Raw genomic sequence first — 113,228 nt, 5'->3', positions numbered from 1 at the left:
TGTCAGGTCAAACCGGTGGAAACCGAAACGGGGTTTTGGCGCAGTCGATCAGTGAGAGTGATTCCGCCTCGAAACGCCCCTCCGGATACTCCTCGACGTTCTACGACACACAGGGTCGGAAATACGATCTGCAGGCCGGAACGGTCACCCTGGCCATCGACCTGTTTGTTCCTTCCAGCTCGACGGGACGTCTGGCCGGCCTTTGGGCAACGGCTTTTGACAGCAACAACGTGGTGAGCAAATATCCGATCATTGAGTTTGCCAAAACGACCAGCGCCTCGAACGGCACCTTCCGGATCTGGAAGGACACCGCCTGGGAGGAGGTTGGTGGCTTCACCAACGAGAACCAGTGGTACCGAATCGGGTTCTCACTCGTTGGAAACTCCCTTCAGTACTACGTGAACAATAGCCTGGTTTTCACCGATACCTCCGTCAATGGTTCTCTTGGGTTCGGCAACGTGATCCTTCAGGGGCACAACGCGGGCTCGAACTACACGATCTACTGGGACAACCTGAGCGCAAGTGCCGTCGCGGTTCCCGAACCGTCGACCCTTGTGGGTGGTACGATGGCAGCGATGCTTGGTCTGGGACTCGTCTGGCGTCGTCGACGCGCTTCGGCGATCTGATCCACGCTGGATCGGATTGCTTGGCTTCAAACTCCAAAGACCCCGGTCTGCTGCGTCATGCGTGGCCCCGGGGTCGTTTCGTCTTTCGAAGATGGTGCGACTCTCGACGATGCGCCGCCGCAAGGGCGGGCCGTCATGTTTCCATGCCCCGGATTCGATCCTTGTTCAAATTTGTGTGACTGCAGACCGCCGAATTCACGATGATTCTGTCGAGGCCGTTTCGAAGGAACTCCGATGGGAAGAGGGAGGACCGGCCTGAGTCCGGTTCTTTGGCAACTCGGCTCCAGGAAACAACGGCATCAAGACCGCTTCCGATCCCTCCATATCCGTGGGCACGAATCGAAGCCAATGCGAGCGATCAGCAATGCCGACCTCACGCGATTAAACGCTCTGCGCGAAACGAAGCCAATCGACCTCGGATTGGCCCATCAAGCGGGTATCATCCCGCTGCGCGAAACAAAGCCAATCGCTGGACGCACGACGCGGAGCGAACCCATTTTGCGACACAACCCATTGAGAGGACTCAATCTCCCGAATGGCTTGCCAGCGCACCGAAGGGTGAGACAGGGTTCATCCCGGCCATGAGGGGGGCGTAGCGGTGTACCGCGCGCCGATCGGCGCGAAACGAAGCCAATCGGTGGAGCGCTCGCGCGGAACGAAGCCAAAGGTTTGCCGTAAGTCGTTGGTGGGAAACAAACTCGCGGTCCAGAACGAAGCGCTCCCGGTGGTGCGTCCGTCACCGGATCGGGAGCGCTCCTCGGGCAGCATCCTCAGAAGGTCGGGATGACGACCTTCTCCCCCTTCTTCAGGGCCGACTCGTGGGCGCAGAGGCCGACCATGGTCCAGTTGGCCGAGGTCTCGGCGTCGGGCAGGGCGGGGCGCTCGCCGCGGATGGCCATGAGGAAGGCGTGGGTCAGGTGGGGGTGGCTGCCGCCGTGGCCGGCACCCTGGGTGAAGGAGAGGTGTTCCTCCCCCTCGCCGCCGTAGACGCCTCGGGTGGTGAAGGCCTGGATCGGCTCGGGCAGGAGATGGGCGTAGTCGGGGACCTTGACGCGCTTCGGGATCTCGGGCTCGGGGACCGGGTTCGCCTCGGTGCTCTTGGTGTGGATGACCGGCTCCTCGTTCTCGACCTGCTGCCACTCGAACGACTTCTTCGAGCCGTAGGCGTCGAAGCTCTCGCGGTACTGGCGGGCGGTGTCGAAGAGGGAGCGGGTGACCTCGGCGCAGACGTCGGAATCCTTGATCGAGAAGGTGGCCGTCTCAATCGCAAACGGGCTGTTGTACTTGGCAACCAGGTCCTCGCGGATGCGGCCCGAGCCGTAACAGGTGACGGCCTCGGCGTGCTTGCCCAGGATCGCCAGGCAGGGGCTGACGCAGTGCGTGGCGTACCACATCGGCGGCAGGCCGGGCCAGTACTCGGGCCAGCCGTCCATGTCCTGCTGATGGCTGCCGCGGAGGAACTGCAAGCGGCCCAGCTCTCCCTTGTCGTAAAGCTCTTTGACAAACAGGTATTCGCGGCTGTAAACAACCGTTTCCATCATCATATAGACAGTACCCGCCTCGCGCTGGGCCTCGACGATCTGGCGGCACTCGTCAATGGTCGTGGCCATCGGCACGGTGCAGGCCACGTGCTTGCCGGCCTTCAGGGCGGCGATCGTCTGCGAGGCGTGGTCGGGGATCGGCGAGTTGATGTGGACGGCGTCGATCTCCGGGTCGGCCAGAAGCTCCTCGTAGCTCGTGTATCGCTTGGCGATCTTGAATCGGTCGCCGCACTCATCCAGCCCCGCCTTGTTCCGTCGGCAGATGGCGTGCATGTCGGCGTCGGGGTGGCGCTGGTAGATCGGGATGAACTCGGCCCCGAAGCCGAGGCCGATGATGGCGACCCGGATCGGACGGTCGGTGATCGTTTTGGTGGTGACCATGATCGGGAGTACTCCCAGGGCGTCGAGATCGAAAGGGAGACCGTCGATTACCTCGCCCGACGGTCCTTTGGTGTGCGAAGATAGAGTGCCGGCGATGGACTCGCAAGTGGCCACGGGCCGACCGATCGACTCCAATTTCCAAGGAGACGCACCATGCGGCACCGACTCCGACCGATCGTCCTGCTCATCGTCCCTCTCGTGCTGGTCGCCCCGCCCGAGGCCCCCGGTCAATCGATCGAGCGGGTTCGTGTGGCCGACGACGCCCGCTCCTTCGTTCTCGACCCCTCCGGGAAATCCTTCCGTCCCGTCGGCTTCAACTACGACCACGACGGCCCTGGTCGTCTCATCGAAGACTACTGGCATGACGAGTGGCCGATGGTCGAAGCAGACTTCCGGGAGATGAAGGACCTGGGCGCCAACGTCGTCCGTGTCCATCTCCAGTTCGGCCGCTTCATGAACGGCCCCGACGCGCCGAACGAGGCGCAGCTCGACCGCCTCGGCGACCTGCTCGACCTGGCCGAGCGGGTCGGCCTGTACCTCGATCTCACCGGCCTCGGCTGCTACCACAAGCAGGACGTCCCCGACTGGTACGACACCCTCTCCGAGGCCGACCGCTGGGCCGCACAGGCTGCCTTCTGGAAGGCCGTCGCCGGGCGCTGTGCCGGCCGATCGGTCGTCTTCTGCTACGACCTGATGAACGAGCCCGTCGTCCCCGGCCGCCAGCGAGACCCCGGCGACTGGCTCGGCCCCGGCTTCGGCGACAAGCACTTCGTGCAGTTCATCACCCTCGACCCGACCGATCGCCCCCGCCCCGAGGTCGCCAGGAGCTGGATTCAGACCCTCATCGAGGCGATCCGGACCGTCGATGCCGACACGATGATCACCGTCGGCCTCGTGCCCTGGAGCCTCGACCGGCCGGGCCTGTCCTCCGGCTTCGTCCCCGAGGTGATCGTGGAGGACCTCGACTTCATCGCCGTCCACCTCTACCCCGAGTCGGGCAAGGTGGACGAGGCCATCGAGACCCTGCGAGGCTTCCAGGTCGGCAAGCCCATCGTCATCGAGGAGACCTTCCCCCTCAAGGCCGGCCCCGAGGACTTCGAGCGGTTCCTTCACGAGGCCGAGCCGATCGCCTCCGGGTTCATCGGCTTCTACTGGGGCACTCCCCTGGACGACCTCCGCCCGCCGGAGACCATCGGCGAGGCCCTGCTCCTGAGCTGGCTTGACCTGTTCCAGGAGCACCTGGCCCCTCTGGCCGAGGACTCCGAGGCGACACCTTGACCCAGGCTCGCGGATTCGACAACAACGAGCGTCACGACCTTCTGATCCTCGACCGATGCCGACAGCCGCCGATCAATGCTTGACTTCCCTCTGGCGGTCCCTTATTTTACATTGATGCATTTATAAATTGATACATTGAGTCACTGATCGCCCGACGAGCCTCGTCCTGCGTGCGTTGTTTGACCGAATCGTGGAGATGTTCGCGGAGATTTGACCGTGAGTGTTCAATCAAGATCTGCGGAGACGTGGTCCCCAGGGCTTGCGGGCCGATGGGCGCTCTCCGGCTTGTTCGCGCTGGCCACCGTTGTTCTTCCGGAAGCAACGGCCCAGGCCGCCCAGGACGATGACGGGCTGCTCCACCAGTTCCGCGCGGAATACCCCGAGCAGTTCCATCGCCTCGTCGAGTTCTATTCCAATCTGACGATGGAAGGCCGCATGGAGGCCGAGATCGTCGATGCCGAAACGGCCGCCAGGCTGAAAGGGCTGCAGAACCAGAACGCGACCTGGGAATTCGGGGGCAACGGCGATGCGATCCGATCGATCGTGACGCCGGACGACGGCCCGGCTCTCGTGGTCGTCTCCGGCCCGGAGGTTGCGTTCATCCTGGAGAAACCTCCCGGGTCGGAGGCGTACGCGGTCAGCCGACTCTGGGCGGAAGGTGACGACGTCGATTTGTCCGGGCGCGTGCGGAGGAGCGTCCCCGCCTCGATGGCACCGTTCGCCTTCCTGAACGAGTCGATCCTCGACTTCATTTCCCGGCCCGAGTGCACGCTGGTCGCCGCGCGGGAGGTCGACGATCCGGACGGAGAAGGCTCCCTGGTCGAGGTCACCTGGGAGGTCCCGGCATCGGATCGCTCGCCGAAGTTCAGCGGTTCCTTCCGGTTCGATCCGGCCGCGTCCTGGGTCCTCCGCAGTTATGAGACCCTCCACGAGGGGGTTCGCATCAGGGACGAGGCTACCGGCGAGTTCAATCCGGGCATCATGAATACCCACGGCCTGATTTCGTACGACACGGCATCGGACGGGATTCCCAGGGTCAAGGAGGTCCGGACCTGGAGGAGCGGCCCCGGGCGCCGCTCCCCTGTCGACATCGTCAGCACGGTCACCCGCTTCGAAGAGGGGCCGGTGCCGCCGGACGCCTTCACGCTCGACGCCTTCGGGATCGAGGAGGACCCGGCCCCGTAGCCAGGGCCGATCAACGACGAAGGGGGGAACGAATCGAACCCCCGGTCATGGTTGCACGAGGCTCGACGACGGGACTACAACATCAGGGAGAATTCCCTCCCGAAAATCGAGCCCGACTCATGAGCCAAGCGACCCCCGCCGTTGACCCGACCCCCGCCACCGCCGGCCCTCCGGTCAGCGAGTTGCCGTACGATGCCATCCTGCTCGTCAGCTTCGGTGGCCCGGAAGGGCCGGACGACGTGATTCCGTTTCTGGAGAACGTCCTCCGAGGCAAGCCGGTCCCCCGGGAGCGGATGCTCGAAGTGGCCGAGCATTATCAGCACTTCGGCGGGGTCAGCCCGATCAACGAGCAGTGCCGGCAACTGATCACCGAGCTTCGGCCCGCGTTGAAGGAGATCGGCGTCGAGCTGCCCATCTACTGGGGCAATCGCAACTGGCACCCGATGCTCGACGATACGATGCAGCAGATGGCCGACGACGGTATCAAGCGCGCTCTGGCCGTAGTCACCTCGGCCTTCAGCTCGTATTCGGGATGTCGGCAGTATCGGGAGAACCTGCAGAACTCGCGGCGAACGGTGGGGGAAAACCAGGCGCCGATCATCCAGAAGATGCGGGTCTGGTACAATCATCCGGCCTGGATTGAGGTCAATGCCGATCGGGTCCGCGAGGCCCTGGAGCAGATTCCCAGCGATCGCCGCGAGTCTGCCCGGGTGGCCTTCACAGCGCACAGCATCCCGGAGTCGATGGCGAAGAACTGTAACTATGTGACGCAATTGATGGAGTCGTGCCGCCTGGTGGCCGAGGCGGTCGGCCTGCCCGAGGATCGCTGGTCGCTCGTCTACCAAAGTCGCAGCGGTCGGCCGCAAGACCCGTGGCTGGAGCCGGACATCGTGGACCACCTGGAGGCACTCCACGAGCAAGGGGTGACGGATGCTGTCGTCCACCCCATTGGCTTCATCTCCGACCATATGGAGGTCCTGTTCGACCTCGACGAGGAGGCGAAGCTCGCCTGCCAGGAGATGGGCCTGAACATGATTCGATCGGGCACCGCGGGGATCGACCCCCGGTTCGTCTCCATGTTGGCTGAATTGATCAAGGAACGGATCACGGATTCTCCCGAGCGCCGGGCGATCGGCCGCTTCGGTCCCAGTCACGACGTCTGCCCGATCAACTGCTGTGCCCCTCCGGTTCGACCCGGTCGTCCTGCTGGAGCAGGGGGGCCTCCGGGGCGTTGACGAGGCGGTGAGGCATCGGGCGTTGACCAGGGGCATCCCGGTGGGGTTGTTCGGCGCGGGTTGATCTGTCAAAATGCCCGCAGTTTTCTGCAAGACAGGTCAATCAACCCCGTTCCACCCCATGCCTCGGAGGGCCCGCCCGGATGAGGATCCTCGTGACCGGCGGCGCCGGATTTATCGGCTCGGCCCTGCTTCGCCAGTTGATCGCCGAGACGACGGACGAGGTGGTCAACGTCGATAAGTTGACCTACGCCGGGAATCTCGACTCGCTCGGCAAGGCCCTGGACGACCCTCGCCACCACTTCGAGCGCGTGGACATCTGCGACGCGAGCGAGATCAAGCGGCTGTTCGCCCAGTATCAGCCCGACGCCGTGATGCACCTGGCGGCCGAGTCGCACGTGGATCGCTCGATCGACGGCCCGGCCGAGTTCATCCAGACGAACATCACCGGCACCTTCTGCCTGCTCGAAGCGGCCCTCGGCCACTGGCGATCGCTCGACGGGGCGGCGAAGGACCGATTCCGGTTCCTTCATATTTCGACGGATGAGGTCTTCGGATCGCTCGGCGCCGAGGGGTTCTTCACCGAGACTACGCCGTACTCGCCCAACTCGCCGTACTCGGCCAGCAAGGCCAGCTCCGATCACCTCGTGCGGGCCTGGCATCATACGTACGGCTTGCCGACGCTCATCACCAACTGCTCGAACAACTACGGGCCGTATCAGTTTCCCGAAAAGCTGATCCCGGTGATGATCCTCAACGCACTGGCCGGCAAGCCCCTGCCGATCTATGGCAAGGGGGATAACATCCGCGACTGGCTCTACGTCGATGACCACGCCCGGGCCTTGCGGATCGTGCTGGAGAAGGGGACACCGGGCGAGACGTACAACGTCGGCGGGCACAACGAGAAGACGAACATGGAGGTCGTTCGGACGATCTGTTCCTTGCTCGATGAGCTAGCGCCCGACTCGCCCCACCGGCCGCATGACTCGTTGATCACGTATGTGACCGACCGGCCCGGCCACGACAAACGGTATGCGATCGACGCCTCGAAGATCGAGCGAAAGCTGGGCTGGACGCCTCGAGAAACCTTCGAGACGGGGCTCCGGCGCACGGTCGAGTGGTACCTGAGCAACACCGAGTGGTGCGAGCGCGTCTCGTCGGGAGCCTACCGCGAGCGGCTCGGTTTGAAGCGGGAGCAGCAGCCGGCATGAGCACCAAGACCCTCGATCGTCGCGGGATCATCCTCGCCGGCGGCCTCGGCACGAGGCTTTATCCGCTCACCCGAGTGACCAGCAAGCAGCTCTTGCCAGTCTACGACAAGCCGATGATTTACTACCCGCTGAGTACCTTGATGCTCGCGGGCATTCGAGAGATCCTCCTGATCTCGACCCCCTCCGACCTGCCTCGCTACCGCGACCTGCTGGGTGACGGCTCGCAGTGGGGCCTTCGCCTCGAATACGCCGAGCAGCCGAAGCCGGAAGGCCTGGCCCAGGCGTTTTTGATCGGTCGAGACTTCATCGGCGATCGGCCTTCGGCCCTGGTGCTGGGGGACAACCTCTTTTATGGCCACGGCTTCAGCGAGATGCTGCAGCGTGCCTCGGCCCGGGCCGAGGGGGCGACGGTCTTCGGCTATCACGTGAATGATCCCGAACGTTACGGGGTCGTTGAGTTCGACGACCAGCGTCGGGCCGTCAGCATCGAGGAGAAGCCGAAGAAGCCGAAATCAAACTACGCGGTGGTCGGCCTCTATTTCTATGACAATCAGATTCTCGACATCGCGGCCAACCAGAAGCCTTCGGCTCGGGGAGAGCTGGAGATCACCGATTCCAACCTGGAATACCTTCGCCGGGGCCAACTCAAGGTGGAGGTGATGGGACGCGGGATCGCCTGGCTCGACACCGGCACGCATGAATCGCTGGCGCAGGCTTCGGACTTCATCCGGGTCATCGAGCAGCGGCAAGGGTGGAAGGTCGCCTGTGTCGAGGAAGTCGCCTACCGGATGGGCTATATCGACCGGGCTCAGGTGCTCGAACTCGCCTCCGGTCTGAAGAATGAATATGGCCAGTATCTGGTCGATCTGGTGGAGCGCGAGCCGTTGCCATGAACGTGATCGAGACGGAATTGTCCGGAGCCTTGATTCTCGAACCGAAGGTCTTCGGCGACGATCGCGGCTACTTCATCGAGACCTGGAACCAGAAGCGTTACGCCGAGCTGGGCATGCCGGGCCCGTGGGTGCAAGACAATCTTTCCTTCTCGGCTCGGGGGGTCTTGCGAGGGCTGCATTATCAGCATCCGACCGCGCAGGGGAAGCTTGTCAGCGTCCTGCAAGGGGAAGTGTATGACGTGGCGGTCGATATCCGGGTCGGCTCGCCGACCTTCGGCAAGTGGGTCGGCGTGACGCTCTCGGCGGCCAACAAGCGGCAATTCTGGGTGCCGCCCGGGTTCGCTCATGGGTTCGTGGTCACGAGCGAGAACGCCCTGTTCTGCTACAAGTGCACCGATTACTACGCGCCGAAAGAGGAAGGGAGCATTCGCTGGGATGACCCCGATTTGGGCATCTCCTGGCCGATCGCCGAGCCGACCCTCTCTCCCAAGGATCTGGCCGGGCTCTGCTTGAAGGACGTTCCCCCCGACCGGCTTCCGCACGTGGCTTCGGCTGAGTGATGAGAGGGGCGAGGCGGATCGGACCGACCGAGGGCCGGCGATGCAACTGCTTGTGAGCTTCCAGCACGTTCGACCGCCGTCCCGGGCCGGACTTGGGTTCCTGGATCTGGGGACCGGCCGCTTCCGGATCGTGCTGGAATTGCCCCCGATCGGAGGGCGTTGCGATGGACTGCTCGGGCTGGCCCGATCGGATCGGATGCTCTTTGTCTCGGCGGGGCCGTTCCGGCATCTGGGAGAGGCGGAGCCGTCGCTCTTGATCTTCCGGGCCGAGGATCTGATGCCCGAGGCTCGCTATCGGCTTAACGGATTCGCAGACCTGACCGACCTGGAGTACCACGAGGGAACGCTTTACGTGCTCTCGTCCGGGACCGGGCAAATGGTCGCGTTCCGGGCGGATCGTGATCGGATCGAACCGGTGGAACGGTTTCTCTGGCGGCCCCGGCTGGCGGTCGAGGGGAAGGCCGATCCGGCCCTCCATGCACTGACCTTCTTCCGCAACGAACTGTATGTCTCGGCGAGCGATCGGGCCGGATTCGACGCCTATCTCTTCAACGTGACCCGAGACTCGCTGGCGGCTCGGGCCTTGCAAGATCCGCGATCGCTGGCAGTGGTGGGCAACTCCCTTTGCTACGCTGCGGGTCGGTTCGGGGCGGTGCATCAGCTTGACGCAGACCTGTCGCTCCGGAAATCGGCCGGGTTGGAGGGGAACGTCCGGGGGCTCTGTGCGGCCGACGATTCGCTCTTTGCCGCCTCGACGAACGAAGGACGCTGCGTGATCCATCGTTTGAACCGTGATGATCTGAGCCTTGAGGCGTCGATCCCCATTGAGGTTGAGGGGGTCGAGGTCGGGGGAATGCTGCCGATTGAGGGGGCCGGAGTTTGGCCCGATCCGCCGGAGCCGATCTGGTTCGAGATGTTCGGCGAGCCGATTTGATCGGGTCGCCGCCTTTTCAGGGCCGAGCCGATTGGCCAGAATGAGGGGCCGGACTCCTTCGGGCGTCCCGAACGTCCCGTCCCCGATGATTCTTGAGAGATCCCGTCATGGTGCCGATGCTGCTTGCGATGCTCGTGATCCTGGGTTCCGAAGCACCGTTGTCGATCATGAGCAGCCCGGTCGGCACCGGGCAGTCGGGTTTCTCGGGAGATGGAGGTCCGGCAAACCAGGCTCAGCTCAACGGGCCGTTCGACGTGACGTTCGATCGCGCCGGGAACCTCTACCTCTCCGACACGTTCAACCACCGTATCCGTCGCGTCGACGCGGAGACAGGGGTCATCACCACCGTCGCCGGGAGCGGCCGTCAGGGGTTCTCGGGAGACAATGGCCTGGCGACCGAAGCGAGCCTGAACGAACCGTACGGCGTCTGCCTCGACCGGCAGGGGAACCTCTATTTTGCCGACCGCCTGAATCGAAGGGTCCGCAAGGTGGATACCGCGGGGATCATCAGCACGATTGCAGGTAACGGAACGGAGTTTACCTCGGGAGATGGCGGTCCAGGGGCCTCGGCGGGCGTGGTGGAACCGAACGGCGTGGCGCTCGATCCGACCGAGTCGATCCTGTACATCGCCGACGTGTCCGGGCACCGCGTTCGGGCCGTCGATCTCGCTTCGGGGGTCATCCAGACCGTGGCCGGGACCGGCGACGGGAGACACTCGGGAGACGGTGGGCCGGCCCTGGCCGCGGCCTTGCATGGGCCTCGGGCCGTGGCGGTGGGGGAGGACGGAACCCTCTATATCCTGGAACGGAACGGGAACACCTTGCGGGAGGTTGTTGCCGGCTCCGCGTTGATCCGGACGATTGCCGGAACGGGGCGCAAAGGCTACTCCGGAGATGGTGGCCCGGCCCTCTCGGCAACCTTTGACGGCCCGAAGGAGCTGGCGCTTGCGGGAACCGTGATGCTGATCGTCGATACCGAGAACCAAGTGATCCGCCGAATCGACCTGACGAACGGTCGGATCACGACCGTCGCCGGCAGTGGCGTTCAGGGAGGGGCCGGCGACGGCGAGCCGGCCACCGACGCCCAGCTCGACCGTCCGCACGGCGTCGCCGTCGGCCCTGATGGCGGCATCGTCATCGGAGACACGAATAACCACCGCATCCGTCGCGTGGAACCAACGCCCTGAGGAATCTTCCGATCCTCGCGTGGTGTTGGTCCATTGCGTTCCATTCCTTCCTTCTCCTTCACCGAGTCCCGGCCCACCGACGATGACCGAGTCAGACACCCAGGCTTCGCTCGCCTCGAACGTGACGGCGACCGGGACCGAAGTCGAGTTTCCTCCGTTTGAACCGCATCCGATATTCCGGGGCGGGCATGCCCAGACGCTCGTCGGATTCCTGGCCAAAGGGAAGCCGATCGTCCTGCCGATGGTCGATCGCACGGAGCTGTTGCTCGACGACGGCGATCGGCTTGTGTTGCTCGAAAGCGCTCCGAGGAACTGCCCGGCCGATCGGCCGATTGTGGTGTTGGTGCATGGCCTGGCAGGGCATGCCGAGAGTGATTATCAGATCCGCTTTACCGATCGGTTGTTACGGCTCGGGCTGCGGGTGGTGCGGGTGAACCTGCGGAGCGCCGGCTCGGGCCTGGGGCTCTCGAAGGGGATCTATCACGGTGGGAGGAGCGAGGACATCCGGGCCGTGGCCGAGTACCTCGCCCGCCGATTCCCCGAGGCGCCGATCGGTCTGGTCGGGTTGTCGCTCGGGGGCAATATCGTCTTGAAGTTGGCCGGTGAGGCGGCCGATCGCCCGGTCCCGAACCTCGATTGCGTGCTTGCGGCCAATCCACCGATCGATCTGGCTGTTTGCTGCTCGAACATGAGGCGGTTTCCGCTGACCCTGTACGATCGGTTCTTCGTGCGGCAGTTGATTGCCGACATTCAGCGGTTGCACACCCTCGTCCCGGATCTGGGACCGGTGGATCTGGCCAAGGTGCGGTCGATGGTCGAATTCGACCAGCATTACACGGCCCCTCGGAACGGTTTTTCGGGGGCGATGGACTACTATCGCCAGGCCAGCGCGGCCCCCTTGATCCCGAGTATTCGAGTGCCTGGTTTGGTGGTTCACGCCCTGGACGACCCGTTTATTCCGGCCGAACCATTTTTTTCTGCAAATTTTCCGTGTCAAATCCGTCTGGAACTTGCTCAGAGGGGTGGACACCTCGGATTTGTCAGTCGGCAGCGTTGGGACACCGACCGCCGCTGGCTCGACGCCCGGTTTGCCGACTGGCTCGCCCGACGCTGGGGACGGTCAGTGGACGCGGCCGGGTTGTTGCTGATCCCGCATCAGAATCCCGAGGTCAGGACGACTCCCCCCCGGATCGAGAACCAGGCGCTCCCATGTCCCGATCGGACCACTCAGCCGACAAACTCTCCGCGGCCATTGAGGTCTTGAACCAGGTACGCGGGTCGATGCTCGACCAGATGGCGGACCAGGTTCTGACCATGGCCGACGATTTTGCCGACGGCGGCTTCCAGGTCAACGAGTTCCTGGAGATGCACGGCTCCCGACTGCACTTTCTCTGTCTGATGATCAGCCAGTTCGAGATGCTCCGGGAAACCCGGGTCTCGGAACAGAAGGCCCGGGCAAAAGCCTCGGAGCGGCAAAAGTCGGGCGAGCGGCGCACAAAGCGTCGTGAGGAACCCCTCGTGAATCCCGGAACCGAGGAATCACCTCGGACCCCGGGTGAGGAAACCGGGACCGAACCGTGAGTTCGGGTTCCGCAGTGTGTCTCGGAACCGCTCAGTTTGAGGAGCTGAGGGGTTCCGACGGCATGGCGCGATCAACTCGAGGCTCCGGAGAAGGCTCAGGGAGGGGCTGACTTCTCCGGGCTGCCCGCTTGGCCAGGCCAACCCAGGTAATCAGCAAGAGGGCGTTGACGGCAAAGGGGACGAGGAAGACAACCGCCGTGTCTCCCGATCGCCCGACCACGGCTCCGGCAAACAGGTTGCCTAACAAGGCGCCCAGGCCGGCGGTGATTACCGTATGAAGTCCCTGGGCCCCGGCCCGACGATGGGGAGGGGCCTGGCCGTCGAGGAACATCTGGCCGGCGATGGTGAAGCAGGCGATCCCGATGCCGTGCAGCGGGATGCCGACCAGCGCGACCCAGAGCGGAGGGTCGAGGGCCAGGGAGCCGTACCGGACGACCCAGGCGGCGATGCCGAGGGCCAGGGTTCCCCGGTCGCCGAAGCGTCGGAGCATCCAGGGCAAGGCCCAAAGGGCGGCGATCTCGGGCAATTGGCCGAGGGTCATGGCCGGAGCGATCCAGCGGCGAGGCAGGCCGATGCTCTCCAGGTAAGGCGGCTGAACCTGGAACATGTAGGGTAAGGTGAGCGTGACCCCGAAGGCGGTGATGAAGTAAAGCCCGACGATCGGTTTGCGCAGGAGCATTCGGGCGTCGGTCGCGGCCTCGGCCCATCCCCAACCGGAGCCAGACGAAGCCAGAGGAGGCGTTCGAGGAAGCCGGAGGCAAAAGATTGCCAGCACGGCGGCGAGCACAGCTCCGACGGCGAACCCCTCAGAGGCTCCTCGGGGGCCGTTGTCCGAGCCAGTCATCGCCATCGTCTGGGCCACGATCCAGCCGGCGACCATCCAGCCGATCGTTCCCCACAGGCGGACGCCGCCAAACTGGGCCCGGGGGCGGTCGAGGTTCCGCAGGGCGATCGTGTTCCCGAGACTCGAACCGGGGGCGACGATCACCCAGTAGATCAAAAAGAGGGTGAAGATGGGCACGGCCCCGCCGATCCATCCCGAGGCCATGACTCCCAGCAAGATCGCCGCCAGGGCGTACATGATCAGCATCAGGCGATCGGCCGCAACGCGACGATCGGCCAGTTGGCCGGCCCCAAGGGGCGCGGCCAGACTGCCCAGGGCGAACGTGGCGAAGATCCAGCCACGGGCTTCTCCGGAAAGGCCGAGATCCTTCAGATGGACCGCCAGTAACGGGAACCATGCTCCTTGAACGGCATAGAGCAGGCCCATCATGATTGCCAGTTGCCCGCGCACGATGACTCCTTTCCCCGAGTTCGACCCCGCAGAATACCGACATCATAGGAGAGGAGTGAAGGCCGACCCTGGCCTCTGCTTTGCAAGACCAGGGAAGAATCCCAACGTGCGACCGTCCGATTCCGAACGCGAGGGCGCAGCATCCTTGGTGGAACCCTCTTATCATCGAGTGGGTTCGCCGCCGGACTAAGCGGGCTGTCGATCCTCGCAACCGTGCTGCTTCTGGAGAGGCCAATGGCCGACATCGTCCTGATCAATCCGAAGTTCGAGATCTCGTACTGGGGTCTGGAGCATGCCTTGCCGTTGATGGGCAAGAAGGCCAACCTTCCGGTCGCCGCGTTGCCCTTGCTTGCCGCCCTGACGCCCGAGGAACACACGGTCACGCTCATCGACGAGAACGTCGAGCCGATCGACTACGAACGCTGTGCCAGGGCCGATCTGGTCGGCGTGACCGGCATGAGTGTGCAGCGGTTCCGGATGATCGAGATCCTCAAGGAGCTGAAGGCCCGCAACTGCTTCACGGTTGTCGGCGGTCCTTACGTGACGGTTCAGGAAGATTACTTCGATGGTCTGGCCGACGCCATCTTCATTGGCGAAGCCGAGCAGACCTGGCCGCAGTTCCTTCAGGAATGGGCGCAGGGGCTGCACCAGTACCGCTACGAGCAGACCGAGAAGTCGGACATGACCGCGGTGCCGACGCCGAAGTTCCACCTGATGAAGTCGAAGCATTATGCCTTCGGCTCGGTCCAGTTCTCGCGTGGCTGCCCGTTTCAGTGCGAGTTTTGCGACATCATCGTCACCTTCGGGCGTCGTCCCCGGATCAAGACCGCCGAGCAGGTGATCGCCGAACTGGACGCCGTGCATCGTGAAGGCTTGAAGATCGTCTTTGTGGTCGATGACAACCTGATCGGCAACAAGCGGGCGATCAAGCCGATTCTTCAGGCCGTCGTCGACTGGCAAAAGGCCAACGCCTACCCCCTGACCTTCTTCACCGAAGCCTCGCTCGACCTGGCCGACGACCCCGAGTTGATGGAGCTGATGGTCGAGGCCAACATTCTCTTTGTCTTTGTCGGCATCGAGACCCCGAACGAGGAGTCACTCAAGGAAACGAAGAAGCTCCAGAACCTCCGCAAAGGGGGGACGATCATCGAGAAGGTCCACCGGATTCAGGACGCCGGCATGGGGGTCTGGTGCGGCATGATCATGGGCTTCGACAACGACGATCCCTCGATCTTCGAAGCGCAACGCAAGTTCCTGCACGACGCGCGGATCACGACCTCGATGACCGGGATGCTCCACGCCATTCCCAAGACGCCGCTCTACGATCGCCTGCAAGCCGAAGGGCGCCTCGATCCCGACGACCGCCCGGCCTACGGGACGAACGTCATTCCGCTGAAGCTCTCGAGGCAGGAATTGCTCGACGGCTACATCCGGGTGATGAATGAGTTGTACGAACCCGACGCCTACTTCGAGCGGATGGAAGACCTGTTCATCCGAGGGAATCTCCAGCTTGGCCAGGGGCGGGTCCGCTGGTGGCGCAAGCATCGGCTGAGGCAACTGGCGACCGAGACGATGTGGCTTGGCCAGTCGATCGGCATGTTCCTGCTGCTGATGACCTCGGTGCCGGATCCGAAGCTCCGCCGCGAGTACCGCCGCCGCCTCTGGCGGTATCTGAAGCACCGGAAAAACCCAGGCATGGCCCTGGTGTACCTGCTTCACATTGCCATGCACTTCCACGCCTATACCCTGGCCCGATCGCTCCGAGAGGCGACCAGCCAGACCCGAACCCGTGGTGCGGCCGAGCGCGAACCCGTCCTGATCAACTCCTTCTGAGGCAACGCATCGATCCGACACGGTGCGAGGGTGGGACGATCCCGGCGGACGCCCGGATCGGCTCACCCTCACGTTTTTTTGAAGGGGACGGACAAATCGATTGAAGCGGGCCGGGCGATCATGCCGACGTTACGACTCAAGGCGTTCCGCGCCTCGGGGCGGCCCAGCCGGGTTGCCCGGTCGGTTCGTCGGTTTCGCTCCGGTCGTGCGCGATCACTCACGGTTGGAGCCGGCACGGAGGGACGCCCATGCTGCGGCGTTTCCGCGATCGATTGCTTGCTCGGCCTCCCGCGTCCGACACTCAACGTCGGGCCGATCACCGCCGTCGACCGAGTCTGGAGGGACTGGAAGGGCGGCAACTTCTTTCAACCGTTGCGCCGTCGGCGTCCGCCGCGGTTTCGAGCCCTGATCCGGGGGCCAATCAGTCGGGAGTGCCGGTGGTGGTGCGTTACACGTCGCTCCCACCGCTCCGGGCCTGGGCCGGTCAGGAATTTCAGGGGGTGGTGGCCTCGTTCATCTCCAACACGAGGTTTGCTCCGGATCGCCTGGCGGCATCGATCGACTGGGGCGATGGGCAGGCCAGCCTGGGGGCGGTCGAGCTCAGTCCCTGGGGCGGATTCAACATTCGGGGGGCTCATACCTACGCCTCGAACGTTCAGGGGCCGACCTGGGTGCGGATTGACCTGGTCGATGTCGAGACCGGCCAGTGGGTGACCGGGGTCGAGCAACGCGCGTTCGTGTCTCGTCCCTCGCCGACCCGTGCGGCCATGTTCGCCTCGGGAACTCAGGTGCCCGGTTCACAGTACGAGCCGACGGCTCGGGCTCAGCCGGCCCGGCTTCGCTTTGTTGAACGGCGGCAGCAATTCCACGACGCGTCCGATCGTTACGCACAAGGAACGGCCTCGGCCGAGGATCTCCGCTTCCTCCGGCAAGTCAGGAATTTCCAGGAAGAGCAGAACAAGGGGTTCTTCGAAAAGGTGGGAGACAGCTTCACCAGTGGCTGGCCCTTCTGAGGACCTGCGGATTGAGCGGCGAGGATGGTTTGCGGAAAGGCCCTGGATGGTGTGCTTCGGTGCACGATCCGGGGCGTTTTCGTTGGTCTCGGCACGAGGTTCGAGACAGGATCTCATCCCGGCCCGGACGGCTCGACTTGATTCCGAAGTCGCGACCTTACAATGATGGGGTTCAGTGTTCCGGGATCGAAGCGTCGAGAGGTTCTGCCGCCACCATGCCGATTGTTGAGGCCGAAAATCTGACCAAGACCTACCGGGTCTTCCAGAAGCGCGACGGTTTGGCCGGCGCGGTCCGAGGGTTGTTCCGTCGCGAATACCGCCAGGTGAAGGCGGTCGAGTCCATCTCGTTCGCCATCGAACCCGGAGAAATGGTCGCGTTCCTCGGTCCGAACGGTGCGGGGAAGACCACCACGCTCAAAATGCTCTCGGGCCTGATCTATCCGTCGGGAGGATCAGCTCAGGTGCTCGGGTTCACGCCGTCGGATCGGGTTGATCGCTTCCGCCGTCAGTTCGCGCTGGTGATGGGGCAGAAGAATCAGCTCTGGTGGGACCTGCCCGCGGCGGACAGCTTCGACCTCCACCGAGAGATCTACCAGCTTCCGTTGGCCGAGTACCGGGAGACGCTCGACGAGCTGACGACCCTGCTCGACGTGGCCCGCCTGACGCATCAGCCGGTCCGGGAACTGTCGCTCGGCGAACGGATGAAGATGGAGTTGATCGCCGCCTTGTTGCACCGTCCGCGGTTGCTCTTGCTCGACGAGCCGACCATTGGACTCGACGTGGTCGCTCAGGTCACCATCCAGCGCTGCCTGAAGGAGTACCATGCCCGGCGAGGGGTGACGATGCTGTTGACCTCGCACTACATGAGGGACGTGGAAGCCCTTTGCGATCGGGTCCTGGTGATCAATCACGGCCGCTTGATCTACGATGGCGACCTGCCGGGCCTGTCGAGCCGGTTCGGCCAATCGAAGCTCATCAAGCTCGAATTCGCCGAGGGGGAAGTGCCGTCGGACCTCTCCCGGTTTGGCGAGGTTGACCGGAACGAAGGAGGAGAGGCCGAGATCCGGGTCGATCGGTCGCGGGTGGCCGAGGTCCTCGGCGCGATCCTCGACCGCTACCGGGTGGCCGATGTGGTGGTGCAAGACCCGCCTCTTGAACAGGTGATTACCCGGGTCTTCCAGGAAGGTCGGGAAGGGGCAGATCATGACGCCGCCTGACCCGTCCGCGTCGAATCAACAGGCCGTCTCACTCGATCAGGCTTCCGGCGGCACTGAATCGGCTCCTGAACTGGCGGGAATTGGCAGTGGGCCGCTGGCTCCTCCGCAATACGGATGGGGCCCTTTGCTGCGGAAGTACGGCAAGATTTATCGCGTCTCGCTCGCCGAGCGCATGACCTATCGCGCCGATTTCCTCATTACCACCTTTTTCCGCTTTTTACCCACGCTGACCACGATCTTGCTCTGGAGCGCGATCTACGACGGTTCCGGGTCGTCGACCCTGGCGGGGTTCTCGTACGAACAGACGATTGCCTACTTGCTGATTGTGAACATCAGCCGGATGTTCTCCAGCATGCCGGGGCTGGCCGGGGGAATCGCCCGAGAAGTCCGTGACGGGACCCTGAAGAAGTATTTGATCCAACCGCTTGATCTGATCGGCTATCTGCTGTCGTATCGAATGGCGCACAAGACGGCTTATATCATTGGATCGGCCTTGCCGTACGCGGTGTTGTTCGGCATCTGCTACACCTTCTTCGTCGGCAACATCCCGACGGACCCGATGATCTGGCTGGCCTACGCGGTGTCTTTGGTGCTCGCCTTTTTGATCGGCTTCTTTTTCGAGGCGAGTGTAGGGATGGTCGGCTTCTGGTTCCTGGAAATCACGTCCATTCTCTGGGTGGTGATGACCTTGAACTTCTTCATCTCGGGTCAGATGCTGCCGCTCGACTTCCTCCCTCCCTTCTGGGCGGGCCTGCTGAAGATCCTCCCCTTCCAGTACATGGCGTATTTCCCGGCGGTGATCTTTCTGGGGAAAATGGAAGGAAGCGAACTGGTCGAGGGGTTACTGCTCGGTCTGTTCTGGGCCGTCTTCTTCGCGGTGCTCTGCCGGTGGCTCTATACGAAGGGCTTGAAGCAATACGGGGCGTATGGCGGATAACCACCGAGCCCAGGCCCAATGGTGCCGGAAATCGAACCCCGTCGACGAACGAAGCGGACTTATGGAGAAAAACATGAACGTTCGTTTTTGGTGTTTTGGGGTTATCGGTCTGACGCTTCTGGTCGTTGATGCGAGTTCGCTGAGAGGAGGAATCAAGGAGGATTTCCCTTACGATGTCATCCTCCAGAACGGCCGGGTGATCGATGGAACGGGCAACGCCTGGTTTTATGGAGATGTCGGGCTGAAGGGGGACCGGATCGCCCGGATTACCCCGGCGGGGATGCTCGACGGCATCGAGGCGACGGAACGGATCGACGCGACCGGCATGGTGATCGCTCCAGGGTTTATTGATATCCAGAGTCACTCGCGAGGGGCATTGCTCACCGGAGACGGCCGGGTGATCGGCAAGGTGACGCAGGGGGTGACGACCGAGATCATGGGGGAAGGAACCTCGAACGCGCCGAGCAAGGACCTGAAGGAATTCGACGTGCCGGGCGGCTTCGATCGCTGGCTCAAGGCGATGCAGGAGCATGGCGGGTCGGTCAACTTCGGCTCGTTCGTGGGGTCGGGGTCCGTTCGGAGCTACGTCAAGGGGATGACTCAGGGGCCCCCGACGGCGGAGGAGCTTGAGCAGATGCGCGTCCTGGTCCGGGACGCGATGGAAGGCGGGGCCTTCGGTCTGGCGTCGGCGTTGATCTATCCGCCCGATAGCTTTGTCGGGACGGAAGACCTGATCGAGTTGGCGAAGGTGATGGCGCCCTACGGAGGGGTTTATATCACGCACCTTCGATCGGAGGCTGACCAGTTTCTCGAAGCGATGGACGAGGCGATCCGGATCGGCCGCGAGGGAGGGGTTCCGGTCGAGATCTACCACCTGAAGGCCGCTGGTACGCGGAACTGGCCGAAGGCCATCCGGGCGATTGAGCGGATCAACGCTGCCCGAGCCGAAGGGCAGGATGTCAGTGCGAACATGTACCCGTACACTGCCGGGGGAACCGGCCTGACCGCGGCCCTGCCGCCGTGGGCGTCGGCCGATGGAAAGCTGTACGAGAATCTCGCCAATCCCGAGATGCGGGCGAAGATCAAGGAGGAGATCCTCAATCCGACCTCGGAGTGGGAGAACCTTGCCGAGCTTTCCGGGCCGGAGAACGTCATCGTGCTCGGCCTGACCAAGCCGGAAACGAAAGCCTTTGCCGGCAAGCGGCTCTCGGAGATCGCCAAGGCCCAGGGGAAGGACTGGATCGATGCGGCCATTGATCTGCTGATCCTCGAAGGACAACGAATCAGCACCATCTACATCATGATGAGTGAGGAAAACGTTGCGCTTCAGATGCAACAGCCCTGGATGAAGTTCGGCACCGACGCGGGAGGGCACGATCCGGAGAAGGCGACCGGCCTGGTGCATCCTCGATCGTACGGGACCTACCCGCGGATCCTGGGCAAGTATGTGCGGGAGGAAGGAGTCATTTCGCTGGAGGACGCGATCCGCAAGATGACCTCGGCGGTGGCCGATCGCCTGTCGATCCGGGACCGGGGATTGCTTCGGGAAGGGATGTATGCCGATGTGGTGATCTTCGATCCGGAGACGATCATCGACCGCGCAACGTACGAGGAACCGCACCAGCGTTCGGTCGGCGTTCGAGACGTGTTCGTCAACGGCCAGGCCGTGGTGCGGAACGGCGTCCACACCGGGGCCAAGCCGGGGATGATTGTCCGGGGGCCGGGCTACCGGGCGGATTGAGCGGCCAGCTGCTCCCGGAGCCGGTCGAAGGTAGACGGCGGGCCTTCGGCATCAAAGAGGAATCGCGTGGGCATGCCGACCACGCGACGGGCGCCGAGGCGGATCAGCTCGCGTTGGAACGAGGCGATCCGCCCGGCAGGTGCAAGCGCCGTCACGCGCCAGCAGGATCGGCCCCGCTCGTCCCAGGCTTCCCCACGGACGACGTGTTGCGCCCCTTGATGGGCGAGGAACGCCGAAACAGCGGCGGCCTGGTGCCCTTCCTCGGGGCCGCCGACGACTTCGAGCAGGAGCTGACTTTCCGAGGCCCGGACCCCGTCGAGGCCGTCGAGCAGGAGGGCGAGCGGACCGGTGTCACCCTCGTCAATCAGGCGCTGGAGGCTCGGCGCGTGGCCAATCAGGCAGGAGGCCGAATCGAGGACCTTGCCCCCCTCGATCTCCCGGAGCCGGTTGTCCTTCAAGGTCGTGCCCGAGCTGGTCAGGTCGACGATGATGTCGGAGATGCCGAGGGTCGGGTGCAGTTCGAGTGCGCCGTCGGAATGAATGATCTGATAATGATAAATGCCCCAGCGGCGGAAGTGGGCCTCGGTCAGGGTGCCGTACTTGGTCGAGACGCGGAAGGCCTTGCCGGAGTCCTTGAACTCGGTGGTCAGATCGACCAGATCGAGCATGTGCGTCACGTCGATCCAGCTTTCGGGCACGGCGACAACCAGGCGGCAACCGCCGTAACCAAGGTCGGCCTCGACGACGACGGCGTCGGTGGCTTCGTCCTGGTGCTCGGCGAAGACGTCCATGCCGGTGACGCCCAGGTGGCATCGGCCTTCCTGAACCTGCACGACGATGTCGGTCGGCCTCATGAACACGACATGAAAGCGCGGGTGGCCGCCGATGGTTGCCTCGTACTGGCGATCGCTCGCGCGCCGGACCTTGTAGCCGGCGGCCTTGAGCAGATCAACCGCCCCTTCGTACAGGTGCCCTTTCGAGGGGAGGGCGATGCGGATGGGGTCGATGGCGGGGTTCCCGTTCTCCTGGCTCATTGGGAGCGAGTCTCCAGCGCGTGATAGAGCCGCTCGACACCGAAGGCGAACCCGACGCCGTGGGGGTCGCGATCGCTCCCGAGGACGCGGGCGAGGCCATCGTATCGGCCACCGTGGCAGACGCCCAGGGGACCGGAGGGGGTCGAGATCGAGAGATCAAAAATCATTTGCGAGTAAAACCCGATGCCGTGTCCGAAGCCCAGGTCCAGCTCGATCCGTTCGGGAGGGATGCCACGGGCTTCCAGCACGTCGAGCATGGCGTAAAAACTTCGAATCGTGCCGGGGGCCAGCGCCGCGTAACCTTGCTCCAGCCCTTGAAGGACCTCAACGGCCGGCCCCCGAAGTTCGGCCAGGGCGTGGACGCGGTCGCGAACCCGTTCGAGCGTCGCGCCGAGCGAATGGCCGAGGGCCCATTTCTTGCGCAAGCGGCCGACGATCTCGTGCCCGGTGCGGCGTCCGGTGACTCGGGGAACAAGATGGCGAAAGAGACGATCGACGCCGGGATCATCGGCCCGGTCGATGGCGGGCAGGACCGACTCGGCCTCCTGTTCGGCATCACCCTGGAGCCATCCGGACAGGCGTTCGAGGGCCGATTCCAGGGCCCGAACATTCCTCCCTTCGGCGGCGGCGTCGCTCAAGTGCTCAACCAGTGAGGAGACGGCGGCGGTGGGGAGTCCGCAGCGTTCCAGGACCTCGACGATCAAACCCGTATGGCCGACCCGGACGGTCACGTCGTCCAGGCCGACGGCCTTCGCGGCGTCGATTGCCAGGGCGATCACCTCGGCATCGGCTTCCGGGCCGGCTGCGCCCAGCAGTTCGACCCCGGCCTGAGTGAATTCCCGGTAGCGGGTCGGCCCCGGGTCGCGTTCGAACCGGAAGACGGGGCCGGAGGAGCAGACGCGCCAGGGAAGGGGAGCGGGTTCGGGGGCGTCGATGTACGCCCGAACGACGCTGGCGGTCAACTCGGGGCGGAGGCAGAGGCGGCCGGGTCCGTCGGCCAGCTCGAACAGTTTCGAGACGATCGAGGCGCCGCTTTTGCGCTCATGAAGTTCGGTGACTTCGAGGATCGGAGTGCGAATCGCTTCGAAACCGGCCGCGGCGAAGTGATCCATCAGGGTCCGTTCGAGCCGGGCGATGGCGGCGAAATCGCCAGGCATCCAGTCCCGGGTGCCGCGGACCTGAGCGATCGGGGCTTCGCGGTGAGCCACCGGGTCAGGAACGGTTGCGGAGGGTTCGGCGGTCATGGCGGGTCTGGGGTCCGGGATCGGTCGAGGTTGCAACGTTCGCCAGGGCAAACACGACGAAACGGATCAACCTCTGGGGCCGGGCGGGATGGGTTCTTGGGATGCGTTCTGCTCAAGGATGCCCAGAGCGCTTCGGATCGAGTCTTCGAGCGTGGACCAGGCGAGCCCCTTGTCTTCGTGCCGGGTGGCGAGGATGCGGAGGTTGAAGACCTGCTTCGCGTCCTCGTCGGGGCCGACGATGACGGCGAGCGTGTGGCCTCGGGTCGAGCCGTAGCCCATCTGCTTGCCGATCGAGATGGGCTCGGGGTAAACCTCGGCCCCGATTCCGGCCGCTCGAAGGCGAGCGGCGAGGCGAACCGGGGTACTCGGGTTGACCCCTGGGAACTGGGCGACGAGGACCGGAACCGTGGTGGCCGAGGTGGGGAGCCGCTTCGCTTCTTCCATCAAGGCGATCAGGCGGTCGAGGCCGATCGAGGCCCCGACACCGGGCAAGCGTCGCTTGATATAAAGACTCGCCAGGTCATCGTAACGGCCGCCGGAGCTGATCGAGCCGAAGCGTTCCCAGCCGTCAACGGTCGTTTCGAAGACGATGCCGGTGTAATAGTCGAGGCCGCGAGCAAGGCCGAGGTCGATCGTCAGCCGGTGTTGCGGAACTCCGGCGGCATCGAGCAAGTCAAGCACCTGACGGAGGTTGGCAATCCCCTCGGCGGCGGTCACGTGCGAGCCGAGGCGGCTCTCGGCCATTGGCAGGACGGTCTGACCGCGGCCTTTGCCCTGTTCGACGAAGTCGAGCAGCGAGCGGGCGTGATCGTCCGAGAGAGAGTCGCCGGTCGATTCGGTGGCGGTCAACTCGCTGAGCACACCGTCCCGGCCGATCTTGCCGAGCTTGTCGAGGGCCCGGAGCACGGCGGCCTTGCGGTCGATGACGCCGAATGAGTCGAGCAGGCCATCGAGGATCTTGCGATTGTTCAGGCAGAGGGTGAAGCCGTCGAGGCCGATGGCTGTCAGCGAATCATGGATGACCTGCGCGGTTTCGGCATCGGCCACGACGCTCTCGGTGCCGACGGTGTCGAAATCACATTGGGTGAACTCCCGGAATCGGCCCTTGGCGGGACGCTCGCCGCGAAAGACCGAGCCGATTGCATAGCGCTTGAACGGAGTGCCGAGCTGATCGACGTGCCGGGCGACGAACCGGGCAAGAGGGACGGTCAGGTCGAACCGCAGGGCAAGCTCGCCAGGGGTGCCCCCTTTGTTCGTGACCTCGAAGATCTGCCGGAGGACTTCGTCCGAGCCGGCCCCCTTGCCGGTGAGGACCTCCATGCGTTCGATATGGGGCGTCTCGATCGGCACAAAACCGAACGAGGCGAACGTCTTGCGCAAGGTCTCCAGCATCCGCTCGCGCGGGATCATGGCCGAGGGGGGGATGTCCCGCAACCCGCTGGCAACGCGGGGATCGATCATCGGTCGGAGGTCCTGAGGGTTCGGAGATCGGCAATCGAATGGCGAGCATTGTAGCAAGGTGCGCCCGAGATTCCCAACCGGACGAAGATTGCTCGACGTTTGAAGCTCGGGCGTTGATCCCGGACGCCGGGCGAGACACACTGAGGAACGCGGGTCGTCCCCAGGATGTTCAGACATCGGCCGCGAGGTGCCGGTGCGCACCACGATCGGGTTCAGGCGAGGTTCTCGCCGGAATCGACTTCAGGAGTCGCTTCGATGAAGCTCGCGCAGGGCTGGACGGTCATTGAAAACGGGCAGCTCATCGACGGAACCGGAGCCCCGGCGGTGCCCGATGGCACGGTGGTGATCGAAAACGGTCGCATCGCGTATGCCGGCCCCCGGGCCAAGATGCCCCCGGACCTGGCGCCGCCGAACGCCGAGCGGATCGACGCCCGAGGCGGCACGATCATGCCGGGGCTGGTCGAGGCCCACTTTCATCCGACCTATTTCAATGTGGCCGAGCTGGCCGACCTCGACATCAAGTATCCGGTCGAATATGTGACGATTCTCGCCTGTGCCAACGCCAAGCTCGCGCTCGAATGCGGCTACACTGCGGCCCGGAGCGGCGGCAGCCTCCACAATATCGACGTCTGGATGAAGAAAGCGATTGAGGAGGATCTCATTCCCGGCCCTCGACTGGCGGCCAGTGGTCGGGAAATCTGCGGCGCGGGCGGTCTGATGGACTGGAACCCGGATCACATGAAGCTTGGCATGGAGGGCCTGATCCTCCTGATCAATGGTCCCGAGGAAGGACGCAGGGCGGTCCGGAAACTCGTCAAAGATGGGGTCGAGTGGATCAAGACCTATCCGACGGGGGATGCCGCCGCCCCTGACACTGCCGATCATCACACCCTTTGCATGACCTTCGACGAGATGGCGGCCGTGGTCTCCGAAGCCCACAACTACCGCCGCAAGGTCACCGGCCATTGTCGGGCGACCGAAGGCATCAAGAACGCCCTCCGGGCAGGGTTCGACTGCCTGGAACATGGCACCTTCATGGATCAGGAGGCACTCGATCTCTTGCTGGAACGTGACGTTCCGGTGGTGCCGGCCTTGCAATTCGAGTACGCGAGCGTCGTCAAGGGACCGGAACTCGGCATGCCGCAAGCGGTGGTGGACGGGCACCAAGAAACCCTCGACGGCGGGGCGGAAAGCGCTCGAATGATCCTCAAGGCCGGCGGGCGGATCGGCATGGGGGGCGACTACGGTTTCGCCTGGAATCCTCACGGAGACTATGCCAAGGAGCTAACGTTCTTCGTCGAGCATGTTGGGTATACCCCAATGGAAACGATCACCTGCGCCACCAAGACCGGGGCCGAGATCATGGGCCGAGCCGACGAGTTCGGCACGCTCGAACCCGGCAAGCTGGCCGATGTGCTGGTGGTTGAGGGAGACGTGCTCGGCAACATTCGGCTGCTGGAAGATCGCTCCCGGTTCCTGGCCGTTATGCAAGGAGGAGTGATCAAGGCCGGTCGACTGGCCGGAGGATCGCCCGATCGCTCCCTGGGAACGGAACCAGAGGCTGCGATCGGTTCGGCGTCTTGAGCTGCGGATGACCTGGTGGCGAGTCGGCCGACTGGCCTTTACGGCGCGACGGCCGATTCGATCTAATTGGTCTTTGCGGATAGTCTCGGGTCGTCGCGACCTGGAAGCTGTCCGGTGTGTTCGTCTCGCAAAGCACCTTTCCGTCGAGCCTTTGCAACTGGGATCGTCGATGCCGCCTCAGTACATTTTCTCCATTGAACGTCTGTCGAAAAATCACGGGAAGAAAGAGGTCCTGAAGGACATCACCTTGATGTTCTATCCGGGGGCGAAGATCGGCGTCCTCGGTCCGAACGGGGCGGGCAAGAGTACCTTGCTGCGCATCATGGCCGGCGAGGAATCCGAGTATCTGGGCGTGGCCCGGCCCGCTCCCGGCGCGACGATCGGCTACCTGTCTCAGGAACCGATGCTCAACCCCGAGAAGGATGTGCTCGGGAACGTTGAGGAAGCCGTTGCTCCGCTCCGGGCCTTGCTCAAGCGGTATGATGAAATCAATATGCGCCTTGGAGAAGGTCCCGACGCCGACGAGATGGACGCATTGCTCAACGAACAGGCCGATGTGCAGGACGGCATCGAGGCCGCGAACGGCTGGGAACTGGACCGCCGCCTCGAAATCGCCATGGATGCCATGCGGCTGCCACCGAGCGATGCTGACGTCTCGACCCTCTCGGGTGGTGAGCGCCGCCGCGTCGCGCTCTGCAAGATCTTGCTCCAGCGGCCCGATATCCTCCTGCTCGACGAGCCGACGAACCACCTTGACGCCGACAGCGTCCTGTGGCTCGAACGAGCCTTGCAGGAATATCCGGGGATGGTCGTGGCTGTGACCCACGACCGCTACTTCCTCGACAACGTCGCGCAGTGGATCCTGGAGCTCGACCGCGGCCGGGGCATCCCCTTCGAGGGCAATTACACCGGCTGGCTCGAACAGAAGCAGGCTCGGCTCGAAAAAGAGGAGAAGCAGGACCGCTCCCGAAAGAAGACCCTGGAACGCGAGCTGGAGTGGATCCGGATGTCTCCCCGGGCCCGCGTCTCCAAGAATCGCGCCCGAATCCAGCGATACGAGCAACTGGCGGCCGAGGAGGCCGAACGCCGGGACGAGCCGGTCACGATTCAGATCCCCCCGGGGCCTCACCTGGGGGATCTCGTGGTCGAGGCCGAAGGGGTCTCCAAGGCATTTGGCGACCGCATCCTGTTCGAGAACCTAAATTTCCGGCTCCCGCCGGGTGGCATTGTCGGGGTGATCGGCCCCAATGGGGCGGGCAAGACCACCTTGTTCCGCATGATTGTTGGCCAGGAGAAACCCGACTCCGGGACGCTCCGGGTCGGTGACACGGTCAAGCTCTCCTACGTCGACCAGAACCGCGATGCGCTCGACCCGGACAAGACGATCTTTCAGGAGATCAGCGGCGGGCTCGATCAGATCGAGCTGGGCAAGCGAAAGGTGCCATCGCGAGCCTATGTCTCCTGGTTCAACTTCCGGGGGCCGGATCAGGAGAAGAAGGTCGGTAGGCTTTCCGGCGGCGAACGGAATCGGGTCCACCTGGCCAAGCTGTTGACGACTGGCGGCAACCTCTTGCTGCTCGACGAGCCGTCGAACGATCTGGACGTGGATACGTTACGGGCGCTCGAAGACGCCTTGCTCGACTTCTCCGGCTGTGCCGTGGTTATCAGCCACGACCGATGGTTCCTCGACCGCATCGCCACCCATATCCTTGCGTTCGAAGGGGATAGTCAGGTGGTTTGGTGCGACGGGAACTATGAAACCTATCTCGATCAGCGCCGGGAACGGCTCGGCATCGAGGCCGACCAGCCGCACCGGATCAAGTACAAGAGTCTTGTCCGAGGCTGAGCGGTTTTTGCCCTTCCCGATTGGTGACGAGGCCCGCTTGCGATCGGTCTGAGCAGGTGGGCTCGTCGCTCGGCGTGCGAGCGCCTAGAACATTCTGGAAGTTCTGGATCGGCTCTTTCGTGGCGAGGGCGGGTTTCCACTGTGAGCCTTCCGAGTGTTCGCAACGAAGAGCGTTTGAGCGTTGTTGAGATCGCCACTGTGATTGCTCCCCAGAACGCGCTGAAATGGACCGATGCGGGTCGGGCGTCTTCCACAACCGTCCCCGGAATCGGATGGACCCCCTCACTGTTTCGCCGCCAAGTGGCCGGGAATCCGTCTCGGATTGCGGTCGAAAGCCGCTCTCGATCACTCTCGTATGCGGAACTCGATCAGTGGACCGATCGCCTCGCCTTGGCGCTGTCCCAATCTGGCGTGAGACCGGGTGTGTTAGTCGGCCTGGCCTTGCCGAGGTCGGTTGAGGCGATTGCCGCAATGCTCGCAGTGATGAAAGCGGGAGGGGCGTTTCTGCCGATCGATCCCGATTACCCAACGGCCCGGCAAGCGTTTGTCCTGAAAGATGCCGACGTTCCACTCGTAGTGTCGTCCGCCGAGATTGCTCCGAACCTGCCGGTTTCCGGGGCGAGCGTGGTCACGCTCGACGATCTGGAACGGGTTGCTGAGCCTTCCGCACTGGAGTTGAAGCCGGGCAGGGTCGATGATCTCGCCTACGCCATTTACACGTCCGGATCGACCGGCCGGCCGAAGGCGGCGCTGCTAACCCATCGGGGCATCGGTCCGCTCTACGAGGCCCAGGCCCCGGCCTTCGGCATTGGCGAGGGAACACGCGTGCTGCAATTCGCGGCGCTCGGGTTCGATGCGATGATCAGCGAGGTTTTCGTCACGCTCCTTGCGGGGGGGACGGTCTGCGTGGCCGAGGCCGAAGACCTCGTGCCCGGCGATGCCCTGGCCCAGACCCTCCGCGATCGGCGGATTGCCGTGGTGACCTTGCCGCCGACGGTCCTCGGGCTCTTGCCTCGGGGAGACTATCCGGATCTGCGCACGTTGGTCGTTGCGGGAGAGGCGTGCCCGGCGTCGCTGGCGTCGGAATGGTCGGTGGGCCGTCGGTTGATCAACGCCTACGGCCCGACCGAAGCGACCGTGTGTGCCTCGCTCTATCCGTGTCCGGAAGGTCCTCAGCCGGCCCCTCCGATTGGGAAACCTCTGGCCTATGTCGAGGCTTTGATTCTTGATGATTCGGGTCGACCGGTGCCCGATGGCGAGGAGGGAGAGCTTTTTCTGGGGGGGCCCTCGCTGGCCGAGGGCTACCTCCGCCGACCGGAACTCACAACCGAGCGGTTTGTGGTTCACCGCAACGAGGAGGGATCGGCACGACGGTTGTACCGCACGGGAGATCGGGTGCGGCAACGTCACGATGGCCATTTTGAGTTTCTGGGACGCCTGGATGAACAGGTGAAGATCCGAGGCATTCGGATTGAGCCGTCCGAGGTTCGGGACGTTCTCGAACGCCATCCCCAGGTGAGGGCCGCGGCGGTTTTGCCCGAAGGACAAGGGGCCGACCGACGCCTTGCCGCCTTCATCGTTCCCGAGTCCGTCGGTCAGCTTTCATTGGACGACCTCCGAGCGCACTTGCGCGCGAATGTTCCGATTCATTTGATGCCGGGTCGAATGAGCCTGGTGAACGACCTTCCTCGGACGGATCACGGAAAACTTGACCATCGCGCCTTGCTCGATTCCGTGCGCGATCGGCCGAGGAGGGCGCGACCCGAGGAAGAACGGACTCTCCCGTCGGCCCCAAGAGATCCAAGGGAGTTGCTGGTGGCGAGGGTCTGGAAGGACCTGTTCGATCGCGAGGTCGAGATCCACGACGACTTCTTCGAGATTGGTGGCGATTCGCTCGCGGCCATGGATCTGCTGAGTCGGCTTCATCGGGAGTCCGGGGTGGCGCTCTCGATTGCCGCCATGATGCAGCGTCCAACCGTGGCTGGTCTCGCGGAAGCCCTGTCGCATCGACGATCTCCGGATGACTGGTCCCCTTTGGTCCCGATTCAGGACGGAGGGAATCGTCCGCCCTTGTATTGTATCCACCCTGGAGGCGGGAACATTCTTTGCTATGTCGACCTGGTTCGCGCGCTCGGGCAGGATCAGCCACTCTTCGGGCTCCAGGCGCCGGGAGTCGACGATGATCGAACCCCGATGACCTCGGTTGAGGCGATGGCGGACGCTTACCTTGAGGCCATTGCCGCGGTCCAGCCCCGGGGCTCGATTCGATTGTGCGGTTGGTCGTTCGGTGGAGTGGTTGCTTATGAAATGGCGAGACGGCTGGCGGAGGAGGGAAATCCCCCCGAGCGACTCCTCCTGATCGACGCCGGATTCCTGCATTCGTTCGCCATTCTCAGGGCCTTGATTCCGAGTGAAACCCCCCTGTTTCAGTTTCTCGGAGCCAGGCGCGATGGAATTTTCCCGGAATTTCGCCGCCATGCCGAAGCCTCGAAGATTGTTCCTCCGGGAGCTTCGGAGCGGCAAATTCGGCGGATTTTCGAGGTCTTCATGGCCAACGTCGAGGCCCTTTATTCGTACCGGCCCGAACCGTACTCGGGAGGTCGGATTTCCCTGCTGATGGCCGAGGATTACCTCGCCAATCGGCGTCGAGATCCGCTCGATGAGTGGAGACGGCTGAGTGATGATCTGGACATCGCAACTGTTCCCGGGAATCACCTGACGATGATGCGACCGCCTCACGTGGACGCACTGGCTCGGGCAATCGCCGATCGGGTTGGTCCTTCGTCAATCGAGATATCCTTCGATCGTCACTCGTCTTGAGAAGGGATCACGCGCGATGTCCTCCTCGGCTTCCGAGAGACCCTCGGGTGGCTTCGACCGCACTGCCTGGTTTTATGAACCGCTGGCGCGGTTGTATTCGCTCGGTCAGATCGAGGCGGCCAAGGCATCGCAACTGGAGTTCCTGAACCGTGGCGATCGAGTGCTGTATGTGGGAGTGGGGGCAGGCGAGGATGCCGTCCTTGCGGCCTCCCGAGATGTGGAACTGACCTGTATCGACCTCTCGGATCGCATGTTGCGCCGCGCTCGATCGAAGGTTGAGCGCGCGGGGCATACGGCCGAGTTCATTCGCGGCGATGTGTTCGACCACGACCGCAAGGGAGCTTACGACGTGGTAGCCGCGAACTTCTTCTTGAATTGCTTTGAGCGCGGCCCGATGCGTCGGATGCTCCGCCACCTGGCCAGCCTGGTTCGGCCGGGGGGAAGGCTGTTGATTGCCGATGTCGCGGTCCCCTCGGGACCGCTTGTGCATCGAGCGATTCATCGAGCCTACAACGGGGTTGGCATCGCGTTGTACTGGGCGATGGGGTTGGTCCCGCTCCATCCGATCTACGACTACCGGCGCTATTTTGACGAGGCGGGGCTGCGGTGCCAATCGGTGAAGGACTTCCGTGTCCTCCCGTTTGGCCCGGTCAGTTTTCAGGCGATCGAGGCAGTTCGGATTGATCAGGCGATCGAACCGCAATGACGCGAATGCCGAAGGCAATCGTCATTAGCTTGATTGAAATGGTCAAGCGTTGTTGATCGTAATCACGACCTTCCCCACGAGGGTGCCCGCCCCTGCGACGGTGTTGTCTTCGAGGAATTGCTGGGCCTCGGCGGCCTGGTCGAGCGTGAAGGTGCGGCCGACGATCGGCCGGAGTCGGTCGTGAGAAATCCAGCGAATCATGTTCTCGGCACAGGTAAGCTGATCGTCAGGTTCATAATTGAACATGGCGAAACCAAGGATCGAGCAGTTGCGTGGATAGAAGGAGCCCAGGGGGAAGCTTGGGGTGGCGTCCCGACCGGCCATGAGGACGGCTCGTCCTCGCTTGCGGAGCAGGGGGACGATGGTCATCAGGTCGGGATCGCGCTGGGTCTCGTACCAGAGGTCGATGCCGTCCTCGGACCACTCGCGGAGGCGGGCGGGCACATCGTCGGTCTTGTAGTTGAGGACGAGATCGGCGCCGAGCGATCGACAGAGTTCGAGGGTGGGCTCATGCCCGGCGGTTGTGGCGACCCGGGCTCCGGTGGCCTTGGCCATCTGAATGACCATTGAGCCGACCCCACCGCCGCCCCCCGACACATAAACAGTTTCGTGGGGCTTCAGGTGCCCTCGCTCGAACAGACCGAGGTGAGCGGTGATTCCGACCAGGGCCATCGACGCGGCTTCGGCGTCGGACAGCTTGGGGGGGGTCGAATAGAGCCATCGTTCATCGGAGCAGACGTACTCGGCCACCGACCCCTGGCGGCCGAGGAGCCCTTGATTCGACCCCCAGACACGATCTCCGGGACGAAATCGAGTCACCTCGGGACCGACCGCCTCAACAGTCCCGGCGACATCGGTGCCGACCACGTAAGGGAAGCTCATCGGCATGGCGACCCGACCTGATCGCAGGTACAGATCAATTGGGTTGATGGCTGCCGCGCCGACCCGGACGAGCACCTCGCCAGGTCCCGGCGTGGGGGTTGGAAGCTCCCCGACTTTGATGGTCGAGGCTTCACCGTGCGACTCGATATAGGCGGCTCGCATGGGAGCGGCTCCCGTGGCTGGGGTGGGCTGGTGGCACCGTCTTCGGGTGATTCCGGACTCCGGCAACCCGACGGGACCGGAGCGCAACCACCGATCGGATATGCGTTTCCGATGAGAGGATCAGTCGATGTTCACCTGGATTTCATCGCCGACGACCCGTACCGGGAAGGTTGGCACCCGGGATCGAGATCCTTCGAGGTGGCGGCCGTCTTGAAGGTCGAATCGCCAGCCGTGCCAGGTGCAGGTGACCGATTTATCGTAGACGATTCCGTCACTCAGCGGGGCTCCCTGGTGGGGGCAGTAGTCCTCAATCGCGTAGTATTGCCCTCCGTCGAGGAAGACCGCGACCATGACCCCGTCCACATCGAATGCTCGCCCCTGACCTTCAGGGATCTCTCCAACTTTCGCGACCGTATGAAAACGCTCGTCTTCGGTCGACACCAGCGGCCTCCAGATCCGGACGATTCAACGGATGGATTCCGTCCCCGTGTCATGGGGAGACGGCGTCGCCCCTTGCGGGCGACCGATTCACCATCATAGCGGTCGAGTCGGTCGGGGTGAAACCCTTGGCCTTCCGCGGATTCAGAAGTGGTTGGTGAGGGGCCGGGTTCTTGAGGTGATCGACGCGCGTCGGCGAGTTACCGTTGCCGAGTCCCAGCCGGAAGGTCAAGGGATGGCGTCGCGTCAAAGCGGCAGGCAACGCGCGGGGGGAAGGCTCGTGAGGGAGGCGTGTCTCCCTGCAAGGAGGGAGCGATTTCGGCAAGAACCGGGACGCGTCCCTGTGTCCCGGTCAGCCACGACGCGAGAGTTGGAAGACTCTCGATCGCGGTTGTCTTTCACGGTTGCCTCAATGGTGAGGGCGTGCTCAGTAGGCGTTGAAGGTCCAGTACGCCCCCATTCCCGCGATCCCGATCATCCGGATCGACGGATCGAGCAAGGCGGCGGCGTGAGGAGGAGAGGCGAGCCACTGAGCGCCGATGCTGGCGGCCGATCCCATGGCGCTGTTTTGTCGGCGAGCTGGCCCCATGACGTGGTGGCCCAGGCCGCGACTGTTTTGCTGGGCATTGTTCATGTTTGCCCACGCCGACAGGTTTTCGTCGTAAGCGACCGGGGCCAGGCCGTACTGGCTTCGGATGCCGTTGAGCCAGGCCGTAAATCCGTGCGGATCACCCTGGGTCGTAGCCGGGGCAGCAGGCGCGGCGGCGGCCGGAGCGGCAGCCGGCTGAGGGGCCGCGGGGGCGGCCTGCATGGGCTGCTGGCCGGTCCAGTAGGTCACGGCGGCATTCACCGTGTTCTGAACGGTCTGATAGCCCGCGACCGGGGCCGGAGCGGGGTAGTAGTAGTAATATTGCGGCGTGTAGGTGGGCTGGGTCGGTTGGACCTGATACGTCTGGGCGGGTTGCATCTGGACCGGCTGCTGAGCGAGTGTAACCCCTTCGTCGATCACTCGTCGCAGGTCGTTCTCGTCTCGCGTCAACTCGTTCAGGAGGGTTTCGTCGGAGAGGGCCGTCGGTTCGTCGGGAACGACCCCTCGAATCAAGGTCGTGAGCAGTCCCCAGACGGGGTCAGCCGAGGCCATAGCGGATCGAGGAGCAAATCCCGTGATGGCCAGAGCCAGACCAAGCACGGCGGACGTTCGAACAGGGACGCGGTTGAAAACAATCATCGTGTGGTAATTCTCTCGGGTCTCCGTACTTCGCCGTGGCGGCGGGACACTCCCTGACGCTCACGTTTGGACATCGGGGCGGGATTGTCCTTCGGTCAAACCCCGCCACTTTCGCCACGGCGATCCGAAAAGGATGACGATACGCTCCCCTTCGTTGCAAGAGGAATTATCCCCACCGGAGAGAATTCGCTTATTATAGTAACGCCCGATGATCTGGCAGAATTGGGCGACTTGGCAAGTGGGATTCGTGAGTGGTGTTGTGTATGTATTTAATTTTTTGCAGAAGAGAAAACGTGTTCGATTGTAGTTGTTCGTCGATTCTTGGTCATTCGCTCTTGTCGGCCCGTGATTGGGCCGACAAGAGCAATTAGATGTGGTGAAGCTCGCGTGTTACGAGCGGGTCACTTCCCAGCCGCGGCGGTACTCGGTCTGGATCAGTTTGTTGGCTTCGGGATAGTTAGTGACCTGCATCCCCGGGCCGTCCCATTCCAGGCGCTTGCCGGTTCGGATGGCGACGTTGCCGAGCAGGAAGGCCTCGGTCAGCAGGCTGGCCTCATCGAAGTTCGAGTAGGCAATCTCGGGTTTCCCGGCCTTGATGGCCTCGACCCACTCGTTCTTCATGCCCTGGTCGCCTCGGTTATTGCTGGGCAGGCGTTCGGGGGTTTCGAGGTTCTTGCCTTCGGCGAGGGCCTCCGGGTGGAGGCGGTAGCGGGCGCCGTAGTCGTTCGGCGAATAGAGAATCCCCTTCTCGCCGACGAGGATCGAGCCGCTGCCGGGCAGTTTTTCGCCTGGCGAGAGGATCTTGGCTTGCAGCTCCTTCGGCGGCAGGACGAGTTCGCCGTCCAGACGGCCTTCGTACCAGGTCAGGGTCACGGGGGGCATGTCGCCTCGGGCGGGGAACTCGATGTTCACGCGGGCCCAGGCGGGGAAGGTCTCGGGGTTCAGCTCACCGTTCTCGGCCGAGATGGCGACCGGGTGGGCCAGTTTCAGGGCTCGGAAGGCCATGTTGGCCGTGTGGCAGGCCATGTCGCCGATGGCGCCGGTGCCGTAGTCCCACCAGCCTCGCCAGTTGAACGGGTGGTAGACCTTCTCCACGAACGGCCGCAGCGGAGCGCCGCCGATGAACTGATCCCAGTGGATGCCGTCGGGCCAGACGTCGGCCTTGTCCGGGCGGGCGGTGATGGTCGGGGCCTGGGGCCAGACGGGCCGGTTGGTCCAGACGTGGACCTCGGTGACCGGGCCGATGAGTCCGTCCTGGATCAGCTCGACGGCGCGTCGGAGCCCGTCCTCGGCCGACCCCTGGTTCCCCATCTGGGTGCAGACGCCGTACTTGCGGGCTTCTTCCTTCAGCACGCGAGACTCGAAGACGGTCTGCGTCAGGGGCTTCTGGCAGTAGACGTGCTTGCCCATGCGGATGGCCGTGACCGACGGCAGGGCGTGGGTGTGGTCCGGAGTGCTGACGGTGACGGCGTCGATCTCCTTTTCCATCGTGTCAAGCAGCTCTCGGAAGTCGTAGAAGACCTTCGCCGAGGGCCACTTGGCGATTTTCGGGGCCAGGTGGCCTTCGTCGATGTCGCAAAGCGCGACGATCTCGCCGAGGTTGCCGGCCTGGTCAATGTCGCTGCTTCCTTTCCCGCCCACGCCGATGCCGGCGAAGCGGAGCGTCTCGTTCGGCTTGCGGCCCATGCGGGCGGCTGAGTAGGCCGGGGCCGAGTAGAAGTAGCCGAGGGTTGCTGCCCCGGCACCCAGGAAGCCGCGACGATTCATGTTCGTTCTCATTGGCGGTTGGCTCCATCTTCAAAACAAGGCAGTCGGGGGACGGTCCCGATTCTTGAAAGATTAGTGAGCCTTCGCGCCGGCAACAACCGCCCACTGCCAGGTCCTCGGGAGCGTCAACCGCTGGACAGTCCGCCGGGGCCTCGGCTAGAACGGAACTCCGCACGCGGATCATTCCACACCCATTGGCCCGAATGGGAACGCCCGAGGCCCTCATGACTCGATTCCTCGCCCTCACACTGCTTATCGGTTCCGTTGCAGTTACCGCGGAAGCCCAGGACAAGCCCGGCGCACCACCGGAACTGAACGAGTCGTTCCGCAATCCCGATGTGGATCAGTATGTCGAGCGCTTCGAGAGTGAGTCGCGCGAGGTCGCCACGCTGCGGGACGAGGTGCTGAAGATTCTCAAGATTCAACCCGGAATGCGCGTCGCCGACGTGGGGGCAGGGACCGGACTCTACACGATTCCGATGGCCGAGGCCGTGGGAGCGCAGGGGGCCGTTTTTGCGGTGGACATCTCCCCGAACTTTCTCAACTTCATTGCCAGGCGGGCTCAGCAGCAAGCACTCGTCAACGTCTGCACAGTCCTCGGAACCCAGGACTCGACCCAGTTGCCGCCCGAGACGCTCGACCTGGTGTTCATCTGCGACACCTACCACCACTTCGAAAACCCGCCCGCCGTCCTCGGTTCGATCCATCGGAGCATGAAGCCGGGTGCCCGGCTAGTGGTCATTGATTTTGACCGTCGCGAAGGGGTCAGCTCGCCCTTCATCATGGAACACGTCCGAGCCGACGCCCAGACCTTTATCCAGGAAATCTCCTCGGCAGGCTTTCGGCCGATCGACATGGAAGAAATCGACCTTCCCCCCTTCGAGGAAAACTTCATGACCATCTTCGTCCGAGAGGGCCAGCAGACGGGCTCGACTCCGGAGACCCGTCGCTGATGGCTGCCCCTGACGAGCACTCACCGACCGAAGCCCCGAAGGAACTGCCCACCTCGTATGGCCTGACCACGGCGACCTTTGTCGTGGTCTCGAGCATGGTCGGCACGGGAGTGCTGACGACGTCGGGCTATACGTCGTTTGCGGTGGGGAGTAACGCCTGGATGCTCGGCCTCTGGGTGGTCGGCGCGGTGATCGCCCTCTGCGGCGCGCTGTCGCTTTCCGAGCTGGCGGCGGCCATCCCTCGATCAGGGGGCGATTATGTCTTCCTGTTTGAGGCGTATGGTCCGCTGGCGGCCTTCCTCTCGGGATGGGTCTCCTTTCTAATCGGCTTCGGAGCGCCGATCGCGGCGACCTCGGTCGCGGCCGGGGAGTACCTGCTCCGACCGCTCGGGCTTGATGAGGAGACGGCCCTGATCGGCCGGAGACTGGTGGCGACCGGCTTGATCCTGTTGTTCGGGCATCTGCACGGCCGGACCCGAACAGGATCGGTTGGCGTGCATGGGGCTGCCACGATCGTCAAGATCGGCCTGCTCTCCACCCTGGCGATCGCCGGGATTGCCGCGGGATGGGGACGCTGGGAAAACCTGGCCGATGCCCCGGCCGTCGATCAGGTCGATCGGAGCCTGGTCCTCGCCGCGTTTGCATCGCTCGTTTATGTGTACTATTCCTATACGGGATGGAACGCGGCGGCCTACCTCGCCGGAGAGGTCGAAAATCCCCAGCGGAGGCTCCCCCAGGCGATCTTCCTGGGGATCGCCGGCGTGGTCGTGCTCTACCTGGCGATGAACCTCTTCTATGCCCTCGCCGTGACGCCCAGCGACCTGGCGGAGGTCGTTTCCCAGGCCGAGGCCGCGGGCGATCCCAGCCCGATGAGTCGCCTGGCCCCGATCGCAGAGATTGCCTCGACCCGACTCTTTGGCCCCCGGATCGGGGCGGCCCTGTCGGTAGTCATCGGCCTGACATTGCTCGCCTCGCTCAGCGCCTTCATCCTCACCGGGCCTCGGGTGGCCTATGCGATGGCGCGGGCCGGTCAGTTCCCCGCTGTGGCTGCCCGACTCACCGGGACCGCTCAGACTCCGGCCGTGGCGACCGCGATGCAGATCTCCTGGTCGCTCATCCTGCTCTGGACCGGGACGTTTCAGCAAATCATCATTTACGCGGGGGTTGGCCTTGCGCTGTTCTCGATGCTGACGATCACGTCCGTCTATGCGCTCCGGATCCGCCAACCAGACCTCCACCGGCCGTTCCGGACGCCTGGCTATCCGGTCGTCCCGGCGATTTATCTGACGGCGACCTCGTCATTGACCATCGCGGTCTGCATCGAGAAGCCGCAAGAAGCGATCGCGGCGCTCGCGAGTATCGCCGTCGGTGTGCCATTTTTCTACGGCTGGCGATGGCTGTCACACCGACGAGGCTCCGCTTCGGCGTCGTCCTGAGCCGAGCCGCGAGGTTGGCCCTGGAGTCGTGCTCACGAACGCTCCGGGGGCCGTGCGGCCACGGGGCAGGGCAGCGGCTTACCCGCCAGCCCTGCGATCAGGTTCGCCACCGATCCCTCGGCCATCCGAAGTCGCGTCCGATCGGTCGCACTGCCGAGGTGGGGGCTGATCACGACGTTTTCCAGGCCGAGCAGGGGATGATCACGGGGCAGCGGTTCCGGGTCGGTCACGTCGAGCCCGGCGGCGGCGATCGTCCCAGACCGGAGCGCATCGAGCAGGTCATCCGTCACCACCACAGGGCCTCGCGCGATGTTGACGAGCACGGCGCTCGCCTTCATCCGTTTCAAGCTCGATGCGTTGATCAAGCCCCGGGTCCGATCGGTCAGGGGCACGCAAAGAACCACGAAGTCACTCGCCGCCAGCAGTTCCTCGAACCCGACGTATCGAAGCCCCAACTCGTCCTCTACCTGGGGCCGAGGACGACAGTTGTGGTAGAGGACCGTCATGTCGAACCCGATCGCCCGCCGCGCGACCTTCTCGCCGATCCGGCCCATGCCGACAATTCCGAGCGTCGAGCCGTGAACTTCTCGACCAAGCATGTATCCCGGATCGTATCGGGTGAAGGCGGCGGATCGGGCGTAGCGGTCCCCTTCCACCAGGCGTCGGGCTGTGGCCAGCAGCAAGGCGAAACCCATGTCGGCCGTCGCGCCGTCGAGCACCCCCGGCGTGTTCCCGACCGGAATTCCCCGATCCATCGCCGCGCCCAGGTCAATGTGGTCGATTCCCACCCCGTAGTTGCTCACGACGCGGAGCCCCGGCAGGCGGTCGAGCATCGCGGCATCGACGGTCGGATGCCCGTACGTGTAGAGTCCGTCGACACGGCCCATCCCTCCGTCGGTGGCGTCCCAGGGGAGCAACTCGACCCGATCAGAGAGCAGTCCCATCACGGTCGAATCGAGCGGGCCGTCGGCCGCGACCCGGGGGAGATTGCGGTTCAGTTCCATCAGCGTCCACGAGAATCACGGGTGGGGGTTGATCGGTTCGGCCCGAGCCATCATCCTAGCCCGTCATCGACGACGCAACCGGAGGGTTTCAGATGCGGATTGAACTGGGTGGCGAGGTCGCCATGATCTTTGGTGCCGCCCGAGGAATTGGCCGGGCCATTGCCGAGGGTTTCAGCGAGGCGGGGGCCACGGTCGCCTACGTCGATCGCAGCCCGTCGGTCGGCTTTGTCGCGGGGCAATATCGCCGCCATTCCGGCCGGCCGACCGCCGCGTATGTGGCGGATGTGACCGACTTCGACGTGATGTGCCAGGTTGCCGATGATGCCTTTCGGGATCTCGGCCGGGTCGATCACCTCGTCTACGCCGCGGCCATCGGTTCGGGAAAGTTCGGGATGCCCTTCTGGAACCTCGACCCGGGTGATTGGGACCAGGTCCTCCGGGTCAATCTGCTGGGGGCGGTTCACGTCGGGCACGCCTTTGCTCCCCGGATGGCCGAAGCGGGTAGGGGAACGATCACCATGATTGCCTCGGTTGCCGGGCAGATCGGCTCGGCCACCGATCCCCCCTATAGCGCCTCGAAGGCCGCCCTGATCAACTTCGCACAGTGTGCCGCACGCGACCTGGCCGCGAGCAACGTCCGGGTCAACACGATCAACCCCGGTATGGTCAACACGCCGCTCAATCGCTCGGTGTATGAGGCCTGGACGGCCACACAACCCCGAGAAGCGCGCCAGAGCTGGGAGGAGTGGACGTCGGAGAAGATCCAACGTTTGGTGCCGCTCAATCGCTGGCAGGAGCCGGAAGATCTCGCGGCGATGGCGGTCTTCCTGGCCTCCTCCCTGGCGAAGAATATCACGGGTCAAACAATCAACGTGGACGGCGGCTACGTCATGCACTGGTAGTGCAAGGGGACGTCGCCGCCTCGCGATACGATCAGGGGGTGACGAGTTCTCCGAGTTCCGAGTCGATCAACTGCTCATGATCGCTCTCGACATCGACCAGCACGTTGCCGTCGAACGTCACGCGCTGGACCTCGCCTCGGACCTCAACGGCCTTGGGACGGACCCCGGAAAAGACGTTGCCACTGAGGGCGATGTCTCGGGTGCCGTCCAGCACCACGCCGCCGGCCTGACGGTCCCCTTCCAGCCGACGTTCCTCACCCGGTCCAATCGTACTATCGGCGAAGCTGTTGCCAGTGACGGCGATGTGAGCACTCGCCGGACCAATGATCAACGCATGCCGTTGCACGATCGGGAAGGAATTGGCCGAAACGGTGATGCCGTGGGCATCCCTCAGGTCAATTCCATCGGCAAATTCATGAGCGATGACATTGGCGCTCAGAGCGATCCCGTAGCAGTCGCGGTCGAGAATGATACCGGTTCCCTGGCATTCCTCGATCATGTTCCCTGAGACGACCGATCCATAAGTGTTCTCGATGACCACGCCGTTGCCAAGATGATCATCCAGGCAGTTGCCGGTCATGCAGAGATTGTAGCCGTCGATGCAGTGAAGCGCGTCCTGGTTTTCCTCGAACTGGTTGGCGGCAACGACGATATCATGACAGCCAATCAGGTTTAGACCTGTTCTTTTGTTGTAGGTGATCAACGAGTTGCAAATGCGGGGGTCTTCGTAGCAATTCTCCAGCAAGATCCCATCGCCGCCGTGCTCGCTGACGGTCACACCCTCGATGAACAATTCGTTCACCCCTCGGGCGGCGATCCCGTGCCCACTTTGCTCATGGCCGGTGATCCGGAAATTCGAGAGGTGAATGCGCCAGATGCGCGCTCGGGGATTCGTATCGTAATCCTTCGGTTCGATCACAAAGGCGGGAGACTTTTCGCCACCGATATTCTTGATGTGGGTCGCGGTGCCGGACCCTTGAATGGAAACGTCTTCCGAATGAAGTTTTAACGGCTCCTTGATTTCAAACGTTCCCGCGGGAAGCACGACCATCCCACCTTCGGGAGGAAGGGCATCGATTGCCGCCTGGAGGCTCGGGTAATGAATGGCCTCGATGGTCGGTCGAGCCCCGGGCAGTCGGTCTTCCCCTTGCTGGGCGATCCCGGAATCGGGGCCAAGCATCACCCAGACCAATGCGGCCAGGGCGGGGGTGAGCAGCAGCACGAATGAGCGTTTCATGGAGAACTCCGCAGCGGTGCAGTTCCGTTCAGGCAAGAATCGGTTCGATCACGTGTCCGTGAACGTCGGTCAGGCGACGGTCGATCCCGTCGTGTCGCACGGTCAGTTTGGTATGGTCGATCCCGAGCAGATGCAAGAGGGTCGCGTGCAGGTCGTAGCCGGTGGTCACATCCTCCACCGCCTTGTACGACCATTCGTCGCTTGCGCCAAAGGTCACGCCTCCCTTGATGCCACCACCGGCCAGCCACGAGGTGAAGGTGAAGGGATTGTGGTCGCGTCCCTTGCCCCCCTGACTGCAGGGCATCCGACCGAATTCAGTGGTCCAGAGAATAATCGTGTCGTCGAGAAGTCCTCGCGTTTTCAAGTCTTTGATCAAGGCGGCGGCCGGACGATCCATGCTCCTGGCCATCTCGCCGTGATCGCGTTCGAGGTCCTCATGAGAATCCCAGTTGCGACGCGGGAAGCCATTGTCCGCGCCACTCCAGAGTTGGACGAAGCGCACCCCGCGTTCCAGCAATCGGCGGGCAATGAGACAGTTGCGGCCAAAGTCGGCCGTGATCTCCTCATCAAGCCCGTAGAGACGTCGGGTGGCCTCGGTTTCTCCGGAAAGGTCGAGCACTTCAGGCGCACTCAGTTGTAACCGGGCTGCCAGTTCGTACGAGGCAATCCGGGCATCAAGCCTCGAATCGCCGGGGCGATCGTCGGCATGGCTTCGATTCAACCGGGCGAGCAGGGCGCGGCCGTCGCGCTCGGCCTCGGCATCCAGGAAGTCGGTCTCGGGGGGGAAGAGCGACCGGATCGGCCGAGGGGCCGAGGGCCGGATCATCGTCCCCTGATGCTCCGCGGGCAAAAACCCTGCGGCCCAGTTGGCCGGACCGTTGGGAGCGAAACCTCGGGAGTCGGGAAGGACCACAAAGGTTGGTAAGTTTTCATTCAGGATTCCCAGTCCATACGACACCCAGGCCCCGACGCTCGGGAACCCAGGCATGACAAACCCGGTCGCCTGTAAAAAGGTTGCCGGGCCGTGGACGTTCGACGAGGAGACCATGGCCGGGAGAAAGGCAATGTCATCGACGCATGAGGCCACATGCGGCACCAAATCGCTAACCCAGGCGCCACACTCTCCATGCTGCCGCCAGGCCCACGGGCTCGCCATCACCGCACCCGGATCGCTCTGGAACAGTTCGACCTTCCCTCCGGGATCAAACGCCTGGCCATTTCGTTCGATCAAGAGTGGTTTGTAATCAAACGTGTCGCACTGACTGGCCGCTCCCGACATAAACAGCTGCACCACTCGCTTGGCCTTCGCCGGGTGGTGCAAGCCGCCATTCAGGTCTGCACGCCTTTGAGAGACTCCAGCCTCGTCAGCGGCCAGAATCCCCTCGGTCCCGAGGAGGTGCGCCAGCGCAATTCCTCCCAGTCCTCCACCCGCGTGCCAGAGAAATTGACGACGATTCATCGGTGCAAGTCTCCCAGAAGAGAGGCAACGGCACGCGCCGGAGGTAGGATCGAGTTGCCAGGAGGCGGAGGGTTAATCGAGAAACACAAATTCATTCAGGTTGAACAGAATGCGACAGGCTGCCGCCAGCCCGTGCTCCCGGGCATACGAGACCATTACCAAACGCTCGTCCGGGGTCGGAGATCGGGCCACGGTCAACCGATAGGCTGAGTCGATCTGAGCTCCCAAGTCATCCGCCACCGCTTGGACTCGGGAGGCGAGGTCCTCGGATCGGGCAATCATAAACGGGTCATTCAGGAGTGCGAGCGCTTGCAACGCGGTAATGGTTTCGTTGCGAACCGGGACGTTAATGTTCGGGTCCGCCCCGTCGAGACACTCGATGAAGGGGTTCGGAACGCTTCGCACCACGAACCGATAGACCGCGCGTCGGCGACCGTCAACCGGGTCGATCCACTCGGGGTCATCGTGGTCGTAGATCGGCGAATGGTCATCCTTGAACCGAAACAGATCGAAGCCAGGCCCGCCCATCGTGTCATCGAGTACCCCAGAGGCAAAGAGGGTCGCGTCTCGAATTTCCTCCGCCTCAAGCCTTCGGCGTTCCTGACGCCAGACGAACCGATTGCCTGCATCGATTCGGGCGTTTGTCTCGTGATGGGTCGATGCTTGTCGATACGTGTTGCTGGTCATGATCAAGCGATCGAGCGCCTTGATCGAGCCGCCAGAGTCACGAAATTCGACGGCCAGCCAGTCGAGCAATTCCGGGTGGGTTGGCATCGACCCGTTCCGGCCAAAGTCGCTTGGTGTGTCCACGATCCCTCGACCGAACGCATCCTGCCAGGCGCGGTTGACGAACGATCGCCAGGTCAGCGGATTCTCGGGATCAGTGATCCAACGGGCCAACGCTGCTCGCCGTGCTCCCTCGTCCGAGGTCGCTTCGATCTCCGGGTTGAGCGTGCTGACGCAGGACAGGGCCCCGGGCGAAACCTCCTCGCCAGGAGACTCCACGTCTCCTCGGTTCAGCAAGCGAATCGGTCGGGGTTCACGAGGTAAGGCTGCATAAACGAGTGAGCCTGCGTCGTCGATGGGTCGGTCCCCCCGTTCGACACCGGCAAACACGGCCTGGAGCCGGTAGTAATCCACCTGAGGAATCGGGTCGAACTTGTGATCGTGGCAGCGGGCGCAATGGACGGTGAGGCTGACGAATGTGGACATCGTGTTGGCCAGCATGTCGTCTCGGTCGATCAATCGTGTTTTTTCCTTGTCGACGGTCCCTTCACGCAGCTCGACATGGCCGACAAAATCCCAGGGGCCGGCGGCGATGAACCCGGTGGCGATCAGGCGTTCCGGTTCTCCGGGAAAGAGAACGTCTCCGGCGATCTGTTCCTCAATGAATCGAGCGTAAGGGGTGTCTTCATTCAACGACTCGATCACATAATCACGATAGCGCCAGGCGTGAGGACGGCGTTTGTCCTTATCGTAGCCGTGGGTGTCGGCGTAGTGAACCAGATCCAGCCAGCGGCGGGCCCGACGTTCGCCGTAGCGAGGCGAAGCGAGCAGGCGATCGATCACCCGTTCGAAGGCATCGGGCGACTCGTCGGCAAGAAAGGCATCGACCGCTTCGGGGGTCGGCGGCAAGCCGGTCAAGTCGTAGGTGGCCCGACGGATCAAGGTCCGCCGATCGGCTTCCGGAGCAGGGGTGAGCCCCTCGGCCTTGAGCCGGTCGAGAATGAAGGCATCGATCGGATTGCGGACGGTAGACGTGGGGGAAACCTCGGGAATCTCCGGACGCCTCAAGGGGACGAGCGACCACCACGCTCCCTCGAAACGCCGATCGCGCAGGGTCACGCCCTCGGGCCAGGGGGCTCCCGCGTCGAGCCACTGGCGGATCGCCTCGACCTGCTCAGCGTTGAGAGGGTCGCCTTCGGGAGGCATTTGCGGCTCCCCTCCCGAAACCACATCCAGCAGCAGGCTGAATTCCGGATCTTCCGAATCAATGGCCGGTCCGCTGAAGCCTCCCACTCGAAGCCCGTCCCGGGTTTCGAGCGAGAGCGATCCCTTCGGTCGGTCGCCGCTGTGGCAGTGCAGGCATCGCGATTCCAGAATCGGCGCGACTCGATCGATCAGCAGATCAGCGTCGTCGATCGGCCCCGTCATCGTCAGACCGAGCAGTGTCAATGTGCCAATCATCATGGTTCGCGGCGTCTCCCTCGTGATGCCCGCGTCTGAAACGACCCTTGGTTTGAACCTACCGCAGTGATGCATCCCCCGCAACCGTGGGAGGTCGGAAACCGCTTCCCCCCTTAGCTCCGGGGTCTGGCCGTCCTCTGCTCGCAAACGATCGGGCCGGGGATCGTCAGTGGCGGGTTCATCGACTAGGATAAAGGACAGTGAGAACCTGAAGGGTGAATCCTCCGGAGGATCCTATGTCGCCCGCCGACCCCGCCAGCCCCAGCCAGGCTCACAACGTCCTGCGCACCACCCGAAGCGACCTCGACCCCATCTTCTACCCGAAGACGGTTGCCGTGATCGGTGCGACCGAGGCTGCCGGCAGTGTCGGACGAACCATTCTCTGGAATTTGCTCAGCAGTCCCTTCGGAGGCACGGTCTATCCGGTCAACCCGAAGCGGCCGAATGTGTTGGGGGTGAAGGCGTACCCGCGCGTCTCAGACCTCCCCGAGCCGGTCGATCTGGCCGTTGTCGTGACGCCGGCTCCCACGGTGCCGGGAATCATCGGCGAGTGTGTTGATGCCGGCGTCAAGGGAGCCATCATCATCTCGGCCGGCTTCAAGGAGGTCGGGCCACAGGGGGCCGAGCTGGAACGCCAGGTTCTCGAACAGGCCCGTCGCGGCAGGATGCGGATCATCGGTCCGAACTGCCTCGGGGTGATGAATCCGATGACCGGCCTGAACGCCACCTTTGCCGGTGCAATGGCAAGGCCGGGAAACGTCGGATTCATCAGTCAGAGTGGCGCGCTTTGCACAGCGGTCCTCGACTGGAGCTTTCAGGAACAGGTCGGCTTCAGTGCCTTCCTCTCGATCGGTTCGATGGTGGATGTCGGCTGGGGCGATCTGATCGACTACCTCGGCGACGATCCGAAAACACGATCGATCGTCATTTACATGGAGTCGATTGGCGATGCGCGCAAGTTCCTGTCGGCGGCCCGAGAGGTCGCCTTGACCAAGCCGATCATCGTCATCAAGGCCGGGCGGACCTCGGCCGCCGCCGCTGCTGCTGCCTCGCATACCGGAAGCCTGACCGGCAGCGACGAGGTCCTCGATGCCGCTTTTCGACGTTCCGGAGTGCTGCGAGTCAACTCGATTGCCGACATTTTCAACATGTCCGAAGTGCTCGCCAAGCAGCCGCGCCCCCGAGGGCCCCGGCTGGCGATTCTCACCAATGCCGGTGGTCCAGGGGTCCTGGCGACGGATGCCCTGATTCAGAACGGCGGCGAACTGGCCGACCTCTCCTCCGAAACGATCGCCGAACTCAATGAGTTTCTCCCCGGCGCCTGGAGCCGGGGGAATCCCGTCGATATTCTCGGCGATGCTGGACCCGAGCGGTACGCGAAGGCGGTCGAGGTCGTCTCCCGCGATCCCAACAGCGACGGCTTGCTCGTGGTGCTCACGCCTCAGGCCATGACCGACCCGACCCGGACGGCCGATCAGTTGAAGGTCGCCGCCAGGAAGGGGGGCAAGCCAGTGCTGGCGAGCTGGATGGGCGGAACCCATGTCGCCGCGGGCGTTGATATTCTCAATCGCTCAGACATTCCAACCTTTACCTATCCCGACACCGCTGCGCGCGCCTTCGCCGCGATGTGGCGTCATAGCGATGCCCTGCGAGGCATTTACCAGACCCCTTCCGAAACCGAGCACGAAGGGGACGGCGTGATCAACCAAGCCGCCGCCGAGGAGATTGTTCGAGCCGCTCGGAGCGCGGGCCGAACGATCCTGAACGAGGCGGAATCGAAGCGGTTGCTTACCGCGTATGGAATTCCCACGGTCGAGACGATCGTTGCGGCCGACGAGCAGGCGGCCGTCTCCGCGGCCGATCGGATCGGCTATCCCGTGGTGCTTAAGTTGCATTCCGACACCATCACCCATAAGACCGATGTCGGCGGCGTGATGCTCAATCTGGTGGATGGGAAAGCGGTACGGGCGGCCTTTCAATCCATCCGAACCTCCGTTCTGAACACCACCAGCGAGGCCGACTTCCAGGGGGTGACCGTTCAACCGATGATCCGGCAGCTCGACGGATACGAGCTGATCATCGGCAGCAGTATCGATCCGCAGTTCGGTCCCGTCTTGCTCTTTGGCACGGGAGGCTCACTGGTCGAGGTCTTCCGGGATCGAGCGCTCGCCCTTCCTCCCCTGAACACGACCCTGGCCCGTCGCATGATGGAGCAAACGCGCATTCTCACGGCCTTGAAAGGAGTCAGAGGGCGGCCGCCGGTCGATCTGGGCGCTCTGGAACGGCTGCTGGTCCGATTCAGTCAGCTTGTCGTCGAGCAACGTTGGATCAAGGAGATCGATATCAATCCGCTCCTGGTCTCGCACGAGTCGATGCTCGCGCTCGACGCTCGCGTCATTGTGCATGATCTCGACGTTTCCGCCGCGGATCTTCCCCGAACGGCGATTCGCCCGTATCCCACACAATATGTCGAACCGTTTACGCTCCGAGATGGAACCCGGACGACCATCCGGCCGATCCGTCCGGAAGACGAACCCTTGATGATCGCCTTCCACGAATCGCTCTCGGAACGGAGCGTCTATTCACGGTATTTCCAGGCAATGAAGCTCAGCACCCGGGTCGCCCACGAGCGGCTGACCCGGATCTGCTTCATCGACTACGACCGCGAAATGGCCCTGGTCGTTTCAAGGCGCCCCACCGAGCCGGGTCGTCACGAGATTCTCGCCGTCGGCCGCCTGAGCCGGCAACATAGTTTCGACGAGGCCGAATTCGCCCTGCTCGTGGCCGATGCCTACCAGGGCCACGGCCTGGGAGGCGAATTGCTCCGACGCCTGATCCAGATCGCCCGCAATGAAGGGATCCGCCGGGTGACGGCCGATATGCTCCGCGACAATCGGCCCATGCAGCGCGTTTGCGAGCGACTCGGCTTCCGCCTCCGATACGATCCGGACGACCAGATCGTCCATGCCGAGATCGAGCTGTGAACACGCTCGATCAACTCACCAGCGGGCGAGGCCGCTTGACGATCTGAAGCCGGTTTCCTTCCGGGTCGCGGAAGAAGGCGGTCGTCATCGTCTCGTTGTCAACAGCCGTATCGTCCTCGAACGTGAGCCCCCGAGCTTCCAGGTCGGCGCGGGCCGCGGCCACGTCATCGACGATGAAGGCGATGTGGCAGACGTGCCTCGTATCGACGGCGGGCACCTCGGTCGGGCGGCCAATCAACTCCACCGCCACCCCGGCATCATCGGCCAGGAAGTAGCCGGGAGGCGAGGCCTTGCTGTTGTCGAGAATCACCCGAAGCCCCAACGCCTCAACATAAAAATCTTTCAAGGCATGAGGGTCGGCGGCAAACAGGGCGACGTGTTCGATGCGAGCCATGACGGTGAGTGTTCCGTGGTTATGCCGGGCGACGGCGGGTGGTTGAACGAGACGGCGAGATGTTGCCGCCGCTCCATTCTTCAATAACCTTCCAGTGAGTCTCGCCGACAGGTTGAATCGAGAGTCGGCTTCCTTTGCGAAGCAGCTCCATCCCTTCCAGTCGCGGCTCGGCACGCAGTCGGGGAAGCTCGATCAAGGGCTCGATCGCCCGAACCGCCCGGATGGAAACCTGGAACCAGATGGGGTTATCCGGGTCACTCTTGGGGTCGTAATGATCGGCGTTCGGGTCGAAGGCGGTCGGGTCGGGATGGGCCTCACGCACCACCTCGGCAATTCCGGCAATCCCCGGAGGATTGGCGTTCGAGTGGTAGAAGAGGACAAGATCCCCCTTCTTGACCTGATCGCGCAGGAAGTTCCGGGCCTGGTAGTTCCGCACGCCGTCCCATCCGGTCGTCCGGTCGGGCGAGGCCATCAGATCGGCAAAGGAGAAGCAGTCCGGCTCCGATTTGAACAGCCAGTATGCCATGACGATCGATCCTCGATCTCCCGATCCCACAAGCTCCCCTTGGCCTCAGGACCATCCAGGTAGACTACCATGCGATGGGCTTCAGGGGGAGTCCCCGCTTGCGAACCGCAGCCGGTTACGAACCTTGATTCGAGGGAGGCTGATCCTCGGCCTCATCCGGGTTGCCCTGAAGCCACTCATCCAGTTCTTCGGGGCTGATGTGATCCCGAGGCGGGGCTTGAAATTGACGGGCCGAGGCGGCCCGCGCCCGCAGCGCGCGGGCCGTCGTGACACTTCGAACCACAAGGTACACGATCACCAATCCGATCAGTCCCAGCAGCCAGGCCGGAGACGACGGGCCAGGGGCGATCGCCTCCTCCGCAGGCCGACGATCGTCAGGAACGTATTCAAGTCGGCCGATGAGCATCGGTGCTTTCCGGGCCTTATCGGCGGCGTTATACGCCAGCAGCTTGAAGAAATAGCCGTGGAAGATGACGAACGCGTTCACGTCGTCCCCACCGGGAAGGCCCTGGGGAGCGTCTTCGAAGACGAGCACGTAGGGAAAGCCTCGGCTGTCTCCGGTAAATGTCCAGGCCTCGTACAGGGCGCCTTCGGGGGCGATCCGATCGGGAAGGTCGTCGATGCGGAGGATGCGGCGGGCGGTCCCTTGCAGGCGGATCGGCAAGCCTCGGTAACGCTCGGGACGATCCAGCAGGTCGGAAAAGACCACATCGGTGCGGGCGGTTTCACGGAGTGTCTCGATGGGGGTTCTCCGCGCCCGGTCGAGCAGTTCGGCATAGGCCGCCGTCTCGCTGAATTGCAAGGGAGCCTCGTCCCGAACCGCCTCGAAGACGATCGAATCATCCGGTGGGGGCAGGGGAGTCTGCTCGCCGATTCCCTTGGCCGGTTCGGGAGCCGGCGCTACTTCGGGCCGAAGGAATTGCACCAGGAGAATGCCCGAGAGGATGACCAGGGTGATCAGCGGAATCACCTGTCCCCAGGCAACGCCTCGACGCACCGGGCCGTCGGGCTCGAAGGGGTCTGCGTGGCTCATCGGTTCCCTCGGCAGACGGTGGAGGAGCAACAGGCGATCGAGGCCTCAGTTCATCTCAGTGAAGTTGACCTTCGTTAGCCCAAGGTCGGAGAACATGTTCAAGACCGCAACCAGGTGTTCCCAGTGAAGATCCGGATGCGCCCGGATCAGTGCCTGATCGAATCCATAGTCCGGGTCTTCAAGCAACCCTTTAATCCGATCGCGGAGGCTGGGAAGGTTCTCGAACCGCAATTCCTCCAGTTCGATTCCGGTCAACTCTCCCGTGTTGTTCGAGAGCAACGTCACCTGGAATGATCGGATTGCCGGGGGTTCGTCCGAGGGGCTCTCCTCAGGAGGCGGTTCCGGTTCGGGCTCGGTCTGAGGAGTGGTCGGCAGCAGGTTCAGGTCAAACTGCAGCTCCATCGGCGCGGGCTTGAACGTGAGGATGAAGAACGTGAGCAGCTGAAAGGCCACGTCGAGCATGGGAGTCAGCGGGACTTCAATTTCGGTCGATTGACGCGGTCGAAACATCAGGGGCTGCTCCGGGGGCGGGCGTTGGCAGCATCAGAATGGGCTGAGAGAAGGAGCAAGTGTTGTCTGCTCTCCCGACCCGATCGTGCTTCGTCCGTCAATAAGTTGGTGCACTGAGGGCTCGGAGGTCGAACCGGGAGAAATTCACATCCTGGCAGGCCCGGATGAGCCGGAAGACCTCGGTAAACGGGGCCTGGCGATCGGCCCGAAGAATCACGGTCGTGGGCAGCGGCTCTCCGGCCGAGAGCGTGACGCCGGCGGCGTCGGCATTGAGGCGGGCCAGGTCGGCCTGGAAGCGAATATGCTTGAGTGCCTCGTCGGCGCTGAGAGCCTGGCTGGCCACCAGCAGGCGGCCGGTCTCGTCGATGTTCAGGACGAGCTTGTCCTCGGCCGGGTTGAGAATCGGTCGGGCCGACCCCGCCACCGGGAGCCGGACCCGCTGGTCATACACTTCCTGGTTGAAGTTCGAGACCATGATGAAAAAGGTCATGAGCTGGAAGACGACGTCGAGCAGCGGCGTCAGGTCGGGCTGATACTTGACGTTGTGCAGTTTGGGTCGGGGCATGGTCGGTCGGGCCTCCTCGCGTGGCACCGGGTTCGGGCTTCGGCTCAGGTGGCGGTCCGGGTGACCCCTTGCTGCTGCTTGGCGGCTTGCCAGAAAGCGTTGATGGTGCGATCGGCGATCTTGGTCGTCTCGGTCGCGATGAAGACGATCCGGTTCCGGAAGAAGGCGAAGAAGAAGATCGCCGGCACCGACACAATCAACCCTTCGAAGGTCGTGACCAGCGCGAGCGAAATGTTCCCGGCCAGCTTCGTCGGATCGACCTGCACCCCCTCGACCGTCGCCAGGTCCTGGAAGGCGAGGATCATGCCCAGCACCGTTCCGAGCAGGCCGAGCATCGGGGCGATCGTGCCAATCGTGCCGAGATAGCTGTTCTTCGACTCCATATCGACCACGATTTCCTCGGCCGTCGCGTTCATCGCTTCCTTGGCCTCGGTTCGACCGTTGGGCATGTTGGCCACGCCGGTCCGCACCAGCCGGGCCAGGAACGAATTATCCTCACGGCAGGCGTCGTAAGCTTCCTGGAATTTCTTCTCTCGGATCGCGTTATCGAGCAGGTCGACCAGTTGCGGCGGCACCGCTTCCTTGAGCCGGAACTCCAGGAACAGGCGAATGATCATCGCCACCAGAGTGATCGACAGAATGATGATCAGGCCGCCGATGATGCCCGACGACTCGATAAACCACTGCAATCCCGACTTGGTTCGAACCGGGCTTCCCGACGTGGTCTCGGCCGAAGCCGGCTCAGACGCCTCCGGTTCCGGCTCGGGCGCGGGAGCAGCCTCGGGAGCCGGGGCACCCTCCGGTTCCGGAGCCGGTGGAGGCGGCACGTCCTCCTGGGCCATCGCAACGGTCGGCATCAGTCCGATCGTGCCGACGCACAAGAGCGGCAGCGTCAGCAACGCCGCCAGCAGAATTCGGGACAGGCGACGGCCCCTCGGGCTCGGAATCGGGGTCGGCATCGGTGGCGGTCTCCGTCGGCGGTCGGGTCGGAGTCGGATTCGGAGTCGACGTCGAGATCCAAACGAAGCGATTTCAGGTGAGGGTCAAGGTCGAGCCGGGCCACGCGGCGAGTGAAGGGACCTCGGGAAGTGTCGGAACCGATCGACCTCGCGATCCGATTGGACCATTCCCGCTCGCGTGCGCTCAAGAAAGCCTCATCGGGATTCTCTGTCGCGTCTTGCCACCTGTCAACCATCCCTTCCGAACCGAAGCGGTTCGACGCCCTCACCAGTGGCATGACACGGCCGCTTTTCCAGCGGCCAACGGTCGCCTTGTGTCGGAGAATCAAGGGGTGTTCGTCGCGAGGATGCCACGCCTGGACCAGCCTCACGGTCAAGGCTCGTCTACCGGCCCGAGGATACTGAGATCCAGGGGTTCGTCCGGCGCAAGGACGACCGTTCGTCCGACCCTCGGCCACTGGGTTCGAATCGTGTCGAGATAGATCCGCTGAACGGTCATCGGGCGGGCTCGGTTCACTTCGGTCGCCAGCGATCGGAACCTGTCGGCCCGCGACCGCGCGAGAATCACCGAGCGCTCCGCCGCGGCATGGGCGCGGTCGAGAATCGCCCCGACTTCCGACGCCGAGGCGGCCAGCAGACGATCGGCCAGCCCCTGCGCCTCGCGGAGCCTCGTATCGACTTCACTCCGGGCCGCCTGGGTGGCGGCGAAGTCGGGTCGGACTTCCTCGGGAGGACGAACCTCGGTCAGATTCACCCCCAGGATCGCCAGCCCAAGCCCGAGCCGTTCCGAGTCGTCTTGCAAGGTTTCCGCCACCTCGACGGCCACGGCCAGCCGATCGCCTCCCATCGCATCGTCAATCCCCCGACGGGCCAGCGCCCGACTCAACGACGCCTCTCCGAGCGCGGCCAGCACCTCCTCACGCCGATCGACCCCCACCACGAACGCCACCGGATCGGCCACTCGGTACTGGACGACCACTTCCGCTTGCAGCACGTTCTGATCGCCCGAGAGAAACTCACCGGCGCCGGGGGCTTCGGCGGCTCCGGGAATGCCGGCCAGCCCAAGCCTCAGACGTCGCACTTCGTCCGTCCGAACGCGGTCGATCCGGTCGATCCCGAGGGGGGCGACCCAGTGCAACCCTGCTCCCATCGGCCGATCAATCACCCGACCGAAGCGCCGGACGACGACCGATTCGCCCGGCTCGACCGCCACCAGGCCCGTTGCCAGAACGATCAGGACGACCAGGCTCGTCAGGCCCATCGTTGTTGCGATCCGTGTTCGACGGCTCATTCCTCGTCCTCCCCGGACGGGTTCGGATCGGTCGCAGCAACCGGAGCACCCGAAGCCGGTGTCGGTTGGGCCAGAGGAGTCGGCGTGGAAGCTGTTGCCGGAGCTTGCAGGACCTCCGATCCCGGCCCCTGGTTCAAGAGCCTCAGCAACGGGCTATCGGCCGACAGGACGACCGTCGCCCGGCCGTCGAGCAACGAGCGATACGTTTCCAGCGTCCGCAGGAACTCGGCGAAGCCCGGGTCGGTCGCGTGGGCCTCGTTCAGGATGCGGGTGGCCTCGGCCTCTCCCGAGCTTCGGATGCGGTCGGCCTCGGCCTCGGCCTCGGCGAGAATCGCCTCCCGTTGCCGCTCGGCCTGGCTGGTAATCGTGCGGGCCTTCGTTTCCCCGTCGGCGCGGACCTGCGCGGCCACCTGTCGGCGTTCGCTCCGGATCAGATCGAACACCGCCGGCCGGACCTCCAGCGGGTGATTGAACCGGCGAAGCCTCACGTCCACCACCGCGACCCCCAACTCCTCGCTTGCCGCTTCGGCCACGGCCGATTGCACCTCCCCGGTCACGGCGTCGAGCGCCCAGACCGTCGAATCGGTCGAGGCGAGCGTCTCCAGTTCTCTCCGGCCGATCGCATCGCTCAACGCCGAGGCAATCCGCTCCTCCAGCCTCGCCTCGGCTGCCTCGCTCGATCCGGCGGCGCGGAGGAAGGTGATCGGATCGGCCACCTTCCAGGCAACGAACCCGGCGATCTCCAGATTCTTCTTGTCCCCGGTGATCACTTCCCTCGTGCTCGTGTCGAACGACTTCAGGCGGCGGTCGATCGACCAGACCCCTTGCCACGGCCATTTGGCGTGCAGGCCCGCCTCTCCCGGATCATCGCCGTACAGCACGACCGGACGGCCGAAGCTGGTTACGAGCACATATTGCGATTCATCCGCCACCACGATCGACCGCGCCGCGACCAGAAGCACGGCCACGACGAATATCAGCAGGGCGGCGATAACCGAGGATCGACGCATCGGAGACCTTTCATGATCAATCAAACGATTTCAGGAAGGCATGTGTGAGGGTTTCGTGGTCCATCCCGTGGTCACTCACGGCGATGGCTCCGGCTCGGCGGTTGGCGTGCGCGGGAGATCGTCCTGCAATCGCTCGGGATCGCCGAGCCATCCGGAGATTGCCGGTTCCCCCAAGATCAAATGGCGGCGGCGATCGGCCCGAGACGGGTCAAGGATCAGCTTCGGCCGATCGGCCACGGCGGCCTCGACCGCGTCGGCATAGAGCCGGTGGTCGGTTAGCTTCGGTGCCGACGTGCGGGCCGATTGCAGGGCCAAAAACGACGCGGCCGACGACGAGGCAACCGCCACCGACGATCGACGATCCGCCTCGGCCTGGGCCAGCGTCTCGGCGGCCAGTCCCCGAGCATCGGCCAATCGCTCGGCACGCTGGGCGAGCGCGGCGTTCACCTGGGCCTCGGCATCGCGATTGGCACGCGAGACATCCCGATATGCATCCACCACCGCCAATGGCGGATGAGCATCCCGGAACGTCACCCCCACGACCTCCAGCCCGAGCCCCGCCTCGGCGACCCGTCGGCGGAGTTCCTCGGTCGAGGCCCGCTCGGCGTCTCCCCGGCGGTCCGTCATCAAGGCATCCAGCGGTCGTCGGCCGATGACCGACCGAACGCTCGCCTCGGCCAGCGACTGCAACGCCTCCTCCGCGCGATCCACTCCAAAGGCTGCGATCCTCCAGTGATCTCGGGACGCGCCGAGCCGGTACTCGACCGTGGCCGTCAGCTCGATCAGCCGACCATCTCCGGTCAGAACCAGCGCTTCCTCCGTCGCCCTCGCGTCGGCACGATCGTGCCCACTCTCCCAGCGGAAGCCGTCCGTGGTGCGCTCAACCTCGATCGTCCGGAATCCGATCGACACCCCTCGCACGCGATCCGGCTCCAGACGCACGATTCGCTCGATCGGCCTCGGCCATCGCAGGTGCAAGCCCGGATCGATCGTGCCCTCGAACCGACCGAACCGGCTCACCAGTCCGACCTCCTCGGGGCCGATCGTCGTCAGCCCCGACCCTGCATACGCCACCGCGCCGAGTATCGCCAGTCCGATCAGCGCGCCTCGCCAGTGGCTCATCGCCCGATCGACCACCCGGCCCAGGTCGAGCCGATCGTCCCAGGCGTCGATCGCCCGGCCGAAGGCTCGGATCTGCCGGAACGGAGGCATCTCGTGCCAGTCGCCGAAGCCGAGCAACCGCATCGCGTTCAGCAGGACCAAGAGCGACCCGATCTGGTGCAGGATCGCCGCTGCCACCGGCCCAAGCACGCCGAGGAAGGCCAGAAACACCGCCCCCGCGTTCAGGCCAAACGCAAACAGGATGATGTTCTGCCGGATGATCCGCACCGTCGCCCGAGACAGCTTCACGAAGTCGGGCAGGACGTTCAGCGGATCATTCATTAACACCACGTCGCCCGCCTCGGCCGCCAGGTCGGCGCCCGGCCCGGCAATGGCGATCCCGACATCGGCCGCCGCCAGCGCGGGAGCGTCGTTGATCCCGTCGCCGATCATCGCCACCCGTCGCCCTTCTCCCTGGCGCTCCCGAATCCAGGCCGCCTTGTCCGCCGGGAGCAGCTCCGATTCGACCGTCTTCAGATGCACCTTCTTCGCCACCACCTCCGCCGCTGGTTTGCGGTCGCCGGTCAACAGCGCGATGAGGGTGAATTTCAAGTGTTTTAAATCGTGAATGACATCGTGGGCCTCGGGCCTCACCGTGTCTCGGGCTCCCAGGAGGCCGACAATCCGCCCTGCTTCCGCCACGAGCAACGGGGTCTGGCCGATCCCGTCGAGCCGGGCGATCCCCTCCTCGACGGTGGCATCCAGTGCCAGCCCTCGCTCGATCATCAGACGGCGATTGCCGACGATCACCGACCGCTCCGCCCCCCCCGGATCGACCACGCGGGCCTCGACTCCCGCGCCTGGCATGGCCACAATGTCGCTCGCCTCGGGCACCGAAAGCCCGCGCCGATCGGCTTCCCGGACGACCGAATCGGCCAGCGGATGCCTTCCCCCTCGCTCGGCCGAGGCCGCCAGCCTGAGCAAGTCGTCGGCCGTTCGATCATCAAACGACTCGACCGTCACCAGTTCCGGCGTGCCGAGCGTGAGTGTCCCCGTCTTGTCGAAGGCAATCGCGTCGCACCGCGCCATTCGTTCCAGGGCCGCCCCCCCCTTGATGACGACCCCATGCCTCGCCAGCCAGGCCATGCTTGCCATCACGGCGGCCGGGGTCGCCAAAATCAGGGCACACGGGCAGGCCACCACCAGCACGGCCACCGCTCGCCGTCCCGTATCCGGCCAGCCCAGCAGCAACCCCGCCACCACGGTAATCGTTGCCGCCGCGAAGACCGCCGGCAGGAAATACGACGCCAGGCGATCCGCCGTCCGGTGGATCGGCGCCTTCCGCCTTTGGGCGTCGGCCACCAGCTTCAACACCTGCCCGAACGTCGATTCGTGCCCGACCCGATCAGCCCGCACCTCGATCTGACCGAACTGGTTGATCGTCCCCGTATACACGTCCTCGCCGGGGCCGCGATCGACCGGGATCGACTCGCCGGTCAACGCCGACTGATCGACCGTGCTTCGACCCGAAACGATCTCCCCATCGACCGGAATTCGCTCACCGGCCGCGACCACGACCACCTCTCCCGCCTTGACCTCGTGCGGCGGAACCTCAACAAGCTGGCCGTCTCGGCGCACCCGAGCCACCCTCGGGGCCTGGTCGAACAGGCGTCGAATCGACTTCATCGCCCGGTTCGCCGTGATCGCCTCCAGCACCTCGCCCACCATGGCGATGAACACGACCTCCGCCGCCACGAACGGCTCGCGCAACGCCAGTGCCGCCAGGGCCGCGACCGCCAGGGCCACATCCGCCCCGACCCTCCCTTTGACCAGCGCTTCCAGCGCCTGATACACGATCCGGGCCGAGCCGACCAGGGCCGCCACCCAGATCAGGCTCACCCCCCAGGGGGCCCGCCAGCTCGTCGGCGCGAAAGACCAGAGCACCAGATCGAGCCCGATCAGCGCCCCAAGCAACGCCGTGAACAGATAGAGCCTCAGGTGCTCGTCGCGGTGATGCTGTTCGTGGTCATCATGCGCGCCGGCTGCCTCAAAGGCATGGGCCCGCAGGTGTTGCATGTCGTCCGGGTGATATTCGCGGTGCACGAGGCCCATCCCCTCTCGCAAGGCTCGATCGACCGGCCCGGGGGCCGCCTTCGTGCTCCAACGTGCCGCGATCCGGCTCCCGGGTCAAGCGACCGGCGCCCGATCGCTGGCCGATTGCGCCTCTTGCGGTTCCCCTTTCCTCGGAGTCGGCGTCACGTCTTCGGAGTCTCCTCATCCCTTTTCTCTCCTCTCTCTTCTCGCTCTTTCACCTCTTTTCTCCCGCTTCTCTGCGCCTCCGCGTCTCTGCGTCATGTCCGATTCCCCTCTGTGCCTCGTTCCGCGTCGCCGAGCCACAGGGAATCAAGACGACCGGCGGCGTCCAGCTGTGCCATTGAGGACCCGCTCGGCGCGCCCCCGCGCTCGCCGTTAGGATGATCCCCTTTCCCCTCCCCGACCTTCCTCGACGAACTGGCATGACCACCCCCGCCGCCCCCCTCCGCGCTGTTGCCTTCGACATGGACGGCCTGATCTTCGATACTGAGGCCCTCTTTTTCCGTGTTGCAGCCGAGATGCTTGCCGACCGCGGCAAGACCTTCACGCACGAGATGATGGCTGCCATGATCGGCCGCCCCGAGTCGGAGGCGGGTCCCGCCCTGATCGCCATGGCCGGGTTGACCGAATCTCCCGAAGCCCTTCTGGCCGAGGCCCGACAGCGGTTCGACGCCCTCGTCGATACGGCAGTTCACCCCATGCCCGGGTTGTTCACCTTGCTTGGTCGGTTGCAAGAGCTTGGCATTCCCCGCGCCGTGGCGACCTCGACCCGACGGGCCTACGCGCTCCGGTTGCTCGGCAATCACCGCCTCATCGAACACTTCGCCTTCGTCCTTGGCGGTGATGAAGTTTCCCGAGGCAAACCCAACCCGGAAATCTACCAGACCGCCGCCGCCCGCCTCGGGGTCGCTCCCTCGTCGATGCTTGTCCTCGAAGACAGTCCTGCCGGCGTTTCCGCCGCCCGAGCCGCCGGCGCCTTCGTCGTCGCCATCCCCCACGACCACAGCCCCGCCTCAGGACTGGCCCACGCTCATGAGCATGCCGATCGCCTCGACGACCCCCGCATCCTGGCCCTCTTTGCGTCCTGATCGAACCGCTCGCGCTGCCTCTCAATCGCACGGTCGCGTGCCGATTGTGCGCGTCCGACCGATTTTGTGACTGAACCTCCCCCATTCCCCGATTCTTTCAGAGAGGGGTGCCCGCCCGAGTTCGCGGGCCGGCCCCGAGCCTTCGAGGCGTCTGTCCTCCCTTTTGGAAGCTTTGATCCCCCCACGCCGCAGATCATCCTGGAGGTCAGACCCCCGCGTTCTGAACCGGACGGCCCGAATCGTGGGGCAATCCAACAATTACCGTGATGCTTGGCTGGATGTTGTTCTCCCTCGAAACGCTCACCGAAATCCCGATTCCTCGAACATCCGAAAAAACGGAACGAAGCTGCTCTGTGGAATACTCCCCGAAACTGGAAATTGCGTGCGTGGAGGTTCCTGGCTTGTCCCCTGTCTTTTCCGAAGTAAACGGCCTCTCGGCAATGCATGCACGCAGAGCAATCCTAGGGGTATTCCACAGAGCAGAACGAAGCCAAACGGAAATGGAAAACCCTTGCTGCAAAACGACTTGGATCGAATTCCGTCGGCGCTCCTCGGCGCACCCTATGGCGCACCCTCGGCGCATCATGCGCCTGATTCCGAGTGCCGATGCGGGTCGAGGCGCCCTCGATCCCCGCAACCGGGTGTGCCGAAACGAAGCCAACGCGATTGGCACTGGTGCCAATGGCAAAACCGGTTACGTCAATTCCCAACCGCGCTCCCGGGCGTGCCGGACAGCGGCTCAGGGGCAGACCGGATCGCGCAGGGGGCTGGGGACTTGCGGGTCGGGCAGAGGATCGTCATAATCACGTGATGCGCGGCCCAGGCGGGCGGCGTTTTTTTCGTTTGATCACAGGTCTGATGCGTCTCGATCTTCACCAGACGGTCGAGCACGAGCGGATCTGGTTTCTTTCGGACCTTGCGAGCTCCCGATCCGGATCGTTCCGGCCCGTCCCGCTTGGCGCGGAATGGGCGGGCCCGGCGACGGAGGGACGGACACCCTTACCCATGGCCGAAGCGGTTACCATCCAGGTCGAGCCGCGCGACCCGGCAAAAAACAAGGGCACCGGCAGCCGAGTCGCTCGGAAGCTGCGAGCCCAGGGTCGCGTACCGGCGATCATTTACGGACACAAAAAAGACCCGGTCCCCATCTCCCTCTCCAAAGACGATGTGGCCCTGATGCTCAAGCGGTCGATCCACCTGGCCCAGCTCGCCTGGGACGGGACGACCGAGCTGGCCGTTGTCCGGGATGTTCAGTGGGACTACCTGGGCAAAGACATCATTCACCTGGATTTTCTCCGGGTCGGCGCCGGCGAGACGGTCGAATCGGAAGTGGCGATCGAGCTGCACGGCGAGCCCGCCGGTCTGGCTCTGGGCGGCCGGCTGGAGCAGATCGTCCGCAGCCTGAAGATCAAGGCGAAGCCCAACGCCATTCCGAAGGCGATCACCCTGGAAGTCGGCGATCTTGGCCTCGGCCAGGCGATCCTCGTTCGCGACCTCAAGCCCTTGCTTCCCGAAGGCGTAACGACCGACGCGGATGAGAGCGTCATGCTGGTCCACGTCGTCGAGAAGAAGGCCGGATCGGGTGGCGGTGCTGCTGCTCAGGAAGGTGAGGGCGAGGCAGAGGCTGGCGGTGAGGCTCCGGCGACGGAGTGACCTTGCCCCCGAGGTGTCGCGGCTCGAATGAGACTCCTCGTTCGGGCCGCTCCCAGGGCAGCAGATCATGAGCGATCGGAAAGTCGTTGTCGGCCTGGGCAATCCCGGCCCCAAGTACGAAGGAACCCGTCATAACGTCGGCTTCGACGTGCTCGACCGGCTGGCCCAGGGAAGCCCCGGGGCCCCTGTTTCCCGGAAGTTCGACGGGTTTCTTGCCGAGGTCGAAATCGATTTCCGAAGGGTCTTGCTCCTGAAGCCCCAGACCTTCATGAACCTCAGCGGCCGGAGTGTCCGGCAGGCTGTCCAGTTTTACAAGCTCGATCCGGCGACCGACCTGCTGGTCATCTGCGACGACATCAGCCTTCCGCTGGGCAAGCTCCGCATCCGTCCGAAAGGCTCCGACGGGGGCCAGAAAGGGTTGCGGGACATTATCGCCCAGCTTGGCACCCAGGAGTTCCCCCGCCTCCGGATCGGTGTCGGTGATCCCGGCCCGATCGATGCCGCCGACTACGTCCTCGGCCGATGGCGAAACACCGAACGCCCCGTGATCGAGGAATCGCTGATCGAAGCCACCCAGGCCGTCGCCGTCTGGGTCACCCAGGGACTCGAAGCCGCCATGAACCGGTTCAACGCGGTCGGTGGCTGACCTGCCAGGGTGATCCGTTCTTCCGATTCTGAATCCATTTTTTTCGCAACACGCTGAAGGGTTTCGAGTACCGTCGCTTCGAAGGGAGGAGCGACGGGCCTTGGCGACTCTGGCAGTCCCTCCTATCAGGCCGTCGCTCGGGCCAGGCCCGTGATCGACCCTGATTGCGGGAACCCCCGACCGAGAATCGCCAGCCGCCAACGCTCCACGAAACCCCCATGTCCTTGAGGAGTCCGCCGTGCCGGTCAATACGTACGAGGGTATGTTCCTACTCGACAGCACCAAGGTCGCCTCCTCCTGGGAGGAGTCGGAACAGCACGTTCACGACCTGCTGAAGAAGCACGAGGCCGAGATTGTCGCCAGCCGCCAGTGGGACGACCGTCGCCTCGCCTACCAGATCGGCCCCCACAAGAAGGGCAGCTATCTGCTGACCTTCTTCCGGGTCGATGGCGAGAAGCTCAAGGAACTCGTCTCCGACCTTCACCTCGATGAGCTGGTGGTCCGGGAACTGATCCTCAAGGTCCATCCGAAGCTGGTCGATCACCTGGTGACCCAGGCCATGTCCTTCACCCCGACCGACGAAAGCGGCCCGCCCGAGGACGACGATCGCCGCGATCGCCGCGACCGAGGTGATCGGGGTGACCGCGGTGAACGCCGGGGCCGCGACCGCGACCGCGACTGATCGGCTCCGGTCCCGTTCGGGGTGGCCCATCCCGATTCGACTTCTTGGCTTGTGTCCGGCGGGTCCATGTGGTACGGTTCTTCCAAGGTGACAACCGTTTAGTGGTGTGAGTCCGAGTCCCGTCCGCAATCCGCCGTGACCCACCGGTCCGGAGCCGGGGAGGTTCGTCTCGATGGCCGACTTTAACAAGGTGTTCCTGATCGGACGCCTGACCCATGACCCCGAGCTGCGATACACCCCCAGTGGGGCTCCGGTCAGTGACCTTCGACTGGCCACCAGCCGCGTTTACAATACCAAAGACGGGGATCGCCGCGAGGAAACCCTGTACATCGACATCACCGTCTGGAACCGTCAGGCCGAGAACTGCTGCCAGTATCTCAAGAAGGGCAGCCAGATCCACGTCGACGGCTTCCTGAAAATGGATTCCTGGGAAGATCGGAACAGCGGCGAGCGACGGACGAAGATCAAGGTCGAGGCCGATCGCGTTCAGTTCCTCGATAGCCGCCGCAGTGACGACTCCGGGGCCTCCTCCTCCCGGCACGATGTCGAGTACGACGAACCTCCGGCCCGAGAACCCCGACGGGCCGCTCCCGAAAGCAGTGAGCCCCGAGGGGCCTCCAACGGCTCCGGCCCCCGACCGTACGCTCCTCCTCCTCGCCGACCGGCCCCCAGCCACGACGAACAAGGCGACGAGGATATCCCGTTCTGACCCGACCCGTACCACGCAACCGCAAGGCGATTGCACGGCCCGACCCGCCGACGGCGCAGGGCTCGCGCCGCCCGACGAGACGAGGACGCGACATCATGGCCAAGACCCCCAGCAAGACCAAGCAGGCCAAGGCCGCCGCCAAGGCGGCCCGAGCCAAGTCCCATACCCAGTCGCAGAGCCAGGCGGCCCAGGCCATCCTTGGCACCACGCGACGACCGGGTTGGGAACGCCGACACAACCACCCGACCCGACCGAAGAACGGCTACATGCACGTCCTCTTGACCAACAAGGTCGCCAAGCTCGGTGAGCCGGGCGATCTGGTCAAGGTTCGACCGGGATACGCGCGCAACTTCCTGTTGCCGCAAGGCCTTGCGACCTTTGCCACGCCGCACAATCTTCGGATCGTCGAGAAGCATCGCTCGCGACTCAAGGCCCTGGAAGAAGCCAAGCGTTCCGACCTCCAGAATCTCGCCGCTCAGCTCTCCCAGCGCTCGATCACCATCGAGGCCAACGCCAACGAGGAAGGTCACCTCTACGGCTCGGTCAATGCCCAGCAGATTGCCGCCGCCCTGGCGACCGATGGCGTGCAGATCGACGCCGAGAGCGTTCGGATCGAAGGGCCGCTCAAGGAGCTTGGCTTCTACAGCATCCCGATCCACCTGGGCATGGAGATCACCGGCGAGGTCAAGCTCTGGGTGGTCCCCACGCACGTCGAGGGAGACGAAGGGGGGGCCTGACCCACTCCTTTGGTTCTTGGGGCGTGATGCACTGGGCATGATCGTGACGGAAAGTGGGCGTCGGTTGACTCGTTCCGGGTCTGGGACGCCCCTTTTCCTTCGTGTTGGTGCCGTGATCCGGCCGATCTCTTTTCATGGTTGTCGGCCGGCCGAACCGCAGCCTCCCTTAGGTTTCGATAGAGCCATGGATTCGGCCCTGCGGCGATCGCCCGCTCTTGGCTTGATCCGCGAGGGGTCGGCCCGGCCATTCGCCGCCCGCGATCGGTCGGAGCTGCTTGCTGATGTCCCCCTACGCCAATGGTCACGGCAACGGTCATCACCCCAGAAATGCCGCCCCGTCGTCGGCACCGCCCGACGACCGTCTGCCCCCTCAGAACCTCGAAGCCGAGCGCGGCGTGCTCGGCTCGATCTTGCTCGACAATGAAGTCCTCCACGATGTCGTGCCGTTGCTCCGGCCCGACGACTTCTACCGCGATGCCCACCAGACGCTCTATACCGTCATCCGAGAGCTGTACGACCTCGGCCGACCCGTCGACACCCTGCTCCTGGCCGAGGAACTCCAGCGCCGCGAGCAATACGATCGCCTCGGCGGCGACGAGCTGATCGGCTCGATCATCAACAGCGTGCCCCACGCCGCGAATGCCTTGCATTACGCGGTCATCGTCCGTGAGAAGTCGGTCCTTCGTCAGCTCATCGGCGGTGCCCACGAGATCCTCAAAGATAGTTACGACAGCATCAAGTCGGCCGACGAGGTCCTCCAGAACGCCGAGCGTCAGGTCTTCCGGATTGCCGAGGAGCAGGCCACCGGCGAGACGGTCGACCTGCAGGACATCGTCACCGAGGCGATGGACCGGATCGCCCTCCGATCCGAGTCTCGCCACCCGATCACCGGGACCGCCAGCGGCCTGCTCGACCTCGACGACATTACCACCGGGTTCCAGGGGTCGCAGCTCATCATTCTGGCCGCCCGCCCGAGTATGGGGAAAACGGCCATTGCCTTGAATATCTGTGAGAACGTTGCCCTGACCCAGAACAAGGCCGTTCTCTTCGTCTCGCTCGAAATGGGCAAGCTGGAGATCGCCGACCGAATGCTCGGCGCCCGGGCCAAGGTCGACGGCCACAAGCTCCGGACTGGCCAGGGGCTCAACCAGCGCGACATGACCATGCTCGGCCGCGCGTACGATGAACTGCGGGCCGGCGCCCCTGTCCTGATCGACGACACGCCGACCCGCAACATGCTCCAGATCACGGCCAATGCCCGCCGGATCAAGCTTCGCCAGGCCAAGACCAGCCAGGACCTCGGCCTGATCATGGTCGACTACATCCAGCTGATCGAGCCCGACTCGGGCGAAGGGCGCGACAGCCGACAGGAGCAGATTGCCAAGATCAGCCGCCGCCTCAAGACCCTTGCCCGAGAGTTGAACGTGCCCGTCGTCGCCCTCTCTCAGCTCAACCGAGGCGTCGAGAACCGCGAGGACCGCCGCCCCCGCATGGCCGACCTCCGCGAGTCGGGGGCCATCGAGCAGGACGCCGACCTTGTGCTCCTCTTGCACCGGCCCGAGTATTACGACCCCAACGATCAGCCTGGCATCGCCGAGCTGATCGTCGCCAAGAACCGAAACGGCCGCACGGACACCGTGAAGCTCACCTTCCTCAAGAACTTCATGCGGTTCGAAAACCTCGCCGCGGTCGCCGACGGCCCGATCGACGCCGGGACCTTCTGACCCTCGCCTCCGTGTTCGATCCGGCGATGCCCCGGCCTTCGGAACCGGGGTGTCGCCGATCGCGTCACGGTCGGCACATGGCGATCGCCTCATCTTTGCTGATGGGGTCCGTCTGATTCGCTCGGGCGTGCATCTCCCGCACGAACTGGTTGTTCGAGTCGCCCGTGTCTCCGGACCAATCGACCAGGCGGCCGTTCGTGGCGAAGACGCAGACCGGAGGGCCGGAGACGATCGGCCCTCGGGGCCTCCCGACCCAGACGACATAGGACGTCCCGTCGTGCTCGACCGCCGCGAAGCGATAGGTCTCGGGCAATACGGCGATCAGGTCGTCGATCGTCTCCATTCCTTCGGGGGGCATAAACCGCTTCCAGGGTGGGCCGATGATGAGCAGGCCGAGAATCCCGAGCATCACAACAGTGATGCCCCATTCGACCTGCCGCTGACGCTTCGTCGGCTTCGGCCGTACGTCCTTCCTCATCGGTTTTCGTCCACGAGATCCTCCCCGATCCGATCAAAGAACTCGAACGTGTCTGGCAGCGCAACCTGGACGATGACCATGTGCTCAATACCGGGGTATTCCCGATACTCGACTTGTTCCGAACCGATCCGGGTCAGTTCATCACGGAGTTTCTGGGACGAATCGAGCATAAAATCGAGCGCCCCAATACCGATGAAGATAGGGACCTGCGTTAATCCTGGCACCTCGTCGATGCGTCCTCCTCCTCCGAGCGCACTCACTGCCGCGTAGCGATCCGGGTGTCGGACGACCGCTTCAATCGCCTGAGCCGCTCCGCTGGAATGTCCCACGAGGAAGACCCGGGACCGATCGACCGGGTAGACGGACGCCATCGCATCGACCACCTCCGCGATCGGCCCCGAACCGATCGGACCCCGTCGGGGACTGATGAGCAGCCAGCCGCGCTTCCGGCAATGCTCCACGATGGCGCCTCGGCCGTAGCCGTCAAAGAAGAGATTCTCACTCCCGCCCATGCCATGCAGGGCCACGACCAGAGGAGCGGGATTTTCCTCCGTAATCGTCTCGGGAACGAACACGCGGGCCGGAATCAGGCGTCCTTCCGGTGCCACCAGGGTCATGCGGAAGGATCCCGGACGAGCAGGGCCGTGGTGAGGGGCGCCGGTGTCCCACGAGGCGAGCAAGGCTTCCAGGTCGATCATCAATGCCGATGCGTTGATGTCCGTCTCCGAAGCCCCGCCGTTCGCAAGATTGGTGAGGATCTGGAAAGACTGACGAGCCGTCGCGGAGTCGGTCGTGAGCCCTGAATCGGTTTCGATCCAGGTATCGAGGGTGGCCTCGGCTAATTTCAGGCGATCCGCCAGGCGATCCACGACCGAGATCACGGATCGACTCTGAGACACATTTCGACCCGAGACGATCACGTTGAGGGTCAACCGGTGATCCCCCTCGGGGAGATCGGCGGTCGGGATCTCGATCGCCTGCGTTCCCTCATCCAACTTCAATTCGAGCAGCGAGCGGGAGTCCTCCGTTCCGTTGACAGCAATCGAAATGCGGGCGATCGCCTGATCCGGGACTTCGACCTCGACCGGATAGACGGGGCTGATCGTGGCGTCGAGCGTTGTTCCACCTCGCTCGATCAGCCGGGATGCGGGGTGGATTGCCAGGGAATCGGCCCACTGGACCGCGTCTGGAAGGTTCACTTCCCCATTGAGCAGCCGAAAGGCCCGCGTCATCGCTCGGGCCGCCTCGTCGAACTGAAAGCGGAAGAAGTCCTTGACCGAATCGTCGAGCGCCTGCGCGGCTCGTTGCCGGGCGTCGGGTTCGGCCGGCTGTTCCCAACGTTCTTCGAACGCTCGCAGGCGGCGCCCCAGTTCGTAGCGGTCGGCCTGGGCCGCCGCAGAACTCGGATGGACGACGAGACTGACGAAGGCCGCAAACGCAAGCACGACACGCTGGCCGAATCGTCGAGAAACGTGCGCTCGAACACCGAACATGATCCCAGGGCTCCCGGTGGCAATCGTGATTCCACGGTTAGCCGCCGCCGTAGGCACTGTGCTTGCGGCGACGGCTGGAGGTGAACTCTTCCACGGTTCCTCGCGTGATCACTTCGTAAAGAACCGCTTCCTTGTCTCCCCGCTTGCGGAGAATGCGTCCGAGGCGTTGCACATGCTCACGCACGGAACCCGTGCCCGAGAGGATGATCGCCACGTTCGCTTCGGGAACGTTCACCCCTTCGTTCAGAACGCGGCTGGTGGCGACGATCGGGAATCGCCCGTCGTTGAATCGCAGCAGCACTTCCCTGCGTTCCTTGGTCTTGGTCTGGTGGGTGATGACCGGAACCAGAAATCGGCGGGCAATTTGATAGACCGTCGCGTTGTCGTGCGTAAAGATGATGATGCGGTCGCCGTGGTGGTGGTCGAGCAACCGGCCCAGCAGTTGGAGCTTCGCCGGTGCGGCCAGGGCCAGCTCGCGCTGTTCGCGATAGGCTTGATAGGCGATCCGACCTTCGGGCGATCGGAAGGCGAGGCGGAGAAACTGGCCCCAGGCATCGGGCCGGCGGAAGTCGATGCCGTGATCGCGGGTGAAGGTGCGGTAGACCTCGCGGCACGACTCGTAGCGGTACTGTTCTTCCTCGCTCAGGTTGACATATTGCGTTTCGACGCGGTAATCGGCGAGGAACTGGCCGCGAAGCTGGGTGATCTCTTTCCGGTAAATGATCGGGCCGATCAGGCGGTCGAGCTGTTCGTGGGCGTTGTCGGCCCGCTCGGGAGTCGCGGTCAGGCCAAGGCGGAAGGGGGCAATGGCGCAGGTGGAGGCCAGGCCATAGGTGGGGCCGGGCAGGTGGTGGCACTCGTCGAACACAAGAAGACCGAACTTGTTGCCGATTCGGTCCATATTCATGTAGGCCGAATCATAGGTGGTGACGGTCAAGGGCTTGATTTCGTAATAGCCGCCGCCGAGCAGGCCGACCTCAACATCAAAGCAGAGGGTCAGTTCGTCGAACCACTGGTTCATCAGGTCGATCGTCGGCGTGACGACCAGCGTCGGCCGCTGGGCCGCATGGATGGCCAGGTTTGCCATGTGTGTCTTGCCGGTGCCGGTGGGCAAGACGACCACCCCTCGCATCCCGGAGGCGGACCACGCCTCCAGGGCCTCGGTCTGATGCGGAAAGGCTGGCTTGTCGACGCGAATGGTCCAGCGGGTCTTCCCCTGGTAGTCGCGGGCTTGATCCTCGTAGGAGATGCCGTGATCGCGCAGGTGTTGCACGATCTCGCGGTACCAGATGGCCGGGGCGCGGTAGATGCCACGCCGCCTGGGATCGAACTGCAAGCCGGGAAGGCCTCGCGAGTCGTGCTCGGGCAAGCCTTCGACGACGAGCGTGCCTTCCTCGAACGACAGCGACAGCCTGGCCGGATCGCCTTCGGTCGTCGATGAGCCACTCATCACCGCTCGTCTCCTCGGGTTGCCGAACGGGCCAGGACCGTCCCGATTGAGGGTCGGGCGGGAGCGAAGGACCGGGCATTCTCGGGCCTTCGATCTCGGTTTCCCACTGAGGGGAGGGATGTGGGGCCGTCTCGCTGAACATCCATATCCAAGTGTAACCCGACGAGCCCTCGTTTGAGAACAGAGGGCCGCCGGGTTCGTCCGACGACCGGGGATGGCGCGTGATGTTGCGATCAGCCGTGCCCGTAGCCGCGATCGAACGCGTCGATGCTCCGCATGTGGTCGGAGTAGACCGCGCGAAAGGTGTCCTGATCGACGGACCAGCGGGGGTTGTCTTCGGTGTGACGGTGGCAGTGTTCCTCGATCAGGCGGTGGAGGAACTTGAACAGTTGCCGGGGGGTCCGAAGGTGTCCCAGGGCGTCTTTCAGGGCGTCGTCGCCGACCGATTCGTCGATGAATTGCCGGAGCCGGGGGCTGCCGTTGGTCGGTTGACCGTCGGTGGCGCAGGCGCGGAGGCGGTCGGTCGCCAGGTCGTAGAGGGAGGGGCCGGTCCAGCGCAAGGGCTTAATCATGTTCAGCTTGTCGGGCCGGGCGCGGTCGTAGAACTCCTTGTCCATCTTGTCGAGGTAGTAGGCCAGCTCGATCGGGAGCAGGAGCTTCAGGCCGATCCCCGGATGGCGGAGGAACTTGTGATCGAGCAAGGGCCAGACCAACGCCCGCATCTTGCGCGGGTCGCCCTCGATCGCCTGGGGTTCGTCCACGCGGTCGACCAGGACGATGATCCCGCCGTAGCCGAGGTCCTTCAATACGCTCTGGAACTTCCGGAGCAGCTCGAACCGTTCTTCTCCGACTCCGCCTTTGGAGGCGGTGGGCATCGGCTGGCCGGCCAGCTCGGTCGGGCGGAACCAGAGCAGCTCCCAGCGCAGGGCCGAGGGGTCGCGGCTCAGGACGCGCAGGGCTTTGCGAATGTCCCTCGCTCGGAATTCGGCCTGTAGCAAGCGCCATCCCCAGTAGAGCCAGCCGAGGGCGACCAGGCCGACGAGCCAGGGGGTGATCGACCAGCTTCGCAGGGCGTCGAAGGCCACGAGCATCAGGGCGACGATCACCGTGACGCCGATGCCGATTTGCAGGTCGCGGCGGCTCCAGAGGGGGCGGAAGCCGGATCGGCGGCGGAGGCGGTCCCAGCGGCGGTCGATCGGCTCGCCGGTCGAGGAGTCGTAGAGCGCCGCCAGCAAGAGAAGGTCGCGGCGGCGATCGAGCGAGAGCCGCGTCAGGTCCATGCGCTCTTCGGTCAGGCGATCGACGAGTTGCGTGACCCCGAGCGAGAGGATCGCGTCCATGTGGTCATGGAGTTTCCACCGGCTCAGGGCCGAGGCGGTGTCCTTCGCTCGGATGGCGGTGCGGAAGTGGTCGAGGAAGGGGTTGAACTCGTCGTAAGAGATGACGAGGACCCGGGAATCGGGGTGTTCTTTATTGTAGGTTTCCAACTCGGCGATCGCCTGGAGGCGCATGGCGGTCTTGCCGCTGCCTTTCTCGCCAAAGACGAGGGCGGTTGACGGCTCGGCCGGGCTGCCGAAGAACTTGTCCCAGGCGGGGTGATGGATGGTCCAGAGGCAGCCGCTCTTGAAGACCGTGTCGGTCTGGGCGTCCTCCTCGCTGAACGGGTTGCCGCTGATCCCGTAGTGTTTGAGGAACTGGTCCGTCTTCATGCGATCGCCACGTCCTCTCCCTGAGTCGGTTGCCGACCGGAATGCTCCCGACGCCCGGCCCGGCCCCTATGGTGATACCCGAACCCCGGTCTACGACGCAATCGCAGGAGCGCACAACCACCGAGGGATCGGACTCGTTCGCACGCGGTCGACGATTTCCGCAACGCTGCTCCAACGGCGGTCGCCCACCGGTCGGTCCATGCGGTATGATGAGCGAGGACACGCGGAAGGCCGATCGGCAACGGGGTGGTTCTGTTAGCCGTCGGCCTGGATCGTGAATACAGAGCGCGGCGTGCGGGCGTATCTTTCCTGGTTTTTGGCCTTCCTCGTTCTGTTGGCAAGTGGGATTGCCTTCGGACGGCTGTTCTTCCGGTTCGACCAACCTCACACCGCCGACCTGCCCGAGATCCGGGTTGCGGCGGCCAGCGACCTGTACGCGGCAATGCCCGAGCTTGTCGAGGCGTTTGAAGCGGAGCAGGGGGGGCAGGTTCGAGTCGTTCCCGTGCTTGGCTCGTCGGGGCAACTGGCCCGGCAGATTGAACAGGGAGCGCCGTACCATGTCTTCCTCTCGGCCAATCGAGACTACGTGCGGAGGCTGTCCGATTCGGGAGCGATCATGCCCGACTCGGTTCGGCCGTATGCCCGAGGGCCCTTGGTGCTGGCCTTTGCCCAATCGATCGAGATTGCCGCATCGGGACTCGATGCCCTGACCGATCCGGCAATCCGGAGCATCGCGCTGGCCAATCCCGATCATGCGCCGTACGGCATGGCCGGTCGCCAGGCCTTGCAGCATGCCGGCCTCTGGGACGAGCTTCAACCGAAGATCGTGTTCGGTCAGTCGATTCAGAACGCCGCCCAGTTTGTTCGATCGGGACAGGCCGAGGCCGGCTTGATCGCGCGATCGCTGGTTCCCGATCCTTCGCTCCGTTGGGAGCCGGTGCCTGCCGACCTGCACGATCCGATTGACCAGTATCTCGGGATCGTCGCCGATCGTGAGCGGCTCGACTCAGCCCAGGCGTTCTGCGAGTTTCTGGTCAGTGAGCAAGGCCAGGCAATTCTCCGCCGCTTTGGCTTCGAGCCGGCCGGAGGCACGCTCTTGCCCGAAGTCGAGAGCGACTGAACGGCGGTCCGCTTCTGGAAGACACATGGCCGATCGCGCCGAGCACGGTCATGATCGGAGACGAGCGTCAATCGGGCAACCCGGCAGGGTTTGGAGGTCGAGAGGGCGAGCATCGCGGGGAGCGAGGCGTTGGCCGAGGACTTGATCGAGCGGTTTGGCTACATCGGGATCATCTTGCTCCTGGTCCTGGGTGGATTGGGGCTTCCCGTCCCCGAGGAGGTGCCGATCATCGTGGCGGCGATCCTCTCGAAGAAGGGGGCAATGTGGGCTCCGATGGCCTTCGGCTCCTGCGTACTTGGGGTCTTGATCGGTGATTTCATCGTTTATGGGCTCGGCTACGTCTACGGAGAGCGGGTTCTGGGATTCCGACTGACCCGGAAGTTCCTGACGAGAGCCCGAGAGGAGCAGATCAAGGGGTATTTCACCCGGCACGGCTTGAAGATTCTGATCCTCGGCCGGTTCGCGGTCGGCTTTCGGACGGCGGCGTATCTGACGGCCGGAATTTTGCGTCATCCCCCGCTGAAGCTGCTCATTACCGACCTGTTCGCGGTGATGCTGAGTACCCCGTTGATGTTCGCGCTCGGCTGGTTGTTCGCGTTTCAGATCGAGGCCGGAATTCGGGAGGCTCAGCACTACCTGGCCGTGATCCTGGCCTCCGCCCTGGCGATCTGGATCATTGTCCGTTACGTCCGGGCTCGCAAGCGGGGCGGCAAGCCGGTTGGTCCCCCGGTGTTTGAAGGAAGCGAGGTTCCGTTGCCTCCGGGGGATCTGTCGCTGCCGTATCCCAACGCGTTGCCGTCGGGAGACTCGGGACCTCGAAGGGAAGCCCGAGTCGAGGGAATCGTGCTGCCTCCGGGGCATGCTCGGCCTGCCGCTCCTGAACCAACCCCGCCCGTTCGACCGGTCGAGCCTTCGCCTCCGGTCTCCGACACGCTCCGCGATTCTGATGAGTCCCGGGAACGATCGCCCGCTCCCTGATGGACCGTCGAGCCGAAGGGAGGGCCTCCTGGCAGTTGCAATCAGGACAGGGACCGATGACGCCCCTGGGGTGGGGGTTGATCGGTTTCCGGCACGAGCAGGGCGATGGCCAGGTCGAGCTGCGATCGTTCGCCGAACAGGACCACGACATCACCGCCGTTGAGCCGAATCTCAGGGTCAGGGTTGACCAGATCGGTTGACCCTCGGCGAATGGCCAGAATGGTGGCACCGCTGAGCGTTCGCAAGCGAACCTCGGCGATCGACCGACCGACCGCCGGCGATTGGACAGGGATCAAGCACGACTCGACCGCCGCTCCCTCGGCCAGGGAAAAGGGCATGTCCAGGCGCACGGGTCGAGCCGATCGCAGGATCTGATACTGATCGCTCCTGACCCGGTCAATCAGGTCGAGAATCAGGTTGCGAGGCACCTGATACTCGACGAGAACCCGGTCGAACAGCTCGATCGAGGTGACGAAGTTTTCAGGAATGACCTCATCGGCCCCGAGCCGGCGCAACTCGTCGATATCTTCGATGTCGTGCACCCGGGCCACGATGTACAGGTTCGGGTTCAGGAAGCGGGCCATGCGGACGGCCCGTCGGGTCGCGTCCGGATCGGAGATGACGACCACGACCATCTTCGCTCGGTCGATCCCGGCATGTTCGAGGACCGAGGCCCGCGTGCAATCTCCGTAGAAGATCGGCTGCCCCTGACCGCGCAACCGGCGGACGGAGTCGGGGTTCATTTCCAGAATCACGTACGGAATATCGACACCCTGCAAGACCCGAGAGAGGTTCCTCCCGGCCACGCCGAAGCCGGCGATGATGACGTGATCGCCGATCGACTCGGCGGGCAGATCCGGCTCCTCGATCCGGCGTCGTGATTGGCGTTTTTCCGCAAGTCGATGCACGACCGGAATCTGTTCCAGGCCGGTCGAGGCGGTTGGCCCAAAGGCAATCAAGATTGGGGTTAATGCCATGGTCAAGACGGCCGACGCCAGAAACGCCTGGTAGTCGTCGGTTTGCAGCAAGCCGGCTTCCATCCCTCGGTTGGCCAGGACAAACGAGAACTCACCGATCTGAGCCAGGGACAGACCCACCAGTGTCCCGGTGCGCAAGGGATAGCCGACCAGCCAGCTTGGCATGGCCACGGCCACGAATTTCAAGGCGACGATGGCCAGGACCGTCACGGTCACCAGGGGCAGATGACTGGCCAGGAAACCCAGATCCAGCAGCATCCCGACCGACACGAAAAAGAGGCTGCTCAAGGTGTCCCGGAAGGGCAAGACCTCCGCCAGGGTCTGGTGGGCATATTCCGACTCCGAGATCGCCAAGCCTGCCAGGAACGCCCCGAGCGCCAGCGACAGACCGGCCCAGGCCGTAAGGGTCGCCATGCCGATGCAGAACAGGAAGATGAAGATCAGGAAGAGTTCCCGGTTCCGGGTCTGCACCACTCGGAGCAGGATGGGTGGAATCACGAATTGCGAGCCGATCAAGATGCCGAAGACCACCCCGATTCCCAGCCCGAGCTGACCCAGAACCCCTTCCCATCCTTCCTCGCCGGCTTCGGGAGACAGCAACGGCACGGCCAGCATGAAGACCATCACCAGCAAGTCCTGCAAGAGCAAGACCGCCACGGCGATCTTCCCGTGGGGAGTTCCCACCTCACCCCGTTCGATCAGGATTTTCAGAACGACGGCCGTACTCGACATCGCCACGAGCATTCCCGTGAACAGGGCCGGCCCCCAGGCGCCCAGATACCATCGCGTCGCCAGCGTCGGCACCGCCACACAGAGCACCACTTGCGGCACGCCGATCGCCAGCATCTCCCGGCCGAGGGTTTTGAGCCTCGACAGCGAGAATTCCAGGCCGATCGTAAACAGCAGGACGACCACACCCACCTCGGCCAGGAGTTGGACCCGCTCTTGATCTCCGACCAACCCGAGCCCCGACGGCCCTACCACCAGACCCGCCACCAGGAGCCCGACGACGGGTGGGATGTGCATGCGCTGGAACGCGAAGACCACCAGGCCGGCCACGGCATAGACAATCAACAGGTCGTAGAGGAACTCGAAGTGTTCCATCGCGTCTCGTGATGGCTTGGGGTTTGGGGAACCGAATCGCGGCGGGCAATGGCAGAACCATACCAATCTCGGCACTCAGTTCGCCACCGGCCACCACAGGCGATCGCAGACCAGAGCGCACCCGATCCGCTCGGTTCACTTTCCCAACCGGTTGCTCTGGCCAGGGGTTCGAAAAGCGATTAAAGTCCCCACGCCTTACGACCGACAACGCGTTGGGAACCGATGTTCCGACTCGCAACGGTTGGAAGGGCGCCCCCTCGTCGTCATCCAAGAGAACAATCGAGTCCGGTCAGGGATCGACCGATCACACCGAGAAGACGCAGCGGCTTGGTTCCCAGATGGCTGGGTGTCCAGGTCCGTGGTTCTCCTCTCGGTCCGGGCCTGGGAGGGCCGACTCGTGGAATTGCGTGCCGCCGCGATTCAAATGCAATCCGTGCCGGGGGATGTCTCCGGCAACCTGGATCGGGCCGACTCCTCGCTCGCGCGATGTCGGGACGAAGGTGTTGAACTGGCTGTTTTGCCCGAGCTGTTCAATACCGGTTACTGTTCTCGGGGCGATTACCCCCGCATCGCCGAGAACGGGGAAGGCAAGACCCTGGCCGCGCTTCGGGACCGAAGCCGACGCTGGGGCCTCTGGATCGCCGCGGGATATGCCGAACATCACGCCGGGCATCTGTATAATTCCCTGGCCTTCTGCGGTCCCGACGGCTCCATCAGCGTCTACCGGAAGCGCCATCTCGTCTTCTGGGAGTGCACCCGCTTTCGCAAAGGGCGCGAGCCGGTGATCGCGCAAACCCCCTGGGGACGTGTCGGCTTCGCCATCTGCGCGGACATGATTTACCGAAAGGTTTGGAGCGACTATCGGGGCCGGATCGACCTGGCCGTCGTCGGCTCTGCCTGGCCCGATTTCGCCAATCGCCGTTCGGGGCGACCGAACTGGCTTTACGGTCGCCTCGGGCCGCTTGCGGGTGAGATCCCCCGGATCGTTTCGCAGGATCTCGACATTCCCTTCATTTTTGCCAATCAGTGCGGCGAGACGGAAACCAGAGTCCCTTTAATGCCCCGCATCCCCGACCGCTTTGCCGGCCGAAGCGCCCTGTGCGACGGCCGTCGCAGCCTCCCGGTCCGGGCCGGAACCGAGGAAGCTCTGGTGATTGCCTCGTTGCGTGTCGCATCCCCTTCTGATCGAGGAGCGTCGCCGTGCCGTTCTACGTCCCCCTCGGTGCTCGCGGGCTGGTCCTCCACTTCGGGGGCCTGATCACGCGCGGATTCGGTTCCCTGGTATACTGGTTGGCCACGCGCCGCCGCCTGGCTCCGGTGCTGATTTCCCGCGATTCGTGACGGGCCCACCTCCCCCCCGTTGGGCTGGCCGATCGCCCGATCCGATCCGACCCGACCGCCTTGAACCCCGCAGCCCCAGAGGGGAGGACATCCTTTCATGTGCGGAATCGCCGGCGCATTCGATCTTCGTGCCCAGCGTTCGTTTCCCGAAGACCGTCTCCGGGCAATGACCGACGCCATCGCCCACCGAGGCCCCGACGACGAGCACGTCCACCTCGAACCCGGCCTGGCTCTGGGGGCTCGACGGCTCTCGATCGTCGACCTCTCCGGAGGCCGCCAACCCCTCTGCAACGAAGACCAAACCGTCTGGGTTGCCTTCAACGGTGAGCTGTTCGAATATCCCGAGCTTTATCGAGAGATCGTCGCCCGAGGCCATCGTCCCGCCACGCGATGCGACACCGAACTCTGGGTCCACCTCTACGAAGACTTCGGCGAGGGGATGTTCGAGAAGGCCAAGGGGCAGTTCGCCGTCTCCCTCTGGGACCGCAAAAGCCGAACCTTGATTCTTGGACGCGACCGCGTCGGCATCGCCCCGCTCTACTATGTGGAACGTGATGGCTGGCTCCTCTGGGGCTCCGAGATCAAGGCGTTGCTCCGATCGGGGCTGGTTGAGGCACGCCCTGATCCGAAGGGGATCGACCACCTGTTCACCTTCTTCTGCGCCGGGACGACCCGTACCTTCTTCGAGGGGGTCAAGTCGATCCCGCCGGGCCACTATCTCAGGGTCCACGACGGCCGGGTCGAGCTGAAGCAATACTGGGACCTCGACTTTCCCGATGCCGGCGACGAACTCCGGATGGACGACACCGAGCCCCTTGTCGACGAGCTGGAAGCCTTGCTCCGGCAGTCGGTCGAGCGTCGGCTCCGGGGTGATGTCCCGGTCGTCAGCTACATCAGCGGGGGGCTTGATTCGACGGTCGTCCTCGGCCTCAGTTCTCGCCATCGGGGGAGCGCCGTGCCGTCGTTCACGATCGGCCTCGACCGCGCTGGTCCCGACGAACGCTCGCAGTCAACCGAGGCAGCCCGAGTGCTCGGCTCGCCGTTGACCACCGTCATCATGGACCGGGCCAAGATTGCCGAGGCGTATCCCGAACTCGTTGTGGCCGCCGAGGGACCGGTCTTCGACACCTCGTGCGCCTGCCTGATGCGCCTGGCCGGGGCCGTCCACAACGAAGGCTATAAAGTCGCCCTGACCGGCGAGGGGGCCGACGAAGCCTTCGCCGGCTATGCCTGGTTCAAGTTCCAGCAGATGCGCGACCAGAACTTCCGCCGCTTCGGACGGGGCCCGATGAACTTCGGCCGCGAGCTGATGTTCCGGGTCCTCGGCGGTCGGAATGCCCGGCGCCCTTCGGCCGTCGAGGCGATGCAGGGCACACGCCCGATTCAGCAAGATATGTTTGAGGCCATCTCTCAATCGACCCAGCTCGTTTACAGCCGGGAGATGTGGGACCGCCTCGGCGATCACCATGCCTTCTCCGACCTCGACCTGACCAATCCGAACATGAAGCGATGGGCACCCCTGAACCAGTCGCTTTATGTCGGCTACAAGGTCATGCTTGCCGGCCTCCTGATGATTCCCAAGGGGGACCGGATCGCGATGCACTCCTCCGTCGAGACGCGCTATCCCTTCCTCGACGAGGATGTGACCGCCTTTGCCACCCGGATCGCCCCCGAGTACAAGCTCCGCGGCAAGACCGAGAAGTGGCTCTTGCGCAAGGTCGCCGAGCGGACGCTCCCCCCTCAGATCGCCGGCCGACCGAAGACAATGTTCCGCGCCTCGTTCGCGCCGACCTTCCTTGGCCCTCACCGACCGGCCTGGGTCGATCAGCTTCTGAGCCCCGAATCCCTCCGCGCAACCGGCTATTTCGACCCCGAGGCCGTGGCCCGAGAGCGTGCCTGGCAGACTCGCATCCCCCGGATCACCCCTCGCCGGCTCATCATGCAGATCGGCCTGACCTCCGTGGTCGCCACGCAGCTTTGGCACCACCTTTACATCAGCGGCGGCCTCTGCGAGCTTCCCACCTGGGAAGCCCCCCAGTATGCCGGCAACCGCCTTCCCGGACACTACAAGATCCGGTCCAATGGTGAGACAACGTTGCCGATCGCGGTCTGACGATCGGCAACGAGCCTGCCATGAATCGACCGACTGCCCCGACCGAACACGAAAATCCCTATGAAGCACCACGGTCGGTCGGCGATCGTGGTGTCGTGGATCGTAATCGACTGCCCTGGGTGTACGTCGCTTACGCGAGTTATTGTCTGCTCATTGCTGTCCTGTACGGTGGTCTGGGGCTGGTCGTCGCGATGGACTGGCAATTCGGAGTGCTCCGTGCCCCCGCCGATCGGCCTGATCACCATGCCCTGCCGTCTATCGCCGCCCTGTGCCTGGCCATTGCAGCGACCTTTGCCGTGGGGCCCTTCCTGCCGAGGCGTCCCTGGGCGTGGACGTATGGGTTATTCCTGATCCTCGTCGGGAACGTCTTCGCCTTGCCGTTGACCTTGTTCTGGATCGGTCGAGGAGCCCGAGGGTACTACGCCCGAATCCCCGAATGCGTCCGAGTGATTTCGGAGTTCCCTCATGCGAGCCGTTCTGCAGCGCGTTTCCCAGGCCTCCGTCGAGGTTGACGGCTCCCTCGTCGGCCAGATCGATCGTGGGTGGCTTATCCTGCTCGGCGTCGGCAAAGGGGACACCGAGGCCGATGCCGACTGGCTCGCCGAGAAGATCGTTGGCCTCCGCGCCTTCGAGGATGAACTTGGCAAGATGAATCGATCCGTCGGCGAGGTCGGCGGCTCCGTCCTCGTCGTCAGCCAGTTCACCCTCTTCGGCGACTGCCGCAAAGGCCGCCGCCCCAGCTTCGACGCCGCCGCCGATCCGGGTGAGGCCGAACGCCTTTACCAGGTGCTTTGCGACCGGATCGCCGCGCTCGGCCTTCCCGTCGCCACGGGAACCTTCCGAGCGATGATGAACGTCTCGCTCGTTAATGAGGGGCCGGTCACCCTCTTGCTCGACAGTCGGAAGACATTCTGATCAGCAACTTCCCTGATCCCAGCCGAGAATCGAGACGGGCCGACCTCGGCCATTTGCATTTGCGCGGTCGGCCCGATTCGATTCAACTGTCGGATTTCCGCGGCGGGATGATGCTCGGCAGCTCCATCCGACGGCTCCCGCCTGGCCCTTTGAGCATTTGATGCTGAGCCTGGGTCTTCTGCCCAAGGCCGTGGATCGTGATGAACCCGAGTGCTGCCGAGGCGTCGTACTGGTCCCCTTCCTCATAGGTCGCCAGTTCATGACGATAGAGGCTATGTTCGCTCTTGCGTCCCACGATCATCGCCGAACCTTTATACAGTTTGATCCGGGCGACCCCCGACACATACTGTTGGTTCGACGCGACGAAGGCCATTAAATCCTGATGCAAGGCGCTGAACCAGAGACCATTGTAGATCAGGTCGCCGTAGGCCTGGCTCACGTGGGTCTTGAACCGCAGGGCATCCTTCGAGAGCGTGAGGAACTCGATTTCCCGGTGGGCCTCGTGCAAGACGTAGGCGGCGGGGGCCTCGTAAATCTCTCGAGACTTGATGCCGACCAGGCGGTTCTCGATATGATCGACACGCCCCACGCCATGCTTGCCGGCGATCGCGTTGAGTTTCTCGATCAGCTCGACCCCATCGGTTTCCACACCGTTGAGGGCCACGGGCCGCCCCTGGTCGAAGGTGATCTCGACCACCTCGGGTTCATCGGGGGCCTTGAGCGGATCGACCGTCCACTGGAAGGTTTCCGGAGGCGGTTCGACCCAGGGGTCTTCCAGCACTCCCGCCTCGATCGAGCGGCCCCAGAGATTCTGGTCGGTGCTGAAGATTTTCTCCTTCGTCGCCTCGACCTCGATGCCGTGATCGGCGGCGTACTTCAGCTCCTCGGTCCGCGTCCACTTCCATTCACGAACCGGAGCGATGATTTTCAGATCCGGTGCAAGGGTCTGGAAGGTCACATCAAAGCGAACCTGGTCGTTTCCCTTGCCCGTGCAGCCGTGTGCCACAGCCACCGCGCCGTGGTCGCGCGCCACCTGAATCATTCGCTGCGCGATGAGCGGCCGACCCAGCGCCGTGGCGAGCGGGTATTTCCCCTCGTACAACGCCCCGGCCATGAGCGAGGGAAAGGCGAAGTAATCGACGAACAGATTCCGCACGTCCTCGGCGATCGCCTCGACCGCTCCGGTGCGCAGGGCCTTGTCTCGAATGGCCTCGATGTCCTGCCCCTGGCCCAGGTCGCAGGTGTACGCGATCACATCGAGCCCATACGTCTCGTTGATCCATTTCACGGCGACCGACGTATCCAGCCCACCGCTGTATGCCAGCACCACCTTGTCGCGTGCCACGAGGTTCGCCTTGTCCTTTCAATACCTTCGATGAATGGTCGTGATCCGATCCGCAACCGTCGCCGGCCCGCGATCTTCGCCCAACCCGGATTCGGGCCGACGACTTGAAAGAAAATTAGACCGATGCTCGCGCCCCGCGCCAAGCACGGAAACGCTTCAAGCCCGGCCCGATTCGATCGACAGATCAAACGCCTTGCCCAGGGTTGCAAGCCCCTCGCGCCCGCGATCGATGTCGGTCAGCACATTGACCCGGACCTCGCTCGTGTTGATCAAGGCGATGTTGATGCCGGCCTCGGCCAGGGCGCCGAACATCCGGGTGGCGACTCCCGTATGCGTCCGCATCCCGATTCCGGACACCGAGAGCTTGGCCATGGCCGGTTCGACCAGCACGTCACCGGGGTCGCCGACCGCGCCGGCGGCGGCCCGAGCCGCCCGGGTGGCGTCTCCCCTGGGCACGGTGATCGAGAGCCGCGTATCGCCCGAGACGCTGCGAACGTTCTGGACGATCATATCCACGTTCACGCCCACCTCGGCAATCGCTTGAAACACCTTCGCGGCGTAACCGGGCTGATCCGGTACGTTGAGCAGGGTGACTCGGGCCTGCTGCTCATCGAGATCGACACCCGAGACCACCAGATCTTCCATCCCGCTCAGACTGCCGATCAGCGAACTCTCCTCGGAACTCGCCAGGGGGCTTCCTTCGCTGGACTGGCCGCGACGGGGGATAAATTCAATTCGGTGATCCTCTCGGGTCCGGTCGAGTTCAAATGCCCGATGCACCGCTCGAAGCGCCTGGGCGGCTTCGGATCGCTCAACGAGAACGCTGATCTTGATTTCGCTCGTCGTGATCATCTGGATGTTCACCCCGGCTTCGCCAAGGGCTTTGAACATCTCCTGGGCCACTCCCGTGTGCACCCGCATCCCGAGACCGACGACCGACACCTTGGCCACCTTCGAATCGTAAGTGACCTTGCCGGCGCCAATCTCCTTCGCGGCTCGTTCGGTCACGATCAACGTCTCGGCCAGATCCCCTCCGGAAACCGTAAAGCTGACCTCCGTCTGGCCTTCGGTCGCCACGTTCTGGACGATCATATCGACGACGATATTCGCCTCGGCGATATGACGGAACAGGGCATGAACCACCCCCGGCCGATCGGGCATCCCGAGCACCGTCACCCGAGCCTCATCCCTGGCCAGAGCGGCTCCGGTGACGCTCGCACCGATGAATCTCGCGTCTTGCTCGGCCACGATCCAGGTTCCCGGAGCGTCGGCCATCGCGCTGCGGACCTGAATCGGCACGCCGAATTTCTTGGCGAACTCGATCGAGCGCGAGTGCATCACTCCCGCGCCGAGACTCGCTAGTTCAAGCATTTCATCATAGCTGATGCGGTCGATCTTCCGCGCCTCGGGCACGATCCTCGGGTCGGTGGTGTAAACGCCGTCGACGTCGGTGTAGATCTCGCAGGCATCGGCCCCGAGGACCGCCGCCAGGGCTACGGCCGTCGTATCCGACCCTCCCCGTCCCAGGGTGGTGATGTTGTAGTGCTCGTCCACCCCCTGAAAACCAGCGACGATCGCGATTTTCCCCTCATCCAGCGCCGCCTGGAGCCGATCGGTCGAGATGTTCCGGATGCGGGCCTTCGTATGGTAGCTGTCGGTCACGATCCCGATTTGAGCCCCGGTGAAGCTGATCGCCGGCACGCCGAGCGCCTGAATGGCCATCGCCATCAGGGCGACGCTCACCTGTTCGCCGGTCGAGAGGAGCATGTCCATCTCTCGCGCCGGGGGCTGCTCATTGATCTCCTTGGCCAGGGCGATCAACTCGTCCGTCGTGTGTCCCCGGGCCGAGACCACGACGATGACCTGCTTCCCCTCCCGGTGGGCTCGGATTGCCCGTCGAGCGGCGGCAAGAATCTTGTTCGCGTCGGCGACACTCGTGCCGCCGAACTTCTGGACCACGAGGGGCAACGGAGGCTCTCCTTACGCTGTCTGCTTCCAGCTCGATCGGGCAGGGGGGGGATTGAATCGGTGGGAGGAGGTGGTCGGCATCACCCAGCGACCACCGTGGCGAGCGTAACAGGATGACAGATTGAGCCCCAAGATTCCAGACGTCTCGATCCGCTCGGTTGCCTTCGGGCCTCGCGACTCCCCCAAGGAAGCCCGGCAATCCGCACGATCGGCCGGGCTTTCTCGCACCGCGGAAAGATCGAGCGATTGGCTCAACGCTTCAGGACGTGATCTCCCATCAGCCGCCAACCATGCGGCAGGAACGGGCCCTGAGCCTCCATCGCGCTGATCTCGTCGTACGGCTTGCCCGATCCGGAAAGGCCCGTACCGCACAATGCCCAGGGAACCGGGGCGCGGTCGTGGGCCTTGGTGCGCAGCAAGGTTGAGTGGTCGGGAGAGATCAAGAGTCGGTACTCGCCATAGGATTCGAGCGCCGCCCGAAGTGGCCCGACGATGTCCTGATCCATGCGTTCCAGGGCCTCAACCTTCGCGTCGGCCCGGCCTTCGTGACTGGCCTCGTCCGGCGCCTCGACGTGAACGCACACGAGGTCATGATCGCGCAGGGCTTCGATTGCATAACGACCCTTTGCGGCGTAGTCCGTGTCCAGGTATCCGGTCGCTCCCGGGACGTCGATTCGGGTCCAGCCGGCCAGCATCCCCGTGCCTCGGACCAGATCCACTGCCGAGATGATCGCCCCCTTCAAGCCGTGCAGCTTGGCGAAGGTCGGCACCTGAGGCGCCTTGCCTTGCCCCCAAAGCCAGATGGCGTTGGCCGGTTTCTTCCCGGCCGCGATCCGAGCGTGGTTGACCGGATGCTCCTGAATCACCGAGGCCCCGGCCTCCATCAGGCGGCGAAGCAGGTCCGAGCCGGCCCCCTGGGGGAGGTGATCGGTCGCGTCCTGATCGGGCACATCATGCGGTGGCGTCGTCTTCGTCGATGCGTCGAACGGGGCAGGGGCACCCGGACGCCCCCGGTAGATCATCGCGTTCCGGTAGCTGACCCCCGGGTGGAATTCGACCGAGTGCCCGTCGGTGTGCAGGTTTGCGGAGAGCGCGGCGATCAGCTCGGCCCCTTCCTCGCTGGAAATATGGCCGGCGGTGAAGTCGGTCATCTTGCCGTGCAAGATCGTCATCAGGTTGCACCGCACCGCCCAGTCGTCCGGGCCCAGGGCAATGCCCATCGCCACCACTTCCAGCGGAGCCCGTCCCGTGTAGTACTGTTCCGGGTCGTAGCCGAACAGGCTCAGGGTCGCCACGTCACTTCCCGGCAGAAAGCGATCGGGCACGTTGCACGATCGGCCGAGCACCCCGTCCCGAGCCACGCGATCCATCTCCGGAGTCCTCGCGGCCTGCAGCGGAGTCATATCGTTGAGCGAGTCCTGCGGCTCATCGGCCGCACCGTCGGGAATTACGATGGCGATCTTCACGAGCACGTCTCCTCCCGGCTCCGGTCCGGGTGAACTCCAACAGCGTATCGAGGGAGACGAACCGGGGCCTTCGAGCACCCGCTGGCCGTCTCGATGTCCTGCCCTCGGGGCAGTATCCCCTCCACCCTACCATCGCACCGCCCCACCGACCACGGCTCGGGATTGGTTCCGGGCCAGACGATCGAAAGCTTCTCCCCGAGCCGATTCGCCCCTCCTATCGAATCGCCGGGCCGGCCGCTACAATTCCTCGAATCGAGAATCCCTGAAGTTCGGGGCCGGAATGCGCGGAGCCCGACCCGTCGCACGGAGCGACGCCGCGTCGAGTCGCCGTCGGCCCGGTGGCGAAGGCGGCACCGCACATGGCGAGCAATCCTCTCTTGCTGGGTCTGGACGTGGGCACGCAGAGCATCCGGGCGGCCCTGGTCGATCCGACCGGTCAGACCATCTCCTACGGCGTGGCCCCCCTGGAAACGACCTACCCGCGCCCGAGCTGGGCGGAACAGGACCCGATCGGCTGGTGGTCGGCCACCCGATCGGCCGTGGCTCAGGCCCTGCAATCGGCCGACGTTTCGCCCGATCGGATTGTCGGCGTCGGGCTCGACAGCACCGCCTGCACCGTGGTCGCCTGCCGAAACGACGGCACTCCCCTGCGCCCCGCCTTGCTCTGGATGGACCAACGCTCCTACCGAGAAGCCGAGGCGATTGGCGTGACCGGCGACCCGGCCCTGAAGTACGTTTCCGGTCGCGTCTCGCCCGAATGGATGCTGCCCAAGGCCCTCTGGCTCAAACGGAACGAGCCCGAGATTTACCACCAGGCCGACCGTATCGTCGAATGCACCAACTGGTTTATGTTCAAGCTCACGGGAGAGTGGACCCTCTCGCTCAACCACTGCGCCGTCAAGTGGAACTACGCGCGACCCGAAGGAGGATGGCCCCGCGCCTTGATCCACGCCGTCGGCCTCGACGACCTGCTCGACAAATGGCCCGACCAGATCGAGCCGCTCGGCCAGGCCGGGGCGACGCTCTCCCGAACCGCCGCCGAGGCTCTTGGCCTGAACCCCGGCACTCCCGTCGCGCAGGGAGGGATTGACGCCTACCTCGGCATGATTGGCATGGGAGCGACCGCTGCCGGCGACGTGGCCGTGATTGTCGGGTCGAGCACCTGCCACCTCGCCCAGTCCTCTGGCGGTGTGTTCGGCTCGGGGGCCGCCGGCTGTTACCCGGATGCGACCGTCGAAGGACTCTACACCCTCGAAGCCGGCCAGACCGCCACCGGCTCGATCCTCGACTGGTATCGTCGCCACTTTGCCGCCGCCCAGCAGGCCGAGGCCGACGACCGAGGCGTCAACGTCTACTCCGTCCTCGATGAACTGGCCGCTGCCGTCCCTCCCGGAGCCGAAGGGCTCGTTGTCCGCGACGACTGGCAAGGCAACCGTTCTCCCTACAAGGACCCCGCCGCCCGGGGGGCGATTGTCGGCCTCTCCCTCGCCCACGGCCCCGGCCACATCTTCCGGGCCCTCTACGAAGCCACCGCTTGCGGGACCCGACACATCCTCGAAGACGCCTCGGCTCACGGGCTCGACGTTGGCCGGATCATCGTCGGCGGCGGTGGTGCCAAATCTCGGCTCTGGATGCAGATCCACGCCGACATCCTGAACCGACCGATCCACCTCCCCCGCGAAACCGAGTCCTGCGCCCTCGGCTCGGCCATGACTGCCGCCGTCGCCGCCGGACTTTTCGCCGACCTCGACGCCGCCGCCCGAGACATGGTCATCCTCGACCGCGTCGTCGAACCCGATCGACGGAACGTCCTGGTCTACGACGAGCTGTTCGCTCGTTACGCCCGCCTTTACGTCGCCTTACGCGACAGCGGGGTTGTCGTCGCCGCGGAGTGATTGGACCTGACGCTTCTTCCGGGGCCGAGTCATTCAAGAATCCATCGAGAACCTTGAAATCGAGGAATGTGTCCGAGATAAGGAGAGGTCGAGTTCGGCGATCACTCGAACAAGGACCAGACCCTCATGGCCATCCGGATCCACGTCACCGCGCTCCGCGATTGCGCGGTTGAAGATGTCCGCTCGACCTTTTGCGACATCCTCGGGCCTGGTTTCGAACAGGTCCCGATCTACGAGTCCAATGGCTGGGCCTGGTTCACGACCAGCGTCTGGGGCGTCGGCGGGTCCGACCTCAACAAGGGGCTTTGCCGACTGGCCCGACCTGCGTTGCAATTCACGACCTCCGATGGCGATCGCTGGGTCCTCACGATTCATGGTGGGCCGGAAGGACAGCAGCATTTCGTCCACGAATTCCACCTGCTCAGTCATCCTGGGGACCCTGACCATGACGAGTCGTACGCCCGGGAGTTGCAATCGTATCAACCCGAGCCGATCGACCCCGATCTCGCCTTCCTCGAAGACGATCCCGAGGCCGAACCCGTCCCAGTCACCCCTGTCGATGAACTGACCAGCGACTTTGCCGACTTTGGCGCACCGCTGCCCGAATCACTCCTCGACGACCTCCGCGGTTTGCCCCGTAGCGGTGTCGTCAATCGCCTCCGTGACTGGCTCGCCGATGCCATTCCCGAGGCGATGGCCCAGGCGGGCCTCCCAGTCGATGCTCCGAACGTGCGGCGCGTCTTGCTCTGGGAGAACGTCACCGAACGCGAGCGCGATGGCGATCTCGGCAATCTTCCCCGATTGCTCTCGGTCCTCGGCCTCGATGGCGAGTGGGACGACTACGTCTCCCAGGCCGAGCAACCTCCCGAGGAATCCTGTGACCTCGTCGAGGAAGAACCTGGGTCTCCTTCCCCACCGACCGACCACGCTCAGTCTGTCTTCGACCTGGTCGGCTCCCTGCCCCTGACCCCCATCAAGGGTGGTCCGGTGCCAGTGCCTCCCGTGAAAATCAAGCGCCTAGGGATTGCATCGCAAGCGTGTACCACCTCATCCTCCTCATCCCCGGGAATCGGAATTCACCTGAAGCTTCCCGAGAATGATCCCTCCCTCACCCTGGAACCGCCACGACTTCGAGCACCGAACCCGATCTCCTGGACCCGAACCGATCGGGGTTTCGCGATCGGTTCGCTTTACCGAGAAACCTTTTTCAAGAACAATCTCGTCGAGCACCTTGGTAAACCGCTGACGAAGCTGCTCGCCCATCCTCCTGAAGGAACGGTCGAGGAGATCGCGTTTGCCGTCTCCGACGAGCCCGCCACCTACCACCGCTTCCGAGGAACCGTCCGTGACGGACTTCTCTGGATCGAGGAATCCCACCCGCCACTTTCGCATGAGGTGCTGCTCGGTGCCCTCGACTCGGCCACCTACGAGCCGAAGTACAGGGTCGTCTGCCGCGACGAGGACGAGGCCCGAGCCCTGGAACAGGCCGCTCGCCAGGACGATGATTTGAAGGACATGGGCCTCAAGCGTCACGGAGCGACCCTCTCCATCGAGTTCGATACGGGCAACCTGGCCCGGCTCCTGCTCCGGCTCCGCTCGGGCAATGCCTGGGACTTCGGTCCCCGCGACGCCAAGAAGGCCGAGGAGCGCCAGCAGGCCCTCGACATGATGCGACAACTCCGACGCTCGGGCGCGAAGATGGCCCGGGAGCGAGCGGCCCCGCACGAGGCGGAGGTCCTGTTCAAGGGTCGTCATTCCTGGTACTGGCGTTCCGATTTCCTCCAGCTCGACCAGCTCGATCCCGAACCGCGCGCGACCTTCGACGCCGCCATGACCAGCCTGGGGTTCACCCTGATCGGCGACCTGATTGCCAAGAAGCAACGGGACATTGTCCTCCGCGTTTTCCTCAGCAACGACCGATTGAGTTATGCCATTCTGATGGCCAAACGCACCATGTACCTCGGCCAGGAATTCGTCTCCCGCCTCGCCGACGGCTCAGGTCTCACCACCACGACCCTCAGCACGGTGGACAGTGTTCCCGGGGCCGGGATCTACTACCGGATCGTTGCTGGCCTGCCTCTCGAAGGGCATTACGAGAAGCACCTTGAAGGTCTGGAGCGCTTCCGGACGCGCAAGGGGCTCGAACCGGTTCTGCTGGGGGGAACACTCGAAGACGTCGCCCGGGAAATCGAGCTGGCGTTCGATCGTCATGAGGCGGCCGATCGTTGAGGAACGCGGGGTGACCCACGGCGACGCCATCTCGACCCCTCGAACGACTTCGCATACTTATTTGTGTAAAATTTCCTTTTGATGTCCGGGGTTGCGTGCCCTCGATCCTGAATCGTATCACAACGACAATCATTTGTGTGTTAATCGATTTCTCGGGCGCAAATGATCCCAGGAAACCACCTCGGTTGACGAGGACGCATCAACCAATCCGATCGGGATCTTTTTGGGTTCATCCTCTTGCATTCCAGGGCGAAACCATTACGATAAAACCAGAACGAAAAAACCCGAGATCAACCTAGGCGAGGATGTCGATCCGATGGCCAGGCCGTCGAAGGAGCTAACCGAGCGGGAATTGCAAGTGATGCACGCCTTCTGGACCCTCGGCGAGGCCGGGGTGGCCGAGGCCCGCGACGAGCTGATCCGCAAGAAGCAGGGGACCCCCGCCTATACGACGGTCGCCACCCTCGTCCGCATTCTGGCCGAAAAAGGGTTCCTGTGCCAGGTTAATCAGGATCGGCCCTTCCGCTATCGACCTGCGCGAACCTATGAGGAGGTGTCCCGTCGTCTGCTTGATCAGGTGGTGGAACATGTTTTCAAAGGGTCGCGCGAGCAACTTCTCTTGCGACTGGTGGAACGCCGCTCCCTCTCGGCCCGCGAACGGGCCGTCCTCGAACGATTCCTGAACGCGGAGGCCGAGGAATGATCGACCCCTGGACCTGGCCGCTCTCCTGGATCGTCCGAGGCTTGGCCCTGGCGGTGGCGTCGGGAGCTTTTTACCTGATCGTGCGACGGGCCGGTCCCATCGTCGGCGTCACGGCGTCAGCGACCGGCCTCGTCCTCCTGGCCGTGCTTCCGTTCCTGCTGCTCGTGCCTGGGCCGCGCTGGGACGTTCCGATCGGATCACGCCTGGCCGACCTCGGCTCCTTCACCGATCTCGGCGATCCGCCCGAGCCCTCGCTTCCCCCTCAGTTGGAGGAGCTAGCCCTGTCTCAGGAGCGTCTTCCCAACGGATCAACCGAGCCTCGACAGGACCGCTCCGCGCAGATCTCGCCCGCTTCGGGGAGCCAGCCGACGGCCGACTTTTCTCCGGACCCGTCTCCGGCACCCGACTCGCTCTCGGGCCTCTCGAAATCCTGGCGATCAGCGGTGGCCATGATTTTGGCGGCCCTGGTGGCGATGAGCCTCGTGAGGCTCATCTTCGGAATCGGCGCGGTGGCTCGGCTTCGATCGCGGGGCGAACCGATCCACGACCCTTCGCTTGCCGATTTGCGGGATCTTCTGCGGGCCGAACTGTCGATCACCCGCACGGTCGAACTCCGCGAGGCTTCTGGCCTGGGGCCTCCCGCGACGATCGGCTGGCGAAGGCCGGTTGTGCTCTTGCCCGACGACTGGCGATCGTGGGACGCCGCCGAGGTGCGGGCTGTCCTGGCACATGAACTGTCGCACATCCATCGGGCCGATTTCCTGGTGGCGTTCCTCGCCCAGCTGGGCGTGGCGCTGCACCCGTACAATCCGATCGCCTACTGGCTGGCCGGACGCCTCCGGCTCGACCAGGAACTCGCCGCCGACGCTTCTGCCGCCCAACTCTCGGGGGGCCGTCGTGCGTACCTGACCTGCCTCGCTCGGCTTGCCCTGCGGCGCGATGATCACGCCTCGGGCGGGCCTGCTCGTGCCTTTCTTCCGGTCCGAGGAACCCTCGTCAGGAGAATTGAGATGCTGCGCTCGGAACGCTCACCCGATCGAGACGCCCCCTCCCGGGCCTCCCGAGGCCTGACCATTGCCTCGATCAGTGCCCTGGCCTTGCTCTGCGTCGGCCTTCAGGCTCCCGAACCCGCCCAGGCCCGACCGCAAGACAACCCCGCTGCCGAGGCCGCCCCGCTCGGCTCCGACGGCTTCGACCTCTCACCCGTCCCGGCCGATGCCGCCTTCGTCGCGGCGATCCGCCCGGCCCGGCTTGCCACCCAGCCCGAAATCCAGGATCTGATCGACGAGTTCGACCCGATGGGCCAGATCTTCGGCGGCATCGACCTGCCTGTCTCGGGTCTGGAACAGGTCACGGTCGTCGAGATGCGACGCATGGAGCCTCCCCCTCGTCGCGGAAGCATGCCAATTGTGCCCGACCTGATCATTGTTCGCACCGTCGATCCTGTCGGCGATGAGCTGATCAGCAACATCCTCAAGGAGTTCGAGACCGTCTCCTACCTCGGGACCCGTTATCAACGGGCGAGGGGGGCGCGGCTGACGACCTTCCGGTTCGATCCTCAGACCCTGATCATTTCTCAAAGCGAGCAAACCCTCCGCTATCTCATCGCCGAGCGCAACCGGCCGAACGCCTCACCCCTCTGGCTCGAAGCGGCCGGGCCGGTCAATGCTGGACAGCTCCTTCTCGCCTTCGAAACTCCCTGGCTGACTCAACTCGTCGGTCCCCCGCCCGCCCGGGGAGCCGGTCCCTTCGGACCGCTCGCCCTGATCGGCCCGATGCTCGACCGCGCCTCGGCCTACGCCATCAGCCTCGACCTCTTCGACGGCGTTTCGATCACCGGCCTTGCCCTCTGCGGCGACGAGGAGGGCGCGACGCAGGTCTCCGAGACCGCCACCGCCTTCAAAACGCTCGGCCGCAACGCCCTCAACACCCTGCAGGAGAGGGTGACCGAACCCGACGCCGGATCGGAGTCGTCCTTCGCGGTGCTCAACGAGATCGAGACCCTCCTCAACGCCGTCACGATCTCCGCCGACGGTTCCACCGTTCGTCTCCAGGCCGAGACCGACCAGGACCTCTCGGCGATCATGCGGCTTGCCATGGAGCCGATCAACGTGGCCCGCATTGCCAGTCGGCGGACGCAATCAACGAACAACCTCAAGATGATTGCGCTCGCCCTGCATAACTATCACGACGTCTACGGCCACTTCCCCCCTCCAGTGCTTTACGCCGAGGATGGCACCCCTTATAGCTGGCGGGTCGCGCTGCTCCCTTTTCTGGAACAGGCTCCACTCTATAACGAGTATCGCATGAACGAACCCTGGGACAGCCCGAACAACCGGAAACTGCTCGAACAGATGCCCAGCGTCTACCGCGTCCCCGGCTCCGAGAGCGATCCGACCCATGCCGACTACTTCGCCCTCGTCGGCCCGATGAGCCTCATGGGAATGCCCGGCAAGGGAACAAACATTGCCAAGATCACCGACGGCACCTCGAACACCCTCGCCATTGTCGAAACGAAGCGCCCCATTCCCTGGACCCAGCCCGAAGATATTCGCGTCTCTGACCCCTCGGCCAACCCGAACGAACTTGTTGTCCCCGAGTTTGGCGGGTTCTGGCCCGAAGGCTTCCAGGCTGCCTTTGGCGACGGCTCTGTTCGATTCCTGTCGTTCACCATCAATCCCGACGTCCTTCGCGCCCTCATTACGAAGAGCGGGGGCGAGGTGATCCGCGCCGAGATTGACTGAGCTGGTGGCGTGAGCGATCGCTCTTGATCTGCTTTGTCTGTCTCCCCGATCGCTTCTTCCTACCTCGACAGCGTCTCGGGATCGATCGTTGGTGTGATCGATCCCGAGGCGTTCCGACGGGGTTCAGGAGGTTTCCGCGTCCTGTGGATCGGTCTCGGACTGCTCCGCCTCGGGCAGGTTGTACGGTGGAGTGTTCAGGACCTCCTCAATCCGACGGATCACCTCGGGGCTCGATTCCCGGTGCGGGTCCATCAAGACCTCGGCCTCGGCATGGATCGCCCGATTGGTCCGTTCGCGCAGTTCAGCGACTTCAATCGCGATGAACTCATCAAAACTTTCCGAAAATTCCGCGTGGAAGCCGGGAAAAGACGACTGGCCCGGTTCCCGCAAGGCAATCAACTCCTTGAAGCGGTCAACCTCAGTCCGAAGGTCCAGGCCGGTTTGCGCTTCCCATCGGCGCACGGTTTCTTGTAAGTGATCGAGTTCCTCCTCCGGTTCGAGATCCGGCATGAACCGAGGCTGTTCTCCCTCGCCCTCACCGTTGACGAAGGGTTCGATCTGATCGAGGATCTCCAGCAGCCCCTCATTGTATTCGTACTGGAGCGGCGTGTAGCGGGCAGATTGCTCGTTGATGATCGCGCTGATCTTCTGCATCAGTTCCTGATAGAGCCGCTGGTCTTCCTGACTCAACGGTGGACCGTCCGGGGCATCGCCTGGTTTCCCCGCCGGATCACCACACCCGGTCGCCAGTCCAACCAGGAAGATCCACGAAACTGTTTTCCAGAAACACGTATGTATCTTCATGATCAAGTACCACGTTGAACCTTCAAAATCAGTCGATCACCGGGGGGATAGCCGATGGAACGCGGAGGAAGGCCGCCGTGTGTGGACATTCCTCCGCGTCCCAAACACGTTGCAACACGCGGAAACGTCAGCCGGATCAGAAGGCATCGGCCGAGATGACCTCGCCGCCTTTTCTCGTGCTCAACGCTCGGTAGACGTCACGGTTGATGGTTTCCTTGACGGCCGTCACCCGTCCGTCGGCAAACAGGAAATTGACGATCCCCGCGTGCTCGCTTCGGAAGCCGAAGCACGGAACCCAGTTGCCGCTGTTGTTCAATCGCCCGTTGCCGTCGCCGTACCCGACATTCTCGAAGATGGTGATCTTCCAGTTGATCGGCACCGACGTGAACGCATAATTCCCGTTCGGGTTCGGCCACGAGAACCAGTTGCACGACTCGTACAGCGATTCACCAATGGCGAAGGTGTTGCTCGTGCCGTCTGTGATGTCACGGATGCCCCAGGTTCCCCCTTGCCGGCAGATGATTCCGGTGCAAGTCTTCCCGTTGCCGAACGCGTTGTTCCGAACGTTCGGCAAGCTCTGGAAGGGCCAGGGGCTGGTGTCGTTCGTCGGGCCGGTCGTGTTGTCGCCGGCGTTGACAAAATAATTCAGCTTCGGACCCAGCGGTGCCTGGCCATTCGCTCCAGTGGGGCCAACCCCACTGTCCCATCGGCTAAACGACGATTGGTCCGGCGAGGGGTCAGATGGACACTTGTAGACATTGATTTGCGTTGTCAACGCCGTCAGATTGATCGCTCCGTCATCCGGACCGCGTGCGAACGGCACCTCGAAGTTAATCGCGGCGTAAACGTTATTCTGCTCGATGTAGGGAAGGATCATTTGAAAGAAGCTGGCGCGAAATGTGTTGTTCGCGATTGTGTTATTCCCGGGCATCGCCCAGAGCAGCGTTGGGAACGATCCTATCGTGTCGTGGTAATTGTGCATGGCGATGCCAAGCTGCTTCAGGTTGTTCGTGCATTGGGCACGACGAGCAGCCTCGCGAGCGCTCTGGACCGCGGGAAGCAGCAGGGCGATCAAGACGCCAATGATCGCAATGACCACCAGCAACTCGATCAGGGTAAAGCCGACCCTGCGGCTTCGCCCGGCTCGCCCCGAGACAGACTGAGAAAGACCTCGCATTCCGTTCTCCTTCTCCTGGCCGTCCCCGATCCGAGCCAACAGGGCTCAATCGAGGAAGCCCTCGATGGTTCAAATCGCCATGAGGATCTGGAGCGTCTCAGGCCCCGGCACCATGTGATGACTCACTGACCCCGGCCGGAGCTTTGCTTATCATGTGATGGGATAACCCACAGAACAAGCAGAAAATACGCTTTTTTTGTTCGCTCAAGCATGGAGGATCATGTGGAACAAACTCAGGATTCCCAGGGGCACGAATCTGCACGAGCGCGACAGATCGTCGTATTCGTGATTGCCCTGGTCATTTTCGTGTCCGGGACATGGTGGTGGTGGAACGGTCGCCCTGAACGCCACCTCGATCAGGCCACTCGCCATCTGCAGGAGGGACGTCCCGCCTCGGCCCGGCAATGGCTAACCCTTCCCGAGCAGACCCCTCGCACGGCGGATCAGGCCCGGTTGCTCCGTGCGCAAATTGCCCTCGAACTCGACAGCCCTTCGGCCGCGGTTACTCCTCTTGAGCAAATCGCTCCCGACGGTCCGCTCGCTGCCGAGGCCGCGTACTGGAAAGGAAAGGTTTTGCTGGCGCAGGGAAATCTGCCCTTTGCCCTCGCCTGGTTCGCGCGATCCCTCCAGGAGCGGCCCGACCACCCCGAATGCCTCCGGGCGATGGCCGTGGCGGCCTACGATCTGGGCGATCTGGAGACGGTCCTGCGAGCGCTCCGCGATTTGACCCGAGTCCAGCCCGACGACCATGCCGCCTGGCGGACACTCGGGCTGGTCCGACTCCAGATGCCCGACGCGGGTGACAGGATCATGGAAGAAGCGGCCGACGCCTATCGGACGAGTCTGGAGTTATACCCTCACCAGCCACTTGCACGTTTGGAACTGGCCGATGTGCTCATGCGGCAAGGTCACTTGCATGAGGCTCGGGACCAGCTCAACGCCTGTCGGGGACGGGTTCCCGAGGCGCAGCACCTGAGCCTCCTCGCTCGCATCTCCTGGGAACTTGGAGACCGTGAGCAGACCATCGCCTTGCTCGACGAGGCCCAGGACCAGGGGTTGGAGCATCCCGATCTGTTTGCGCTTCGCGGTCTGATCGCTCAGGCCGAAGGGCGGCCGGAAGACGCCGAACCCTGGTTCGACCGCGCGATCGACGCAGATCTGTTCAACTTCCGCCGCTATTACCAGCGGGCGACCTTGCTTCGCATCCTCGGCCGATCGGAGCAGGCCAACGCCGATGCGCAACGGGCCGAGGAATTGAAGCAAGCTCTCGAGACCATGTCTGCGATGAACGCAGAGGCCGCCGCGAGGCCCACCGATCCGGCCATTCGGAACCAACTGGGCCGGCTTTGCGAACGGCTCGGCAAGGTTCAGCTTGCCGCCTCCTGGTATCGAGCGGCCCTTGCCTGCGATCCCGGCAACCAGGAAGCTGCCGCCGCACTCGCCGCCCTGGGGCCATGAGTCACGGGCCGCGGAGGTGGCCTGCGACCTCGATCAGTCGGTCAGCTCCAGGTCGTGGGTGTTTCTCCCCTCCTCAACCGTCACGTTCAGGTCGGTGGTGCTCGTGGAGGAATATTTCTCGGGAACCAGGTATTTCGGCGGAGCGATGGGAAGATTTCCCTGGGCATCGGGAATGGGCATGCTCCCTCCCTCGATGCTCGGGTCCATCTCCATCGATTGCACCAGCACGACATGATCGCCCAGCACGGCGCCATCGCCTGGCGTGAACGTGGTCAGCTCGTACGAACCGTCCGGGCCGATTTCTCCCGTCGCCGACTGACCGGTCGCCGAATTGGTTGGCACAAAGGTGACGATTCCCTTGCTCACGGGCTCACCGTTGTAGGTGACTGTCCCCGAAACCCTACCGAGCTTCGGCTTGTTCGGGTCGCCTCCGCAACCCATCGGCAGTGCGATCAACGCAACCAGAACCAGACCCCTCGCGATCGAAGGCCGGCGATCGAGAAACGCGGTTCGAAACACGGAAGCCTCCTCAAAGGAATGCGAAGCGCAGTCGATTCGACCCATCGAATCCAGGGACGTGAGAAACTCCGTTGAACCGGACACGACCATGCCTGTCAAGCGGCTGCCTGCAAAATCCTGGTCGCGTTTGATCGGTGACCCACCCTGCCGGAGTCACGCATGAGATCGGACGATCTCTTTTGTTTCTCTTTGATCAACCGGCAGTAGCCGCCTGGTCCAGTGCCAACCGGAGTGCGGCCGTTGCCTCGGGATCTGTCATCTTATGGTCGATCCCGACGACCCAGAGCGCCTTAGGCGGCAGGCCGCTCCGGGCGATCAGTTCTCGAGAATCGTCGGTCGGGATGACCTCATCGGCTTCCGAATGCAGGATCACGGTATTTTGCGTTGCGACGACTTCCGCATTTCCCCAACGCTTCCAGGCAGGGGCGATCAGGACAACGGGCACCACTCCGGTCGAGATCGCCAGGGCGACGGCTCCGCCTCGGCTGGAGCCGACCACCACGTCCGGCCGTTCTCGTTCGAACGCCTGCCGGGCGCGGTGGACCGACTTGGCGAAGTCCTCGTCGGGAAGGTGTGGGTTGATGACCTCATGGCCGATCGATTTTGAAGAAGGTCGGCTTCACCCCGCCGGGCTTCGAATACAGACCGTGCAGGTAGAGAATCCGGCTCATGCCTCCCCTTCCTCCACCGGCAGGTCGAGCCGAGGCCCCCACTCGTTCCACGAGCCGTCGTAAACGGCCAGGTCTTCGAATCCGAGGCGGTGAAGTTGGAACGCGAGCACTGTCGCGGCCACCCCGCCGTTGCAATAGGTGACGATTGGGCGCTCCGGATCAAGCGACACGGAGGCAAGCCGCTCCCGCACCTTGGCCGGATCGAGAAACCCACCCCCTTCGGCGAAGAACAGCTCCCTCGGCAAGTGGATCGCGCCGGGAATATGTCCGCCACGAGGCCCTCGACGTTTTGCGCCCGTAAACTGCCCTGCGTCTCGGGCGTCGAGAATCTGCGCGGTGGTGCCGAGCATTGCCAGCAATTCGGCCGCTGTCACCCACATCCGTTCCCGAGCCTTCGGGGTGAAGGTCTGCGGCGCAACCGAGACGGGGCCCGACTCAACCGGCCTGCCTTCCTCGACCCAGCGATTCATGCCGCCGTCAAGCACGCTCACCGCGTCGTGCCCGTAGGCTCGCAAGGCCCACCAGAGCCGGGTGGCGAACTGACCTCCCATGTGGTCCACGGCCACGACATGCGTCTCGTCGCCGACGCCGCGCTCACCCATCGCCTTCGCAAACCGTTCCGGCCGGGCAAGCTGTGCGGGCACGGGATCATCCGGTTCGACAATGTCCACCGTCCAGTCCACGAAGACGGCGCCGGGAATGTGTCCGGCCTCGTATTCCTCGGGAGCGCCTCGGTAGGTGGCCTCCTCCACTCCCGGTTCGATCGGCCGGGTACTGACAGACCCTCGGATGTCGAGCACACGGAGCTTTGGGTGGTTCAGGTGTTCGGCGAGCCATTCCGTCGAGACAAGCGGTTCGTGCGTCAGCATCAACAGGCCCCTGCGTCCGTCGGGTGCGGTTCAGTCTCTCGATCCACCGGGAAGGAATGACTAGGATAGTGTCCCATCGCCGATTGACCAAGATGATCCAACGCCGCCCTTTCGGCGCATCGGCAGGCTCGACGCCGTGATCGTGCCGACCGCAAGGCCGCGTTCCGAAGCCCTGAGCCCCGTCTTGCTCGTCGGTCCATTGTCCCAAGCTCCCCTCAACGAGGCGACCGTTCGCATGAGAGCCGCTGTTTTCGATCGTTTCGGCGAGCCCGCCGAGGTTGTGCGGATTCAGGAGGTTCCCACACCCGAACCCGGCCCGAATCAGGTCCGGGTCCGGATGGTCGCCAGCCCGGTCAACCCCTCAGACCTGCTCTTTACCCGGGGCCGCTACTCGATCCGGCCAAACCTGCCGGCCTCTCCCGGATTCGAAGGAGTCGGCGTGGTGGACGCCGCCGGGCCGGGTCTGGTCGGCAAGGCCCTGGTTGGGCGTCGGGTCGCGGTCATCAATGGCGAAGGGGGGAACTGGGCCGATTTCGCCGTTGTCCCCGCTTTCCAGGCAATTCCGGTCCCCGGTTCCTTGCCCGACGAGCAGGTGGCGTCCTTCTTCGTCAACCCGGCCACCGTGCTGGCCATGGTCCGCCACGAGCTGGCCGTGCCTCGCGGTGCCTGGCTCCTGCAATCGGCCGCCAACTCCGAGCTGGGCAAGATGATTGTTCGCCTCGGTCGGCATGACGGATTCCGGACGATCAACGTCGTCCGCCGCCCCGAAGCCGCCGACGAGCTGCACGAACTGGGCGCCGACGCCGTGATCGTCACGACCGATGGACCGATCCCCGATCAGGTCCGCCGGGTGGTCGGCCCCGAGGGGGTCCGCTTCGCCGTCGACCCGGTCGGCGGCGACATCGGCACGGGGGTCTTCGAGTCCCTGGCCCCCTCCGGCACGCTCCTGGCCTACGGTTCCTTGACCGGCGAGCCGATCCGGATCGACACCCGGTTGATGATCTCCGGCGGTCGGGTTCTCCGAGGGTTCTGGCTCGGCCACTTCATGCGATCACGCAGCAAGGTCGCCGCCGTCCCCCTGTTTGCTCAGGTCGGCCGCTTGATTCGCCAGGGAGTCCTCTCGACCTCGGTCGGGCCGAGCTTCCCCCTCGACCAGATTGCCGACGCTGTCCGCGCCGCCGAGCAACCAGGCAAACCCGGAAAGGTCCTCCTGCGGCTCCAAGCCTGATCGCATGCGCTGACTGCTCATCGGGTTGTTTTCATTTTTTTTGTCGCCGGAGGGGCCTCCTCCCGGTAGAATTCACCATCATCGCAGATTCATGCCGACCCGAGCGAGTTCCTCTCAACGGTAACCGGTCGACGTTTTCTGGCTTTGCCCGCGCCTTCCTCCACCGAATCGATGCTGCAATCGATCCTCGGTGACGTCCCGGAACCTTTTCCGGGGGCAGGGTCGCTTGCCTTCTCGTCCCGGACATCCTAGATTGCGATCGTGTTCGGCATGCTTCCAATCGACGAGTTCATCTTCCAGCCGGAGGATGCCTCGACGATTTTCCGCATCGAACCGCGCTAGACGCATTGAATGGCAAGCCCCGGCAGGTCTGACGGGTGGGGCGCGTGTTGCACCAGTCTCCTTGGCGCAACCGTTTTCCCATGCGTTCGCGCTCAACCAGCCGGGCGGGGAATTGAAGCACGATGGCAGTTTCGCAGACTTCGGGGACTCAGGACTGGCGGGCAATCGCTCAACTTAGCTCGGGAGGGGAACGCCTCCTCTGTGTCGGCGAGAGCTCCTCGCAGGTGCGCGCCGCCTACGTCGGCGCCTGGGGAGAAGTGATTCGCGACGAAGATCGACCGACGGTCCAATCCATCTCCCTTCAGAAGTGGGCCGGCCAGGTCTGGGCCGGGCAGTGGGAGCATCAGCAGTCGCTGGAAGTCCCCGCCTCTCCTCGCAAGGACAAGGGTGAGGCTCAATCCCTGGCCAATGGCAATGGCAACGGGGCCGAGGCCGAGACCGAGGCCGATCTTGAGTCTGCCCCCGAAGTGGACGCCGAGGACGACACCGACGAGGCCGCCGAGATCACCGAGTCCTGAAGCTCGCCGCGCCTCGCCTTGCCTCGTTCCGCCCGTTGATCGCGTCGTTTTGGCGCGTCTCGGGGCGATCCCTCAACGCGTTCTCCTGACCGATCCCCGGCCCTTTTGCCGGGGATTTTTTTTCATGATCGAGCGGAGGAGCTTCGCCCCCCCCGCCCGAGGTTCCAGACCGTTTGTGGGGTGAGCCCAGGGAGGGGTTCGCAGCCTCGCTGCTGCTCGGCGCGTGCCCGATCTCCTCGCGCTCAAGGGGTCCAGAGCGGATCATGCTCCCGCCGGCTCGCCCAGACCGTCACGTCGGGGAAGCTCCGGCCAATCCGAGTGGCCAGCATTTCGACCGCCGGACGCTCCGTCGCGTGATGCCCGGCCACGATCAGGCCGATCCCCTTCGCCTCGGCCTCCAACGCCCGATGAAAACGGGCCTCGCCGGTCAGGAACACATCCGCCCCCGACCGCGCCGCATCTCCCACGAAATCGTCCGCCCCCCCGCAGGCCACCGCCACCCGCTCAACCCGCCGATCCGGCGCTCCGACACACTGCAAGCTCGTAGCCGGAAGTCGCTCTCGCACCCGCCTCGCAAAGGCATCGAGCGTCATCGGTTCGGAGAGCCGTCCGACCCGGCCCACTCCCGCGGTGTCGTCTCTGACGATGGTCGGATACACGTCGATCGCCGGTTCCTCGTACGAATGAGCCGCCCGGATTGCCGCCAGGACTCCGGCCAGGCGCTCCCCTGGGCAAACGACCTCGATCCGCTGCTCACGGGCCACCTCGCGCCGTCCTGATTGCCCGACCGTCGGATTCGTCCCCTCCAGGCCGAGGAAGGTGCCGAACCCCTCGATCGTGTACGAGCATTCGACGTAATCCCCAATCCTCCCCGCTTCCGCGCCGAAGGCCGCCGAGAGGACCGCCTCTCGGTCTGCTTCCGGAGTGAACACGACCACCTTGGTTGCCTGTTGCTCCGCCCCCGGTTTCAGCGGTCCGACATCGATCAGACCAAGTGTCTCACACAGAAAATCATTGATCCCGCCCTTCGTATTATCGAAGGCGGTGTGCGGGCTGTAGATCGACACGCCCGCCCTCGCCAGCGACCAGAGAAAGCCGTCCGCCTGATCGCTCCGCAACCGCTGGACCGGCTTGAACCAGACCGGATGATGGCTCACGATCAGGTTTGCCCCCTCCTCGATCGCCTCCGAGGCGCTCTCTGGCGTAATGGTCAAGCAGGTCATCACCTTCTCGACCGTAGCGTGGGGATCGCCGAGCAAGAGCCCGACGTTATCCCAGCTTTCCGCCAGCCGAGGCGGGGCGAAGTCGTCCATCCAGGCGGCCAGGTCGGCGACGGTGGTCATCGGGCATCCTCCGATCGGAGCCAGGCATTCAGGTCGGTCATCAGGCCTTGCGTGACGGGTCCAGGGGTATTGTAGCGACGGCCTCTCTCAGGGCCGGTCACCCCCTCCGGATCGAACCGGGCGACCGGCATGATGCCTCGTCCGGCGTTCGTGAGAAAGCACTCCTCGGCCGCGATCATCCGGTCGATCGTCACGCTCGCCTCCTCGTGAAGGGTCATCCCGAGCGTGTTCGCCCGCTCCATGATCACCCCCCGCATGATTCCCGGCAGGAACGGGGCTGAGGAACCTTGCGAGCGGACGACCCCGGGGGTCACAAGCTCCCCTCGCTCCACCAGAAACAGATTGCTCCGGCTTCCTTCCAGGATCGCCCCTGACTCGTCCCGGCTGAGATTTTCGTCAAACCCGAGACGCTGCGCTTCCTCGAAGGCAATCCGCCTCGACCAGTAATTCAAGGTTTTCGCCTGCATCAGACGGTCTTCCGGGGCGACTCTCCACTGCGAGCAAACGCTCAGACCGGCATCGGGAATCGGCGGAGGAAGCGCCCGGGTTCTCATCCAGATCGTTCCGGGCCTGCCCTCATCAAAACCTCCCGAGAGCACGATCCGCAGCGAGCAATCTCCGGTCCTTCCCTCCGCCTCCCGTAAGGCCTCCACCGCCCCGTGATCCGGCAATTCTTCCGGCCTCATCGGCAGGCCGAGTGCGTCGGCCCAGCCCTGCAACCGGGTCAGATGCCGCTCCAGCAACGTCGCCCGTCCGTTCCAGGTCCGAAGCGTTTCAAACAGCCCGAGCCCATGCTCAAACGTCCGATCGAACACGCTGATCCTCAGCGCCTCATCGGGAACGATCTCCCCCCGGACCCAGATCATCCCCGAGCCTCCAGCACGTCTCGCATGGCTCGCCCTTTGTGCAGGGTTTCCTCGTATTCGAGCTGCGGGTCGCTGTCGGCCACGATACCGCCGCCCACCTGATACGACACCCGATTCCCCTCCACCAGCATCGTCCGGATCGCAATGTTGAATGCCGAGCGGCCTCCGAGACTGTAATACCCGATCGCCCCCGTATAGAGGCTCCTCCGGGTTGGCTCCAGCTCGTCGATAATCTCCATCGCCCGGATCTTCGGCGCCCCGGTGATCGAACCCCCCGGAAAGACCGCCCGCACCACATCGATCGGCCCCACCCCTTCGCGCAATCGTCCCTCGATCGTCGCCACCTGATGATGCACGGTCGCGTAACTCTCGATCGACGATGGCTCCGTGACCCGGACCGATCCATACGCGCAGACTCTCCCCAGATCGTTTCGTTCCAGATCGACAATCATCGCCAGTTCTGCGCGATCCTTCGCACTGGCGATGAGATCGGCTCGCTGCGCCTCATCCTCCGATGGCGAAATTCCCCGCGGCCTTGTCCCCTTGATCGGCCGGGTCACGATCCGAGCCCCTTGCGTCTCGTAAAACAACTCTGGGCTGGAACTGATCACCGATCGCTCCTCATCCAGCCGCAACAGCGCAGAGTAGGGGGCCGGGCTTCTCGTGCGCAATCGGCGATACAGATCGAGCGGCACCGGAGTCCCTCTGACCTCGAACCGTTGCGAGATGTTCGCCTGAAAGATGTCTCCCGCGTGGATGTACTCCACCGCCCGGCCCACGGCCCGTCGATACCCCTCCGCCGAGAAATTGCTGACCAGCGGCGTCTCGAACCGCGATTTCGCCACACGTTCAGGAGCGTCTTGCAGCCATCCTCGCCAGCGATTCCCCCGCTCCTCGACCCGCTCGATCGGCTCGCCGAGCAGGTTCACCACCCACAGGCTGGCGGTTTCCGAGCGATGATCGACCGCCACAAACGTATCGTACAGACGAAAGAAAACGCTCGGCATCCGGCTGGCGCAAGCAGCCTTGCGCGGCACGCGCTCGATCCAGGGGGCCAGATCGTAGCCGAAGACCCCGATCAACCCCCCGAGAAACGGTGGCAAGTCGTCTCCCGTTTCACGTCCCAACTCCGCGGGCAGCGGACCTTGCAGTCCTAGCTCCTCGATCCAACGACCCAGCCGATCCAGCGGATCGCCTCGGCCGAGTTCCTCGTCGTCCCTCGGATCGAACGCAAACGTCCCCACCGGATGCGCCACCAGAATGCTCCAGCGCCCCGCATCGCCGAAGCCCGGTCCCCCTTCCAGCAAGGCCGCGCCGGGCATGCTGCCGACCCGCAGGCGGAGCCGATCGGCCGAGAGGTCCAGAGGGAATCGGAGCAGGGGGAGGCCGATCGTCGGCGGCAGGGTCTCGGGCACGGCAGCGGGGTCCGTCACGTCAACTTCGGGCGAACTTGGAAACACATCGCGACGCGATCGGTTCGAAAACGACCGCCGCCACGATACAATCCCATCAGACCAAGAGCCGACCCCCGCGCCAATTCCGCTCGATTCGAGACACGACCCCATGATCCGCTCTCCGCTCGGCATTCGCCTGCTCCCCGACCCCGACCAGACCGTCAAGGACCAGCTCCGCCAGGCCGCCCGACTCGGGGCCAAAGGAATCGTCCTCGACGCCACCGGCGACCTCAACCCCTCTCGACTTTCCGACACCGGCCGCCGCGACTTTCGCCACGCGCTGCGCACGGTTGAGGTTTCGCTCACCGCCCTGAGCCTCCCCACCCGACGCCCGTTCGACACCGACGAGCAGCTCGACGACCGCCTGGCCAAGGCCGATTCCGCCTTCGCCCTGGCCTTCGACCTCGGCGCGACGCTCGTCCTCGCCCGCGTCGGGGCCGTTCCCCCCGAGTCCGACGCTTCCCGCCGCGCCCTGTTCACCCACGCCTTGCACGAACTCGGCCGCCGCGCCGATCACCGAGGCATCCGCCTGGCCCTCGAAACCGGCACCGAATCCGGCGCTGACCTCCGCGCCTTCCTCGACACCCTCAATCAGCCCGGCCTCGCCGCCAGCCTCGACCCCGGCTTCCTCCTCCGCATGGGCCACGACCCGATCGAGGCCACCCGAGCCCTCGGCCCTCTCGTCGCCCACGCTTACGCCCGAGACGCCTCCTCCGCCTCCGACCTCGGCCCCTCCTCCGCCTTCTCCCTCCACCCCCGAGGCTTCGGCTTCCCCGCCGGCGTCCTCGACTGGGAGGAATACCTCGGCTCCCTCGAAGAAATCCACTACTCCGGATTTCTCACCATCTGGCCCGACCCCGAACGCCCCCTCGCCCCCCAGTTCCAAACCCTCGCCGACCGCTTCGCACGCTTCTGAATCACCCATCGCCTCACAATTTCACCTCCTCGATTCCCCTCGCGGGATATGATTGCGCAGCCGTCTCTCAACGTCCTCCCGTTTGTTTGATCTGTTCTGAGGAGCGTCGTCATGGCCAAGGGCAATCACAGCCAGAAGAAGGAAACCAAGAAACCCAAGAAAGAGAAGGCCAAGACCACTCCCAAGGAGCCCCAAAAGTCCTGAGCATCGCCAACCATCTGGCTCGTTCGCCGATCCTCCCTGGTCGTCGCGAGGAGGCTTCGCTCCTCAAGGCCCCATTGGGTGAGCCGATGCAAGGGCGGCCGAGGTCGAAGACCTCGGCCGCCCTTGCCGTACGATCCGATCGAGGCCCGAGTCGTCCGCTCAATCGTCCAACCGCCTTGCCGTGAACCTGACGAACCGCTCGTCGCCGACCTTCAGGCCCGTGCCCGCGTCCCAGATGATCGTCTCGCCCGGCACGACGACCCTGGCGAAGTCGGTCTCCTCCACCGTCACGTCGGTCACCTGATCCGGCAGCAAATAGCTGAAAATCCGCCACCCGTCGTATTTTTCGGCCGTCCGCTTGTTCCCTTCTCCCACGAAGTTCACCGTCACGCGGTAGGTCATCCGCACGAGATCCCCATCCTCGGTCTCGTCAACGTCGAGCGTTTCGGTCAGGGCTGGCTCGCGAGATGGCTCCACCCGAGCCTCCAGCGCCGGATCACCGTACAGGACGAAGATCCCATCGGTGAACTCCGTCCCTTGCCGGTCCCGACCGGAGACGATCTCCTCATCGAGCAAATAGTGCGACCACTGCCTGAGCAAGAACAACGACTCGGCGAACGTCCACCGCCCCTCTTGCTTCAGGAACCAGTCGGCCATGTTCCAGTTCAGCTCGTACCAGGTCGACTGGACCGCGCCGATGTACTGCCTGGCCCCGTTCTTCATCCAGGTCAACGCATACGAGTTGTTGAAGCTGTTCCGACCCGAGTTCACCACGCCGGTCAGGCAGTTGCCGACCGCCCAGTAAACCTTGGGCCTCGACGCCTCCAGGGGCAGTTCCACGCCGGGCGCGCTCATCGTGAACCGCCCGCCCCGCGCCGTCAGGTAGCCCTCGCCCCGGGGATACATCAGCATCCAGTTATGATGTCCCCCGTGGCCCGACCCGATGATCAGGTCGAACTCATCCTCCGACAGCAGCCCATGAACGTGCCGGGCGTCCTCCGCGTCGCTGGTCGGCCCTCCGGAGGAGAGCGTGAACGGCTCGCCCGGCGTCTTCTCACCCAGCTCGCCCCGGTCGCGTGTCCACTCCGTCACATACGTCCCCTCCGGCACCCAGTCCAGCCAGGCCCCGAGGGTCTTCGTAAACGCATTCCGGATCACCACCGGCTCCGCCGATGCTAGTTCCAGCGCATGCTCCTCGTCGAACCCGGTCAGGATTCCCCAGATCGCATCCACATACGGATCATCGTCGAGGTTCCGACAGAACGCATTCGCCACCAGGGCAAATTCCGGGAAATCCTCGGTCGGCTCGCAAACGAAGCACACATACCTCGGGTGATACGCCCCCACCCGGTCGCGGACCTCCTCCGGCGACTCGTCGTAGGCGAACACCTTCCCGCCGTGTTTCGCTTCCAGCGCCCCAACAACCTTGCCCCACGGACCTTCCGCCACCTCCCTCCTCACGACGATCGCATACCTCCCTCCTTCCTCTCCCGCCCCTGCCTCCCCGGCCATCGCGACGAGCCCGACCACCGCCACCAGCCCCGCGATACAGATCCGAGTCATCATACCCCTCCCCAGGAGAACCGCGGCTTCGATAAGGTCAATGGGCCGATCGTACCCGCTCGACCGGTCAGGGGCACGAACGAAATGCCCCGGTCAGCCTCGCAAATTCTACTGTGTGGAGCTCCGCTTCGGCGTTCCCAACGGAGGTCCACACAGCGGACCCTACGAAGCTGGGGGTCAGGATGGCCCCAGCCACACCCGCCGGCAGGTTGGTGGTCTGCAGCGAACTAGTCGTTATACTCTATTGATCGATTAGTAGCTCTCACTGCTTTCACTATTGACTGGGTGGTCGATGGCAACTCGAACCAGACCGAAACCCTCCGCGGTTGACAAGGCTGTCAGTCGAGCGAAGCGTATTGCATTGTTTAATCACAAGGGCGGCGTCAGCAAAACTACAACGACCTTCAATCTTGGTTGGATGTTAGCTTCCAAGGGGCATCGCGTAGTGATGGTAGATGCCGACCCACAATGCAACCTGTCAGGGCTGGTCCTCGGGTACAAGGGGCAAAACGAGTTCGAGTCATTCTATGAGAATCAGCCTCAGCGCAACATCCGAGCCGGATTGTCGCCCGCGTTCGAGTCGCGACCTAAAGAAATCGAGGCAATCGAATGCGTTCCTGTCGAGGGAAATACCAACCTCTTCCTACTCCCCGGTCACATCCGGCTGTCGGAGTATGAGGTGAGTCTCGGGATGGCACAAGAGTTGTCGGGTACTATTCAAACACTTCAGAATCTACCTGGGTCGCTCTCCTATCTGCTAGAAAAGACAGGCCAGAGGTATCGGGCGGAATTCATTTTAATCGACCTGAACCCGAGCCTGAGTTCCATTAATCAAAATCTGGTTATGACAAGTGATTTTTTCATCGTGCCTGCCAGCCCTGATTACTTTTCGGTCATGGCCATTGACTCTCTCACTACTGTCTTCCCTCGGTGGAGAGCGTGGGCTCGGCAAGCGAGCTCGATGAGCGTCTTTCGCGACGCAACGTATCCGCTTCCGACGACGATCCCTAAGTTCCTTGGCACAATCATTCAGAAATACCGGATCAGGGTCCAAGCTGGCCACGACGAGGAAGAGCTTGGTGCACCGTCGAGCGGTACACCCGCCATGGGATTCCAAAAGTGGATCGATGAGATCAATTCGACCGTGCGAAAGAAGTTTGTGCCTATGCTACGCCGTGAGGAAATGATGCTTGACGATCAAAAGTATCGTCAGCAGGGTATTGAAAAGGACTATTGTCTCGCAAGCGTATCAGAATTTAACAGCCTCATCGCCAAGTCCCAGGAGCACCAAGTGCCAGTTTATCAACTCACCGACCAGCAGATCGGCTTGACGGGCGTCGTCCTGGAAAGGACTCTTAAATCGAAGAACATGTTCGAAGCGATCTTCAACAAGTTGGGTGAGATGGTGGTCGAGCTGACTAGCGATGCAGTCGGCACATAATCAACTAGTTGCGAATTTGGCCCGGGCTCGTGACCTAAGGGGGCTCTACGTTACCCTGAAAGCGACGACGGCACCGGCGCTGGATCTAACGGACATCCTGCGAGCAGCGATTGTCTCGGCAGTTAGCGCGTTCGACGCATTCATCCATGAAATTGCTAGGGTCGGTATGGTCGAGATCTACCAAAATGCTCGCCCGAGAACAGATGCTTTTAGGCGTTTCTCCGTTCTGATGGACAATGTCCTCCAGGTCGTCTCTACCCCGTCTAGCACGCAATGGCTGGAAGAAGAGATCAGGCGTCAACATGGCTGGTTAAGTTTCCAGCAGCCTGACAAGGTGGCCGACGCGATTCGTCTCTTCTGCGGCAAAGAGCTTTGGAAGGAAGTCGCCGACCTGCTGGAGATAGACTCTAAGTCGGCGAAGAATCGTTTAGCACTCATCGTTGATCGCAGGAATAAGATTGCCCATGAGGCCGATATGGACCCCAGCTCGCCAGGAGCTCGCTGGCCAATAGATGAAGAGATCGTTCAAGAAGCGATTGATGCGATTGAAGAAATCGCTGGTGCTATTTATCGAGTGGTTACTACTACTGACTGAATCTCTGTACCTGAAGCGAATGTGGTCTGCATCAGCCGGAATGCCCTCCGGGTGCCGGAGGGGTAGTAGGCTTCGGGAACAGGCCCGCGAGTGGCCCGGGCAACTGACCTCCGCCTGAAACGTCTCACCAACCCGTGCCGTAGCATCAGCCCGGTTCCCCCGCTCCCTGGCCCTGGGAGGTGTGTCTTCGCGGACTCGACACACCCTACGGGACTCCCGTCCCCCCGAATTCCCGATTGGGTGACTACCCCTGCCAATTTTCCCGATGATAAGGTCGAGGACCTCGCCCGACCCCCCCGTCCGTCTCGATCCCACGAAACTGACCCGAGGGAGCCCCACGCCGGAAGCGCCCCCCATGGTGTCGCCCTGCCTCTCTGCCGACCTCACTACCCCTCTGTGCCCCTTCCGCGCAGGTCGTCGGTCGTCTTCGTCACGCACTTTCGCCACGTTCCGCGCCCGATTCCCGAAACGAACCTCGGCGAATCGCCTGAATTCCTTTTCCTTAATCCACTTGCCGCAATCCTCCCCCTTTGCTCACCAGCGCACCGTCCGCGCGCGGCTCGGCGCACCACACGCGCATCGCCGGTTCTTTCTCGCCTTCCCACTCCCCTCCCATCCGTGTTTCTTCCGTGCTTCCTCCGTGGATCCTGCTTCCGCGCGCCGATTCCCGAAACGAAGGCACTGTCGCATTCGGGCTGTTACGGTCCATTTTCGGGTTGACAGTTTTCGGTGCCGAAACTCGGCACATGATCGACGCAAGTCATTGCGATTGCGTGGCTTGTCCGCGCCGAAAAATGGCGTGTCGAGCTGGCGAACTGTCAACCCGCTCTTCCCGCCGATGCGACAGTGCCCGAAACGAATCGCGCTCGATTATCAGAACTTTTTTCAATCTAACGGCTTCCGTTCGTTTCCTCCCGCGTCTCTCCGGCGCACCGTCCGCGCACCAATGGCCCCCCGTTCGATCGTCACCCCCTTCCCACTCCCTTCCCATCCGTGTTTCATCTGTGTTCCATCCGTGGCTCCTTTCTCCGCTGACCGATTCCCGAAACGAACCGAAGCCGATCGCCGCAACCCCTTTCCCTTGATCGCCTTGCTTCGTGAGATCCCGAGCGTGCCCGAGCGCACCAACCGCGCACCAAGGGGCGCACCCCTGGCGCATCGGGGCCGATCGGTCTGGTATGATGCGGCTCGTGTCCCGCTCGCCCGGCGCGAGCCCGCACCGCGTCCCGTTCCGACCGAGCAAGGCGATCCCGCGATGGCGACCGACCCCGAGCAATCTCCGGACGACCCCAACCCGAACCCGATCACCCCGACCACCCCCCCCGGCGAGCCCGAGGAAGGGACGACCGTCGAATCGATCGCCCCGACCCTCGACGGCGAAGACACCTCGGCGTCGGACCTCCCGCCCGAGGAGGAGCAGGGACAGCCCCTCGAACAGACCGAGCCTGCCCCGCCTGCCGAGCCAGAGCCGACCGGGCCGAAGCGCCGCGTCGTGGTCATGATCGCCGACAGCGGACGGCGTCCCGAAGACCCGATCGACGAGGCCGAGGCCCTCATCGTCTGGTCGGCCGTTTCCGCCGCCTGGCACCCGAACATCCTCGCCCGACTCGACGAGATCCCGATCGTCGAGGATGTCGATGCCCCCGGCGTCCCCGCTCCTGGGGAGGTCCGCCTGATCGCCGGAAGGGGGGTTGGTCACGTCAATTACGGCTATCGGGAACAGGCGTCGGAGATCGGCGTTCCGGTCCTGGCTATCGAGGCCGGGGAATCGGATCGGGATGGCCTGGCCCGCCTCATCCTCGAAGCCCTCGAACCCGGCGCCGACCTCGGCTCGACCGACGATCCGACCGTCCTCGACTTCTACGCCCTCGGTTCCGCTCGCTGGTGGGTCCGCGACCTGACGATCGGCATGGAGCACGTCGATTGCCTCGATGCCGCCAGCCTCTCCCGAGAAGTCATCGGCGGAGCCAGGGCCTGGCAATCGGGCGACGCCACCGGCGCATCCAACCGCCTGCGGGCCGCTTTCGAACTGCTCACCGAGTCCCGAGAGCGCTACTACCCGGTCGATTCCTTCGTGGTCGATCTGCACCTGCTCGACGCTGCGTCCCCCGCCGACGCCCTGACCGACCCCCTGGAGGCCCGCACCCCGTTCACGATCCTCGCCCCTGCCCAGGCCGTCGCGGCGATCGCCGAGAAGAACCCGGACGACATCGCCCGCCTCCGCGCCGCAATCGACGAAGGCTGGGCCGATGTCATCGGCGGCCCCTTCGCCGAGACGGGCGAGGGGCTTCGGCCGGTCGAAACCATCCTCTGGCAGTTCCGCGAAGGGGCCTCGACCTACCGCCAGCACCTCGACGACCGCACGGTCGAGACCCTCGCCGGCCGCCGCTTCGCCCTCTACCCGATGCGCCCCCAGATCGCCAAGCGCTTCGGATTCCGCTACGCCCTCCATCTGGCCTTCGACGACGGCACCTTCCCCGTCTCCCGAGAGTCGAAACGGCTCTGGGAGTCTCCCGAAGGAGCCAACCTCGAATCCCTGACCCGACCCCCGCTGGCCGCCGACCGTAACGCGACCGCCCTGACCCTCGCCTGGGAGATGGCCCGCTCGATGCGGGACGATCACGTGGCCACCCTCGGCCTCGTTCACTGGCCGGATCAGGTGACCGAGTGGTTCCGCGACCTGCGACGATCGGCCCTCTACTCCCCCGTCCTCGCCCGCTGGGCCACCATCGGCGACTACTTCCACCTGACCGATCGGCCGTACGAGGTCCTCCGCCCGAAGCTCGACCAGTACGCCACCCCCTACCTGGAGCAGGCCGTCTCCAAGGGCGACCCGAGCCCGATCGGTCGTCGTGCCAGGCACTTAAGGCTTCGAGCCCGGCTCGATCTGGTCGAAAGCCTCCGGTCGCTGGCCGCCTCGCTCGACTTCGTCGGCGCCCCCTTGCCCGACGAGGAGGGGCCGCTCCCGGCCGGGGCCTCCGCCATCACCGAGGCCGAGCGCCTGCTCGAAACCGGCATGCTCGACGAGGCCGAGGCCGCCATCGCCGCGCTCGAATCCCAATGGTCCGCCGAGGCTGCCCGCCGCGTCGTTCCCCCGACCGGCGAGCCCGAGGGGAACGGCTCGGAGGGGGCGGAGCAGGGGGGGGCCTTGATCCTCAACCCCCTCTCGATCCCCCGCCGCGTCTCGGTCGTCCTGCCCGACACCCCCAACCCTCCGCCCAGCGAAGGCCCCGTCCGGGCCTCCCAGTTCACGGCCAAGGGGACCGAGGCGGTCGTTACTCTGGCCGGGTTCGGCTACGCCTGGATTCCTCGCAACCCCGCCTCATCCGTCCAGCCTGCGGGGATGTCCGAGACGGTCCACGCACGAGGCCGGGTCCTCCGCAACGAGATGCTCCGCCTGGAGATCGACGAGGCGACCGGCGGTCTCCGCTCCCTGATGGGAGCCAACGACGACGAGCCCCGCCTCGGCCAGCAGCTCGTCATCGCCGGCATCAGCCAGACCGATAAGAAAGGACAACTCCGCCACAGCCGGATGAAAGCCTCGTCGGTCGAGGTCGAGTACGGTGGCCCGGCCCTCGTCCAGGCCGTTTCCACCGGCCAGATCCTCCACCCGATCGAGGACCAGCCGCTCGCCTCCTTCCGCCAGCGCTTCCGCCTCTGGAGCGGTCGGCCCGTGCTGGAGATGGAGATCGAGCTGTCCGACCTCGACGAGACCTGGCTGGCCTCGATCGCCAATGGTCCCGCCTGGTCGAAATATCTGGCCAGCCGATGGGCCTGGCCCGACGCCAACGCCACCCTCCGGCGTTCCTCCCTGCTCGGCCTTCAGTCCACCACCGCCGATCGGCCCGAGACGGCCGAGGTCCTCGACATCACCGCCCGTCGCCAGCATACCGCCCTCCTCTTCGGCGGCCTGGCTCACCACCAGCGGCACGGTCAGCGGATGCTCGATACCCTGCTCGTCGCGGGTCGGGAGTCGGAGCGGACCTTCAGGCTGGGCATCGCGCTGGACCTGGAGCACCCCTTCCAGGCAGCGCTCGACCTGCTCTCTCCCCCGGCCCTCGTGCCGACGACCGGAGGCCCGCCGCGATCGGGCCCGGCCGGCTGGTTCTTCCACCTCGACGCCAAATCGGTGGCCGTCACGCGGGTTGAGCCGGTGATCCTCGACGGTGGCGAGGGGCGCGGCCTGGCCTTCCACCTGCTCGAAACCGGGGGCCGCTCGGTTCGCTGCAAGCTCCGGCTGTTCCGCGAGCCCGTCTCCGCCCGTCAGACCGACTTCCACGACGAGCGGATCGTCGAGCTCTCCGTCCAGGGAGACGCCGTCCAGCTCGACCTGACCCCTCACGAGCTGGCCCGGGTGGTCGTTACCCTCGGTTGACGTTGACGCAATCGGTCGGAACCCGATGATGGAGGCCCGGCCCGAGCGATCCCAACCGGCTCGGGCCATCCCTTCGTCGGGGGTTCCTCTCCGACCCCGGATTCCTGACCTCGACCGCGGCAAGGAGGCCCGGCGCATGGCTCGCGTCCAGATCCTGGTAGTCCTCTTGGCCTGGTGGGCGTTCGGCCCGCTGATGCCGACTCGCGCCGAGTCCACCGAATCAACCCCCCCGGCCGAACAGGCCCCCACCGAGGCAACCCCTGCTGCACCGGTGCCCGCCCTGGGGTCTCCCCCCCCCTCGAACCCCGCCGAGCAAATCGCCCAGCTCTCGGCCTCGATTGCCGAGGACACGAAGCGTCTGGAGGCACTCCGGATCGAGGTCGAGACAGCCCGATCCGAGGTTGACCAGGCTAATAACGAGTTCCGGACCATTGATCAGCAGCACCGCGAGCTCTCGGAGCAACTGGCCGAACGCCAGCAGAAGGAGCTGCCCACCGAGGAGATTGCCGAGGACCTCGAAGCCCTGACTCGATCCCGAGCCCTGGCCGATGAACGTCGGGAACTGGCCGCCACGTCCCTGAAGACCTTCAACGAACAGATCGCCACCCTGGAAACGAAGCTCCGCCAGAGCGATCAGGCCCTCAAGCGATTGCTGGGCGAGCAGCCCAAGCCCGCGCCGACTCCGGAAACCCCCGAGCCGGCGACCGCCCCGGCCGAACCCGCGCCCCCCTCGGCTCCGGCAGCCGCGGAGGAGCCGGAGGCCCCCGCGGCCGAGCCTGCGGCCTCGATCCCCGGGCTTCCGAATCTTGAGGAAATGGCTGGTGCCGCCGGAAAGGAACTGGCCGTCCGACCCACCTTCGGCCCCAACCCGAACGATCCAAAGCTCAAGAAAGCCCGAGAAGCCGCCCAGACCTCGGCCGACTTGCTGGAACAGGCGGAATCCGAGGTCGTCGAACTGACCGAGCGTCTTCGCACCCTCGATGACCAGATCCGCAACGAAGAGCAGGTTCTCGAGACCGCACGTCGCACGATCGACAACGCCGAAGCCAGCGGAACCGAACTGGCCCGCGACTACCAGGACAAGCTGTTCGGCGGCGCCAATGGCGGCGAACTCCGTGAGCTGCAAGGCCGCATTCGAGAGAACGAGCGCCGGCTTCTCCAGGCTCGCGCCGAATCCCGCCAGCACAGCGACGAGATCATCCGCCTTCAAGCCGAGCGCAGCGAGATCGCCTCGCAACTTCAGCTCGCCCGCTGGCGGGCCGAAACGGCCCGCTCGCAGTTTTCCGAGGCGGAATCAACGCTGAAGCGAATGGAAAACCCATTCGCGCCAGAGAATCTCATCAACTGGACACTGCGTCATGGCGTGAACATCGTTGCGATCATTGTCGGGATGCTCTTGCTCCGTTGGGGCTCTCGCCTGATCAGCCGTCGGATCGTCAGCCTGATGAGCCAGCGGGGCCAGCGCGGAACGACGGCGGAAAAGGAGCACCGGATTTCGACCCTCGTGGGGGTCTTCGACAACGCCGCGTCGGTCGCGGTGGTGGTCGGGGGCATCCTGATGATCTTCCAGGAACTGGGCGTGCCGGTCGGGCCGTTGCTGGGCGGTGCGGCCGTACTGGGCCTGGCAATCGCCTTTGGTGCCCAGAACTTGATACGAGACTTCTTTTACGGGTTCGTGATCCTTCTGGAAAACCAGTACAAACTCAACGACGTGATCCGGATTCAAGGGATCGCCGGTCAGGTCGAGGCCATTACCTTGCGGGTGACGGTCTTGCGCGACCTGGAAGGATGCGTCCATTTCATCCCCAATGGCGAGATCACCAAGGTGACGAACATGACGCACGGCTGGTCCCGTGCGCTGTTTGAGGTCGGTGTCGCCTACAAGGAGAACGTCGACCGGGTGATGGACGTGATCATGCAGGTCGGCAAGGAATTGCGGCAGGACCCGCAGTATCGGATGCTCATTCTTGAGGATCCGACGATGCTCGGGGTCGATGCCTTTGCCGACTCGGCCGTGGTCATCAAGTTCTTTATCAAGACGCGTCCGCTGCAACAGTGGACCGTGAAGCGAGAGCTGCTCCGACGGCTCAAGAACACGTTCGACGAGCTGGGCATCTCGATTCCGTTCCCCCACCGAACGATCTACCACGTCCA

At 64.0% G+C, this 113,228-nt stretch carries 88 protein-coding genes (1 of these 88 running past the window's edge); 49 read left to right on the top strand and 39 right to left on the bottom strand.

All coding sequences use genetic code 11. The features are described from left to right. On the top strand, window positions 1-626 hold a 626-nt coding region (locus GA615_RS04600), incomplete at its 5' end, for a PEP-CTERM sorting domain-containing protein (protein ID WP_235905074.1). A gap of 770 nt (window positions 627-1,396) precedes the next feature. Here the strand turns inward: GA615_RS04600 and GA615_RS04595 are convergent. Then, window positions 1,397-2,548, bottom strand: a complete 1,152-nt coding sequence (locus GA615_RS04595) for a Gfo/Idh/MocA family protein (RefSeq protein ID WP_152050075.1) — start codon at window positions 2,546-2,548, stop codon at window positions 1,397-1,399. 153 nt (window positions 2,549-2,701) lie between these two features. On the opposite strand from GA615_RS04595, the gene GA615_RS04590 reads away from it, so the two are divergent. The 10 genes from GA615_RS04590 (at window position 2,702) to GA615_RS04545 (ending at window position 12,612) form a co-directional block, all read left to right on the top strand. Next, window positions 2,702-3,826, top strand: a complete 1,125-nt coding sequence (locus GA615_RS04590; protein ID WP_152050074.1) for a cellulase family glycosylhydrolase — start codon at window positions 2,702-2,704, stop codon at window positions 3,824-3,826. 216 nt (window positions 3,827-4,042) lie between these two features. Next, on the top strand, window positions 4,043-5,011 hold the full coding sequence (locus GA615_RS04585) for a hypothetical protein (protein ID WP_152050073.1): 969 nt from the start codon (window positions 4,043-4,045) through the stop codon (window positions 5,009-5,011). A 119-nt stretch (window positions 5,012-5,130) separates the two neighbouring features. Beyond that, window positions 5,131-6,246: a ferrochelatase gene (locus tag GA615_RS04580; RefSeq protein ID WP_152050072.1), complete on the top strand. Its 1,116-nt coding sequence runs from the start codon at window positions 5,131-5,133 to the stop codon at window positions 6,244-6,246. Window positions 6,247-6,389: 143 nt separating this feature from the next. After that, window positions 6,390-7,457 (top strand): dTDP-glucose 4,6-dehydratase, encoded by a 1,068-nt coding sequence (rfbB, locus tag GA615_RS04575; protein WP_152050071.1) that lies wholly within the window; start codon window positions 6,390-6,392, stop codon window positions 7,455-7,457. Further along, window positions 7,454-8,350 carry a glucose-1-phosphate thymidylyltransferase RfbA gene (rfbA, locus tag GA615_RS04570; protein WP_152050070.1) on the top strand — a complete coding sequence of 299 codons (897 nt, stop codon included), beginning with the start codon at window positions 7,454-7,456 and terminating at the stop codon, window positions 8,348-8,350. Before rfbB ends, rfbA begins: the two co-directional genes overlap by 4 nt. Continuing rightward, window positions 8,347-8,910, top strand: a complete 564-nt coding sequence (rfbC, locus tag GA615_RS04565) for a dTDP-4-dehydrorhamnose 3,5-epimerase (RefSeq protein ID WP_152050069.1) — start codon at window positions 8,347-8,349, stop codon at window positions 8,908-8,910. The genes rfbA and rfbC overlap by 4 nt, the downstream gene beginning before the upstream one ends. Window positions 8,911-8,950: 40 nt before the next feature. After that, window positions 8,951-9,844, top strand: a complete 894-nt coding sequence (locus GA615_RS04560; protein WP_152050068.1) for a hypothetical protein — start codon at window positions 8,951-8,953, stop codon at window positions 9,842-9,844. 107 nt (window positions 9,845-9,951) lie between these two features. After that, window positions 9,952-11,031 carry an NHL domain-containing protein gene (locus tag GA615_RS04555; RefSeq protein WP_152050067.1) on the top strand — a complete coding sequence of 360 codons (1,080 nt, stop codon included), beginning with the start codon at window positions 9,952-9,954 and terminating at the stop codon, window positions 11,029-11,031. Between the two features lie 82 nt (window positions 11,032-11,113). Beyond that, on the top strand, window positions 11,114-12,295 hold the full coding sequence (locus GA615_RS04550; protein WP_152050066.1) for a YheT family hydrolase: 1,182 nt from the start codon (window positions 11,114-11,116) through the stop codon (window positions 12,293-12,295). A 29-nt stretch (window positions 12,296-12,324) separates the two neighbouring features. Continuing rightward, window positions 12,325-12,612, top strand: coding sequence for a hypothetical protein (locus tag GA615_RS04545; RefSeq protein ID WP_161602169.1), 288 nt, complete (start codon window positions 12,325-12,327; stop codon window positions 12,610-12,612). Window positions 12,613-12,643: 31 nt separating this feature from the next. On the opposite strand, the gene GA615_RS04540 is transcribed toward GA615_RS04545, so the two are convergent. Beyond that, the gene (locus tag GA615_RS04540; RefSeq protein ID WP_152050064.1) at window positions 12,644-13,906 is read right to left on the bottom strand and encodes an MFS transporter; all 1,263 of its coding nucleotides are present in this window, start codon (window positions 13,904-13,906) and stop codon (window positions 12,644-12,646) included. Window positions 13,907-14,140: 234 nt separating this feature from the next. Between GA615_RS04540 and GA615_RS04535 the strand changes: the two genes are divergently transcribed. The 5 genes from GA615_RS04535 (at window position 14,141) to GA615_RS04515 (ending at window position 20,647) form a co-directional block, all read left to right on the top strand. Then, entirely contained in the window at window positions 14,141-15,739 is a 1,599-nt protein-coding gene (locus GA615_RS04535; RefSeq protein ID WP_152050063.1) for a B12-binding domain-containing radical SAM protein, read from the top strand. Between the two features lie 248 nt (window positions 15,740-15,987). Beyond that, window positions 15,988-16,752 carry a hypothetical protein gene (locus GA615_RS04530; protein WP_152050062.1) on the top strand — a complete coding sequence of 255 codons (765 nt, stop codon included), beginning with the start codon at window positions 15,988-15,990 and terminating at the stop codon, window positions 16,750-16,752. A gap of 215 nt (window positions 16,753-16,967) precedes the next feature. Next, entirely contained in the window at window positions 16,968-17,969 is a 1,002-nt protein-coding gene (locus GA615_RS04525; protein ID WP_152050061.1) for an ABC transporter ATP-binding protein, read from the top strand. After that, complete coding sequence (locus tag GA615_RS04520) at window positions 17,956-18,906, top strand: ABC transporter permease (RefSeq protein ID WP_152050060.1); 951 nt, start codon at window positions 17,956-17,958, stop codon at window positions 18,904-18,906. The genes GA615_RS04525 and GA615_RS04520 overlap by 14 nt, the downstream gene beginning before the upstream one ends. Window positions 18,907-18,979: 73 nt before the next feature. Beyond that, complete coding sequence (locus tag GA615_RS04515; protein ID WP_152050059.1) at window positions 18,980-20,647, top strand: N-acyl-D-amino-acid deacylase family protein; 1,668 nt, start codon at window positions 18,980-18,982, stop codon at window positions 20,645-20,647. Here the strand turns inward: GA615_RS04515 and hisG are convergent. The 3 genes from hisG to hisS form a co-directional block, all read right to left on the bottom strand. Further along, a complete protein-coding gene (hisG, locus tag GA615_RS04510; RefSeq protein WP_152050058.1) occupies window positions 20,632-21,681 on the bottom strand; it encodes an ATP phosphoribosyltransferase in 1,050 nt (349 codons plus the stop codon). The genes GA615_RS04515 and hisG overlap by 16 nt on opposite strands. Next, window positions 21,678-22,925: an ATP phosphoribosyltransferase regulatory subunit gene (locus GA615_RS04505; RefSeq protein WP_152050057.1), complete on the bottom strand. Its 1,248-nt coding sequence runs from the start codon at window positions 22,923-22,925 to the stop codon at window positions 21,678-21,680. The genes hisG and GA615_RS04505 overlap by 4 nt, the downstream gene beginning before the upstream one ends. A gap of 66 nt (window positions 22,926-22,991) precedes the next feature. After that, on the bottom strand, window positions 22,992-24,386 hold the full coding sequence (hisS, locus tag GA615_RS04500) for a histidine--tRNA ligase (protein WP_152050056.1): 1,395 nt from the start codon (window positions 24,384-24,386) through the stop codon (window positions 22,992-22,994). 255 nt (window positions 24,387-24,641) lie between these two features. Here hisS and GA615_RS04495 point away from each other — a divergent pair, with 255 nt between their 5' ends. From GA615_RS04495 to GA615_RS04480, 4 genes are all read left to right on the top strand, one after another. Then, entirely contained in the window at window positions 24,642-25,970 is a 1,329-nt protein-coding gene (locus tag GA615_RS04495) for a metal-dependent hydrolase family protein (RefSeq protein WP_152050055.1), read from the top strand. 169 nt (window positions 25,971-26,139) lie between these two features. After that, on the top strand, window positions 26,140-27,816 hold the full coding sequence (gene ettA / locus GA615_RS04490; RefSeq protein ID WP_152050054.1) for an energy-dependent translational throttle protein EttA: 1,677 nt from the start codon (window positions 26,140-26,142) through the stop codon (window positions 27,814-27,816). A 174-nt stretch (window positions 27,817-27,990) separates the two neighbouring features. Further along, window positions 27,991-30,636: an amino acid adenylation domain-containing protein gene (locus GA615_RS04485; protein ID WP_152050053.1), complete on the top strand. Its 2,646-nt coding sequence runs from the start codon at window positions 27,991-27,993 to the stop codon at window positions 30,634-30,636. A gap of 16 nt (window positions 30,637-30,652) precedes the next feature. Continuing rightward, the gene (locus GA615_RS04480; RefSeq protein ID WP_152050052.1) at window positions 30,653-31,342 is read left to right on the top strand and encodes a class I SAM-dependent methyltransferase; all 690 of its coding nucleotides are present in this window, start codon (window positions 30,653-30,655) and stop codon (window positions 31,340-31,342) included. A gap of 42 nt (window positions 31,343-31,384) precedes the next feature. On the opposite strand, the gene GA615_RS04475 is transcribed toward GA615_RS04480, so the two are convergent. The 4 genes from GA615_RS04475 to GA615_RS04460 all read right to left on the bottom strand — a co-directional run bounded on the left by GA615_RS04475 (window position 31,385) and on the right by GA615_RS04460 (window position 35,831). Next, a complete protein-coding gene (locus GA615_RS04475; protein ID WP_152050051.1) occupies window positions 31,385-32,386 on the bottom strand; it encodes a quinone oxidoreductase family protein in 1,002 nt (333 codons plus the stop codon). Between the two features lie 120 nt (window positions 32,387-32,506). Then, window positions 32,507-32,827, bottom strand: coding sequence for a Rieske (2Fe-2S) protein (locus tag GA615_RS04470; protein ID WP_152050050.1), 321 nt, complete (start codon window positions 32,825-32,827; stop codon window positions 32,507-32,509). 424 nt (window positions 32,828-33,251) lie between these two features. Then, window positions 33,252-34,052: a CAP domain-containing protein gene (locus GA615_RS04465; RefSeq protein WP_152050049.1), complete on the bottom strand. Its 801-nt coding sequence runs from the start codon at window positions 34,050-34,052 to the stop codon at window positions 33,252-33,254. Window positions 34,053-34,442: 390 nt separating this feature from the next. Continuing rightward, on the bottom strand, window positions 34,443-35,831 hold the full coding sequence (locus GA615_RS04460) for a Gfo/Idh/MocA family protein (protein ID WP_152050048.1): 1,389 nt from the start codon (window positions 35,829-35,831) through the stop codon (window positions 34,443-34,445). A gap of 212 nt (window positions 35,832-36,043) precedes the next feature. On the opposite strand from GA615_RS04460, the gene GA615_RS04455 reads away from it, so the two are divergent. Further along, window positions 36,044-36,772, top strand: a complete 729-nt coding sequence (locus GA615_RS04455; protein WP_161602168.1) for a class I SAM-dependent methyltransferase — start codon at window positions 36,044-36,046, stop codon at window positions 36,770-36,772. After that, window positions 36,772-38,208 (top strand): APC family permease, encoded by a 1,437-nt coding sequence (locus tag GA615_RS04450; RefSeq protein WP_152050046.1) that lies wholly within the window; start codon window positions 36,772-36,774, stop codon window positions 38,206-38,208. The genes GA615_RS04455 and GA615_RS04450 overlap by 1 nt, the downstream gene beginning before the upstream one ends. 32 nt (window positions 38,209-38,240) lie before the next feature. Here GA615_RS04450 and GA615_RS04445 read toward each other — a convergent pair whose 3' ends face one another. Then, a complete protein-coding gene (locus GA615_RS04445) occupies window positions 38,241-39,212 on the bottom strand; it encodes a 2-hydroxyacid dehydrogenase (protein ID WP_152050045.1) in 972 nt (323 codons plus the stop codon). 92 nt (window positions 39,213-39,304) lie between these two features. Between GA615_RS04445 and GA615_RS04440 the strand changes: the two genes are divergently transcribed. Next, on the top strand, window positions 39,305-40,114 hold the full coding sequence (locus GA615_RS04440; RefSeq protein WP_152050044.1) for an SDR family NAD(P)-dependent oxidoreductase: 810 nt from the start codon (window positions 39,305-39,307) through the stop codon (window positions 40,112-40,114). A 31-nt stretch (window positions 40,115-40,145) separates the two neighbouring features. Here GA615_RS04440 and GA615_RS04435 read toward each other — a convergent pair whose 3' ends face one another. The 3 genes from GA615_RS04435 to GA615_RS04425 form a co-directional block, all read right to left on the bottom strand. After that, window positions 40,146-41,351 (bottom strand): right-handed parallel beta-helix repeat-containing protein, encoded by a 1,206-nt coding sequence (locus tag GA615_RS04435; RefSeq protein ID WP_152050043.1) that lies wholly within the window; start codon window positions 41,349-41,351, stop codon window positions 40,146-40,148. 28 nt (window positions 41,352-41,379) lie between these two features. Continuing rightward, complete coding sequence (locus GA615_RS04430; protein WP_152050042.1) at window positions 41,380-42,810, bottom strand: DUF1501 domain-containing protein; 1,431 nt, start codon at window positions 42,808-42,810, stop codon at window positions 41,380-41,382. A gap of 72 nt (window positions 42,811-42,882) precedes the next feature. Then, complete coding sequence (locus tag GA615_RS04425; protein ID WP_152050041.1) at window positions 42,883-45,000, bottom strand: PSD1 and planctomycete cytochrome C domain-containing protein; 2,118 nt, start codon at window positions 44,998-45,000, stop codon at window positions 42,883-42,885. A gap of 233 nt (window positions 45,001-45,233) precedes the next feature. Here GA615_RS04425 and GA615_RS04420 point away from each other — a divergent pair, with 233 nt between their 5' ends. Then, window positions 45,234-47,981, top strand: a complete 2,748-nt coding sequence (locus tag GA615_RS04420; protein ID WP_152050040.1) for a bifunctional acetate--CoA ligase family protein/GNAT family N-acetyltransferase — start codon at window positions 45,234-45,236, stop codon at window positions 47,979-47,981. Window positions 47,982-47,991: 10 nt separating this feature from the next. On the opposite strand, the gene GA615_RS04415 is transcribed toward GA615_RS04420, so the two are convergent. The 9 genes from GA615_RS04415 to GA615_RS04375 form a co-directional block, all read right to left on the bottom strand. Next, window positions 47,992-48,375 (bottom strand): VOC family protein, encoded by a 384-nt coding sequence (locus tag GA615_RS04415; protein ID WP_152050039.1) that lies wholly within the window; start codon window positions 48,373-48,375, stop codon window positions 47,992-47,994. Between the two features lie 19 nt (window positions 48,376-48,394). Further along, on the bottom strand, window positions 48,395-48,901 hold the full coding sequence (locus tag GA615_RS04410; RefSeq protein ID WP_152050038.1) for an EVE domain-containing protein: 507 nt from the start codon (window positions 48,899-48,901) through the stop codon (window positions 48,395-48,397). 115 nt (window positions 48,902-49,016) lie between these two features. Further along, window positions 49,017-49,934, bottom strand: a complete 918-nt coding sequence (locus GA615_RS04405; protein ID WP_152050037.1) for a hypothetical protein — start codon at window positions 49,932-49,934, stop codon at window positions 49,017-49,019. Window positions 49,935-49,979: 45 nt separating this feature from the next. Further along, entirely contained in the window at window positions 49,980-50,444 is a 465-nt protein-coding gene (locus GA615_RS04400; RefSeq protein ID WP_152050036.1) for an ExbD/TolR family protein, read from the bottom strand. 97 nt (window positions 50,445-50,541) lie between these two features. Beyond that, window positions 50,542-51,009, bottom strand: a complete 468-nt coding sequence (locus GA615_RS04395; RefSeq protein ID WP_152050035.1) for an ExbD/TolR family protein — start codon at window positions 51,007-51,009, stop codon at window positions 50,542-50,544. A gap of 44 nt (window positions 51,010-51,053) precedes the next feature. Beyond that, window positions 51,054-51,968 carry a MotA/TolQ/ExbB proton channel family protein gene (locus GA615_RS04390; protein WP_152050034.1) on the bottom strand — a complete coding sequence of 305 codons (915 nt, stop codon included), beginning with the start codon at window positions 51,966-51,968 and terminating at the stop codon, window positions 51,054-51,056. Between the two features lie 373 nt (window positions 51,969-52,341). Further along, window positions 52,342-53,259 (bottom strand): protease modulator HflK, encoded by a 918-nt coding sequence (gene hflK / locus GA615_RS04385; RefSeq protein WP_152050033.1) that lies wholly within the window; start codon window positions 53,257-53,259, stop codon window positions 52,342-52,344. After that, the gene (hflC, locus tag GA615_RS04380) at window positions 53,256-54,269 is read right to left on the bottom strand and encodes a protease modulator HflC (RefSeq protein WP_152050032.1); all 1,014 of its coding nucleotides are present in this window, start codon (window positions 54,267-54,269) and stop codon (window positions 53,256-53,258) included. The genes hflK and hflC overlap by 4 nt, the downstream gene beginning before the upstream one ends. A gap of 75 nt (window positions 54,270-54,344) precedes the next feature. Further along, window positions 54,345-57,482, bottom strand: coding sequence for a cation-translocating P-type ATPase family protein (locus GA615_RS04375; RefSeq protein WP_152050031.1), 3,138 nt, complete (start codon window positions 57,480-57,482; stop codon window positions 54,345-54,347). 404 nt (window positions 57,483-57,886) lie between these two features. Here GA615_RS04375 and GA615_RS04370 point away from each other — a divergent pair, with 404 nt between their 5' ends. The 7 genes from GA615_RS04370 to dnaB all read left to right on the top strand — a co-directional run bounded on the left by GA615_RS04370 (window position 57,887) and on the right by dnaB (window position 64,703). Then, window positions 57,887-58,552 carry an HAD family hydrolase gene (locus GA615_RS04370; protein WP_152050030.1) on the top strand — a complete coding sequence of 222 codons (666 nt, stop codon included), beginning with the start codon at window positions 57,887-57,889 and terminating at the stop codon, window positions 58,550-58,552. Window positions 58,553-59,557: 1,005 nt separating this feature from the next. After that, window positions 59,558-60,205, top strand: coding sequence for a 50S ribosomal protein L25 (locus GA615_RS27350; protein WP_161602167.1), 648 nt, complete (start codon window positions 59,558-59,560; stop codon window positions 60,203-60,205). A gap of 67 nt (window positions 60,206-60,272) precedes the next feature. Next, on the top strand, window positions 60,273-60,851 hold the full coding sequence (gene pth, locus GA615_RS04360; RefSeq protein ID WP_152050028.1) for an aminoacyl-tRNA hydrolase: 579 nt from the start codon (window positions 60,273-60,275) through the stop codon (window positions 60,849-60,851). A gap of 238 nt (window positions 60,852-61,089) precedes the next feature. Next, window positions 61,090-61,533, top strand: a complete 444-nt coding sequence (gene rpsF, locus GA615_RS04355; RefSeq protein ID WP_152050027.1) for a 30S ribosomal protein S6 — start codon at window positions 61,090-61,092, stop codon at window positions 61,531-61,533. Between the two features lie 172 nt (window positions 61,534-61,705). After that, complete coding sequence (locus GA615_RS04350) at window positions 61,706-62,242, top strand: single-stranded DNA-binding protein (RefSeq protein WP_152050026.1); 537 nt, start codon at window positions 61,706-61,708, stop codon at window positions 62,240-62,242. Window positions 62,243-62,337: 95 nt separating this feature from the next. Further along, the gene (rplI, locus tag GA615_RS04345) at window positions 62,338-62,979 is read left to right on the top strand and encodes a 50S ribosomal protein L9 (RefSeq protein ID WP_152050025.1); all 642 of its coding nucleotides are present in this window, start codon (window positions 62,338-62,340) and stop codon (window positions 62,977-62,979) included. Window positions 62,980-63,260: 281 nt separating this feature from the next. After that, window positions 63,261-64,703, top strand: coding sequence for a replicative DNA helicase (gene dnaB / locus GA615_RS04340; protein WP_152050024.1), 1,443 nt, complete (start codon window positions 63,261-63,263; stop codon window positions 64,701-64,703). Between the two features lie 64 nt (window positions 64,704-64,767). On the opposite strand, the gene GA615_RS04335 is transcribed toward dnaB, so the two are convergent. From GA615_RS04335 to GA615_RS04320, 4 genes are all read right to left on the bottom strand, one after another. Next, on the bottom strand, window positions 64,768-65,181 hold the full coding sequence (locus GA615_RS04335) for a hypothetical protein (RefSeq protein ID WP_152050023.1): 414 nt from the start codon (window positions 65,179-65,181) through the stop codon (window positions 64,768-64,770). After that, window positions 65,178-66,674: a hypothetical protein gene (locus GA615_RS04330; protein ID WP_152050022.1), complete on the bottom strand. Its 1,497-nt coding sequence runs from the start codon at window positions 66,672-66,674 to the stop codon at window positions 65,178-65,180. Before GA615_RS04330 ends, GA615_RS04335 begins: the two co-directional genes overlap by 4 nt. A gap of 37 nt (window positions 66,675-66,711) precedes the next feature. Then, window positions 66,712-68,124, bottom strand: a complete 1,413-nt coding sequence (locus GA615_RS04325) for a DEAD/DEAH box helicase (protein ID WP_152050021.1) — start codon at window positions 68,122-68,124, stop codon at window positions 66,712-66,714. A gap of 233 nt (window positions 68,125-68,357) precedes the next feature. Then, window positions 68,358-69,833: a hypothetical protein gene (locus GA615_RS04320; RefSeq protein ID WP_152050020.1), complete on the bottom strand. Its 1,476-nt coding sequence runs from the start codon at window positions 69,831-69,833 to the stop codon at window positions 68,358-68,360. A gap of 274 nt (window positions 69,834-70,107) precedes the next feature. On the opposite strand from GA615_RS04320, the gene modA reads away from it, so the two are divergent. Continuing rightward, the gene (gene modA, locus GA615_RS04315; protein ID WP_152050019.1) at window positions 70,108-70,953 is read left to right on the top strand and encodes a molybdate ABC transporter substrate-binding protein; all 846 of its coding nucleotides are present in this window, start codon (window positions 70,108-70,110) and stop codon (window positions 70,951-70,953) included. Window positions 70,954-71,082: 129 nt separating this feature from the next. Beyond that, window positions 71,083-71,931 (top strand): DedA family protein, encoded by an 849-nt coding sequence (locus GA615_RS04310; RefSeq protein WP_152050018.1) that lies wholly within the window; start codon window positions 71,083-71,085, stop codon window positions 71,929-71,931. 41 nt (window positions 71,932-71,972) lie between these two features. On the opposite strand, the gene GA615_RS04305 is transcribed toward GA615_RS04310, so the two are convergent. Then, complete coding sequence (locus GA615_RS04305; RefSeq protein ID WP_152050017.1) at window positions 71,973-74,012, bottom strand: cation:proton antiporter domain-containing protein; 2,040 nt, start codon at window positions 74,010-74,012, stop codon at window positions 71,973-71,975. A 397-nt stretch (window positions 74,013-74,409) separates the two neighbouring features. On the opposite strand from GA615_RS04305, the gene GA615_RS04300 reads away from it, so the two are divergent. The 4 genes from GA615_RS04300 to dtd all read left to right on the top strand — a co-directional run bounded on the left by GA615_RS04300 (window position 74,410) and on the right by dtd (window position 78,381). Beyond that, entirely contained in the window at window positions 74,410-75,270 is an 861-nt protein-coding gene (locus GA615_RS04300; protein ID WP_152050016.1) for a carbon-nitrogen hydrolase family protein, read from the top strand. Between the two features lie 180 nt (window positions 75,271-75,450). Further along, window positions 75,451-77,466: an asparagine synthase (glutamine-hydrolyzing) gene (gene asnB / locus GA615_RS04295; RefSeq protein WP_152050015.1), complete on the top strand. Its 2,016-nt coding sequence runs from the start codon at window positions 75,451-75,453 to the stop codon at window positions 77,464-77,466. Window positions 77,467-77,561: 95 nt separating this feature from the next. Next, a complete protein-coding gene (locus GA615_RS04290) occupies window positions 77,562-77,978 on the top strand; it encodes a hypothetical protein (protein WP_161602166.1) in 417 nt (138 codons plus the stop codon). Further along, complete coding sequence (gene dtd, locus GA615_RS04285; protein WP_152050013.1) at window positions 77,932-78,381, top strand: D-aminoacyl-tRNA deacylase; 450 nt, start codon at window positions 77,932-77,934, stop codon at window positions 78,379-78,381. The genes GA615_RS04290 and dtd overlap by 47 nt, the downstream gene beginning before the upstream one ends. A gap of 82 nt (window positions 78,382-78,463) precedes the next feature. On the opposite strand, the gene GA615_RS04280 is transcribed toward dtd, so the two are convergent. The 3 genes from GA615_RS04280 to GA615_RS04270 form a co-directional block, all read right to left on the bottom strand. After that, a complete protein-coding gene (locus GA615_RS04280) occupies window positions 78,464-79,726 on the bottom strand; it encodes an argininosuccinate synthase (protein WP_152050012.1) in 1,263 nt (420 codons plus the stop codon). A gap of 156 nt (window positions 79,727-79,882) precedes the next feature. Then, window positions 79,883-81,694: an aspartate kinase gene (locus tag GA615_RS04275; RefSeq protein WP_152050011.1), complete on the bottom strand. Its 1,812-nt coding sequence runs from the start codon at window positions 81,692-81,694 to the stop codon at window positions 79,883-79,885. Between the two features lie 251 nt (window positions 81,695-81,945). Then, window positions 81,946-83,160: a cofactor-independent phosphoglycerate mutase gene (locus GA615_RS04270; RefSeq protein WP_235905071.1), complete on the bottom strand. Its 1,215-nt coding sequence runs from the start codon at window positions 83,158-83,160 to the stop codon at window positions 81,946-81,948. Between the two features lie 359 nt (window positions 83,161-83,519). Here GA615_RS04270 and GA615_RS04265 point away from each other — a divergent pair, with 359 nt between their 5' ends. From GA615_RS04265 to GA615_RS04250, 4 genes are all read left to right on the top strand, one after another. Beyond that, complete coding sequence (locus GA615_RS04265; protein ID WP_152050009.1) at window positions 83,520-85,055, top strand: FGGY-family carbohydrate kinase; 1,536 nt, start codon at window positions 83,520-83,522, stop codon at window positions 85,053-85,055. A gap of 126 nt (window positions 85,056-85,181) precedes the next feature. Next, complete coding sequence (locus tag GA615_RS04260) at window positions 85,182-87,284, top strand: hypothetical protein (protein WP_152050008.1); 2,103 nt, start codon at window positions 85,182-85,184, stop codon at window positions 87,282-87,284. A 316-nt stretch (window positions 87,285-87,600) separates the two neighbouring features. Then, window positions 87,601-87,987: a BlaI/MecI/CopY family transcriptional regulator gene (locus GA615_RS04255; RefSeq protein WP_152050007.1), complete on the top strand. Its 387-nt coding sequence runs from the start codon at window positions 87,601-87,603 to the stop codon at window positions 87,985-87,987. After that, entirely contained in the window at window positions 87,984-90,731 is a 2,748-nt protein-coding gene (locus GA615_RS04250) for a M56 family metallopeptidase (protein ID WP_152050006.1), read from the top strand. Before GA615_RS04255 ends, GA615_RS04250 begins: the two co-directional genes overlap by 4 nt. A gap of 123 nt (window positions 90,732-90,854) precedes the next feature. On the opposite strand, the gene GA615_RS04245 is transcribed toward GA615_RS04250, so the two are convergent. Continuing rightward, complete coding sequence (locus GA615_RS04245; protein WP_152050005.1) at window positions 90,855-91,535, bottom strand: hypothetical protein; 681 nt, start codon at window positions 91,533-91,535, stop codon at window positions 90,855-90,857. Between the two features lie 136 nt (window positions 91,536-91,671). After that, entirely contained in the window at window positions 91,672-92,712 is a 1,041-nt protein-coding gene (locus GA615_RS04240; RefSeq protein WP_152050105.1) for a DUF1559 domain-containing protein, read from the bottom strand. A gap of 222 nt (window positions 92,713-92,934) precedes the next feature. Here GA615_RS04240 and GA615_RS04235 point away from each other — a divergent pair, with 222 nt between their 5' ends. After that, complete coding sequence (locus GA615_RS04235; RefSeq protein WP_161602165.1) at window positions 92,935-94,170, top strand: tetratricopeptide repeat protein; 1,236 nt, start codon at window positions 92,935-92,937, stop codon at window positions 94,168-94,170. Between the two features lie 33 nt (window positions 94,171-94,203). Here the strand turns inward: GA615_RS04235 and GA615_RS04230 are convergent, their stop codons facing one another. From GA615_RS04230 to GA615_RS04220, 3 genes are all read right to left on the bottom strand, one after another. Continuing rightward, the gene (locus GA615_RS04230) at window positions 94,204-94,689 is read right to left on the bottom strand and encodes a hypothetical protein (RefSeq protein WP_152050003.1); all 486 of its coding nucleotides are present in this window, start codon (window positions 94,687-94,689) and stop codon (window positions 94,204-94,206) included. A gap of 193 nt (window positions 94,690-94,882) precedes the next feature. Next, window positions 94,883-95,191, bottom strand: a complete 309-nt coding sequence (locus tag GA615_RS27765; protein ID WP_201750101.1) for a hypothetical protein — start codon at window positions 95,189-95,191, stop codon at window positions 94,883-94,885. Between the two features lie 165 nt (window positions 95,192-95,356). Next, window positions 95,357-96,229, bottom strand: coding sequence for a sulfurtransferase (locus tag GA615_RS04220; protein WP_235905070.1), 873 nt, complete (start codon window positions 96,227-96,229; stop codon window positions 95,357-95,359). Between the two features lie 235 nt (window positions 96,230-96,464). Between GA615_RS04220 and GA615_RS04215 the strand changes: the two genes are divergently transcribed. Together GA615_RS04215 and GA615_RS04210 are read left to right on the top strand one after the other, a co-directional pair. Continuing rightward, a complete protein-coding gene (locus GA615_RS04215; protein ID WP_152050002.1) occupies window positions 96,465-97,457 on the top strand; it encodes a zinc-dependent alcohol dehydrogenase family protein in 993 nt (330 codons plus the stop codon). A 464-nt stretch (window positions 97,458-97,921) separates the two neighbouring features. Beyond that, on the top strand, window positions 97,922-98,317 hold the full coding sequence (locus GA615_RS04210; protein WP_152050001.1) for a hypothetical protein: 396 nt from the start codon (window positions 97,922-97,924) through the stop codon (window positions 98,315-98,317). 242 nt (window positions 98,318-98,559) lie between these two features. On the opposite strand, the gene GA615_RS04205 is transcribed toward GA615_RS04210, so the two are convergent. Genes GA615_RS04205 through pabB form a run of 3 tightly spaced genes read right to left on the bottom strand, consistent with a single transcriptional unit; the run spans window position 98,560 to window position 101,959 of the window. Then, entirely contained in the window at window positions 98,560-99,660 is a 1,101-nt protein-coding gene (locus GA615_RS04205; protein ID WP_152050000.1) for a Nif3-like dinuclear metal center hexameric protein, read from the bottom strand. Then, window positions 99,657-100,526: an aminotransferase class IV gene (locus tag GA615_RS04200; protein ID WP_152049999.1), complete on the bottom strand. Its 870-nt coding sequence runs from the start codon at window positions 100,524-100,526 to the stop codon at window positions 99,657-99,659. Before GA615_RS04200 ends, GA615_RS04205 begins: the two co-directional genes overlap by 4 nt. Then, a complete protein-coding gene (pabB, locus tag GA615_RS04195) occupies window positions 100,523-101,959 on the bottom strand; it encodes an aminodeoxychorismate synthase component I (protein WP_235905069.1) in 1,437 nt (478 codons plus the stop codon). Before pabB ends, GA615_RS04200 begins: the two co-directional genes overlap by 4 nt. A 130-nt stretch (window positions 101,960-102,089) precedes the next feature. Here pabB and GA615_RS04190 point away from each other — a divergent pair, with 130 nt between their 5' ends. Continuing rightward, window positions 102,090-102,896 carry a sugar phosphate isomerase/epimerase family protein gene (locus GA615_RS04190; RefSeq protein WP_152049998.1) on the top strand — a complete coding sequence of 269 codons (807 nt, stop codon included), beginning with the start codon at window positions 102,090-102,092 and terminating at the stop codon, window positions 102,894-102,896. Window positions 102,897-103,259: 363 nt separating this feature from the next. Here GA615_RS04190 and GA615_RS04185 read toward each other — a convergent pair whose 3' ends face one another. Further along, window positions 103,260-104,663, bottom strand: coding sequence for a hypothetical protein (locus tag GA615_RS04185; protein ID WP_161602164.1), 1,404 nt, complete (start codon window positions 104,661-104,663; stop codon window positions 103,260-103,262). Window positions 104,664-104,955: 292 nt separating this feature from the next. Between GA615_RS04185 and GA615_RS04180 the strand changes: the two genes are divergently transcribed. The 4 genes from GA615_RS04180 to GA615_RS04165 all read left to right on the top strand — a co-directional run. Then, a complete protein-coding gene (locus GA615_RS04180) occupies window positions 104,956-106,104 on the top strand; it encodes a ParA family protein (RefSeq protein ID WP_152049996.1) in 1,149 nt (382 codons plus the stop codon). Beyond that, window positions 106,088-106,699 carry a HEPN domain-containing protein gene (locus tag GA615_RS04175; RefSeq protein WP_152049995.1) on the top strand — a complete coding sequence of 204 codons (612 nt, stop codon included), beginning with the start codon at window positions 106,088-106,090 and terminating at the stop codon, window positions 106,697-106,699. The genes GA615_RS04180 and GA615_RS04175 overlap by 17 nt, the downstream gene beginning before the upstream one ends. 1,111 nt (window positions 106,700-107,810) lie before the next feature. Next, window positions 107,811-111,074 (top strand): glycosyl hydrolase family 38, encoded by a 3,264-nt coding sequence (locus GA615_RS04170; RefSeq protein ID WP_161602163.1) that lies wholly within the window; start codon window positions 107,811-107,813, stop codon window positions 111,072-111,074. A gap of 136 nt (window positions 111,075-111,210) precedes the next feature. Beyond that, window positions 111,211-113,228 carry the 5' portion of a mechanosensitive ion channel domain-containing protein gene (locus GA615_RS04165; RefSeq protein WP_152049993.1) on the top strand. It continues 103 nt past the right edge of the window, so only the first 2,018 of its 2,121 coding nucleotides appear in the window; it begins with the start codon at window positions 111,211-111,213; its stop codon lies beyond the right edge, outside the window.

The sequence above is a fragment of the Tautonia marina genome, from assembly GCF_009177065.1.
In the GTDB taxonomy this organism is placed as follows: domain Bacteria; phylum Planctomycetota; class Planctomycetia; order Isosphaerales; family Isosphaeraceae; genus Tautonia; species Tautonia marina.
This window is presented reverse-complemented; position numbering and strand designations above follow the sequence as displayed.

What these genes read in the sequence shown, in the direction of transcription:
- GA615_RS04555 (WP_152050067.1), top strand. Translation starts at nt 9,952, where the DNA reads ATGGTGCCGATGCTGCTTGCGATGCTCGTGATCCTGGGTTCCGAAGCA.
- GA615_RS04240 (WP_152050105.1), bottom strand. Translation starts at nt 92,712, where the DNA reads ATGCGAGGTCTTTCTCAGTCTGTCTCGGGGCGAGCCGGGCGAAGCCGC.
- GA615_RS04320 (WP_152050020.1), bottom strand. Translation starts at nt 69,833, where the DNA reads ATGAAGACGGACCAGTTCCTCAAACACTACGGGATCAGCGGCAACCCG.
- GA615_RS04525 (WP_152050061.1), top strand. Translation starts at nt 16,968, where the DNA reads ATGCCGATTGTTGAGGCCGAAAATCTGACCAAGACCTACCGGGTCTTC.
- GA615_RS04260 (WP_152050008.1), top strand. Translation starts at nt 85,182, where the DNA reads ATGGCCATCCGGATCCACGTCACCGCGCTCCGCGATTGCGCGGTTGAA.
- GA615_RS04495 (WP_152050055.1), top strand. Translation starts at nt 24,642, where the DNA reads ATGAAGCTCGCGCAGGGCTGGACGGTCATTGAAAACGGGCAGCTCATC.
- GA615_RS04245 (WP_152050005.1), bottom strand. Translation starts at nt 91,535, where the DNA reads ATGAAGATACATACGTGTTTCTGGAAAACAGTTTCGTGGATCTTCCTG.
- GA615_RS04560 (WP_152050068.1), top strand. Translation starts at nt 8,951, where the DNA reads ATGCAACTGCTTGTGAGCTTCCAGCACGTTCGACCGCCGTCCCGGGCC.
- hflC (WP_152050032.1), bottom strand. Translation starts at nt 54,269, where the DNA reads ATGCGTCGATCCTCGGTTATCGCCGCCCTGCTGATATTCGTCGTGGCC.
- GA615_RS04520 (WP_152050060.1), top strand. Translation starts at nt 17,956, where the DNA reads ATGACGCCGCCTGACCCGTCCGCGTCGAATCAACAGGCCGTCTCACTC.
- GA615_RS04175 (WP_152049995.1), top strand. Translation starts at nt 106,088, where the DNA reads ATGCAGTCGGCACATAATCAACTAGTTGCGAATTTGGCCCGGGCTCGT.
- GA615_RS04305 (WP_152050017.1), bottom strand. Translation starts at nt 74,012, where the DNA reads ATGGAACACTTCGAGTTCCTCTACGACCTGTTGATTGTCTATGCCGTG.
- GA615_RS04185 (WP_161602164.1), bottom strand. Translation starts at nt 104,663, where the DNA reads ATGACTCGGATCTGTATCGCGGGGCTGGTGGCGGTGGTCGGGCTCGTC.
- GA615_RS04435 (WP_152050043.1), bottom strand. Translation starts at nt 41,351, where the DNA reads ATGAAACGCTCATTCGTGCTGCTGCTCACCCCCGCCCTGGCCGCATTG.
- GA615_RS04515 (WP_152050059.1), top strand. Translation starts at nt 18,980, where the DNA reads ATGAACGTTCGTTTTTGGTGTTTTGGGGTTATCGGTCTGACGCTTCTG.
- GA615_RS04400 (WP_152050036.1), bottom strand. Translation starts at nt 50,444, where the DNA reads ATGTTTCGACCGCGTCAATCGACCGAAATTGAAGTCCCGCTGACTCCC.
- GA615_RS04420 (WP_152050040.1), top strand. Translation starts at nt 45,234, where the DNA reads ATGTCGCCCGCCGACCCCGCCAGCCCCAGCCAGGCTCACAACGTCCTG.
- ettA (WP_152050054.1), top strand. Translation starts at nt 26,140, where the DNA reads ATGCCGCCTCAGTACATTTTCTCCATTGAACGTCTGTCGAAAAATCAC.
- GA615_RS04415 (WP_152050039.1), bottom strand. Translation starts at nt 48,375, where the DNA reads ATGGCTCGCATCGAACACGTCGCCCTGTTTGCCGCCGACCCTCATGCC.
- GA615_RS04200 (WP_152049999.1), bottom strand. Translation starts at nt 100,526, where the DNA reads ATGATCTGGGTCCGGGGGGAGATCGTTCCCGATGAGGCGCTGAGGATC.
- GA615_RS04590 (WP_152050074.1), top strand. Translation starts at nt 2,702, where the DNA reads ATGCGGCACCGACTCCGACCGATCGTCCTGCTCATCGTCCCTCTCGTG.
- GA615_RS04550 (WP_152050066.1), top strand. Translation starts at nt 11,114, where the DNA reads ATGACCGAGTCAGACACCCAGGCTTCGCTCGCCTCGAACGTGACGGCG.
- pth (WP_152050028.1), top strand. Translation starts at nt 60,273, where the DNA reads ATGAGCGATCGGAAAGTCGTTGTCGGCCTGGGCAATCCCGGCCCCAAG.
- GA615_RS04595 (WP_152050075.1), bottom strand. Translation starts at nt 2,548, where the DNA reads ATGGTCACCACCAAAACGATCACCGACCGTCCGATCCGGGTCGCCATC.
- GA615_RS04330 (WP_152050022.1), bottom strand. Translation starts at nt 66,674, where the DNA reads ATGTTCGGTGTTCGAGCGCACGTTTCTCGACGATTCGGCCAGCGTGTC.
- GA615_RS04265 (WP_152050009.1), top strand. Translation starts at nt 83,520, where the DNA reads ATGGCGAGCAATCCTCTCTTGCTGGGTCTGGACGTGGGCACGCAGAGC.
- GA615_RS04465 (WP_152050049.1), bottom strand. Translation starts at nt 34,052, where the DNA reads ATGATTGTTTTCAACCGCGTCCCTGTTCGAACGTCCGCCGTGCTTGGT.
- asnB (WP_152050015.1), top strand. Translation starts at nt 75,451, where the DNA reads ATGTGCGGAATCGCCGGCGCATTCGATCTTCGTGCCCAGCGTTCGTTT.
- GA615_RS04390 (WP_152050034.1), bottom strand. Translation starts at nt 51,968, where the DNA reads ATGCCGACCCCGATTCCGAGCCCGAGGGGCCGTCGCCTGTCCCGAATT.
- dnaB (WP_152050024.1), top strand. Translation starts at nt 63,261, where the DNA reads ATGTCCCCCTACGCCAATGGTCACGGCAACGGTCATCACCCCAGAAAT.
- GA615_RS04250 (WP_152050006.1), top strand. Translation starts at nt 87,984, where the DNA reads ATGATCGACCCCTGGACCTGGCCGCTCTCCTGGATCGTCCGAGGCTTG.
- rplI (WP_152050025.1), top strand. Translation starts at nt 62,338, where the DNA reads ATGGCCAAGACCCCCAGCAAGACCAAGCAGGCCAAGGCCGCCGCCAAG.
- dtd (WP_152050013.1), top strand. Translation starts at nt 77,932, where the DNA reads ATGCGAGCCGTTCTGCAGCGCGTTTCCCAGGCCTCCGTCGAGGTTGAC.
- GA615_RS04255 (WP_152050007.1), top strand. Translation starts at nt 87,601, where the DNA reads ATGGCCAGGCCGTCGAAGGAGCTAACCGAGCGGGAATTGCAAGTGATG.
- GA615_RS04530 (WP_152050062.1), top strand. Translation starts at nt 15,988, where the DNA reads ATGCTGCGGCGTTTCCGCGATCGATTGCTTGCTCGGCCTCCCGCGTCC.
- GA615_RS04335 (WP_152050023.1), bottom strand. Translation starts at nt 65,181, where the DNA reads ATGAGGAAGGACGTACGGCCGAAGCCGACGAAGCGTCAGCGGCAGGTC.
- GA615_RS04375 (WP_152050031.1), bottom strand. Translation starts at nt 57,482, where the DNA reads ATGGGCCTCGTGCACCGCGAATATCACCCGGACGACATGCAACACCTG.
- rfbB (WP_152050071.1), top strand. Translation starts at nt 6,390, where the DNA reads ATGAGGATCCTCGTGACCGGCGGCGCCGGATTTATCGGCTCGGCCCTG.
- GA615_RS04460 (WP_152050048.1), bottom strand. Translation starts at nt 35,831, where the DNA reads ATGAGAACGAACATGAATCGTCGCGGCTTCCTGGGTGCCGGGGCAGCA.
- GA615_RS04475 (WP_152050051.1), bottom strand. Translation starts at nt 32,386, where the DNA reads ATGCGAGCCGCCTATATCGAGTCGCACGGTGAAGCCTCGACCATCAAA.
- GA615_RS04205 (WP_152050000.1), bottom strand. Translation starts at nt 99,660, where the DNA reads ATGACCACCGTCGCCGACCTGGCCGCCTGGATGGACGACTTCGCCCCG.
- GA615_RS04430 (WP_152050042.1), bottom strand. Translation starts at nt 42,810, where the DNA reads ATGAATCGTCGTCAATTTCTCTGGCACGCGGGTGGAGGACTGGGAGGA.
- GA615_RS04440 (WP_152050044.1), top strand. Translation starts at nt 39,305, where the DNA reads ATGCGGATTGAACTGGGTGGCGAGGTCGCCATGATCTTTGGTGCCGCC.
- GA615_RS04180 (WP_152049996.1), top strand. Translation starts at nt 104,956, where the DNA reads ATGGCAACTCGAACCAGACCGAAACCCTCCGCGGTTGACAAGGCTGTC.
- GA615_RS04325 (WP_152050021.1), bottom strand. Translation starts at nt 68,124, where the DNA reads ATGAGTGGCTCATCGACGACCGAAGGCGATCCGGCCAGGCTGTCGCTG.
- GA615_RS04580 (WP_152050072.1), top strand. Translation starts at nt 5,131, where the DNA reads ATGAGCCAAGCGACCCCCGCCGTTGACCCGACCCCCGCCACCGCCGGC.
- GA615_RS04445 (WP_152050045.1), bottom strand. Translation starts at nt 39,212, where the DNA reads ATGGAACTGAACCGCAATCTCCCCCGGGTCGCGGCCGACGGCCCGCTC.
- rfbC (WP_152050069.1), top strand. Translation starts at nt 8,347, where the DNA reads ATGAACGTGATCGAGACGGAATTGTCCGGAGCCTTGATTCTCGAACCG.
- GA615_RS04210 (WP_152050001.1), top strand. Translation starts at nt 97,922, where the DNA reads ATGGCAGTTTCGCAGACTTCGGGGACTCAGGACTGGCGGGCAATCGCT.
- GA615_RS04480 (WP_152050052.1), top strand. Translation starts at nt 30,653, where the DNA reads ATGTCCTCCTCGGCTTCCGAGAGACCCTCGGGTGGCTTCGACCGCACT.
- GA615_RS04535 (WP_152050063.1), top strand. Translation starts at nt 14,141, where the DNA reads ATGGCCGACATCGTCCTGATCAATCCGAAGTTCGAGATCTCGTACTGG.
- GA615_RS04190 (WP_152049998.1), top strand. Translation starts at nt 102,090, where the DNA reads ATGATCCGCTCTCCGCTCGGCATTCGCCTGCTCCCCGACCCCGACCAG.
- GA615_RS04215 (WP_152050002.1), top strand. Translation starts at nt 96,465, where the DNA reads ATGAGAGCCGCTGTTTTCGATCGTTTCGGCGAGCCCGCCGAGGTTGTG.
- GA615_RS04370 (WP_152050030.1), top strand. Translation starts at nt 57,887, where the DNA reads ATGACCACCCCCGCCGCCCCCCTCCGCGCTGTTGCCTTCGACATGGAC.
- GA615_RS04350 (WP_152050026.1), top strand. Translation starts at nt 61,706, where the DNA reads ATGGCCGACTTTAACAAGGTGTTCCTGATCGGACGCCTGACCCATGAC.
- GA615_RS04410 (WP_152050038.1), bottom strand. Translation starts at nt 48,901, where the DNA reads ATGGCATACTGGCTGTTCAAATCGGAGCCGGACTGCTTCTCCTTTGCC.
- hflK (WP_152050033.1), bottom strand. Translation starts at nt 53,259, where the DNA reads ATGAGCCGTCGAACACGGATCGCAACAACGATGGGCCTGACGAGCCTG.
- hisS (WP_152050056.1), bottom strand. Translation starts at nt 24,386, where the DNA reads ATGATCGATCCCCGCGTTGCCAGCGGGTTGCGGGACATCCCCCCCTCG.
- GA615_RS04545 (WP_161602169.1), top strand. Translation starts at nt 12,325, where the DNA reads ATGGCGGACCAGGTTCTGACCATGGCCGACGATTTTGCCGACGGCGGC.
- hisG (WP_152050058.1), bottom strand. Translation starts at nt 21,681, where the DNA reads ATGAGCCAGGAGAACGGGAACCCCGCCATCGACCCCATCCGCATCGCC.
- rfbA (WP_152050070.1), top strand. Translation starts at nt 7,454, where the DNA reads ATGAGCACCAAGACCCTCGATCGTCGCGGGATCATCCTCGCCGGCGGC.
- GA615_RS04450 (WP_152050046.1), top strand. Translation starts at nt 36,772, where the DNA reads ATGGCTGCCCCTGACGAGCACTCACCGACCGAAGCCCCGAAGGAACTG.
- GA615_RS27350 (WP_161602167.1), top strand. Translation starts at nt 59,558, where the DNA reads ATGGCCGAAGCGGTTACCATCCAGGTCGAGCCGCGCGACCCGGCAAAA.
- GA615_RS04405 (WP_152050037.1), bottom strand. Translation starts at nt 49,934, where the DNA reads ATGAGCCACGCAGACCCCTTCGAGCCCGACGGCCCGGTGCGTCGAGGC.
- GA615_RS04425 (WP_152050041.1), bottom strand. Translation starts at nt 45,000, where the DNA reads ATGATGATTGGCACATTGACACTGCTCGGTCTGACGATGACGGGGCCG.
- GA615_RS04455 (WP_161602168.1), top strand. Translation starts at nt 36,044, where the DNA reads ATGACTCGATTCCTCGCCCTCACACTGCTTATCGGTTCCGTTGCAGTT.
- GA615_RS04220 (WP_235905070.1), bottom strand. Translation starts at nt 96,229, where the DNA reads ATGCTGACGCACGAACCGCTTGTCTCGACGGAATGGCTCGCCGAACAC.
- GA615_RS04505 (WP_152050057.1), bottom strand. Translation starts at nt 22,925, where the DNA reads ATGACCGCCGAACCCTCCGCAACCGTTCCTGACCCGGTGGCTCACCGC.
- GA615_RS04395 (WP_152050035.1), bottom strand. Translation starts at nt 51,009, where the DNA reads ATGCCCCGACCCAAACTGCACAACGTCAAGTATCAGCCCGACCTGACG.